Source organism: Streptomyces sp. NPDC005004 (assembly GCF_053600675.1).
In genome coordinates this window covers 1-112157 of sequence record NZ_JBSGAH010000006.1, presented here as the reverse complement: position 1 = coordinate 112157, position 112157 = coordinate 1, and the positions used below count along the sequence as shown (strand labels likewise).

Genomic DNA, 112157 nt, shown 5'->3' with positions numbered 1-112157 from the left:
GGCGCGGGGAGAAGACCGCGTCGCCCTCCTGGACCCGGAAGATCGAGGCGACGAGATCGGTGCCCGTGATCGTCTTGGTGACATAGCCCCGGGCGCCGCCCCGGATCACCCCGATCACGTCCTCCGCCGCGTCCGACACGGACAGCGCGAGGAACCGCACCGGCCGCTCGGGGTCGGCCATCAGCGCGGCGCTGCGGCGCAGCACCTCGACCCCGCCACCACCGGGCAGATGGACGTCGAGCAGGACCACCTCGGGCCGCGTCGCGGTGATCACGGCGACCGCCTGGTCGACGTCCGCGGCCTCGCCGACCACCTCGACCCCGGTCCGCTCGGTCTGCCCGATCTCCGCCTGGACCCCCGTGCGGAACATCCGGTGGTCGTCCACGAGCACCACCCGCACACGGCGGCCGGCACCGCCCCCGGCGTCGCGTCCGGGACCGGCCGCCTCCGCCGCCCCCTCCGTGCCGTTCTCGGTCGCGTCGCTCATGCCGTCTTCTCCGCCCTCTCCATCTCCAGCTCGACCTCCGTGCCGCCGTCCGGCACCGACCGCAGCCGGGCCGTGCCGCCGTTGCGCTCCATACGGCCGATGATCGATTCTCTGACGCCCATGCGGTCCGCGGGTATCGAGTCGAGGTCGAAACCTGGCCCGCGGTCGCGGACGGACACGAACACCGTCCTGCCCTCGACCTCCGCGTACACCTGCACGGGACCGCCGTCGCCACCGTACTTGGCGGCGTTCACCATCGCCTCGCGCGCGGCCTGCATCTGCGCGGCCGTCCTCTCGTCCAGCGGGCAGTCGCCGACCACGACGACCTCTATGGGCACGCCGTGCTTGTCCTCCACCTCGGCCGCGCTGCGCCGGACCGCCTCCGCGACCGTGTCCGGCTCGTCGGCCTCGTCCTTGCCGGTGCCCTCCGGCCGGTACAGCCAGGTGCGCAGGTCGCGCTCCTGGGCGCGGGCCAGGCGGCGCACCTCGCCGGCGTTGTCGGCGTTGCGCTGGATCAGGGTCAGGGTGTGCAGCACGGAGTCGTGGACGTGGGCGGCGACCTCGGCGCGCTCCTGGGCCCTGATACGCATCAGGCGCTCCTCGGAGAGGTCCTGGGTGACCCGGACGAGATAGGGGCCGGCGAGCAGCGTGATGCCGACCAGGACGGCGAGCGCGGCCTGGAACACCGCGCCGAGGTGAGCCGCCGAGCCCTGCATGACGAATATGGCGGACACCCCGGCCGTGACCAGCAGCACGCCCACGCCCGCGCGGAGCAGGGTGAGGGTGCGCCGTCTGCTGCCGACCTCGACCCAGCGGGCCCGGCGGGCGTTGTCCGCCTGCCGCCAGACCAGGGCGACACCGGCCGCGACCAGGACGATCGGCAGGAGGTACGCCTTCGCCGTGTTGGTCACGTTGACGCTGCCCACGAAGACCATCGACACGATGACCATGAGCAGCAGGGCGACCATCTGCCCCTTGTCCGGCTTGCGCGCCACGAGTCTGCGGCGGCCGTCCGGGGAGGTCTCGGTGCCGACGAGCGAGGACGGCTTGTGGGCGCCCACACCGCCGACGCCGAGCGGCACGAAGAACCAGAACGCGGCGTAGAGCAGCGCGCCCAGTCCGTTGGCCATGAACAGGCCGACGAAGGCGAGCCGCACCCACACCACGGGCAGCCCGAGGTGCCCGGCGAGGCCCCGCGCCACTCCACCGAGCCAGCGGCCGTCACCGCTGCGGTAGAGCTTGCGCGGCGGCCGCGGGTCTTCGAGGGGCAGTGCTGCGGCTTCCGGCATGTCATCGATGGTCACACGGCCGTGGCAGCGGGTCATCAGGGTCGGCCCCCGAGACTCCCCTGATCTTCGCTCGGGGTACCCCCGATACGGCTGCGGCCGCCCCGACCGGCGGCGGAACCCGGGATTCGAACAGGTCCCCGGTTCCGTCTCAGGGCCGATTTCAGGGTTCGGCCAGGGTTGATCCGACTGCCGGTCCGGCGGCGGAACCGTCACGATGGACGCATGACGGATCACGAGCACGCAGCGACGGGTCCGGGACCTGGCTCCGGCCCGCGCCCGGGCTCGGGAACCGGCACGACGGACGTTCCCGGAGCCACGGGCGGGGCAGGCACTCCCGGTGCGGACGGGACTCCCCCTGCCGCCTCGGACTCCCGCCCCTTCCGGCGCGACCGCAGACACAAGATGATCGCGGGCGTGTGCGCGGGCCTGGGCCGGCAGACGGACATGGACCCGGTGATCTACCGCATCACCCTGGCCGTGCTGGCCGCGACCGGCGGCATCGGTCTGATCTTCTACGGCTTCGCCTGGCTCCTCGTGCCGCAGGACGACGAGGAGGAGAACGAGGTCCGCAAGCTGCTCACCGGCCGGGTGGACGGCCAGGCGCTGGCCGCCGTGCTGTTCGCCCTGGTCGGCTGCGGGGTGGTCCTGACCACGCTGCGCAACGCCGGGGCGCTGACCTTCGCGGTGGTCCTCTCCCTGCTGCTCGCCGGTGCCGGGTACTGGTCGCGTCACCGGGGCACCCCGGACCCCGACCCCTCCCCCAGTTCCCCGAGTGCGCGCCCGCGCTCCGGCCCCATAGCCGCGCAGGCCGCCGCCGACGCCCCGCCGGAGGCACAGGCACCGCCGGTCTCGACGTACTTCCCTTCCTGGTGGCGCGACCCGATAGTCAAGGACGGCACCCATGTCGGTGGCACCGGCTATCTGTGGGGCCCCGGCGACGCCCGCCGGCAGGACGTGACCTCGGTCCTCGACCTGCGCCTGGCCGACCCCTGGCCGCACGACACCGCGCCGCCCCCGCCGAGCCCGGGCACCGGCACCGCGCCCCGCCCCCCGAGACCACGCGGCCCCCGCCGGATCGGCGGCTGGGTGTTCCTCCTGGCCCTCCTGGCGGGCGGCCTGGTCACCGGACTGACCTGGCACACCCATTTGCCGGGCACGAGCCTCCAGCTCGGTCTGGCCAGTGCGCTCGCGGTACTGGGCCTGGGCATGGCCCTCGGCTCGTTCCTCGGGCGCACGGGAGCCGGTACGACCTTCCTGGCGATCCTCACGGCAGCCCTGCTCGCCGGAGTCGCGGCCCTCCCCGCGGATGTCACCACCCAATGGCGCCGGACCACCTGGCGGCCGGCCACCGCGACGGACGTCCGCTCCTCCTACGACCTCGGAACCGGCGCCGCCACCCTCGACCTGAGCCGGGTGCACCCCGCGAAGGACCGGACGGTAACGACTCACGCCGAGGTGGGCGCGGGACGCCTCCGGCTGATCATCCCGGCGGACACGACCGCCAGGGTCCGCATCGATCTCGGCGTCGGCGACGTCCGGTTGCCAGGCGACAACGGAAAGGACATCGACGTGCAGCCGGACCGCCACAAGCAGGTGACGTTCGCCGCGGCCGCGAAGACGAAGCCCGCCGGCACCCTGACGATCGCCCTCGAAGTGGGCGTAGGACAGGTGGTGATCACTCGTGCCGCGCCGTGACTTCCAACCCGGCCGTCTCCTGGCCGGCCTCGCCTTCACCACCGTGGCCGCCCTCTACCTGGGAGACGCCCGGCACCTCTGGCACATCCCCTGGTTCACCGCCCTCCCGATCACCGCGGGCGCCCTGGTCCTGGCGGGCCTCACGGACGGGGTGGCCCGAGCGATACGCGGTCGGCGCAGGACGCCGGAGGACGGCTAGGAGATCGCACTGCGGTCACCGAGGAGCGGTTCACGAGCCCCGTTCGGTCCGCGGGCCGTCACCGGCCCCGGCCTCTTCCCTCGGCTCGCTCTCTGCCCCTACCGGTACCCGCCCATCCCGCGCCTCCGCCGCCCCTGCCACACCGCGTCCAGCGACAGGTACGGCGTCCCCGCCAGGACCAGCGGCAGCCAGGCCATCAGGTAAGGGAGGTCGTTGCCGTAGTAGTACGGCGTGGAGGACCAGCTCACGGTCAGCCAGAGGCTGAGGGAGATCAGGGCGCCGCCGAAGGCGGCGAGGCGGCCGAAGAGGCCGATGAGGATGCCGATGCCGACGGCGAGTTCACCGAAGGCGATGGCATAGCCGAAGCCCACGGGGTTGTGCAGGGCCAGGTCGATGAGGGCCGGGACGGCCGCGGAGTCGCGGGCCGAGCGCATCGTGTCGCCGATGGAACCCGCGCCGCCGGACTTCAGGAACGCGCTGTCGGTGAGCTTGTCCAGCCCCGCGTAGACGAAGGTCACTCCGAGGAAGACCCGGAGCGGGAGGAGTGAGTAGCGGACGGCGGTCTCCCGCCAGGTGTGACCGCCGTCCAGTCGGGAGGTGTGCGTGTCCATACGCATACCGTGAGTCATCACTGCCAGCCGCCTCTCGCTCGCCGTGCCGGACCCCTCAACAGGACGATACGTATGACAAACGGGGCCGGTTCAATCCTCCCCCGGCGGTTTTTCCGGTTATCGGGCGCATCGGCACGCCGCACCGGGCGACCGGGGAAGGCGACGACCGGGGGACTCGCACGAACGGCGGACTCGGACGAACGGCGGACTCAGTCGACGACGTCGACCGGGTACCGGTTGGTCCCCACCCCGGCCGCCGTCACGACCTGGACCTCGACCGGGCCGGGCTCGACCTCGGCCGGTACGGGCACCGTCAGGACGCTGTCCGTCGGGTTGCGGAAGCCGCCGGGGACCGGGACCAGGGGGACGTGGACGTCGACCACGCCGATGCGGACGACCAGACGGGCGAGCCGGTCGGCGCCCTGCGCGCCGGGCGGGACGAAGCCGCTGCCGCGGATCTCGATGTCGTCCCCGGTGCGGATCGGGCCGTCCAGGTCGCCCGGCTCACGGGCGCGGACCACGGAGAGGATCACCGGGCGGCCGCCCTCGGCGTACTTCCCGGCGAGGTAGGTGGCGGCGGAGATCAGCACCACGACCGCGAGACCCCAGGGCAGGTCGGGCAACTGGTCGGGGCGACGGCCGAGGCGGACGGCGGCGAAGAGGAGGGCGACGGCACTGATGACGACGTACTGGATGTCGGCGAAGGCACCCCGCCCCGCGTCGTCGGTGAGCAGGTCGGCGGCGCGCGGCCGGTGCGCGGAGACCTTCTGGAGCCGCTGGCCCAGCACGCGCAGTCCGACCACCCGGCGGACCAGGACGGCGATGCCGCAGACCACCGCGAGCACGGTCACCACGCCCACGCCGCGCGCGAGGTCGAGGCCCGCGATCAGGGCGTCGCGTTCGGCGGGGTCGGAGGCGGCGGCGAGCCGGCCTGCCAGGAGCAGGACGGCGTAGGCGACGAAGAGCACCCAGGAAGCGGCGACGGTACGGGAGGTGGACATGCGGTTGTCCTCGCCGATCACCGGGGCGAGCACCCCACCGCGCCCGCGGTGGAACCAGGAGGCGGCGGTCAGCGCGCCCGCGACGACCACGGCGGCGAGCAGACCGGCGGTGCGGGCGTTGCTCCAGCCCGCGCCGATCGCGGTGAGCGCCTGCGCGAGGAGCAGGACGACGACCCCGCCCCACGCCACGCACACGGTCCGCGTCCACAGCCCGGCCAGCCATGCCTCGCCCTCCGCGCGGCCGCGCTCGGCGATGGTCTCCGCGCGCTGGGTCAGCTCGGCGGACACCCACTGCCGGGACGCCGAGGCCGAGTGGGCCACCGCCTGGGGCAGCCCGTGACCGGCCGCGAACTCGTCACGGCGGCGCAGGAACGCGGCGACCGCGCGCCGGTGTCCCTCACGCGCGCCGTGCGGGCAGTCGCCGCAGGTGCAGCCGCCCGTGTGGGCGCCGTCGGCGTCCGCCGACGCGCCCCGTCTCGCCTCCTGTACCGCCACAACCCCCGACCGCCTTCCCCGCGAATCCGGACCCGGCCGAAGTCACCCACAGCGCGCACTTCGGCCCCAACACAACTCCCCTGTGATCAGAGCGAATTGTGCCCTACCTCGGGGCGCCGGTCGCAGCCGGTCCGAGTCGTGGCGGGTGAAGCGCGTGTCGCCGTGTTGACGCCGCGCGACCCCGCACGCCCCGGTACGACCTCCTCAGCTCAACAGGTCCGGCTCGCTCCGGCTGATGTCCTGCCAGAGCGGCTGGTAGTTGATCCACGCCACCAGGTCGCCGCCGAGCTGTTCCCGGGTGGCGACGGCGAGCTTGTGGTCGATGAGGACGGGGCGTCCGGCGGCGCGCGCGGTGAGCTGGACCTGGCAGGAGCGTTCCAGGGACATGAACCACCAGGCGGCGGCGTCCACCGAGTCCCCGACGGTGAGCAGTCCGTGGTTGCGCAGGACCAGCGCCTTGCGGGACCCGAGCGCGTCCGCGATACGGCGGCCCTCCTCGGCGTCGACGGTGACGCCGGTGTAGGCGTCGTAGAGCGCGATGTCCTCGTAGAAGGCGCAGCTCTCCTGGGTGAGGGGGTCGATGAGGTCGCCGAGGGCGGCGAGGGCGCGGCCGTGCACCGAGTGGCAGTGGGCGACGGCGACGACGTCGGGGCGGGCCGCGTGCACCTGGGCGTGGACGGTGAAGGCGGCCTGGTTCACGTGGTAGCGCCCCTCGACGACCTGGCCGTCCTGGTTGGCGAGGACGAGGTCGCTCACGGTGACGTGCTTGAAGGGCATCCCGAACGGGTTGACCCAGAAGCAGTCGCTGTATTCGGGATCGCGCGCGGTGATGTGCCCGGACACCCCGTCCTCGAACCCCGCCCGCCCGAAGAGCCGCAGGGCGCCCGCGAGACGTTCCTTGCGGTGGCGGCGTTCGTCCTCGACCGACTCGTGCATGGGCGGCATCGCGAACCGCAGCCGTTCGGTGGGCATGGGCGAGGGAGGGGTGGGCCGCTGCATGGGTCCTCCAGCGCTGGGAGTGCTTTACGGACCGGAACGTACCGTCGTGCGGCGCGTACCAAAAGAGGTGGAACGGCCGGAGCCGTTCCACCTCCGGTGGAGCTGGTCAGAGGACCCGCGCCGGGGTCACTCCCACTCGATGGTGCCCGGCGGCTTGGAGGTCACGTCGACGACGACACGGTTGACGTCGCGGACCTCGTTGGTGATCCGGGTGGAGATCTTCGCCAGCACGTCGTAGGGCAGCCGGGACCAGTCGGCGGTCATGGCGTCCTCGGAGGAGACCGGGCGCAGGACGATCGGGTGGCCGTAGGTGCGGCCGTCGCCCTGGACGCCGACCGAGCGGACGTCCGCCAGCAGGACCACCGGGCACTGCCAGATCTCACGGTCGAGACCGGCGGCGGTCAGCTCCTCACGGGCGATGGCGTCGGCCTCGCGCAGCAGGTCCAGGCGCTCCTTGGTGACCTCACCGACGATGCGGATGCCGAGGCCGGGGCCGGGGAAGGGCTGGCGCTGGACGATCTCCTCCGGCAGGCCCAGCTCCTGGCCGACCATGCGGACCTCGTCCTTGAACAGCTTGCGCAGCGGCTCGATGAGGCGGAACTCGAGGTCCTCGGGGAGGCCGCCGACGTTGTGGTGCGACTTGATGTTGGCGGTGCCGGTGCCGCCGCCGGACTCGACCACGTCCGGGTACAGGGTGCCCTGGACCAGGAACTCCACGGCCGGGCCCTCGTCCGCGATGATCTCGGCCTGGGCCTGCTCGAAGACGCGGATGAACTCGCGGCCGATGATCTTCCGCTTCTCCTCGGGGTCGGAGACCCCGGCGAGCGCCTTGAGGAAGCGCTCCTCGGCGTCGACGACCTTGAGCTGGACGCCGGTGGCCGCGACGAAGTCCTTCTCGACCTGCTCGGTCTCCCCCTTGCGCATCAGACCGTGGTCGACGTAGACGCAGGTGAGCTGGGAGCCGATGGCCTTCTGCACGAGGGCCGCGGCGACGGCGGAGTCCACGCCGCCGGACAGGCCGCAGATGGCGCGCTTGTCGCCGACCTGCTCGCGGATCGCGGCGACCTGCTCCTCGATCACGTTGCCCGTGGTCCAGGACGGGGTCAGACCCGCGCCCCGGTACAGGAAGTGCTCCAGGACCTGCTGGCCGTGCGTGGAGTGCATGACCTCGGGGTGGTACTGGACGCCGTAGAGCCGCTTCTCGTCGTTCTCGAAGGCGGCGACCGGGACCACGTCCGTGGAGGCGGTCACGGAGAAGCCCTCGGGGGCGGCGGAGCAGGCGTCGCCGTGCGACATCCACACGTGCTGCTCGTCCGGGGTGCCCTCGAAGAGGGTGGAGCCGGACTTGGAGACGTGCAGGTCGGTGCGGCCGTACTCGCGGGCGCCGGTGTTGTCGACGGTGCCGCCGAGGGTCTGCGCCATGAGCTGGAAGCCGTAGCACATGCCGAAGACGGGGACACCGGCCTCGAACAGGGCGCGGTCGAGCTGGGGGGCGTTCTCCTCGTAGACCGAGGAGGGGCCTCCGGAGAGGATGATCGCCGCGGGGTTCTTGGCGAGCATCTCGGCGACCGGCATGGTGCTGGGCACGATCTCGCTGTAGACCCGCGCCTCGCGGACGCGACGGGCGATGAGCTGGGCGTACTGCGCGCCGAAGTCGACGACCAGAACGGTGTCGGGGGCGGCGGCAGACTGGGTCGCTGATGACACGGGGTGCCTTCCGGCGGTTGGGCGGGGGTCTGTATGACCGATTCTAACGGGGCGGGCCGGGGCACCCTCCCCGTGCGCCGGGCGGCCCGGGAGAAACCGGGACCGGGCCCCGAGCGGCCGTGGCATACTGGCCGCATGTTCACGCAGACGACCTTCGTCTTTACCTATGGCAACCGGCCCGCCGGCTGCCATGGTCGTGCTGCTTGAGCCAACGCCAAGCACTTACCAGGCGCCCCGGGCCGACAAGGCCCGGGGCGCCTGTCGTTTTCCGGGTTCTGTCACCGCCGGGTCGCGCCCCTTCTTCGAGGAGCCCCGAACATGACCACCGTCACCGCGGAAGAGACCATCGCCGGCGCCCGTGAGCGCATCGACGCCCTGGACGACCGCATCCTCGGTCTCGTCCAGGAGCGCATGGCCGTCTCCGCCGTCGTCCAGGAGGCCCGCATCGCCTCCGGCGGCCGCCGGGTGAGCCTGTCGCGCGAGATGGAGATCCTCGGCCGCTACCGCGACGCTCTCGGCAAGCCCGGCACGACGCTCGCGATGACCCTGCTGGAGCTGTGCCGGGGCCGCGTCTGAATCCGGGCGCCGCGCGGGTCAAGGGCCGTATCTGAGTTCGGTGCCGCTCTCACCCGTACGGCGCGTGACCGCCGCGCGCGCCGCTTCGTTGTTCCCGGTGTCCGTGCCAGCCAGGGGCGGGCCCGACAGAACCACGCGTGGCTCGCTGGAGCGATGAGGCGTACGGGTCGTGCCGTGCGCCGTGGGACCTCGCTCCAGGAAAGTGATCGGACGGCAGGGGACAGCAGCCCGGTCACCCAAGAGAAACGGTCGGCTCCGGGGACGCCCGGGGCCGTCCGGCGGAAAACCGTACATACAGCACAGCACTCTCACCCTGTGACCGACGCCACACCGGAAATACCCCTGCGGCGGCGCAACCCTTCCGTGCCCTCACCGATCGAACCTGCTGCCGGATCAAGAAAACGGTAAGCGTCGAGGGACCTGCGTTCGGAGGGGGACACAGGTCCCTCGTGGCATGTCCGGGCCCTGGCGCGCTCCAGCTCCCGGAATCTCCGCCCCGGAGAGCCTCAGTCCCGCTTCGGCACCGCCGGCACCTTCAGCAGCGGCAGCCGCAGCGCCCCGAACGCCTCCGCCGGGACCGCCGGACTGCGCGGTGCCACGGGCTTCAGCCGCTCGTACGCCACTCCCTGCGCCGGGCGCGGGTCCTCCTCACCCTTGTTCGGCCAGTACGACATGGCCCGCTCGGCCTGCGCGGTGATGGTGAGCGACGGGTTGACGCCGAGGTTCGCGGAGACGGCGGCGCCGTCGACCACCGAGATGCCGGGGTGGCCGTAGAGCCGGTGGTACGGGTCGATCACGCCGGTCTCCGGGGAGTCCCCGATGGGGCAGCCGCCGAGGAAGTGCGCGGTGAGCGGGGTGCCCATCAGCTCGCCCACGTTGCTGCCCGGGAAGCCGTTGATCTCGGCGGCGAGCGCGGAGGCGGCCTCGGTGGCGGCCTTGATCTGGGTCGGGTTGGGGGCGCCGTGCCCCTGCCGGGCGGTGAGCAGGCCCTTGCCGATGCCGCCGGGCTTCAGATAGGTGGTGAGGGAGTTGTCCAGCGACTGCATCACCAGGCCGATGATGGTCCGCTCCGACCAGCGCCGGTTGGAGACCGAGCGGGCGAGCTGCACCGGGTGCCGCACGGCGTGCGCGAGCCAGCCGAGGACGCGCGAGGAGCCCTCGGCGTAGGGCACCTGGAGGATGGTGAGGCCGCCCATCGAGTTGGAGCCCTTGCCGTAGCGGACCGGCTCGATGTGGGTGTTGTCGTCCGGGTGGACGGAGGACGTGATGGCCACCCCGCGCGTGAAGTCGACCTTGTCCGCCCCGTGTGCCTTGCGGTAGCGGCGGTCGTCGGTCTGGGCGCCGACCAGGGCCTCGGAGTTGGTGCGGGTGAGGTCACCCAACCGGTTGGAGAGATAGGGCAGTTGACGCCCCGCCTTCATGCGGTGCAGCAGGGTCTGGGTGCCGTAGGTCCCGGCCGCGAGGACGACACGGCGGGCGGTGAAGAGCCGCCCCTCGCCGGTGCGTTTGCGGTCGGTGGGCAGGGTGGCGACGGCGTAGCCGCCGCGCGAGTCGTCCGTGACCGAGACGACCGTGGTGAGCGGGTGGACGACCGCGCCCGCCTTCTCCGCGAGATACAGGTAGTTCTCGTTGAGGGTGTTCTTGGCGCCGTGGCGGCAGCCGGTCATGCACTCGCCGCACTCGGTGCAGGCCCGGCGCTCGGGACCCGCGCCGCCGAAGTACGGGTCCGCGACCTTCTCCCCCGGCCGCGCCTTCGCGGTGCCGTCGGCGTCCTCGCCGTCGCCGAAGAACACGCCGACCGGCGCCATGTGGAAGGTGTCGCCCACGCCCATCCGCGCGGCGGCGGCGCGCAGATGGGTGTCGGAGGGGGTCACGGTCGGGTTGAGCCGGACGCCGAGCATCCGTTTCGCCTGGTCGTAGTACGGCTTCAGCTCCTCCTGCCAGTCGGTGATGTCGCGCCACTGGGGGTCGTCGAAGAACGCCTTCGGCGGTACGTAGAGGGTGTTGGCGTAGTTCAGCGAGCCGCCGCCGACGCCCGCGCCGGCCAGCACCATGACGTTGCCGAGCAGATGGATGCGCTGGATGCCGTAGAGGCCGAGCTTGGGGGCCCACAGGTAGTTGCGCAGGTCCCAGGAGTTCTTGGGGAGGGTGTCGCGGGTGAAGCGGCGGCCGGCTTCCAGGACGCCGACGCGGTACCCCTTCTCGGTCAGGCGCAGGGCGGTCACCGAACCGCCGAAGCCGGAGCCGACCACGAGCACGTCGTAGTCGTAACCGTCGTCGCGCCCTTCCTCGTTCGGGGTCTGGACAGTCTTCTCCTGCGACACGTGCTCTCCTCGTCGAGAACGGCGGTGGTACGGCGGGGCGGGTGGGGGTCAGCGGAAGCGGAAGGCCTTCATCAGCTTGAGGCTGCGGCTCATGAAGGCGGCGTAGGCGGCGTCGTCCATGCCGAGCGAGGGGGCCATGGGGAGCAGGCGCTGCTGGGCGACCGTCTGGGCCTCGGTGTACTTGAGGATGCCCTCGGAGCCGTGGCGGCGGCCGAGACCGGAGTCCTTCATGCCGCCCATCGGGGACTGGACGCTGCCGTAGGCGGGGGCGTAGCCCTCGTTGACGTTGACGGTGCCGGTGCGCAGCCGGGCGGCGACGTCCCGGCCGCGGCGGGAGCTCTCGGTCCACACCGAGGCGTTGAGGCCGTACGGCGTGGCGTTGGCGCGCTCGACCGCCTCGTCGTCGGTGCGGAAGCGGTAGACGGAGACGACCGGGCCGAAGGTCTCCTCCTCGCACACGGCCATGGTGTCCTCGACGCCGTCGAGGACGGTGGGCTCGAAGAAGTACGGACCAACGTCCGGCCGCGCGACACCGCCCGCGAGCACCTTGGCGCCCTTGGCGACGGCGTCCTGGACATGGCGCTCGACGGCCTTGAGCTGGCGTTCCCCGGCGAGGGAGCCCATGTCGGCACCGTAGGCGAGGGAGTTGCCCAGGCGCAGGGCGCGGGTGCGGGCGGTGAAGCGGTCGAGGAAGGCGTCGGCGACGGACTCGTGGACGTACAACCGCTCGATGGAGATGCAGAGTTGGCCGGCCGAGGAGAAGCAGGCGCGGACGGCGCCCGCGGCGGCCTTCTCGATGTCGGCGTCCTGGAGCACCAGCATCGCGTTCTTGCCGCCGAGTTCGAGGGAGACGCCGACCAGGCGGGCGGCGGCGCCCTGAGCGACCTCACGGCCGGTACGGGTGGAGCCGGTGAAGGAGACGTAGTCGGCGTGCTTGACCAACTCGGGTCCCACGACCGGGCCTTCACCGAGGACGACCTGGAAGACGTCGGCGGGCAGCCCCGCCTCGATCAGCAGGTCGCGGGCCCACAGGGCGGTCAGACAGGTCTCGGTGTCGGGCTTCATCACCACCGCGTTGCCCGCGGCGAAGGCGGGCAGCGCGTCGCCGACCGACAGCTCCAGGGGGTAGTTCCAGGGCGCGATCTGGCCCACCACCCCGCGCGGCTGCCGGAGTTCGGTGACCTTGGTGAGGGCGGGGATGGCGCCGGTATGCCGCTTGGGACGCAGGTACGCGGGGGCCTTGCGGCCGTAGTGGCGGGCCGCGACGGCGACGGCCTGCACCTCCTCGTGGGCGTGCAACCGGGCCTTGCCGGTCTCCAGTTGGACGAGGTCGAGGACCTCGGACTGGCGCTCCAGGAGCAGGTCGTGGAAGCGGAGCAGGACGGCCGCGCGCTGGCGCACCGGGGTCCGCTCCCAGACGGTCTGTGCCGCGCGGGCCGCCTGGAACGCCTTGAGTACGTCCTCGGGCGTGGACTCGGGCAGGTCGGCCAGCTTCTCGCCGGTGAAGGGGGTGTGGTTGGCGGTACGGCCCGAGCCGGTCACGCCCTTGGTCAACTGGGCCACCAGCTCCGGGGTGACCACGTCGGCGGCGGTGCGGACGCCTTCGGGGGCCGGGGCGAGCGGGTTGGTTCCGGTGGTTTCCGGGGCCTGCGAGTCCGTCATGAGCCGCAGGGTATGCCGGGCCGGACGCTTTGTGTACCCGTCGGTAATGCCCTTTCACCGGTCGCACACATCACGCCAGTGATCACTGGCGACAAACGCGCTGATCAGGGCGTTGTCGGCGCGGATCAGCGGGCCGCGTCGGAAACGAGGGCGGCCGCGGATTCGGCCGGCGCGACAGCGGCGGCCCGGTCCCGAGACACGGAACCGGCGGCCCGCTCCGGCGATACGGCACCGGCCGCACCGTCGGCTCCCACGGCACGGCACGCCTCCAGCGCCGCCGCCACCTCGTCCGCCGCAGGCCGCGCCGCCGGGGACGTGGCGCGCAGGCGGTCCAGGAGCGGGGCGAGCGGACCGGGGTCGCCGCCCTCGACCGCCAGGGCGAGCAGGGCGCCGAGGGACCACAGGTCGGAGGCGGGTCCCGCGCCGGGTCCGGAGGCGTGTTCCGGGGCGACGAAACCGGCCGGAGCCGCCTCGGCGTGGCCGTCCCCGATGCCGAAGTCGGTGACGAGGACCCGTCCGGTGCCGGACTCGACGAGCACGTTGGCGGGCTTGATGTCCCGGTGCACGATGCCGACCGCGTGCGCCGCCCGCAGCGCGGCGAGCACGGCGAGCCCGACCCGCGCGGCCTCGGCGGACGGCAGCGGGCCGCGTGCCACGACCTCGCTCAACGACTCGCCCTCGACCAACTCCATGACGATCCAGGGAAGTCCGTCCTCGGTGACCACCTCACGCGGTGTCAGGGCGCCGGGGTGGCGCACCCGGGCGGCGGCGCGTGCCTCACGGTGGAGCCGGTGCGCGATCCGCGCGCTCTCCTCGTCGTCGGCCGGACTCCCGGGCAGCGACGGCTCCTTGACGGCGACCTCGCCTCCGTCCCGCTCGTCCCGGGCGCGCCAGACGGTGCCGGTCGGACCGGACCCGATACGGGCGACGAGCCGGTAGCGTCCGCCGATCAGCCGTCCCCCGGACGCGAGTTCACCGTCTCCGCTCATGCCCCATGAGTACCGTGCGCACCCCGCCCTTGTCGAAGGGTCAGGCGTTCCGGAAGACGAACTCACCGCCCCTCTTCGAGACGCGCACCGCACCACTTCCCCCGAAGTGCGCGAAAATCGCCAACTCTCTTTTTTGGAGCGCTCGTTCAAGCACCCGGACCACCCTGGCCCGCCGCTTCACCGCGCCGGCCGGGCGGCCGCCGATGGCGTACCCGACCTGGTGGCGGCTGAGGCTGGCCGCCACCGCGCTGCGCGCCCCGGACGCGGCGCGGGCGGCGCGCGGCGCTGCCCGCTGCCGAGGGGACTCAGCGCGCCGTCACCGTGAACGTCCCGACCGCCACGTCGAAGTACTCCCGCGCCTCGCGCACCTTGCCGACCGGAGCCGACACCCACACGTCGTACATCCGGCCGTCCTCCTCCCAGCACAGGTCGTAGGTGTGCCGGGCGCCCTCGGCGGTGCTGAAGCCGTTCCAGGTGAACTCCCAGAGCGCGGCGGGGTGTCCGGCGCGGGTGGTCTCGGTGACCCGGCCGTCGCGGTAGCCGGGATTGGTGTCGGCGCCGTCGGCGGCGGCCCGGTCGAGGACGGCCGCGGGACCGCCGGTCTCGGGGCGGGCGACCTTCACGCCGAGCCGGAAGGTGTCGCCGGCGGAGAAGTAGAAGACCCGCTCACCCTGCCGTTCACGGGTGAACGCCGATGGCACGGCGAGGGAGAACCCGGCCGGGTCGCGGGCGGTGCGGTAACCGGAGGGCGCGAGGGGAACGGCCGGGGTGGTGGGGGTCGCTGGGGCGCTCGGGGTGTGCGAGGGGCTGAGGGTGCCGGTCGGGGCGCGGGTCGCCGTGGTGCCGGGGGTGCCGCCGCGTTCGCCGCCGTTCTGGTGCGCCAGCAGGACCGCCGCCGACGCCGCGGCTCCCGCGACCGCCGCCACCAGCAGCGCGGCCACCAGGGCACCCCGGCTCGGCCACTTCGTGCCGGGCGCCTGGACGGGGGCGGCGACGACCGGGGGTGCCGCGTGCTCGGTCGGCGGGTGCGGGGTGTCGCCCGTACGGTCCGGGTGGGCGGCGGATCTGACGGCGCGGGCCGCGTTCAGCAGCCGGGGTGTGCGGGTCGGGGTGCCGGGCGGGGGCGGCGTGCGGCCCGTCTCCAGGTAGGTGCGCAGCATGTGTTCGGCGTCGGCCGCGTCGAGCCGTCGTTCGGGGTCGCGCTCCAGCAGGCCCCGGATGACCGGCAGCAGCGGCTCGGCCTCGGTGGGCGGCCGGATGTCGTCGCTGACGACGGCGTGCAGGATGCCGCCGAGCGAGTCGCGGCGGAACGGCGACTCGCCGCTGAGCGCCGTGCACAGCAGCGCCCCGAGCGACCACAGGTCGGCCGCCGGGCCGCTGCGCAGGCCCGACATCCGCTCGGGCGCGGTGTATTCGGGCGAGCCGACGAAGGAGCCGGTCTCGGTGAGCGTGGTGGCGCCCGCGACCCGGGCGATGCCGAAGTCGGTGAGGACGGCGCGGTCGGTGCCCGACTCGACGAGGACGTTGGCGGGCTTGATGTCCCGGTGCAGCACTCCGGCGGCGTGCGCGGTGCTGAGCGCGCTCAGCAGGTCGGCGCCGATCCGGGCGGCCTCCTCCGGGGTGAGGGGGCCGCGCTCGGCGATCCGGTCGGCGAGCGAGCCGCCGTCGATCAACTCCATGACGATGTAGGGGCGTTCGTCCTGTTCGACCACGTCGTGCACGACGATGATGTGCGGATGGTGCAACTGCGCCACCGCTCGCGCCTCGCGGAAGGTCCGCTCACGCCGCAGCCGGGCGTCCGCGTCCGGTGCGGAGTCGTCCTGGACGATCTCCTTGACCGCCACCAGCCGGCCCAGCACCTCGTCCTCGGCCCGCCAGACGACGCCCATCCCACCGCGTCCGATGCGCGCCCGGAGGCGGTAACGGCCCGCGACCACACGGAAGTCGTGCCCCTCGGTCCCCATGGCCACCATCATGCCGTACCGGACGCACACCCTCCGTGACGGCGACCAGCCAAGACGAGACGGCCCCACGGGGCCCGGCACGATCGTTTTCGGCCGCGCTCCGTCGTGGAAAAAATACAAAGCACGGTGATTCGCCAAGAGTTATGCCTCGTACGGGACAGAACGGGCGACCGGAATCAGACTGCCCTGTGAATCATGGACGTCTTACCTTTTCCTTATGGGAAACATGTGGAAGCGTCTTTCCGTCACCAGCGTCGCGGCGGTGGCGATTTTCGCCACGGCCACCGTGACCAACGCCAGCGCGGCGAGCGGCGGAGCCGCCTGCTCTGTCACCGGCGCCTCGGGGAGTCTCACGTTCACCAACTGGACCTCCCACCACGTGGACATCAGCGGCTGGGTCAAGGACACGGCCGCCGACGGTCACCACGTGGCCATCCGGCTCTACTCCATCGACGACCACACCGGTTGGGTGACGGACTGGCCCTGGCACTCCGAGTACGACGGCAACGGCTCGACCCTTTCCTTCAGCACCTACGCGTCGCCCACCGGTGACGCGCTCGACTACATCGGCGCCCAGGTGGCGGTCATGGAAGGAAGCAAGATCGTCCGTACCTGCTCGGACGGCGCCTGAGCCTCGCCCGTCCCGTGCGGATCAGTCCTTCCGGAAGCTCCGCAGGATCCAGTCGAACTGCTTGCTGGTGGTGGGCCAGTCGTCGGCCGGTGACGCTTCGTAGAGGGCGTACTCGGTGCCGTCACCGTCCATGAAACCGACGTCGATGGCGTGATAGGGCCCCGGGAAGTAGTGCGGCGCGTCCTTGGCCAGCGCGTTCCACGTGTACTCCCAGTGGGCGCCCGGCTGGTCGCGGAAGACCTCCTCCTTGAGGCTGAGCCGCTTGTACTCCTGGAACCGCAGCCGGTGCGAGACCTGCTGGTCCAGGTTGCTCAGGTGGTCGTACGAGGTGGGGAAGTCCGGCGCGGTGTCGACGGCGACGCGCACGAGGTGCTTGCCCTTGTCGGGCGAGTAGTCGACCTGCCGCAGGCCGTCCTGGTCGATGGAGACGGAGCGCTTCCAGCCCTTGGGCAGCGAGAGGCTGAAGCCCACCGGGTCGTCGTGGCGCTCCCAGCCGACCGGGACGCCGCCGGTGCCCTTCGTGGGCGTGCCGGTCGGCTCCGGCGCGTGGGTGGGGTCGGCCGTGTTCGTCGTGTGCCTCGACGCGCCCCATTTCTGGTAGCCGACGGCGGCGGCCGCGCCGAGGACGACCGCGAGGACGACGACGAGGGCGACGGTGCGGTTGCGGTGTCTGCGCCGCACCACCCCGGTGCGGGGCGTGGCGGGCACCGGCGCCGTCGGACTGGTCGCCGTCGGGATGCCGGGGAGGCCCGTGCCGGCGGTGGGGGTCGTGCCCGCGCCCTGTTGCGCGGGCACGCGGACCGGGTGGGTCGCGCGGCCCTCGGACACGTCGGAGAGCATCCGTTCCGCGTCCTCGGCGGTCGGACGCAGTGCCGGTTCCTTCTGGAGGAGGGCGGAGATGACGGGGCCGAGGGGGCCCGCGTGCTGCGGGGGTGCCTCCCGCTCCTCGACGACCGCCTGCATGGTGGTGAGCGGCGAGGTGCGGCGGAAGGGCGAGTGGCCCTCGACCGCCGTGTAGAGCGTGGCGCCGAGCGCCCACAGATCGGACGCCGGGCCCGGGTCGTGACCGCGCACCCGCTCCGGGGCGAGGTAGTCGACCGAGCCGACGACCTCTCCGGTGCGGGTGATGGTGGCGTCGCCCTCGATCTGGGCGATGCCGAAGTCGGTGAGCAGGACGCGCCGGTCGCGGCCGAGCAGAACGTTGCCGGGCTTGATGTCGCGGTGCAGCACCCCCGCCCCGTGCGCGGCGCGCAGCGCCCGCAGCACCCACAGGCCGACGCGCGCGGCCTCGCGCGGCTCGATGCGACCGCGCTCCTTCACCGCGTCGGCCAGCGACTCGCCCTCGACCAGCTCCATCACGATCCAAGGGCGGCCGTCGTGTTCGAGCACGTCGTGCACGGTGACGACGGCGGAGTGGTTGATGCGCGCGGCGGCGCGGGCCTCGGCACGGGTACGGGCCAGCAGGACGCTCTGCTCGCTGTCGGAGACGTAGAGCGCGGCGGTCAGCTCCTTGACGGCGACCTTCCGGTGCAGCACCTCGTCGTGGGCACGCCACACTCGGCCCATGCCGCCGCTGCCGATGGAATCGGCGAGCCGGTAGCGGCCCGCTATGAGCAGGCCCTGCATCTGATTCACGTTGCCCCGCAATGCTCTTGACAGGGTCAGACTAAGGACCGGCCGCCCCGCAGGGAACCGGCGGGGTCCTACGGAGACAGCACTGTGACGGTTGTCGCTTCCGCGCCGCGGCGGGAACCCAACCCCGGCTCCCCCGCGGGGTTTAGCCGCTTCGCGCGCCTCGTGGCGGTGGCTCGGCGCGCGGCCTCGGCGGCAGGCCGCTCAGCCGGTGTAGCGGTACGTCGACGTGGCCTGGTCGTACAGCCGTGTCACCTCGTCCCGCTCCGCCTCCGGACCCCGGACCTGGACCACGTGGTAGCGGCCGTTCAGCAGCATCGCCATGTTGCGCACGTACAGGTCGCGGCCGCCTGCGTCCGTCCAGGTGAACTGCCCCTCGGCCATGGTGCGTCCGCCCACCTCGATGGTCCTCAGACCGGTCGCGGTGGCCCAGCTGGAGGAGCGGTACGGCTGGAGTTCGCGCTCCTTGTCCCGCTGGTACACCATCGGGTCGGTGCCGTTGGTGCCCGTACCGTCCCGACCGGGCACGACGATCAGCTCGAAGTTGCCTTGGCTGTACACGACTTGGCCGCTGTTGTTGCGGGGGGTGCGGTCCCAGCCCTTGGCGACGGCGACCCGGAAGCCGTCCGGGTCCGAGCGCAGGGTGAAACCGTCGGCCACCGAGGCACCGCCGGTCTGGGTCTCGGCGGCGGGGGCGGACGCGGTCGGCTTGTCGTCCCCCTTGTCATCGCCCTTGCCGTCACCGGCACTTGGGCGCTGCTCGTGGGAGGGGGCGGGACTCGCCTGTCCGGCCGTACCGGCGTGGTCGCGGCCCGCCGCGCCGTCCTCGCCGCGCTTGGGCAGGAACAGCATCGCGTAGGCGACCGCCCCGGCCAGCAGGAGCAGGACGAGCAGCACCAGGAGACGACCGAGGCTGCGCGGTGAACGCTCCGGCTCGGGACGGCCCCGCTTGTGCCGGGCGTGCGGGTTCCGGGCGGGCGCGCGGTTGCGGCGCCGCCGCACCAGCTCGCCGCGCCGCCGCACTATCGGCAGCCTGCGCGGGTCGGCGGGCGGCACGGGCACCACATGCGCACCGGCGTCCGGCTCGGGCGCCGAACGCACCAACGAGCGCAGCCACCCGGCGAGTTCCTCGACGTCCGGCCGCTCGGTGGGGTCCTGCCGCAGCAGCGACTCCACGACCGGACGCAGCGCCCCGCACTCCTCCGCGAAGGCGGGCGGCTCGGCGCACACCAACTGCACCAGCTCGGCCGTGGCCTCCTCGGGATACGGCGCGTGCCCCTGCACCGCCCGGAACAGCAGCGCCCCGAGCGCCCACAGATCGGTGGCGGGCCCGATCGGCGCGGCCAACTGCCAGTTCTCGTGCACCGGCCCGGCCTGCTCCGGTGCCCACCGCTCGGTGACGGCCCCGACGACGCTCATCCGCATCTGCCGGGCCCGCTCGGCGGCGATGGCGTTGCCGGGCCCGCGCGGAGCGGCCCCGACGGGACCGATCTCGTCCCACCGGGAGACTCCGCCGATCTGCGCGGGGATCGCGGGCTGGGGGTGGATGTGCTCGGCGCCGTGGGCGGCGGCCCCGTTACCGGTGTCACCACCGAACGCCCCGGGCGGGACGGGCGCGGGCGACGGTACGGCTCCGGTGCGGGGAGCGGCCCCGTGCCAGGGCCTGCCCGCCACGCCGTAGGGGTCGGCGATGGTGCCGGGCGGGGTGGACTCCCGCCCGTTGGCGTACGGCCGCTCGGCATGGGGCCCGGTGGCGGGCAACTCGCCACGGCGCGGCTCGGCCGGACGCGGCTCGGCGTAGGGCGACCTGGCCCCGGCCTCGGCGTCGTTCGACCCGCCCGGCTCGGGCGTACGGGCGCCGGGAAGGGCGGCACGGTCCTGGGTCTCGTTCACCCGGGCCGCCGCACGCGCTCCCGCGCGGTACGCGGCGATGGCACCGGCGCGGGCGGCGCGGATGTCCTCCCCGCTCTCCAGCGCGCGCCGTCCGGACGCCCCGGACTCCCCGCCCGCGGCGGCGGCCCGCGCCTGGATCGCGGCACGCCGGGCGGCCTCGGGGTCGGTGTCGGCACCGGCGTCGGGACCGGGTCCCGGGCGGACGGGCAGGGCGCCCGCGTCGGCCGCACGGGCGCCGAACGGCACCCCGGTGGCCCCGCCGACGGACCCCTCGACCGGTGTCCCCGGCCCGCCCGGACCCGGAGCGCCGACCGGATGCTGCTGCGCCGGCGGAACCTCCCCGGGCTCCACCGGCACCGGGTCGTACCCGCACAGCGCCTCCTCCGCCGCCCCGGACGCGAGGCCGGTCAGCAGGACGCGGCCGTCGTCGCAGACGAGGACGGTGCGGGCGGTGACGTTGCGGTGGGTCCAGCCGTGGGCGTGCAGGACGCGCAGCGCCATCAGCACGTCGGAGGCGACCTCGGCGGCGCGGTAGGGGTTGAGCGGCTGCTCGGCGAGGAGCGCCGACAGGGGCTGTGCGGACACCAGTTCGCTGACGATCCAGAGGGAACCGCCCTCCGCGAACACGTCGAAGACCTGGTCCAGGCGGGGGTGGTCCGGTATCCGGGCGGCCGCCTGCGCGGCCTCCAGCGCGCGTCGCACGGCGGGGTCGGCCGGCCTGCGGGTGGCACCCCGGGCCGCCGAGGGACGCCGCCCGCGCTCACGCGCGGTGAACCCGTCGGGCAGCCCCTCGGAGTCGATGACCTCGGCCTCGACGACCTCGGGCAACGGCACCTGGCGGACCATCACCTCCTGGCCGCTGTAGGTGTCGAAGGCCCGCGTCTCCGTCAGCTCGTACTCGTCCGAGGGCGGCAACGGCAGACGGTAGCGGTCGGCGAGCACTCGGCCCGCGTATTCGTCCACGTCGCCACCCCCTGCCGTACGGTCGCCCAGGATCGTTCCCCTGGCGGTCCGTTCCGCGCGTACACCCCGCCGCGTACGGTCCGCGACCACTCACGATACGTGCCGGAGGCAACCCGCATTGAGGGGATGACGGATTCTCGCGCTCCCGAACTGGGCTCTTTCAGGTCACGAGTTGGGCTCGAAGGACTCCGTCAGGGTCTTCCAGGTGTCCTTGCGCAGCGCGCTGTCCCAGTGGTCGGCCTTCGCGGTGTACATCAGCGCCTGACCGAGGTGGTCGTTGACCACGAAACCCCGGTCGATGGAACGGTACTTGGTCCCGCCGTCGACGTAGGTGAACTCCCAGTCGGCCGTGTTCCAGTCGCGGTAGTGCACCTTGTCTATGCCGATGCGCTTGTACTGGGAGCGGACCATGTACCGCTCCTGGTTCTTCCAGTCCGCCACCGGGTCGTCCTTGGGCGTGCTGGTCCAGGCGACGAGCAGTTTCTGGCCGTCCGGGCCGGTGTAACGGTCGCCGGCGTCCGAGGAGGACTCGTACGACCAGCCCTTGGGCAGGCCGATGGAGTAGCCCTGGGCCGCCTTGTGGGTCGAGACGACCGGTGCGGCGCCGCCCTTCCCGGAGCCCGAGGAGTCGTCGTCCGATCCGGACGAGCCGGACTCGGAGGAGGCCGTCTCCGCGCTCGCCGACGTGCCGTTCGCGGTGCTCGCCGAGGAGCCGCCGTCGGGCGCGGCGCCGCCGCCCTTGCCCTTGCCGTCGTGGTCGTCCCGCTTGACGGAGGCGGAGGACGAGGGGGCCGCCTTGGAGCCGCCGCCCTTGTCCGACCCGTCGCCACCGCCGAGGGTGACGGCGAGGACGACGCCGATCACCGCGAGCGCCACCACCACCGCGATGATCACCAGCGTGCGCCTGGGCACCACGTCGGTCAGCGGCGCCTTGGGCACCGGGCGCGGCGGCAGGTCGAGGTCCGGCGGCGGCATGACGGGCCAGCCCGAACTTGGCTTGTTGCCGACGGAGTCGGAGGCCCCGGAGGCGCTCTGGGAGGCCGGTCCGGAAGCCGTCGTGGTCTTGGGCGCGCCCGCACCGGAGGCACCGCCCTGGCCGGCGGCCTTCGCACCCGCGGCGCCTGCCGCTCCGGCTCCGCCCGCCTTGCGGACCGAACGCAGCGCCCCGCGCAGCTTGTCCGACGCCTCCTCGCCCCGCTTCTCCTCGGGACCGGGCTGCACCGGGAGCGGCACGACCCGCGTGGGCTCCAGGACCTGCGGTTCCGGCGCGCGGATCACGTCGTTGAGCAGGGCCCGGGCACCCGCGTCGTCGAGCCGCTGCGCCGGGTCCTTGGTGAGCAGGCCGTAGATGACGTCCCGCAGCGGGCCCGCGTTCTTGGGCTCGTCCAGGGGCTCGGTCATCACGGCGGTGAGGGTGGCGATGGCCGAACCCTTGTCGTACGGCGGGGTGCCCTCGACCGCCGCGTACAGCAGGCCGCCCAGCGACCAGAGGTCCGCCGCCGGGCCGGGCTTGTGGCCGCGGGCGCGCTCCGGCGAGATGTAGGAGGGCGCGCCGACGAGCATGCCGGTGGAGGTGATGGAGGGGTCGCCCTCGACCTGCGCGATGCCGAAGTCGGTGAGCACCACCCGGCCGTCGTCGGCGATCAGCACGTTGGACGGCTTCACGTCACGGTGCAGGATGCCCTCGCGGTGCGCCGAGCGCAGCACGTCCAGGACGGCGAGACCGACCTCGGCGGCGCGCCGCGGCTCCAGCAGGCCGTCCTCGCGGATGACCTCGGCCAGGGACTTGCCCTCGACCAGCTCCATGACGATCCACGGCCGGTCGTCCTCGTCGACCACGTCGAAGACCGTCACCGCGCTGTTGTTGCGGATACGGGCGATCGCCTTGGCCTCGCGCAGGGTGCGCGTGATCAGGCGCCGCTTCTCGTCCTCGTCGATGTTCGACGGGAACCGCAGCTCCTTTACCGCGACCGTCCTGCCCAGGGTCTCGTCCTCGGCACGCCACACCGTGCCCATGCCGCCCCGGCCCAGCACGTCCCCCAGCCGGTACCGCCCGGCGAGAAGACGACGCTCGTTCTTGCCCTGACGAGTCTCCTGACGGGATGTCCCCGCCCGCTCCGCCTCCGACATGCGTCCCCTCATGCAACCCGCCCTGACAGAGCCTCCATTGTCTCTCACCCGACAAGTGGCCGATGCCCTGGGGGCCCCTGTTCTCGCCGCCGGTCCCCCATATCCGGAGGCCGCCTGAACCAGATGTTCCAGTTGCCGGGATGATGTCCCCGGCGAGGGAGGAGACGCACATGCCGACGCTTCGGACAGTCCTGTCCATACCGGTTCTCGCGGCGGCTCTGCTCCTTTCTCCCACCTTGTCACCCGACACCTCCGGCACCACCGCCACGGCCGGGACCACGGACGCGGTGCTGCCCCGGCTGGTCACCGAGGGCGGGGCCCCGGCCGCCGCGCTGCTGAACCGGATCCGCACCGGTCCCGGGCGTGTCTCGCGCTACGCCGACACCGGCCGGGGCATCGCGCGCACCGACCACTTCCGGGCCGGCAGCATCACCAAGACGTTCGTCGCGGTGGTCGTGCTGCAACTGGCCGCAGAGCACCGGCTGTCGCTGTCCGACACCGTGGACGAGCACCTGCCTGGCCTGCTGCGGCCGTCCCGGACCACCGGGCCCCGCTCCGGCCCGCTGCCGGACGGCCGCCGCATCACCCTGCGTCAGTTGCTGACCCACACCAGTGGACTGCCCGATTTCACGCATGTCACCGGTGGCACGGCTCCTTTGACCGCGCCTCAGGCCGTCGGTCTCGCATTCACCCTCCCTCCGGGCCGCCGGGGCCACTACTCCTACTCCAGCACCAACTACGTCCTGCTCGGCATGGTGATCCGTCAGGTCACCGGCCACCCCTACGCCGCCGAGGCACAGCGCAGGATCATCGCCCCGCTCGGTCTGACGGGCACCTCCTTCCCCGGCTCGCGCCGCTCGCTTCCCGCGCCGCACGGCCGCGCCTTCACGGCCGACGGCTCCGACGTCACCGAACTGGACCCGCGCGTGGCCGGCGCCGCGGGCGAGCTGGTGACCACGCTCGACGACCTGGACCGCTTCTACGCGGCCCTGCTGGGCGGCGAGCTGCTCACCCCGCGCCGGCTGCGCGAGATGATGGACACGCGTGCCGCACAGGGGAAGTACGGCATGGGCCTTTATCCGGCCCGGCTTCCGTGCGGGGTCACCGTCTGGGGACACAACGGACGGATCAGCGGAAGCTATGTGCGCACGGCCGCCACGGCCGACGGCGGCCATGTGCTCACCTTCCGCGTGAACACGGACGCGATGACGGATCCCCGGCTCGAACCGGCCCTGCTCGCCGCTGAGTTCTGCCCTCGCACCTGGTAGAACGCGCGGGTTCCGGCCGGAGATCCCGGATTCGGCCACTCGTTCGAGTGAACCCGGGCGCTCGGCCGTCAGGTCCCGGAGTCCGGCGCCGGAACCCGGGCCCGTCGCCGGAACCCCGTGCCGCGCTCCCGGGACCTACAGCGGCACGATGTCCGGCGCCCCCAGCCGCGCCGCGTCCGCCGTGAGGTCGTCCGGCTGGCGCTGGGACTCGCGCTCGGCCTCGACCCGCTTCTCGTAGTGCTCGACCTCGCGGTCGATCTGGTCCTGGTCCCAGCCGAGCACCGGCGCCATCAGCTCGGCGGCCTCGCGGGCACTGCGGGTGCCCCGGTCGAAGGTCTCGATGGAGATGCGGGTGCGCCGGGTGAGCACGTCGTCCAGGTGCCGGGCGCCCTCGTGCGAGGCGGCGTAGACGATCTCGGCGCGCAGGTAGTCGTCCGCGTGCCGCAGCGGCTCCCCCAGGCTCGGGTCGGCGGCGACGAGGTCCAGGAGCTGGTCGGTCATCGAGCCGTACCGGTTGAGCAGGTGCTCGACGCGGGCCACATGCAGTCCGGAGCGGGCGGCTATGCGCTCGCGGGCGTTCCACATCGCCGGGTAGCCCTCGGCGCCGAGCAGCGGGATCTCCTCGGTCACGGAGTCGGCCACCCGCCGGTCCAGGCCGTGCACGGCGGCGTCGACGGCGTCCTCGGCCATCACCCGGTAGGTCGTGTACTTGCCGCCCGCGACGACCACGAGCCCCGGCACCGGGTGCGCCACGGTGTGCTCGCGCGACAGCTTGCTGGTGGCCTCGGACTCGCCGGCCAGCAGCGGCCGCAGCCCGGCGTAGACGCCCTCGACGTCGTCCCGGGTGAGCGGCACCGCGAGCACCGAGTTGACGTGCTCCAGGACGTAGTCGATGTCGGCGCTGGAGGCGGCCGGGTGAGCCTTGTCGAGGTCCCACTCGGTGTCGGTGGTGCCGACGATCCAGTGCCTGCCCCAGGGGATGACGAACAGCACGGACTTCTCGGTACGCAGGATCAGACCGGTGCTGGAGTGGATACGGTCCCGGGGCACGACGAGATGGACGCCCTTGGACGCCTTGACGTGGAACTGGCCGCGCTCCCCCACCAGTGCCTGGGTGTCGTCGGTCCACACCCCGGTGGCGTTGACGACCTGACGGGCACGGATCTCGTATTCCCCGCCACCCTCCACGTCCTCCACCCGGACGCCGACCACCCGCTCGCCCTCGCGCAGGAACCCGATCACCCGGGCGCGGTTGGCCGCCTTCGCGCCGTAGGACACCGCCGTGCGCACCAGGGTGGCCACGAAGCGGGCGTCGTCCACCTCGGCGTCGTAGTACTGCAGGGCGCCGACCAGGGCGTCCTTGCGCAGACAGGGAGCGACGCGCAGGGCGCGGGTGCGGCTGAGGTGGCGGTGCAGGGGCAGGCCCCGGCCGTGTCCTCGGGCCATCGACATCACGTCGTACAGCGCGACGCCCGTGCCCGCGTAGAGCCGCTCCCAGCCGCGGTGCTGGAGCGGGTAGAGGAACGGCACCGGCTTGACCAGGTGCGGGGCGAGCCGCTCCAGCAGCAGTCCGCGTTCCTTCAGCGCCTCGCGGACGAGGGGGAAGTCGAGCATCTCGAGATAGCGCAGACCGCCGTGTATCAGTTTGCTGGACCTGCTGGAGGTGCCGGAGGCCCAGTCGCGGGCCTCGACTATCCCGGTGGACAGCCCGCGTGTGGCGGCGTCCAGTGCGGTCCCGGCGCCCACGATGCCGCCGCCGACGACCAGCACGTCCAGTTCGCGCTCCGCCATCTCCGCCAGTGCCTCGGCGCGCTGCGCCGGATCAAGACTCGCTGTCCTCACCGCTGCCTCCCGCTCCTCGCAGAACCTGCTCGCGTCGGCCGCACCCGGTGGGCGAAGCCCGGTTCACCCCCTCCTCATGCCCAAATTCTGACCGCCTCGCGCGGCTTCAGCCACCACGGACTTCCGCCCTGTGGACAACTCCCCCGTGTCCCCCGCATGACACGGAAGACACACGAACACAATCACACATAACGGTCATATTTTTACCTAGTCTGACAGTGCGCTCGCTCAGCCGGTCCACACCGCTTGCGCACCTGTCCCACTTCGGCTAACGGGAAGGACGGCCCACGCCATGCCCGCAGACCTCGCCGTCATCGGACTCGGTCCCTACGGCCTGCCGCTGGCCCAGGCCGCCGTCGCCGCAGGCATCCCGACCATCGGCTACGCCACCGGACCCGAGGCGGGCTCGCTCAGCCCCGCCGAACTGCGCCGGATGCGCTCCACCGGCTTCCGCCCCGGCACCGACCCCGTCCACCTCGGCCGCGTCCGTACCGCCGTCATCTGCGCGCCGACCCCGCGCGGCGCCGACGGCTCCCCCGACCTCGGCCAGGTCGAGGCCGCCGCCCGCGTCCTGGCCGGACAGCTCCGCCCGCACACCACCGTCGTCCTGGAGTCGCCCGTCCTCCCCGGCACCACCGAGGACGTCCTGCGTCCCCTCCTGGAACGCGGCTCCGGGCTGCGCGCCGGGCGCGACTTCCACCTCGCCTATTCACCCAGCCGGGTGGACCCGGGCAACCGCGACCGCACCCCCGCGGGCACCCCTCGTGTCATCGGCGGCCTCACCCCCGCCTGCACCGAGTCGGCCGCCGCCTTCTACGGACGCCTCACCGACAAGGTCGTCCGCGCGCGCGGACTGCGGGAGGCGGAGACCGTCCAGCTCCTGGAGACCAACTTCCGGCACGTCAACATCGCGCTCGTCAACGAGATGGCCGTCCTCTGCCACGAGCTGGGCATCGACCTGTGGGACGTCGTGCGCTGCGCGGAGACCAAGCCGTTCGGCTTCCAGGCGTTCCGGCCGGGCCCCGGCGTCGGCGGCCACTCCGTCCCGCAGGACCTCGCCGGCCACGCGAGCCGGGGTCTGCGCATGGTGGAACTGGCGCAGCAGGTCAACAGCCGGATGCCCGGCTACGTCGTCCAGCGCGCCGCCGCCCTGCTCAACGAGCACGGCAAGTCCGCCCGGGGCGCGCGCGTGCTGCTGCTCGGTGTCACCTACAAGGCCGACCTCGCCGACCAGCAGGGTTCCCCCGCCCACGAGATCGCCCTCCGCCTGATGGAACTGGGCGCCTCCGTCAGCTACCACGACCCGCTGGTCCCCTCCTGGAGCGTCCTGAACCACCCGGTCCCACGCGCCGACTCCCTCTACGAGGCGGCGGCCGACGCCGACCTGACGGTCCTCCTCCAGCCCCACCGCACCTACGACCTCCAGGGCCTGTCGGTGAAGGCGCAACTGCTGCTGGACACCCGGGGCGCCACCCCCACGGGAGCCGCGCACCGGCTCTGAAACAGCCTCAGACGGAAAAACCAGACGGGTGTTGTCGTACCCGGCTGTTAATCTCCCCCGGACTCGTCGCACAGATGTGCGCGTCGTCTTCCATTTCTTCTTGGTCCAGGGGTGCCCACGGCACTCGGGGGGATTCCGTCATGAGCCGGTCAGCACCGCCGCCCGTCCCGCAGTCTCCGCAGGCCGACGAGCCGACCGCGAGCAACCCGTACGCCGGTGAGCCGGGCGCCGTACCCGTCGCGCCCCCGGCACCGCAGGCACCGGTCCGGAGCAACCTGGTCGGCGGTCTGCTCACCGCCCTCGGCGCCGCCGTGGTCGCGGGCGGGCTCTACGGGGTCGTCATCGGCCTCACCGAGCACGAGATCGGCTGGGCGGCCGTGGGTGTCGGCTTCGTCATCGGTCTCGCGGCGGGCAAGGTCGGCGGCCGCAACGCCGTCCTCCCGATCGTCAGCGTGGTGCTCGCGCTCGCCGCGGTGTACCTCGGCCAGCTGGTCGGCGAGGCAATGATCATCGCCAAGCTGGTGCACCGGGACTTCCTCACCGTCTTCCTGAGCCACTTCTCGGTCGTCCAGGACGCCTGGCAGGAGGAGATGGACCCGCTGACCTGGCTCTTCTTCGTCATAGCCGGGTACACCGCGTTCACCGGCACCCGCAAGGCCGCCGGCTGACGGCCCTCGCACACCGCGAGGGCCCGGCCACCGTCGTGGTGGCCGGGCCCTCGTGCTGTCTCGTACGGGTCAGCGGCGGTGCTGGCTGTCCGCCACCGTCACCTCGACGCGCTGGAACTCCTTCAGCTCGCTGTAGCCGGTGGTGGCCATGGCGCGGCGCAGGGCGCCGAAGAAGTTCATCGAACCGTCCGGGGTGTGCGACGGTCCGGTGAGCACCTCCTCCAGGGTGCCGACGGTGCCGAGGTCCACCTTCTTGCCGCGCGGCAGCTCCTCGTTCACCGCCTCCATGCCCCAGTGGTGACCGCGGCCGGGCGCGTCGGTGGCGCGGGCCAGCGGGGAGCCCATCATGACCGCGTCGGCACCGCAGGCGATCGCCTTCGGCAGGTCGCCGGACCAGCCGACACCGCCGTCCGCGATCACGTGCACGTAGCGACCGCCGGACTCGTCCATGTAGTCGCGGCGGGCCGCCGCCACGTCCGCGACGGCCGTCGCCATCGGAACCTGGATGCCGAGCACGTTGCGCGTGGTGTGCGCGGCGCCGCCGCCGAAGCCGACCAGCACACCGGCGGCGCCGGTGCGCATCAGGTGCAGCGCGGCGGTGTAGGTCGCGCAGCCGCCGACGATCACCGGGACGTCCAGCTCGTAGATGAACTGCTTGAGGTTCAGCGGCTCGTGCGAGGACGACACGTGCTCCGCCGAGACGGTCGTGCCGCGGATGACGAAGATGTCCACGCCCGCGTCGACGACGGCCTTGGAGAACTGCGCCGTGCGCTGCGGGGAGAGCGCCGCCGCCGTGACCACGCCGGAGTCGCGCACCTCCTTGATGCGCGCGCCGATCAGCTCCTCCTTGATGGGAGCCGCGTAGATCTCCTGCAGACGGCGGGTGGCCAGCTCGTCTGGCAGCTCGGTGATCTCGTCGAGCAGCGCCTGCGGGTCCTCGTGGCGGGTCCACAGACCCTCCAGGTTGAGGACGCCGAGGCCGCCCAGCTCACCGATGCGGATCGCGGTGGCCGGGGAGACCACCGAGTCCATGGGAGCGGCCAGGAACGGCAGCTCGAAACGGTAGGCGTCGATCTGCCAGGCGATCGAGACCTCCTTCGGGTCTCGCGTGCGGCGGCTGGGGACGACGGCGATGTCGTCGAAGGCGTACGCCCGGCGGCCGCGCTTGCCGCGCCCGATCTCGATCTCAGTCACGTCATGCCTTTCCTCTTGCGTTTCGGCTCTTCCAGTATCCCCGACACCCATGGCAAAGGCGGCCCCGGTGGAACCGGGACCGCCCTCGTCAGGTGCTCCGCGTGGGTGCGGGTCAGGCGCGGCTGCTGTAGTTCGGCGCCTCGACCGTCATCTGGATGTCGTGCGGGTGGCTCTCCTTGAGGCCCGCCGAGGTGATCCGGACGAACCGGCCGTGCTCCTGCAGCTCGGGCACGGTGCTGCCGCCGACGTAGAACATCGACTGGCGCAGACCGCCGACCAACTGGTGGACCACGGAGGACAGCGGGCCGCGGTAGGGCACCTGGCCCTCGATGCCCTCGGGGATGAGCTGCTCGTCGGAGGCGACGCCCTCCTGGAAGTAGCGGTCCTTGGAGAAGGACTTGCGGTCGCCGCGGGTCTGCATCGCGCCGAGCGAGCCCATGCCGCGGTACGACTTGAACTGCTTGCCGTTGATGAAGAGCAGCTCGCCCGGGGACTCCGCGCAGCCCGCGAGCAGCGAGCCGAGCATCACGGTGTCGGCGCCGGCGACCAGGGCCTTGGCGATGTCACCGGAGTACTGCAGGCCACCGTCGCCGATGACCGGGACACCGGCCTCCTTGGCGGCCAGCGCCGCCTCGTAGATCGCGGTGACCTGCGGGACGCCGACACCGGCGACCACGCGCGTGGTGCAGATCGAGCCCGGGCCGACACCGACCTTGATGCCGTCGGCGCCCGCGTCGACCAGCGCCTTGGCGCCATCGCGGGTGGCGATGTTGCCGCCGATGACGTCGACGCCGGAGGAGTTCGACTTGATCTTGGCGATCATGTCGCCGACCAGCCGGGAGTGACCGTGCGCGGTGTCCACGACGATGAAGTCGGCGCCGGCCTCGATCAGCGCCTGCGCGCGCTCGAAGGAGTCACCGGCCACGCCGACGGCCGCGCCGACCAGCAGCCGGCCCTCGCCGTCCTTGGCCGCGTTCGGGTACTGCTCGGCCTTGACGAAGTCCTTGACCGTGATCAGGCCCTTGAGCACACCGCGGTCGTCGACCAGCGGCAGCTTCTCGATCTTGTGCTTGCGCAGCAGCTCCATCGCCTCGGGGCGGGAGATGCCGACCTTGGCCGTGACCAGCGGCATGGGCGTCATGACCTCGTGCACCCGGCGGCTGCGGTCGGTCTCGAAGGCCATGTCGCGGTTGGTGACGATGCCGAGGAGCTTCTTCTCCGCGTCGGTCACCGGGACGCCGCTGATGCGGAACTTCGCGCACAGCGCGTCGGCCTCGGCGAGCGTGGCCTCCGGGTGGATGGTGATCGGGTCGGTGACCATGCCGGACTCGGACCGCTTCACCAGGTCGACCTGGTTGGCCTGGTCCTCGATCGACAGGTTGCGGTGCAGCACGCCGACGCCGCCCTGGCGGGCCATCGCGATCGCCATGCGGGATTCGGTCACCTTGTCCATGGCGGCGGACAGCAGCGGGATGTTGACACGCACGTTGCGGGAGACGTACGAGGAGGTGTCGATGTCCTCGGGCGCCATGTCCGACGCGCCCGGGAGCAGCAGCACGTCGTCGTAGGTCAGCCCGAGTGTCGCGAATTTACCGGGCACTCCGTCGACGTTGGCAGTCATGACACCTTCCCCAAATGGCCTTGATCGGTGCGGATGTCCATGCTAACGGGAAGCGTCGCCAGCAAATTCCACGCTGTGGGGGCACCGCGGGCTTCGTGTTTTCGTACGGAAACGGTGGCGCGCGCGTTCACGCACGGCCGCGCGCCCGCCCTGCCCGGACTGCCCTTCGGCCGTCCCACCACCGCTTTTTCGCTCCGCGTAGGCCGGTCGTCCCGGCCTCGGCGGACCGCCAGGGGGCGGCGCGGGGGCTACTGCTCGGCCAGCGCGCGCAGCCTGCTCAGCGCGCGGTGCTGCGCCACCCGTACCGCTCCTGGTGACATTCCCAACATCTGCCCCGTCTCCTCCGCGGTCAAGCCGACGGCGATACGCAACAGCAACAGCTCGCGCTGGTTCTCGGGGAGGTTGGCCAGCAGCTTCTTGGCCCACGCCGCGTCGCTGCTGAGCAGGGCGCGCTCCTCGGGGCCGAGGGAGTCGTCGGGGCGCTCGGGCATCTCGTCGGAGGGAACGGCCGTGGACCCCGGGTGCCGCATCGCGGCGCGCTGGAGGTCGGCGACCTTGTGCGAGGCGATGGCGAAGACGAACGCCTCGAAGGGGCGGCCGGTGTCGCGGTAGCGCGGCAGGGCGAGCAGCACCGCGACACAGACCTCCTGGGCGAGGTCCTCGACGAAGTGGCGCGCGTCGCCGGGCAACCGGGACAGGCGGGTGCGGCAGTAGCGCAGGGCGAGGGGGTGGACGTGCGCGAGCAGGTCGTGCGTGGCCTGCTCGTCCCCGTCGACGGCACGGTGTACCAAGGCGCCGATCGCCCCGTGAGCCGTGCTCGCCTCCTCGTCGCGCATCGGTCCATGGTGCCTTGCGGCCGTCCGGTCCGTCGCATCGCGTTCGTGGTTGTGCACCGAAGCGTTATGAGCAGGTGCGCCCGCAGCAGTCATCCGCCGCACCCTCCCCTTCCGCTTGACCGACTCCCCGAGAGACTCCACACCTCAAGGATGCGGCATCCCCACGGAAACGAGCAGCGGGCACCTTCGGGGGTGGGGGGAGTGGGGGGTGGAGCGGGGGCACGGGCGGCTCGTGCGAGGCGTGCGGGCCGGCTCTGCGGGGGCAGGCCGTCGGGTGCCCGGACTCCCTGTGGTGCGGTTCTGTGTGCCCGCGCCTCATGTGGCGCGCCGCCGTTCAGCCGGACCCCATGTGCCGAGGCCCTATGTGGACCGCCCCCATGTGCCGACAACCCATGTGGGGAGGCCATATGTGCACCGCCCCCACGTGCCGACGACCCATATGGCCGGCCACCCTGTGGCGACACCCCAGGTAGCCCCGCCCCACACCGCAACCCGGCACCACGTGGCAGCAGTCCGGCACCACGCGACACCCCCGCAGCACGAACCACCGTCACCGCCACCACCGCCCCCGAGCACCACCCACGCACACCGTCACGCGCACGCCCGAACTCGACGACAGCAAACCGCCCCGGCCCACCGCCAGGTGACCGCATCACAGCCCACCTCCGGACGCCGGTCGCACGACCGGCTCCACAGCGAAAGCCCCTCGGACAGCCCCCGTGAGCGACCGGCGCCACGCGGCGTGCGACAGCGCACCGCGAGCGCAGGCGAACAGACAGCCGGAAGCGCGAGCCCCCGTGCACCCGGTCCGCCCCGCCCGCCGGTCGGCAGGCGGGGAGCGACGGGTGGCGGGGCACCGCCGCCGCGCATGTCCTAGCGGACCAGACCCCAGCGGAAGCCGAGTGCCACCGCGTGGGCGCGGTCGGAGGCGCCGAGCTTCTTGAACAGGCGCCGGGCGTGGGTCTTGACGGTGTCCTCGGAGAGGAACAGCTCGCGGCCGATCTCGGCGTTGGAGCGGCCGTGACTCATGCCCTCGAGGACCTGGATCTCCCGCGCGGTGAGCGTGGGCGCCGCCCCCATCTCGGCCGAGCGCAGCCGACGCGGGGCCAGCCGCCAGGTCGGGTCGGCGAGGGCCTGCGTCACCGTGGCCCGCAGTTCGGCGCGCGAGGCGTCCTTGTGCAGATAGCCGCGCGCCCCGGCCGCGACGGCCAGCGCCACGCCGTCGAGGTCCTCGGCGACGGTGAGCATGATGATCCGCGCGCCCGGGTCGGCGGACAGCAGCCGACGCACGGTCTCGACACCGCCCAGGCCGGGCATGCGGACGTCCATGAGAATGAGGTCGGAGCGGTCGGCACCCCAGCGGCGGAGGACTTCCTCGCCGTTGGCAGCCGTCGTCACACGCTCGACGCCGGGCACGGTCGCGACCGCGCGGCGGAGCGCCTCTCGGGCAAGCGGGGAGTCGTCGCAGACGAGGACGGATGTCATGACCGCCCTCCGCAGCTGATGCGCGTCACCTTGAGCCTCCAGGCTGGTACGGAATCGTCACCTGTGCGGTCGACCGTCTCGGACGCCTGCCCGAGCACTTGTGTTTTCAACCGCCTCCGCACTCTCAACGACGGTCACTCGAAAGAGTTACGGGGCCACACGCTGTCTTCGGCACTCTACGTGAGGGGGCCGACACGGTGGAGACATGGCCGACCGACCCTCGCCGTTTCATCACAACCCATGCCCCATTTAGACCTTTTTGCTCCCATTTCACGGTGTCTAGAGCTAGATTCGCAATGAGTCATATTTTCATCTCCTTAGACCGCAGATGTACGGTCGAAGGCACCGTATCCGCCCAGAACGGCTACAAGGGGTCACGTAATGGCAGATTTCTCCCGCCTTCCCGGACCGAACGCGGACCTGTGGGACTGGCAGTTGCTGGCCGCCTGCCGCGGGGTGGACAGCTCGCTCTTCTTTCACCCGGAGGGCGAGCGCGGGGCGGCTCGGAGCGCTCGTGAGAACTCGGCCAAGGAGGTCTGTATGAGGTGCCCGGTCCGGGCCGAATGTGCGGCACACGCCCTGGCGGTACGGGAGCCGTACGGCGTGTGGGGCGGCCTCACCGAGGACGAGCGCGAGGAGCTGATGGGGCGGGCACGCAACCGCCTGGTGTCGGCGTCGACCACCGGCGGGGGCGCCGCCCCCAACACCTGAAGGAACGTTTCTGTATAAGTCTCACCGGGCACGCCCACACGTGTCCCGGACCCTTGGTGCCATAGACCAGCCGTGACCAGCGCCTTCGCCCGTTCCCCCGCAGCACCTCCGCCCGCGGGGCGACTGCGGGCGCCTACGCCTGCCGCCTCAGACCCTCGGCCGCCCGCGTGAGTTGCTCCAGCGTCGCCGCCACCGCCGGGACCTGGGCCAGGTCGGGGAGGGTGAGCGCGACGATCTCGCGTCGTACCGCCGGTTCCAGGCGGACCACGCGCACGCCCCGGGGCCGTACCGAGTCCACCGCGAGCTGGGGCAGCACCGCCACCCCGAGACCGGCGCCGACCAGGCCGATCACCGCCGGGTAGTCGTCGGTGGCGAAGTCGATGCGCGGGGTGAAGCCGGCCCCCTCGCAGACCTGCACCAACTGCCCCCGGCAGCGGGGACAGCCCGCGATCCAGGGCTCCTCGGCCAGTTCCCCGATGGCGACGGACTCGGCGCGGGCGAGCCGGTGGCGCTCGGGGACGAGGGCGACGAGACGGTCCGTCAGCAGACGCCGTACGACCAGGTCGTCCCACTCCTCGGCGGCCGCGCCCGCGTAGCGGAAGGCGAGGGCCAGGTCGCAGTCGCCCTCGCGCAGCAGTTCGACGGACTTCGGAGGCTCGGCCTCCTCCAGGGAGACGCGGGTGCCGGGGTGGGCGGCGCGCAGGGCGGCCAGGGCGCTGGGGACCAGGGTGGAGCTGCCGCTCGGGAAGGAGACGAGCCGGACCCGGCCCGCCCTCAGTCCCGCGATCGCGGCGACCTCCTCCTCCGCGGCGGTGAGTCCGGCGAGGATGCCGGAGGCGTGCCTGACCAGGGCTTCTCCGGCCTGGGTCAGCCGCATCTCGCGGCCGCCGCGCACCAGCAGCGGGGTGCCGACCGAGGCTTCGAGCGCCTTCATCTGCTGGCTCACGGCGGGCTGGGTGCAGCCCAGCTCGCGGCCGGCCGCCGAGAAGGAGCCGGTCGTGGCGACGGCGCGCAGGACGCGGAGATGACGTGCCTCGATCACACGTCGAGCATAAGCCGCGCTTGGGAGCGATGCCCAATATCGCGTCGCCGCTTTGGGAGACGGTCACGTACCGTGCGCACATGAAGCTTCTCTCCGTCAATCTCGGGCACCCCAGAGCGCTGCCGTACACGGACCAGGCGCAGGGCCTGACGGGAATCGACAAGCGGCCCGTCGCGGGGCCGGTGCGGGTGACGGCCCCGGGCCCCAAGGGGGTCGGCGGGAGCGGGCTCGCCGGGGACGCGGTGTGCGACCTGCGCCATCACGGCGGGGACGACCAGGCGGTGTACGCCTTCGCGCGCGAGGACCTGGACGAGTGGGAGCGGGAGCTGGGCCGACCTTTGGCCAACGGCTGCTTCGGCGAGAACCTGACCCTGGGCGGCGTCGAGGTGTCCGGGGCGGTCATCGGCGAGCGGTGGCGGGTCGGTCCGGAGCTGGTTCTGGAGGTCACCTCGGGGCGTATCCCGTGCCGTACGTTCCAGGGCCATCTGGACCAACGGGGATGGGTGAAGAGGTTCACCCGGAAGGCGGCGACCGGCGCCTACCTCCGGGTGATCGAGCCGGGCGAGATCCGGGCGGGCGACGCGGTGGAGATCGTGCACCGGCCGGAGCACGGGGTGACGGCGGCGATGCAGTTCCGTGCGGTCACCACGGAGCAGGAGCTGCTGCCGCTGCTGCTCCCGGCGATCGACACGGTGCACGGGGAGGTACGGGCCCGGCTGCACAAGTACCTGGCGGAACGGGCAGGCTGAGGGCACGTCACCGACGACGTGCGCCGCCCGGCCGGGTCACTACCCTTGGGCCATGACAACGGCTCTGATTACGGGATCGACCGCGGGGATCGGCGCCGCGTTCGCGCGGCGGCTGGCGGCTGACGGGCATGACCTCGTCCTGGTGGCGCGCGACACCGGGCGGCTGCGGGAACAGGCGACCGAGCTGCACGACCGGCACGGCATCGAGGCGGAGGTGCTCACCGCCGACCTGGCGGACGACAAGGGCATCGAGACCGTCGCCGAGCGCCTCGGCGACCGCCGCAACCCCGTCGACCTGCTGGTCAACAACGCCGGTTTCGGCAACAAGGGCCGCTATCTCGACGTCTCCATGGCCGACGAGCTGCGGATGCTCAAGGTGCACTGCGAGGCGGTCCTGCGGCTGACCTCGGCGGCGACGGAGGCGATGCGCGAGCGCGGGCGGGGCGGCGTGGTGAACGTCGCCTCGGTGGCGGCCTTCCTCCCGCGCGGCACGTACGGCGCCTCCAAGGCGTGGGTCGTGCAGTTCACCCAGGGCGCGGCGAAGGACCTCGCGGGCAGCGGCGTCCGCCTGATGGCCCTGTGCCCCGGCTTCGTCCGCACCGAATTCCACGAGCGCGCCGGCATGGGCACCGACAACATCCCCGGCTGGATGTGGCTCGACGCCGACAAGGTCGTCGCCGAGGCCCTCGAAGACCTCTCCCGCGGCAAGACCCTCTCCATCCCCGACCCCCGCTACAAAACCCTGATGGGTCTGGCGAAGGTCGCGCCCCGGGGGCTGCTGGGGACGCTCAGCGCACGGACGGGGCGGAAGTACGGGCCGCAGTGAGGCGAGGCGCCGAGGAGCCTCGCCGGTGAGGTGCGGACGCGTGCCGCTCCGTCCGTCACCGGCGTGCTCCGTGCCCGCACCGGTCGCACACCGCTGCCGATTCGTGAGGTCGCCAAGGCAGCGGTTCGGGACGGCGGTCCCACCACCATCCGTGCGTGATGGCGGCGCTATCGGCACCGGTCGCCTCATCGCAGAACAGGCCGGCGGTGTCGCCGACGGTCATCTCGGCGAAGCGGGCGTCCAGGGACTCCAGCGCGGCTGCTTACTCAGGGAGTTGAGCTCTCATGCGTTCCAGCTTGTCCCGGGCTTGCAGGCGCTCCCGGTGGGACCACTTCGGCGATACGGGCGACGGTGACGTGAGGAAGCCCCGCGACGGCCGATTCGACCCTGTCGATCGTGAAGCGGGGTTCCTCCTCCTCGCCGGACTCGTACTGACGAGCCCGCGTCACGAGCCCGGCCCCGTGGCGAGCCATTACGCGCTCGGCGGCATCTCCTCTGCGGGAAAGAGGACGACAGCATCCGCCGCCCGGGCGAAGGCGCCGGCCGAGTCCCGCGCGCTGTAGCGCAGTTGGACAGATTCCTGAACGTAGACGTCCAAGGACGTGGAGACACCCCCCGCAACCCGCGCCATCTCGCACAGCACCGAGGCATCCCAGTTCCAGATTCTGGTCGGTGTCCTCGTCGGCGACGTCCTAGTCCTCGGCACTCGGATGCAGGCACCGCGCCAACGCGGTGATGACGCCGCCGATCGCCAGGGGCTCCACGGTGAGGAAGTTGTACGTCATGACGAGCGATGCCTGATGATGTCCCGGATGTCGGTGAGCCACCGTCGCAGCGAAACGCCGCCGGGTGGGTAGACCTGGAGTCCGAGGATCTCCGTCACATGGTCGAGTTCGTCATCCGTCTCGACCATGGCGAGCAACGACTCGATTTCGCGCGCCGTTTCGGAGACGGCGTCCGCCGGGTTTGCCGAGAAGTAGTCGTCCAGAGCTTCCCCGTGCGATCCGTAGAACCGTGAGAAGTCCTGGTGGAAGTGGGCGGCCAGAAGATGCCGAAGCTCGGGGAACCGCTTCCGCCACTCCCAGTCCGTCCGAGGCACAGAGGAGTGCTGATGTGTTCCGCCTTCTCTGATCCGCCGGAGATGGGAGCGGACCACGGCAAGGCACTGCTCAACCGTGCGGCCCGCGGGAGGATTCACATGAGGCAGGAGGTCCACATCATCAGCGATTTCATCGCTGAACAGACCGGTCTCCAGCAGGTCGTCGATCTCGGCGATCACCCGGTCCAGCGCCCCGGGCGTACGCAGCGCCTGACGCATATACGCGTGCAGAGCCGGGCCGGGTTCCTCGGCGGTGTCGGTGAACGTGTTGCCTGCGAAGGCGTAGGAGCTGAGCAGATCGTGGAGTTCGGGGAAGCGTTCGCCCTCCTCCATGGAATCCTCCGGTCGAGTCATGGGGGGTTCTGGCCTCAGGCTTTCGGGAAGGAGGTATGAATACGGTAGCCGCTCGGCATCTGGGGATCACGGCGGAGAAGCACGAATACCCGGTGAACGTCGTGAGGCCCGGTGCCGCGAACGAAGTCCTCTCGGGACAAGCTTCGCCCGGTGGTCTCCTGACCGAAGTCGCATTCGAGCTCCAGGTCCCGCTTGGTCCCCTTCTCCAGCCAGCGCTTCACCGCGGCTTGTTCCTTGAGCATGACCCGGTCTGTGAGATCCTGTGCCGACTCCTCGCTGATAAAACTCGAGCTTCCTTTGATTTCTTTTTCCTGCCGCAACCGGGTTCTCAGCTGTCGGTCGGTCTTCTCCACATGCTTGGCCAAGGTGTGGGATTCGGTCGGGCTCCCCTTGCCTTCGTCGCCCGCGAGATCTGCTCGGTACTTCGGTTTGACCGGTCCTCTTCGCTTGCTGCGCGGCCACGCATTCGGCTCTCCGTCTCCCGTGATGAGCAGACCGAGATCGTCGAGAGCCGGGCCCGCACCGCCGGCCAGGGCGGGCTCGGGGCCGAAAGAGGGTACCGGCACACCGCCGAGAAGTTCGGTGACGCCCCCTGCGTTGCGCACGGCTCGAACAGTGGCTCCGGCACCGCCGAGGCCACCGCCCAGCAACGCGCCGTAGACCCCGGCCTCGTGAGCCTCAGCCAGATCGAGCCCGCCCTTCTGCTCGCCCACCGCCATGGAGACCGGCTGAGTGACGGCGAGGTTCACGGTGACGGATTCGATGCCGCCGAAGGCGGCGGTCATGAAGGTGGTGGCCGCGATGGTGGCGATCTCCTCGGTCACCGCTACGCCCAGGCCGGCGGCGACCTCCGTGACCGTGGCCGCGGCGGCCACTGCCGCGCCTTCCGACATGCCGGCGGTGAACACGGCCAGAGCGGTACCGGCAACGAGGGTGGCGCCGACGATCTCCAGTTCGTGTTCAAGCTTATTCTTGGCCGCGTGCACGGTGTCCGCGTACGCGTCCAGCCCCTTGGCCATGGCGCGGGCGGCTTCGGCCAGGTCCTTCAGCCAGCCGTGGCCGTCATGATGGTAGCGACGCCAGAACGGGTCGGCGAAGGCGGAGATGGCCTCGCCCTTGTTGTTCTCGATCAGTGAGCCGGCCGCCCTGTTGGCGGCAGAGGTGACGTCGTCGACGTCGTCGGCGAAGGACCGCCACGCCTTGGCCGCGTCCCGCAACCCGTCCTCGTCGGCGTCCGGCCACCACATCCCCGTCATGTCCTGGACGACCTTGCGGGCCTTGTCCGCGACGCTCACTTGCCGTCGCCCTTGTCGTCGTGTCCGACCCGGACGCGGCTGAACATGCCCCGGATCAGCTCTTCGTTGTCGACGTGCCCGTCGGCCATGTCCACCATGGCCTGGTGAATGCTCGCCAGACCGTCGACGAGGATCCGGGTGGCGTGCTCCATCTTCTTGACGTGCGGGCCGTACAGCTTGTGGAACCGCTCGCCCTGCTCGTCGTGGCCCCACGGTGTTCCGGCCGCGGCCAGCCCGTGCTTCAGCTTGGTCAGAGCATGCGCGAGGGCAACGCTCTCGTGGTGGAAACGAGGCGCCGTCGATTTGATGTCAGCGATCTTGATGTCGAGTATCTCGCCGCTCTCACCCATGACTTGGACTCTCCCCCTCCACCGACTGCACGGGTGTTCGACCCTAGCGGCCAGTCTTGCTTCGCTGTCGCGATGACCGCAAAGGAAGAGCAAAGGTCCGACAACGCCGAGGCCCGGCGTCCCCGTGGGGAGGCCGGGCCTCAGTGGTGGTGAGGGTGGGTCAGTGGGAGTGACCGTGGCCGTGGCCGTGACCGGCGGCGGCCTCTTCCTCTTCCTTCTTCTCGACGACCAGGGTCTCGGTCGTCAGGAGGAGGGCGGCGATGGAGGCCGCGTTCTCCAGGGCGGAGCGGGTGACCTTGACCGGGTCGATGACGCCGGCCTTGATCAGGTCGCCGTACTCGCCGGTGGCGGCGTTGTAGCCCTGGCCCTTCTCCATGTCCTTGACCTTGGAGACGATGACGTAGCCCTCCTGGCCGGCGTTCTCGCCGATCCAGCGCAGGGGCTCGACCACGGCGTTGCGGACGACCGAGACACCGGTGGCCTCGTCGCCGGACTTGCCGAGGTTGTCGTCGAGGACCTTGGAGGCGTGCACCAGGGCGGAGCCACCACCGGAGACGATGCCCTCCTCGACCGCGGCGCGGGTCGCGGAGATGGCGTCCTCCAGACGGTGCTTCTTCTCCTTCAGCTCCACCTCGGTGGCGGCGCCGACCTTGATCACGCACACGCCGCCGGCCAGCTTCGCGAGGCGCTCCTGGAGCTTCTCGCGGTCCCAGTCGGAGTCCGTGTTCTCGATCTCGGCCTTGATCTGGTTGACGCGGCCCTGGACGTCCTCGGACTTGCCGGCGCCCTCGACGATCGTCGTGTCGTCCTTGGTGACGGTCACGCGGCGGGCGGAGCCCAGCACGTCCAGACCGGCCTGGTCGAGCTTGAGGCCGACCTCCTCGGAGATGACGGTGGCGCCGGTGAGGACGGCCATGTCCTGCAGCATCGCCTTGCGGCGGTCGCCGAAGCCGGGGGCCTTCACCGCGACGGCGTTGAAGGTGCCGCGGATCTTGTTGACCACCAGGGTCGACAGGGCCTCGCCCTCGACGTCCTCGGCGATGATCAGCAGCGGGCGGGAGGCGTTGGTCTGGATGATCTTCTCGAGCAGCGGGAGCAGCTCGGTGATCGAGGAGATCTTGCCCTGGTTGATCAGGATGTACGGGTCGTCGAGGACGGCCTCCATACGCTCCTGGTCGGTGACGAAGTACGGGGACAGGTAGCCCTTGTCGAAGGCCATGCCCTCGGTGAAGTCCAGCTCCAGACCGAAGGTGTTGGACTCCTCGACGGTGATGACACCGTCCTTGCCGACCTTGTCCATGGCCTCGGCGATCAGCTCGCCGACCTGGTCGTCCTGGGCGGACAGCGCGGCGACGGCGGCGATGTCCGACTTCTCGTCGATCGGACGGGCCGCGGCGTGCAGGTCCTCGGAGACGGCCTTGACGGCGGCGTCGATGCCCTTCTTCAGGGCGGCCGGGGAGGCACCGGCGGCGACGTTCTTCAGGCCCTCGCGCACGAGCGCCTGGGCGAGCACGGTGGCGGTGGTGGTGCCGTCACCCGCGATGTCGTTGGTCTTGGTCGCCACCTCCTTCACGAGCTGGGCGCCGAGGTTCTCGAACGGGTCCTCGATCTCGACCTCACGGGCGATCGTGACACCGTCGTTGGTGATGGTGGGCGCGCCGAACTTCTTGTCGATGACGACGTTGCGACCCCGGGGGCCGATCGTCACCTTCACCGTGTCGGCCAGCTTGTTGACGCCGCGCTCAAGGGCGCGACGGGCGTCCTCGTCGAACTTCAGAGTCTTCGCCATGACAGCGGTAGCCCTCTCGAAAATCTGGGTGGATGTGACCGCGCCCCCGGCCGCCCGGCTTCCTCTCGGTCGCGGGGGCCAGGGGCGCAGCGGGGAAGCAGAGACTGCTTCGGGTGAACTACTTCTCGATGATCGCGAGAACGTCGCGCGCCGAGAGGACGAGGTACTCGTCGCCGTTGTACTTCACCTCGGTGCCGCCGTACTTGCTGTACAGCACGATGTCGCCGACCTTGACGTCGAGCGGCAGGCGCTCGCCGTTCTCGAAGCGGCCCGGGCCCACGGCGAGGACGGCGCCCTCCTGGGGCTTCTCCTTCGCGGTGTCCGGAATGACCAGGCCAGAGGCCGTGGTCTGCTCGGCGTCCAGCGGCTGGACCACAATGCGGTCCTCGAGCGGCTTGATGGCAACCTTGGAGCTGGCGGTCGTCACGATCCGACCTCCCCCTTCTGAGATCACACGGGGTTGACTGTCTGAGGTGGCGACCAGGTGGATCCGTCGTCGCGGGTGCCGGACCTGCCCGTCGCTTTGTTGGCACTCTCTGCTGCCGAGTGCCAGAGCCGAGACTATGACCGGGGTTAGCACTCGGTCAAGCGGAGTGCCAATTGCCGTGCGGCGCGTCGGCGATGTCGGTGCGGGAGTCGCGTCCACCGTTTCGGTCGCTGCACCTCCAGGCCCCCGCCCGGACGGACCGCGAGCGAGCGGAGCCGCCTACAGGTAGTCCTCCAAGTGGCCCACCGTCAGGCCGCGTTCCTGCACCTTCCGCAGCAGTCGCGCCGTCTGCTCCCCCAGTTCCGTCGCCGGACCTCGCGCCGGGCCCACTCGGACGACGTCGCCCGGGAGGAGGGCGTGGGGGCCTCTCGTGTAGGCGACGCCCGTCGGTGTGACCGTCACGCGCCAGAGGACGAGTGCGGTGATGCCGCAGTGGGCGGCGGCGCGGAGGGTGGTGTGGTCGTAGGTGCCGTGGCGGGGGCGGAGGAGGTGGGCGGCGGGGCGGGTGCAGAGGGCGGCGCGCTGGCGGGTGTAGGGGAGGCCGGGGAGGGTGCCCCGGCGGGGGGCCCGGTGCTCGACCGTCGCGCCCGCCTTGCGGAGGGCCGCCTGGTGGACGGTGGTGAAGACCGTGACCGGGAGGTGGAGTTCGCGGATCAGGGTGGCCAGGCGGGGGTCCTGGCCCGCGCCGTCGTCGTAGGTGAGGAAGACGACCTTGTCGGTGGTGGGGACGCGGTCGACGACCGGGGGGAGGGGGCCGGCCGTGCGGGTGGTCGCCGCGTGGTGGGGGGCGGCGGCGAGGGGGGCGGACAGGCCCCAGTGGCGGTAGGCGCGGTCGGCGCGGACCACGGGGCGGTGCACTCCCTCGGCGGCCTTCTTGCCGAGGCGTTCGATGGGGTCGACGGACTGGGCGCAGCCGGTCAGGAGCGCGACGGTGGCCAGTACGGCGCACAGCGCGGCGCGCGCGCCCGCGCCCGCGCGCCCGGACCCGCCTGCGCGCCTCGTCGAACGTCCCGGCGCCCGCCGCGTCCGTCCCCGCCCCCCGTGGCTCACAGGTAGTCCTCCAGGCGGGCGACCGCGTAGCCCTCGGCCGTGACCTTGTCGAGGAAGCGGCGCATGTCGTCGACCATGGTGCCGTTCCACTCGCCGGGGCCCCGGAAGTGGGTGAGGACGATGTCGCCGCGGCGCATTCGGCGGTCGTCCTCGCGGTACTCCCAGTGGTCGACGTAGACCTCTTCGTTCCAGATCGGCGCGTACTCGATGCCGCACGACTTGGCGGCGCGCAGGGTGTCCTGGTTGTAGTCGCCGTAGGGCGGGCGCAGCACGGTGGGGCGCTTGCCGAACTGCTTCTCCATGATGTCCTGCATCCCGCAGATCTCGTGGCGCTGCTCCTCGTAGGAGAGGCCGGGGAGATAGGGGTGGGTCAGGGTGTGGTTGTCGAGCGTGTTGCCGTACGACCGCATCGTGCGGAAGTAGCCGTAGTCGTCCTTGACGAGGTAGTTGCTGAGGAAGGCGGTGTACGGGATCTTCAGCTCCCGCATCATCTCCAGGAACCTGGGGTCCTTCTCGGCGCCGTCGTCGATGGTCAGGAAGACGACCTTCTGCCGCGTGGGGACGGTGGTGAAGACCGGGGGGAGGTCCCAGTCGTCCTGGTGGGCTACCTCGAAGCCGGCGCGGGCGGTGATCCTCGGCTTGACGCGGGGCGGCGCGGGCGGGGCGACCGGGACCTGCGCGAGACCCCACTTGCGGGCGGCGGCGGCCATGCGCTGCTGTTCGGCGAGGCGGGCGGCGGCCGCGTCCCGGGGCTTGGCGGGGCCGCCGTGTCCGGCGGGGGCCTTGTGCGGGGCGGCGCTGTCGCCGGGGCCCGCGCAGCCGGTGAGGACGGCGGCGGTGGTGAGTGCGGCGGCGGCGCAGCGCAGGGCGGCCGCACGCAACCGCGCCCGACTTTTATCGTTTTGTACGACGGCTCGCATGATGCCGGATCTTGGCAGGCCGGAGCCCCGTGACCGGCCCGACACCGCCGTCGGAGGCGTACGGTCCACCGACTGGCCCACAATGAGCCGGTGAACGACCAGCTCTCCTCCTTCCACGCCCTGCGCACCGACGAGGGCCGGGCCCTGCTCGACGAGGTCCGCGGCACCGCACCGGCCGACGAACTCGCCGTCGCCACCCGGCTGCGCCGCACCCACCCCGTCGAGCTGGTGTCGGCCGCGCTCGGTCAGGCCCGGCTGCGGCAGCGGGCGGCGGCCAAGTTCGGGGCCGAGGACGCGGAGCGGATGTTCTTCACGCCGAACGGGGTCGAGCAGTCGACCCGGACCAGCGTGGCGGCGTACCGCGCGGAGCGGATGCGGGCGCTCGGGGTGACCTCGGTGGCGGACCTGTGCTGCGGGATCGGCGGCGACGCGCTCGCGCTGGCCCGTGCGGGTATCCGGGTGCTCGCCGTGGACCGCGACCCGCTGACGGCGGCGGTGGCGCGGGCGAACGCCGAGGCGCTGGGGCTCGACAGCCTGATCGAGGTGCGCGAGACGGACGTCACCGAGGTGGACACGGCCGGGTACGACGCGGTGTTCGTGGACCCGGCGCGACGCGGCGGCCGGGGCCGCATCTTCGATCCGGAGGCGTACTCACCGCCGCTGTCCTGGGCGGTCGCGGCGGCCCGTACCGCCCCGCGCGCCGCGTTGAAGATCGCCCCCGGCATCCCGCACGAGGCGGTCCCCGCCGAAGCCGAGGCGGAGTGGATCTCGGACGCCGGAGACGTGAAGGAGGCGGTGCTGTGGTTCGGCACCGGCGCCCCGGGCGGCGTCCGCGCCACCCTGCTCCCGGGTCCCCGCAGCCTCGAAGGCCGCGGTCTGCCCGACCCGGCCGTCCGCCCCGTCGGCCGCTACCTCTACGAGCCCGACGGCGCCGTCATCCGCGCCCACCTGGTCGCCGAGGTCGCCGAGGACCTGGCCGGCGGCCTCCTGGACGAGACCATCGCCTACCTCACCTCCGACACCCTGCGCCCCACCCCCTACGCCACCGCCTACGAGATCACCGACCAGCTCCCCTTCAACCTCAAGAAGCTGAAGGCGCTCCTCCGCGAACGCCAGGTCGGCACCCTCACCGTCAAGAAGCGCGGCTCGGCGGTCGAACCGGAAGAGCTCCGCCGCAAGGTGAAGCCACAGGGGCCCCACTCCGCGACGGTGTTCCTGACCCGGGTGGCGGGAGCGCCGACGATGCTGATCGGGCATCCGGCGGCGTAGCCCGGCTCACGCCGGCGGCGCCCCCGTGCTCGACCGCACCACCAGGCTCGTCGCCAGTTCCACGCGGGTGGAGGCGGGAGCGGAGTCCGCGCGGCCGAGGTCGAGGACCAGGCGGGCGGCGGCTTCGGCCATTTCGGTCAGGGGCTGGCGGACGGTGGTGAGCGGGGGGCCGACCCAGCGAGCGACGGGAAGGTCGTCGAAGCCGACGACGCTGAGGTCCTCGGGGACGCGCAGGCCCAGTTCGCGGGCGGCTTCGTAGAGACCGAGAGCCTGGAGGTCGTTGCCCGCGAAGACGGCGGTGGGGCGGTCGGGGGCGCGCAGCAGCTCCAGGCCCAGGCGGCGGCCGGAGTCGTGGTGGAAGTCGCCGGCCTTGATCAGGGCGGGGTCGACGGGCAGCCCCGCGGTCTCCAGGGCGGCCCGGTAGCCGTCGAGGCGGGCGCGGCTGCACATCATGCGGGAGGGCCCGCTGATCGCACCGATACGGGTGTGGCCGAGGTCGACGAGGTGCCGGGTCGCGGCGAGGCCGCCCTGCCAGTTGGTGGCGCCGATGGAGGGCACGTCGGCCCCCGGGTCGCCCGCCGGGTCGAGGACCACGAAGGGGATGCGGCGGCTGGTCAGCAGGGCGCGCTGGGAGTCGTCGAGGTCCGACAGGACCAGGATCACGCCGTGCGGGCGGCGCCCCGCGACCTGGTCGGCCCAGGTGCGGCCGGGGGTGAGCCGCCCGGCGCTCTCGGAGAGCACCACGCTCAGCCCCGCCTCCCGGGCGACGTTCTCCACGCCCCGGATGACCTCCATCGCCCAGGCGCTCTCCAGCTCGTGGAAGACCAGGTCGATCAGCGGCGAGCGGGTGGCCTCGGCCCGTCTGCGGCGGTAACCGTGCGCGCGCAGCAGCTCCTCGACCCGGGCACGGGTGGCCGCGGCGACGTCCGCCCGCCCGTTGAGCACCTTCGAAACAGTCGGAGCCGACACCCCGGCCTCCCGGGCGATCTCGGCGAGCGTGGCGCTCTGCGCCGTTCCGTTCTTCGTCGGCTTCATGGCCGCGATCGTATCTCTGCGCGACCTCTTGACGGGCTCCGTCGGGCGTCTTACGTTCCCGGAACATTCGAGTTGTCTTTCGAAACATTCGAAGGCTTTCGCGGAGTCATCCGCGAACGATCCGTGAGGGGTGCCCGTTCATGGAGACCTACAGCAGACGCTGGTTGCTCGGCGCCGGTGCCGCCACTCTGGCCGCCGGGCTCACCGCCTGCGGTTCCGGCGGCGACTCCGGCGCGGACGGCACGCTCACGGCGTTCGTGTACGGCGACGACGCGGCGAAGGTGCAGGCCGCGGCGGTCTCGCGGTTCAACTCCTCGGCCGCCGCCCGCAAGACCAAGGGCCGGGTCCACCTGGAGAAGGTGCCCGGCGCGGAGTACCCCGCGAAGCTGCGCACCGCGATGGGCTCCCCGAACGCCCCCGACGTGTTCTTCAACTGGGGCGGCGGCTCCATCAAGGCGTACGAGGAGGCCCACCAGATCCTGGACCTGACCGGCACCATCGCCTCCGACCCGGTCCTGAAGAAGGGTTTCCTGCCCTCGGTCCTCGCCGCCGGCGCGCTCGGCGGGCGCGAGTACGGCATCCCGATGCGCGGTATGCAGCCGGTGATCCTCTTCTACAACAAGCGCCTGTTCGCCGAGCACAAGCTGAAGCCGCCCACCACCTGGGACCAGCTCCTCGACACCAACGCGAAACTGAAGAAGGCGGGGATCACCCCGTTCGCCCTCGGCGGCGCGGACATCTGGCCCGAACTCATGTGGCTGGAGTACCTCGTGGACCGCATCGGCGGCCCCAAGGTCTTCGACCGGATCAAGAACGGCGACTCGGCGGGGTGGGGCGACCCCGCCGTCCTCAAAGCCGCCAGGACCGTGCGCGAGCTCATCGACGACGGCGCCTTCGGCAAGGGCTTCAGCTCGGTCGCGTACACCAACGGCGGTGCCCCCGCCGCCTTCGCCAAGGGCAAGGCGGCGATGCACCTGATGGGCTCGTGGGAGTACTCCACCCAGCTCGGCAAGTTCCCGGACTTCGCCAGGAAGGACCTCGGCTGGTGCCCCTTCCCGGAGTTCGAGGGCGGCGCGGGCGACATCCGCAACGTGGTCGGCAACCCCACCAACTACTGGTCGGTGAACGCCCGTACGAGCAACAAGGACGCGGCGCTCGCCTTCCTCCGCGACTGCGCCTCCGAGCGCTACGCCAAGGCCCTGATCGCCAACGGCGACATCCCGGCCACCTCCAACGCGGCCGACCTCCTCGACGCCTCCCCCAACCCGGAGTTCGCCCGCTTCCAGTACCGCATGGTCCAGAACGCCCCCGCCTTCACACTCAGCTGGGACCAGGCGGTCGACCCGAACGCCTCGACCCCGATGCTCACCGAGGTCAACAAGCTGTTCGTCGGCAAGTCGTCGCCGGAGCGGTTCGTTTCGGCGCTCAAGGAGCTGAAGTGAGCGGCGCGACCAGCGGATCGGCCACGCGGGCCGGGCGCCCCCACCCCTCCTGGGCGCTGCCCGCCGTGCTCTTCTTCGGCTTCTTCGCCCTCCTGCCCATGATCCTCGCGTTCTGTCTGTCCTTCACCACCTGGAACGGCCTGGGCGACCCCCGCCCGGCCGGTCTGGCCAACTGGCACAAGCTGATCGGGGACGACCGGCTGACCCAGTCCCTGACCGCCACCGCCCTGCTGACGGTGGCCAGTTGGGCCTTCCAGACGCTCGCGTCCCTGCTCCTGGGCGTCTGGGCGGCGGGACGGCAGCGCAACCGGGCGGTCCTGTCGGCGATCTTCTTCGTGCCGTTCCTGCTGTCCTCGACGGCGATCTCGCTGCTGTTCTACGCCCTGCTCGACCCCAACTTCGGCATCGTGCGCGGCGACACGCTCGGCTCGACCTCCGGCGCGTTCCTCGCGCTCGTCTTCGTCGGCGGCTGGCAGTTCATCCCGTTCCACACGATGATCTACCAGGGCGGCGCGCGGCAGATCCCCGACGTGCTCTACCAGGCTGCCGCGATCGACGGCGCCGGACGCCTGCGCCGGTTCGTCTCCATCACGCTGCCCCAGCTGCGCAACACGGCGACGACGTCGAGCGTGCTGATGATCGTCGGCTCGCTGACCTACTTCGAGACCGTCCTGATCCTCACCCAGGGCGGCCCCGGCACGGACACCGCGATCCTGCCGTACCTGATGTACGAAGCGGGCTTCAAGAGCTACGACTTCGGCTACGCCAGCGCCGTCGCGACCTTCCTCGTCGTGGCCGCCACCGCGCTGTCCCTGCTGCTGATCCGGCTGTCCGGCTTCGGCGCCATGCGCAGCACCCGCGAAGGAATGTGACGCCGTGGCCCCCGACACCCTCACCCCGCCGGTGAAGTCCCCCGCACCCGCGAAGCCGCCCCGGCCGCCGCGCCGCCCCTGGACCCGCCGCGCCGACCCGCTGGCCGGACTCGGCTCGGTGATCTGGCTGGCCGTCGTCATCGTCCCGGTCTACGCGATGATCTCGCTGTCCCTGACCGGCCAGGACGAGGCGCTCGGCCACAACGCCCTGCGCCCCCCGCACCACCCCACCCTGGCCAACTACGACACCGTCCTGCACAGCGGCTTCGGCCACTTCCTCGCCAACACCGTGCTGGTGGCGGCGGCCGTCGTCGCCATCGTCCTGGTCCTGTGCGTGCCGCTGGCGTACGTCGCCGTCCGCACCCGGGGCTTCTGGTCGGGCGCCGCCTTCCGGCTGTTCCTGCTCGGTGTGGCCATCCCCGCACAGGCCGTGGTGGTCCCGCTCTATCTGATGATCGCCAAGCTGAACCTGTACGACAGCCTGCTCGCGGTCGTCCTGCCCACCGCCGCCTTCGCGATGCCGGTGTCGGTCCTCGTCCTCACGGGCACCCTGCGGGACATCTCCGAGGAGCTGTACGAGGCGATGGCCCTGGACGGCGCATCCCCGGCGCGGATGCTCTTCCAGCTCGTCATCCCGCTGGCCAGGGGCGGTATCGGCACCGTCGTCGTCTACGCGGCGCTCCAGGCGTGGAACGGCTTCCTCTTCCCGCTGATCTTCACCCAGTCCGACGGCCCCCGGGTCCTCACCCTGGGCCTGTTCACCTACGTCAGCCAGTTCGGCGTGAACATCCCCGCACTGCTCGCCTCCGTCGTCCTCTCCGGCATCCCGGTGTTCGCCGTCTACCTGGTGGCCCGGCGCGCCCTGGTCGGCGGCCTGATGGGCGTGGGCGGCAAGTGATCCCTCGCAGCCCCCGCCCGGAGCCCCTCCCGTAGCTCTCCCGTGGCCCCCTCGCGCACGGCGTCCCCTCGTACGACACCCCGACAGGAGTTCCATGACCACCGCCCCCTGGCGCGACCCCGCGCTGCCCGCCGCCGACCGCGTCGCCGACCTGCTGTCCCGGATGACCCTGGAGGAGAAGACGGCCCAGTTGTACGGCGTGTGGGTGGGCGCGGATGCGGAGGGCGGCGAAGTGGCGCCGCTCCAGGGCGAGATGAGCCGGGTGCCGGACTGGGACGGGCTGATCGCGCACGGACTCGGCCAGTTGACCCGCTCGTTCGGCACCGCCCCCGTGGACGCGGCGGCGGGTGCCCGTGCGCTCGCCGCCGCCCAGCGTCGGATCGCCGCGGCCGGCCGCTTCGGCATCCCCGCGCTCGCCCACGAGGAGTGCCTGGCCGGCTTCACCGCCTGGGGGGCGACCGCGTACCCGGTGCCGCCCGCCTGGGGTGCCTCCTTCGACCCGGAGCTGGTGGAGGAGATGGGCCGCAGGATCGGCGCCGACCTGCGCTCGGTCGGCGTCCACCAGGGGCTCGCCCCGGTCCTGGACGTGGCGCGCGATCTGCGCTGGGGGCGGGTGGAGGAGACCATCGGCGAGGACCCCTACCTGGTCGGCACGGTCGGCGCCGCCTATGTACGGGGTCTGGAGTCGGCCGGGGTGGTCGCCACCCTGAAGCACTTCGCCGGGTACGCGAGCTCGGCGGGCGCCCGCAATCTGGCGCCGGTACGGGCGGGCGTCCGCGAGCTGGCGGACGTCGTGCTGCCGCCGTTCGAGATGGCGCTGCGCGAGGGCGGCGCGCGGTCGGTGATGGCCGCCTACACCGAGACCGACGGCGTCCCGTCCTCGGCCGACCCGGAGCTGCTGACCGGGCTGCTGCGCGAGGAGTGGGGCTTCACCGGGACGGTGGTCGCGGACTACTTCGCCGTCGGCTTCCTGCGCACCCTGCACCGGGTGGCGGCCACGAAGACCGAGGCCGCGCATCTGGCGCTGGTCGCCGGGATCGACGTCGAGCTGCCCACCGTGGACTGCTACGGCAGCGACCTGGTCGCGGCGGTACGGGCCGGGGACGTGCCCGAGTCGCTGGTGGACCGCGCGGCCCGCCGCGTCCTGCTCCAGAAGTGCGAACTGGGACTGCTGGACGAGGACTTCACTCCGGAACGCGAGGGACAGGTGGACCTGGACCCGCCCGGCAACCGCGCCCTGGCCCGCCGCCTGGCGGAGGAGTCGGTGATCCTGCTGGCCAACCCGGCAGGACTGCTCCCCCTCTCCCGCACCGCCCGGATCGCGGTGGTGGGTCCCCGCGCCGCCGACCCGCTCGCGATGCTCGGCTGCTACTCCTTCCCCTCCCACGTCCTCCCGCACCACCCCGACGTGCCGCCGGGCATAGAGATCCCGACGGTCCTGGAGTCGCTGCGCGCCGAACTACCGGACGCGGAGGTCAAGTTCGCGGAGGGCTGCGGGGTATCCGACCCGGACACCTCCGGCTTCGCGGAAGCGGTCGCCCTCGCGTCGGACGCCGACGTGTGCGTGGCGGTGCTGGGCGACCGGGCGGGCCTGTTCGGGCGGGGCACCTCCGGCGAGGGGTGCGATGTGGCGGACCTGGAACTGCCGGGCGTGCAAACGGGGTTGCTGGACGCGCTGGTGGCCACGGGCACTCCGGTCGTCCTGGTCCTGCTCACCGGCCGCCCCTACGCGCTGGGCCGCTGGGAAGCCCGACTCGGCGCGGCGGTACAGGCGTTCTTCCCCGGCGAGGAGGGCGGCACGGCGGTCGCCGGAGTGCTCTCGGGCCGGGTCAACCCCTCGGGACGCCTCCCGCTGAGCGTCCCCCGCGACCCCGGCGGCCAGCCCTGGACCTACCTCCAGCCACCGCTGGGCCTCCCCAGCGAGGTCAGCGCCCTGGACCCGACGCCCCTCTTCCCGTTCGGGCACGGGCTGTCGTACACGTCGTTCGCCTGGGGGGAGTTCAGCGGCACCGAGCCCGTCGAGGTCGGCACGGACGGGACGTACGACCTCGCGCTGAGCGTGCGCAACACCGGGGAGCGGGCGGGCGCGGAGGTGGTGCAGCTCTATCTGCACGATCCGGTGGCCTCGGTGACGCGGCCCGACGTGCGCCTGGTCGGTTACCGGCGGCTGGAGCTGGAGCCGGGCGAGGAGCGCCGGGTGAGCTTCCGGTTCCATGCCGACCTGGCGTCGTTCACCGGCCGGTCGGGCAGCCGGATCGTCGAACCTGGGGCGCTGGAGCTGCGGCTGGGCCCGTCGAGCGCCGAGGTGCGGCACACCGCGCACGTGACGCTGACCGGGCCGGTGCGGCTGGTGGGCCCGGACCGGGTGCTGCGCTGCGAGACGGCGGACGCGCGGGTGACGCCGGCCGGGTGAGGGAGAACGGCGAAGGCGCCCCGGTCGAGACCGGGGCGCCTTCTGATCTGAGCGCCGGGCAGGCCTTGCACCTGCATTTCCCCGCAGGAAGCGGGGCGTCTTTCCTTGGACCACCAACGCCTGGCGTTCTGACCGGAGTTGTTCCGGCCCGTTCGCTCTGTGATGATCATAGCCAAAGATCGCCGCCGAGCGCCAGTCCTGCCGGCGACACCCCGAACCGGCTCAGTCCTCCACCGGTTCGAACCGCCACCGGTGCACCGGCCGCGACACCAACCCCGCCGCCGGATCGGGCAGTTCCGGCACGTCCGCGTCGTACGCCGCGTCCCACCACGTGATGACCAGCACCCGCTCCCCCGGCGCCCGGAAGGTCTCCCGGCGCAGCGGCACGGCGGGCAGCTCCTGCCCGCGGGCCCAGGCGAGCAGCTCGGCGCCCCGGCCGTCGGCGGCCCGCGCCTCCCACATGAGGGCGACGCTCACGAGTACAGGTTCTCCTTGCTGACCTCGTGGACGTGGTCGTGGCTGTGCCCGGTGCCCGGCACGTGCGGGTCGGTGACCGGCAGGGAGGAGTCGGCGGACAGGTCCCAGTCCGAGGCGGCCCGGTTGCGGGCGACCATCTCGGCGCCGAGCGCGGCGACCATCGCGCCGTTGTCCGTGCACAGCTTGGGACGCGGCACCCGCAGCCGGATGCCCGCCGCCTCGCAGCGCTCCTGGGCGAGCGCCCGCAGCCGGGAGTTGGCCGCGACACCGCCGCCGATCATCAGGTGGTCGACGCCCTCGTCCTTGCAGGCGCGCACGGCCTTGCGGGTGAGCACGTCCACCACGGCCTCCTGGAAGGAGGCGGCCACGTCACGGACGGGCACCTCCTCGCCGGCCGCCCGCCTGGCCTCGATCCAGCGGGCCACGGCGGTCTTGAGGCCGGAGAAGGAGAAGTCGTAGGCGGGGTCGCGGGGACCGCTCAGGCCGCGCGGGAAGGCGATGGCCGTCGGGTCGCCCTCGCGGGCGTAGCGGTCGATGACCGGGCCGCCGGGGAAGCCCAGGTTCAGCACGCGGGCGATCTTGTCGAACGCCTCGCCCGCCGCGTCGTCGATGGTGGCGCCCATCGGGCGGACGTCGGAGGTGATGTCCGAGGACAGCAGCAGCGAGGAGTGGCCGCCGGAGACCAGCAGGGCCATGGTCGGCTCGGGCAGCGGGCCGTGCTCCAGCTGGTCCACGCAGATGTGCGAGGCGAGGTGGTTGACGCCGTAGAGGGGCTTGCCGAGGGCGTAGGCGTACGCCTTGGCGGCCGAGACACCGACCAGGAGGGCACCCGCGAGGCCGGGGCCGGCGGTCACCGCGATGCCGTCGAGGTCGCGGGCGGTGATGCCCGCCTCCTTCAGCGCGCGGTCGATGGTCGGGACCATCGCCTCCAGGTGGGCGCGGGAGGCGACCTCGGGGACGACGCCGCCGAAGCGGGCGTGCTCGTCGACGCTGGAGGCGACGGCGTCCGCCAGCAGGGTGGTGCCGCGGACGATGCCGACGCCGGTCTCGTCGCAGGAGGTCTCGATGCCGAGGACGAGGGGTTCGTCAGCCATTGATCTCGGTTCCTTGTACGTCTTCCAGGGAGGAAGAGGGGTCGGTCAGGCGCATCACCAGGGCGTCCACGTTGCCCGGCTGGTAGTAGCCGCGCCGGAAGCCGATGGGGGCGAAGCCGAAGCGCTCGTAGAGCTTCTGGGCGCGGGTGTTGTCCACCCGGCACTCCAGCATCACCTCGGCGCACTCGAAGGCGGTCGCGGCCCGCAGCAGCTCGGTCAGCAGCCGGGCGCCGAGGCCGGTGCCCTGCTGGTCGCGGGCGACGGCGATGGTCTGCACGTCGGCGAGGTCGCCGGAGGCCGCGAGTCCCGCGTACCCGACGATCCGGCCGTCCGGCGCCGAGGCGACCAGATAGCGCCGGGTCGCCTCCGGACCGCGGGAGTGGGCCAGCTCGGACCAGAACATGCCTCGCGACCAGGCGTCCTCGGGGAACAGGTCCTTCTCCAGCTCCAGGACCCGGTCGATGTCCCACCAGCGCATCTCGCGCAGCTCAGCGGTCACTTCGGCGTGACCACCTTGTAGTTCTTCGGCACCTGCGCGTCCGGGCGGCGCAGGTACAGCGGCCGGGGCTCCTCCAGCTCCTCGCCCCTGGCCAGCTTCTCGGCGGCCAGGGAGGCCAGCGCGGCGGCGGAGACGTGCTCCGGCTCGTGGACCTGCGGGAAGGTGTCCGGGTAGAGCAGCGCGCCCGCGCCGACGGCGGGCAGACCCGCGACGCGCTCCGCGATGTCGGCCGGGCGGTCCACGGCGGGCCCGGTGAGCCGGGTGCGCGAGTCGGCGTAGGTCGCCCAGTAGACCTCCTTGCGCCGGGCGTCGGTGGCCACGACGAAGGGGCCCTTCTCGATGTCGGCGGCGTAGGCGAGGCCGTCCAGGGTGCACACGCCGTGCACGGGGACGCCGAGCGCGAGGCCGAAGGTGTCGGCGGTCATCAGACCGACGCGCAGGCCCGTGTAGGGGCCGGGCCCGGTGCCGACGACGATGCCGGTGACGGCGTCGAGCTTGACCCCGGCGGCGGCGAGCACACGGTCGACGGCGGGCAGCAGCAGCTCCCCGTGGCGGCGCGCGTCCACCTGGCCGGACGAGGCGACGACGTCCGTGCCGTCGTGCAGGGCGACGGTGACGGCGGGGGTGGCGGTATCCAGAGCGAGCAAGAGCACGCGAACAGCCTACGGCGCCCGCGGCTCGCGCACGCCCGCCCCGGACGGACGGTCACCGACTGCTACGGTCTGTATGAAGTACGACATATGGGCACGAAGCGAAGGTGGTCCCACGTGGCAGGCACCAGCTCGGGAATCGTGGCCGGTCTCACCGCGGCCGCCCTCGGCACCGTCGCCCTCCTCGCCTGGCAGGCGCAGGCCACCGTGCCGCCGGGGCTGGCCGGCTCCAAGGCGAGCGCCTCCCCCTCCGCCGCCGTGAAGGCCCCGCGTGACCGCCGCCATCCGACCGCGCTGCCGAGGAACTCGGGCAAGGGCGAGCGGGTCGTGTACTCGGTGGACGACGACCGGGTCTGGCTGGTGGACGACCGGGGCCGCGTGAGGCGCACCTTCCGGGTGCGCCCCGGGCAGGTGGACCCGCGGCCCGGCGCCTACTGGGTGACCTCGCGCTCCAAGCAGGTCACCGGCACCGACGGAGTGCTCGTCGAGCACGTGGTCCGCTTCGCGACACGGAACGGTGTGACGATCGGCTTCAGCGCCGCGGCCGACGACGATCCGGGGGAACCCGACGCCGACACCGGCTCGGTGAAGACCGGCGGCATCCGCGAGACCCGGCCGGACGGCGACGCCATGTGGCGGTTCGCGACGATCGGCGTCCCGGTGACGGTGATCCGCTGACTCCCCCGTCGTGAGGCGGTTACGCCGCCTCGCGGTGGTCCGGAGCGCGCTCGGCCGGGTCCGGGGCGGCAGGCGGGGTGGAGACCGCTCTCGCCGCCGCGCACGAGGCCAGCAGGTCGCGCATGGACACCTGCGAGGTCACCGGGGCGAGCCCGGACCGCTCGGGCCGGGCCGTGGGACGTGGAGCGGACATGACGCCTCCTGAGCTGCGGGGGCGGGGGCGGTTAGGTATGCCTAACCGCGGGCTGGACACCATGTGACCACGCCCGGTACGTCCCGCGCAATACGATCCCGACAGCATGTCGGGATACGGACGCGGGCTCTCCCCTGCGTCGCCCTCCGGCACCCTTCGGCGCCGTCCGGCATCCCTGGGTGCCTCAGCCCTCCAGCGCCGCCAGCGCTCCCAGCTCCGTCTCCGCCCACCGCTTGCCGAGCCCGGTCACCGTCACGTGCCGCACCTCGTCGGTGGTGTCCCCGACCGCGCGGTCGATCAGGACCTCCAGGCGGTCGTCGGTCAGCTCCTCGACCTTGCCCTCGCCCCACTCCACGACGATCACCGACTCGGGCAGCGACACGTCGAGGTCCAGGTCCTCCATCTCGTCGAGGCCGCCGGAGAGCCGGTAGGCGTCGACGTGGACCAGCGGCGGCCCCTCGACCAGGGAGGGGTGGACCCGGGCGATGACGAAGGTCGGCGAGGTGACCGCGCCGCGCACCCCGAGCCCCTCGCCGAGCCCCCGGGTCAGCGTCGTCTTGCCCGCGCCCAGTTCGCCGGTGAGCATCACGAGGTCGCCCGCGCGCAGCAGCCCGGCCAGGCGGAGGCCGAGCCGGCGCATCTGCTCGGGGGAGGTGACGGTGAGCCGGATCTCAGCCGGGCTGTGCGGTGCTGCTGCCTCTTCCATAGCCACTTACCGTAGCCCCTGCCGGGACCGCTCCCGCGCGGGTGAGGAGGTCCGCGAGCCGGTCGGTGACGACCTCCGGATGCTCCAGCATCACCAGGTGTCCCGCCTCCGGTACGAGCACCAGCTCGCCGTCGGGCAGCAGGTCCGCTATCGCCTCGCTGTGCTCGCTCGGTGTCACCAGATCCCGTACCCCGGCGAGCACGAGCACCGGCATGTCCCGGAAGGCGGCCAGCGCCTCGGTCTTGTCGTGGTCGGTGAAGGCGGGGTAGAACTCCGCGACCACGTCGATCGGGGTGGACTCGATCATCCGCTCCGCGAACCGCGCGACCGCCGGGTCGATGTCCCGGCCCGCGAACGAGTAGCGCTTGATCACCCCGGCGAACAGCTCGGCGGTGGCCCGGCGACCCTTCTCCACCAGCTCCGCCTGCTGTCCGAGCGCCTTCAGCACGCCCGGCAGGACGCGGCGCACCGCGTTGACCCCGGCCAGCGGGAGACCGAAGTTGACCTCGCCGAGCCGTCCGGAGGAGGTGCCGACGAACGCGGTGGCGACGACGCGGTCCCGGACCAGCTCCGGGAACTGGGCGGCCAGCGCCATCACCGTCATGCCGCCCATGGAGTGGCCGACCAGCACGATCGGGCCCTCGGGCACGACCGCGTCGAGGACCGCCTTCAGATCGCGGCCGAGCTGGTCGATGGTGACGGGCACGCCGTCGCGGGTCTGGGCCACGCCCCGCCCGGAGCGGCCGTGGCTGCGCTGGTCCCAGTGGACGGTGCGGACGACACCGCGCAGCGCGGCCCGCTGGAAGTGCCAGGAGTCCTGGCCGAGGCAGTAGCCGTGACAGAAGACGACGGTCACGGGCGCGGGTGCCTTGCGGCCGAAGAGCCTGCGGCGGCGCGGGGAGACGTTCGGACCGGGGTCGGGCTCGATGTCGTCGACCTCGTAGTACAGCTCGGTGCCGTCGTCCGCGACGGCCTTGCCGGGGGTGCCGCGCAGGGTGCCGTAGGGGCCGGCCGAGTCCAGGGCGAGCTGGGCCTTGCGGCGCATTCCGCGCCCGACCGTCATGCGCTCGATGGCCACCCCGGCGGCGGCGCCCGCGGCCAGGACGCCTATCGCGGCCCCGGCGAGGCCGGTCGTCCGGCGCCAGCTCCCCGTCGCCTCCCCGGCGGCGGCGACCGCGGCGACGGCCTCGGCCACGCCCTCCGCACTGCTCTCGCTCACGTACCGCTCCTCCTCGCCGGACCGCTGTGCTCAGATCTTCGCCGTACTCATGTTCGTAAAAAACGGGGACATGACTCACCCAGGGGGCTCCGGGGCTCAACTGCCGGGCCCGGCGGGGTGGTTATCCCTCTTCTTCCCCGTTCAGATGCACGCGGGGCACCCGGGCGCCGATGCGGGTGACGATCTCGTACGCGATCGTCCCGCACGCCTGTGCCCAGTCCTCGGCGGTGGGCTCGCCCGCGTCGCCGGGGCCGAACAGCACCGCGTCCGTGCCCGCCGCGGGCTCGTCGCCGCCGAGGTCGACCACGAACTGGTCCATCGCGACCCGCCCGGCGACGGTGCGCCACTTGCCGTCGACCAGCACGGGCCCGGTGCCCGAGGCGTGGCGGGGGATGCCGTCCGCGTAGCCGACCGGCACCAGGCCGAGGGTCGTCTCGCCGGGGGTGACGTAGTGGTGGCCGTAGCTGATGCCGTGACCGCCGGGCACCCGCTTGACCAGGGCGAGGGAGGCGCGCAGCGTCATCACCGGGCGCAGCCCGTAGTCGGCCGGGGCACCGAGTTCGGGGCTCGGCGAGACGCCGTACATCGCGATGCCGGTACGCACCAGGTCGAAGTGCGTCTCCGGAAGGGTCAGCGTGGCCGGGGAGTTGGCGATGTGCCGCACCTCCGGGCGCAGACCCTGCTCCTCGGCGTGGGCGACCATCTCGCGGAAGCGGTCGAGCTGGGCGGTGATGGAGGGGTGGCCCGGCTCGTCGGCGCACGCGAAGTGGGACCACAGACCGGTGACCTCGATCAGCCCGTCCGACTCGGCCTTCAGCGCCTCGGCGACCAGCTCGGGCCAGTCGCCGGGCTGGCAGCCGTTGCGGCCGAGGCCGGTGTCGGCCTTGAGCTGCACGCGCGCCGCGCGGCCCGCCGCGCGGGCGGCGTCGGTGACCTCGCGCAGCGCCCACATCCCGCTGACCGACACGTCGAGGTCGGCCTCGATCGCCTCGCGCCAGGGGCCGCCGGGCACCCAGAGCCAGCACATGATCCGGCCCGGCAGCCCGGCCGCGCGCAGCGCGAGGGCCTCCTCGGGCGTGGCGGTGCCCAGCCAGGTCGCCCCGGCCGCGAGGGCGGCGCGGGCGCAGGGCACGGCGCCGTGGCCGTACGCGTCCGACTTGACGACGGCCATCAGGGCGGCGCCGCCCGTCAACCGGGCGCGCAGTGCCCGTACGTTGGCGCGCAGGGCACCCAGATCGATCTCGGCGCGGGCGCGCAGGGGCGCCGTCGGCACAGCTGCTGTCTCGTTCATGGCGCCCCCAGTCTCTCAGAGGCCCCGCCCGGCCCCCGGAACCACTCCTCGGCGGCCCCCCGCCGGGTGCCCGGCCACCCGGGTCCGGCACGCGTTCCCCGTGGCCCGTACGGCCCGTCGCGCCTCCTCGGGGCTCAGTCCCCGTCCAGCTCCCGCCGTACGTCCCGCCACGCCTCCGGCAGCCGGTCGGAGATGTCCAGGGCCGCGATCGGGGCGCCCCGGGAGGCGAACCGTCCGGCCAGGCCGTGCAGATAGGCGCCCACGCTGCCCGCGTCCAGCGGGGTGAGCCCGGCGGCGAGCAGGGAGCCGGTGAGCCCGGAGAGCACGTCGCCGCTGCCGGCGGTGGCGAGCCAGGCGGTGCCGGTGGGGTTGACGCGGACCGGGCCGCCGTCGGGGGCGGCGATCAGTGTGGTGGAGCCCTTGAGCAGGACCGTGGCCCGGTACACCGCCGCCAGCTCGCGCACCGAGGAGAGCCGGTTCGCCTCGACCTCCTCGCGGCGTACGCCCAGCAGGGCGGCGGCCTCGCCCGCGTGAGGGGTCATCAGGGTCGGTGCCGTGCGCCCGCGCACGGTGTCCCGGTCCGCGAGCCGGAGCCCGTCGGCGTCGAGCAGCACCGGTACGTCCGCGCCGAGCACCTTGGCGACGGTGGCCGCGTCCTCCCCGGCGCCGGGTCCGACCACCCACGCCTGCACGCGGCCCGCGTGATCGGGGCCCTGGTCGGAGACGAGCGTCTCGGGGAACCGGGCGATCACCGCGTCCCCGGCGGGACCGACGTACCGCACGGCGCCCGCGCCCCCGCGCAGCGCCCCGGAGACGGCGAGCACGGCCGCGCCGGGGTAGCGCGCGGAGCCCGCGGCGACGCCGAGCACCCCGCGCCGGTACTTGTCGCTCTCCGCCGAGGGCACCGGCAGCAGCCGGGCCACGTCCGCGTGCTGGAGGGCCTCCACGGCCGGGTCGGGCGGCAGTTCGAGCCCGATCCCGACGAGGCGGACCGCCCCGGCGTACTCGTGCCCGGGGTCGATCAGCAGGCCGGGCTTGTACGCGCCGAAGGTGACCGTCAGATCGGCCCGTACCGCGGCGCCGCGCACCTCGCCGGTGTCCGCGTCCACCCCGCTGGGCAGGTCCACGGCGACGATCCCGGCCCCCGAGCGCGCGGCGGCGTCCACGAGCCGCTCGGCGTCGGGGCGCAGGCCGCCCTTGCCACCGATGCCGACGATGCCGTCCAGGACGAGCCCGGCCCGCTCGATGGCGGCGAGGGCGTCCTCGGGGGCGGTGACGACCGTGCCGCCCGCGTGGCGCAGTGCCCGGAGTCCGCCCGCGTGCGCCCGGTCGGGTGAGAGGAGGACGGCGGTGACGCCCGCGCCGCGCCGCGCCAGCCGGGCCCCGGCGTACAGCGCGTCGCCGCCGTTGTCGCCGCTGCCGACCAGCAGCACCACCCGGCTGCCGTGCACCCGCCCCAGGAACTCCGCCGACGCCGCGGCCAGCCCGGCCGCCGCCCGCTGCACGAGCGCGCCCTCCGGCAGCCGCGCCATCAGGGCCCGCTCGGCCGCTCGTACCGTCTCCACGCTGTACGCCGTACGCATGTCTTCGAGTCTGCCCCGCGAGCGCGGACCCGCGCACCCGGATGGATCAGTTCTCGGCGATCACCACGGCCGAGGCGACCCCCGCGTCATGGCTGAGCGAGACGTGCCAGGACCGCACCCCCAGCTCGGCCGCGCGGGCGGCCACCGTGCCCTTGACCCGCAGCCGGGGCTGCCCGCTGTCCTCGACGTACACCTCGGCGTCCACCCACAGCAGCCCGGACGGCGCCCCCAGCGCCTTGGCGAGCGCCTCCTTGGCCGCGAACCGCGCCGCCAGCGACGCGATCCCCCGCCGCTCCCCGCTCGCCAGCGACAACTCCCCCGCCACGAACAGCCGATCGGCCAGCCCGGGCGTCCGCTCCAGCGCCGCCCGAAACCGCTCGATCTCGGCCACATCGATCCCGACCCCGACAATGCCCATGCCGGGAGCCTACGGTCACTCCTCGCCGAACAGATCCTCCACCCGCTCGACGGCGACGGAGCGGTCGAGCCAGCTGTCGATCACTTCGGCGTCGGTGCAGGCGTCGACCCGCTCACGCACGTCGTCGGAGACGGCCAGCCCACGCGCCTCCAGCACCCGCAGCACGGCCTGCTTCTTGCCGGCCACCTCCCCCTTGGCTTCCCCGTCCAGGTACGCCTCCTCGAAGACCGTCCCCCGCCCGGGAAAGAACGTGACGACCATCTTCTCCAACTCCCTCCACGTGTCCCGGGCCGGAGTGTTCTCCAGCCCGATTTCCAGAAATTCCGACCAGTACATGGCGGTGGCTTTGTCGAACGAACGCATTCCGCGAGCCAGCAGATTCAGTATGGCCTCGCTCTGCTCGCTCTCGCTGTGGACAAGGGCGGAAAACGTGGCCAGCGCGGGCTCACGCGCCACCATCGCCTCGTCGGTGACCGGGGGCACCGTGTCGGGCCCCAGTACGAAGGGGCGCGTGACCTGGGTAGCCCAGGGTCCGACCCGGCACTCGAAGGGACCCGCGGCCCAGGTCGCGGTGGAACGGTGCCGGCAGACGGCGACGAGGAGCACCGGGAGTTCGAACTTGGCGTGCAGATAGCTGACGTAGTACGCCCAGTTGACGCCCTTGTCCGGCGCCCGCTTCGTCTGGGCCTCGATGGCGAGCAGAAACCCGTCGCCGTCCGAGGGCACGACCTTCAGCACCGTGTCGACGCGCCGCTCCAGCGGCTTGATCTCCGTCGCATCCGGAGTGATCGCCTCGATCTCCGCCTTGACGGCTCCAGCCCCAGCGCCTGGAAGACGGGGGCGAGTACCTCGGGATGGTCCTGGAAGATCCGGTGCGAGGTCTCGTGGGTGGATGTGACCATGTCCGCGATGGTGTGGGGGCGGGAGCGGCAACGTCTCGGCAATCGCGCCGCATTCACCCTTTCGGGAACCGGAAAAACGTTCCCCTCCCGACCTGTGCGAATTCGGCCCGCCGGGGACTCCGGGCCTCGCTCGGCGGACGGGCCCGGAGTTCCGTTCCCGCTATTCCACCGTCACCGACTTCGCCAGGTTCCTCGGCTGGTCCACCTCGTTGCCGCGGGCGGCGGCCAGTTCGCAGGCGAAGACCTGGAGGGGGACCGTGGCGACCAGGGGCTGGAGGAGGGTGGGGGTGGCGGGGATGCGGATGAGGTGGTCGGCGTACGGGGTCACCGTGTCGTCGTCCTCGTCGGCGATGACGATGGTGCGGGCGCCGCGGGCGCGGATCTCCTGGATGTTGGAGACGATCTTGTCGTGCAGGACGGAACGGCCGCGCGGCGAGGGCACGACCACGACCACCGGGAGGTCCTTCTCGATCAGCGCGATCGGGCCGTGTTTCAGCTCGCCCGCCGCGAAGCCCTCGGCGTGCATGTAGGCCAGTTCCTTGAGCTTGAGGGCGCCTTCGAGGGCGACCGGGTAGCCCACGTGCCGGCCGAGGAAGAGCACCGTGTCGTGGTCCGCCAGAGAGCGGGCCAACTCCCGTACCGGCTCCATGGTTTCGAGTACCCGCTCGACCTCCCCGGAGATCCGGGACAGGTCGCGTACGACGGCGCGGATCTCGTCGCCCCACTTGGTGCCGCGCACCTGGCCCAGATAGAGGGCGACGAGGTAGCAGGCGACCAGCTGGGTCAGGAACGCCTTGGTGGAGGCGACGGCGACCTCGGGACCGGCGTGGGTGTAGAGCACCGCGTCCGACTCGCGCGGGATCGTGGAGCCGTTGGTGTTGCAGATGGCCAGCACTTTGGAGCCCTGCTCGCGGGCGTGCCGGAGCGCCATCAGGGTGTCCATGGTCTCGCCGGACTGGGAGATGGCGATGACCAGCGAACGCCCGTCCAGGATCGGGTCGCGGTAGCGGAATTCGCTGGCCAGCTCGACCTCGCAGGGGATGCGGGTCCAGTGCTCGATGGCGTACTTGGCGATCAGGCCCGCGTGGAAGGCCGTACCGCAGGCGACGATGACGACCTTGTCCACCTCGCGCAGCTCGGCCGCGCCGATGCGCACCTCGTCCAGGGTGAGTGAGCCGGAGGGGTCGACGCGGCCCAGCAGGGTGTCCGCGACGGCCTTCGGCTGCTCGGCGATCTCCTTGAGCATGAAGTAGTCGTAGCCGCCCTTCTCGGCGGCCGAGGCGTCCCAGTCGACGTGGAACGCGCGGACCTCGGCCGGGGAGCCGTCGAAGCCGGTCACCGTCACGCCCTCGCGGCGCAGCTCGACGACCTGGTCCTGGCCCAGTTCGAGTGCGTCCCGGGTGTGCGCGATGAACGCGGCGACGTCGGAGGCGAGGAACGCCTCGCCCTCGCCGACCCCCACCACCAGCGGGGAGTTGCGGCGCGCGCCGACGACCACGTCCGGGGCGTCCGCGTGCACGGCGACCAGCGTGAAGGCGCCCTCCAGACGGCGGCACACCAGCCGCATCGCCTCCGCGAGGTCGGCCGTCGCGGAGTACTCCTCGGTCAGCAGGTGCGCGACGACCTCGGTGTCGGTCTCGGAGGCCAGCTCGTGCCCGCGCTCGGCGAGTTCGGCGCGCAGCACCGCGAAGTTCTCGATGATGCCGTTGTGCACGACGGCGACCCGGCCGGCGTTGTCGAGGTGCGGGTGGGCGTTGGCGTCGGTCGGGCCGCCGTGCGTGGCCCACCGCGTGTGCCCGATCCCGGTTGTCCCGGCCGGCAACGGCCGCTCCGCCAGCTCCTTCTCCAGATTGACCAGCTTCCCGGCCCGCTTGGCCGACGCCAGTCCCCCGTCCGCGAGCACCGCAACCCCGGCGGAGTCGTACCCCCGGTACTCCAGCCGCTTCAGCCCCGCCATCACGACTTCGAGCGCCGAACGCGCTCCCACGTATCCCACGATTCCGCACATGCGCGGCAGCCTACGGTCAGAACCGGGCTCAAAAGAGGCGCAGCGTGCCCGAATTCGGAAATTCCCACGGTCATACGAAGCGGTTTCCCTTCACGGGCCCGCGACCCCACCGCCGAAAACCGGTCAACTTCCCCTGGACTCAGGCCGCCGTCGACGCCGGAAAGGCCGCCGAACAGGTCGCCGACCCCGCCAACGACGCGGTCCAGCAGGGCTCCCCGTACGTCGACACCGACTCCGCAGCCGCCCTGGTCGTCCTGAGCGGACAGGGCTCGAAGACCATCGCCGAGCAGCAGCGGGCCGTCGCCGACGCCCACGCGAAGAACGCCGCCGCCGAGGCCCAGGCCCAGGCCGCGAAGAACATCGCGGACCAGGCGTCCGGCGACGCCAAGGAGGCCTACCAGCACGCGGCGGGCGCGGCCCAGGACGCCGCCGCGCGCGCCGAGGCGGTTACCAGGACGGCGTTCTCATCGACGCCAAGGACCAGGCCCTGAAGGCGTCGTTCTTCACCGCCGAGGGGAAGCTGCAGTCCTGGGTCACAGAGCCGCTCAAGCAGGCGAAGGACCAGGCCCGGGCGGCAGGTGACGTACCGATCGTCTGGTACGTCACCGACGAGCGCACCGCCACCCCTTCAAATACATGATGGCCGACAACGACATCAGGACCATCACGGTCGTCTACAGACCCGGCCCGGCATGAGCCACCCCGGGCGCCTCCCCTGCCCGGGGCGGCGCCCGGGGCAACCACCCAGCGCAGAAAGGACCTTGTTGTGAGCTACAGCCTGATGCTCCGTACCTTCGTCGAAGGCGGTGACGCACCCGTCCCCCTCGACATGGATGTCGTCCGGTCCGTGCTCGCCCCGTACGACACGGGCGACCCGGCCCTCACGGTGATGGAGGACGGCTGGCTGCAGTTCTGGGTCCGGGCGTCCGACGGGAGCGAGGCCGAGATCTTCGCGGACGACAGCAGCGTGCTGGTGGAACGTCCGCACTCCGGGACCGGCGTGTTCGGCATCGTCGCCGAACTCGCCGCGCGGCTGGGAGCGGTCGTCATCGACCCGAACAGCGGTGTCTTCCTGTGCGGCGAGGAGACGTACGCCCGGCTCCCGGTGGCCATGAGGGAAGACTCGGTGGTGGTCGGGATGACGGGTGAAGCCCTGAAGGCCGCCCTGCTCGGAACGTGATCTCCCCGAGGCGTTCCCGGGCGTGACCTACCCCACGCCCCACCCCCGTTCAAACTCCGTTAACAATGGAATGTGATCTCACCGGTCTCCGAGTTCCCGAGGAGCGCCCACCGGCACCGGCCGGAGGCGACTCCCTATGTCGACCTCACCCGTGCCGAATGGAGCGCGCTGCGCCACAAGACTCCCCTGCCGCTCACCGCCGAGGAGGTGGAGAAGCTGCGCGGGCTCGGCGATGTGATCGATCTCGACGAGGTGCGGGACATCTATCTCCCGCTCTCCCGCCTGCTGAACCTCTACGTCGGCGCCACCGACGGCCTCAGAGGGGCGCTGAACACCTTCCTCGGGGAGAAGGGCTCCCAGTCGGGCACGCCGTTCGTGATCGGCGTCGCGGGCTCCGTCGCCGTCGGCAAGTCCACCGTGGCCCGCCTGCTCCAGGCCCTGCTGTCCCGCTGGCCCGAACACCCCCGCGTGGAGCTGGTCACGACCGACGGCTTCCTGCTGCCCACCAAGGAGCTCCAGGCGCGCGGCCTGATGTCCAGGAAGGGCTTCCCGGAGTCCTACGACCGCCGCGCCCTCACCCGCTTCGTCGCCGACATCAAGGCCGGCAAGGACGAGGTGACCGCGCCCGTCTACTCCCACCTCATCTACGACATCGTCCCCGGCGAGAAGCTCACCGTGCGCCGCCCGGACATCCTGATCGTGGAGGGCCTGAACGTCCTCCAGCCCGCGCTGCCCGGCAAGGACGGCCGCACCCGCGTCGGCCTCGCGGACTACTTCGACTTCAGCGTGTACGTCGACGCGAGCGCCGAGGACATCGAGCGCTGGTACCTCAACCGCTTCAAGAAGCTGCGCCAGACCGCCTTCCACGACCCGGACTCCTACTTCCGCAAGTACACCCAGGTCTCCGAGGAGGAGGCCCTCGACTACGCCCGCGGCCTGTGGCGCACGATCAACAAGCCCAACCTGGTCGAGAACATCGCCCCCACCCGCGGCCGCGCCGGCCTCGTCCTGCGCAAGGGCCCCGACCACACGGTCCAGCGCCTGCGCCTGCGCAAGCTGTAGCGCCTCCGGTTGGATGGGCGCCATGCTGCATCTGCGCCTGATCGTCCCGCCCGACCGCTCGGACGACGTCGTACGCCTGATCGAGGAAACCGTCGGCACCACCCATCTGGTGGTGCTGCCGGGCGCCGCCCGTGACCCGGCCGGGGACCTGGTCATGTGCGACGTCGCGCGGGAGGCGGGCGACGCCCTGCTCTCCGGGCTCCAGCGGCTCGGCGTCGACCGCGACGGCTCCATCGCCGTGGAGGACATCGGCCTGTCGCTGTCCCACCGGGCCGACCGGGCCGAGGAGGAGGCGCCAGGCGAGGCGGCGGACGCCGTGCTGTGGGAGCACCTGGTCGAGGAGACCCACGAGGAGTCGACCCTCTCGGTCACCTACGTCGCGTTCCTCGCCATCGCCACGATGATCGCGGCCTGCGGTGTCGTCCTGGACAACGCGGTACTGATCGTGGGCGCGATGGCGGTGGGTCCGGAGTTCGGGCCGCTGGCGGGCATCAGCACCGCCATGGTCCGGCGCAGGCCCCGGCTCGCGGCCCGTTCGCTGATCGCCCTGCTGGTCGGCTTCGCCGCCGCGATGGCGCTGACGGCCGGTTTTGCCGTGCTGATGGACCTGGCCGGGCTGTTCAGCGAGGCTCAGCTGGAGGGCAAGCGCCCGAACACCGCGTTCGTCTACGCCCCGGACGCGTTCTCGTTCGTGGTCGCGCTGCTCGCGGGCGCCGCCGGGACCCTGTCGCTGACCTCGGCCAAGTCGGGCGCCCTGGTCGGGGTCGCCATCTCGGTGACGACCGTCCCGGCCGCCGCCAACGCCGCCGTCGCCCTGGCCTACGGCGACACGCGGCAGACCGTCGGCTCCAGCGAACAGCTTCTGCTGAACCTGTTCGGCATCGTGCTGGCGGGCGTCCTGACCCTCCTGGCCCAGAAGTGGTTCTGGGCCAGGAAGGCCGAGGCGAGTAAGGCCAGGCTCTAGCCCAGCGCCGACTTCACCGCGTCGGCCAGGCGGCCCGCCACCGAGCGGGCCTGGTCGATGTCGGCCGCCTCGACCATCACGCGGACCAGCGGCTCGGTGCCGGAGGGGCGCAGCAGGACGCGGCCGGTCTGGCCCAGCTCGCGCTCGGCCTCGCCGACGGCCGCGGCGAGGTCGGCGGAGGTCTGGACGCGGGACTTGTCGACGTCCGGGACGTTGATCAGGATCTGCGGCAGGCGCTCCATGACGGAGGCCAGCTCACGCAGGCTGCGGCCGGTCTCCGCGACCCGCGCGGCAAGGAGCAGTCCGGTCAGCGTGCCGTCACCGGTGGTCGCGTGGTCCAGGACGATGACGTGCCCGGACTGCTCGCCGCCGAGGGCGTAGCCGTGCTCCTTCATCTCCTCCAGGACGTACCGGTCGCCGACCGCCGTCTGGACCAGGCGGATGCCCGCCCGCTCCATGGCCAGCTTGAAGCCCAGGTTGGACATGACGGTCGCGACCACGGTGTCCGAGCGCAGCTCCGAGCGCTCGCGCAGCGCCAGCGCGAGCACGGACAGGATCTGGTCGCCGTCCACCTCCTCGCCGGTGTGGTCCACGGCCAGGCAGCGGTCGGCGTCGCCGTCGTGCGCGATGCCGAAGTCGGCGCCGTGCTCGATCACGGCGGCCTTCAGCGGGCCCAGGTGGGTCGAGCCGCAGCCGTCGTTGATGTTCAGCCCGTCCGGCTCGGCGCCGATCGTGACGACCGTCGCACCGGCCCGCGCGAACACGGCCGGGGAGACACCGGCGGCCGCGCCGTGCGCCTCGTCCAGGACGATCTTGAGCCCGTCGAGGCGGTTCGGGAGCACGGACAGCAGATGCGCGACGTAGGTCTCGAAGCCCTCGTCGTACGTCCGCACCCGGCCGACCCCGGAGCCGGTGGGCCGCTCCCAGGGCTCACCGTGGCGGTGGGACTCGTAGACCGCCTCGATACGGTCCTCCAGCTCGTCGGCGAGCTTGTGACCGCCGCGTGCGAAGAACTTGATGCCGTTGTCCGGCATGGCGTTGTGGCTCGCGGAGAGCATCACGCCGAGGTCCGCGCCGAGGGCGCCGGTCAGATGCGCCACGGCGGGCGTCGGCAGCACGCCCACGCACAGCACGTCCACGCCCGCGCTCGCCAGCCCGGCGACCACGGCCGCCTCCAGGAACTCCCCGGACGCCCGCGGGTCGCGACCGACCACCGCCTTCGGCCGGTGACCCGCGAAAGTACCCGCCTCGGCCAGCACATGCGCCGCCGCGACGGACAGGCCGAGCGCCATCTCGGCCGTCAGGTCCGCGTTGGCGACGCCACGCACGCCGTCGGTGCCGAAGAGTCGTCCCACTTGTCCTCCTGAAGAAGCGCAACTGCTGCGAGGAATCATGGCATGTGCCAGAGCATCCAATCGCACAAGCCTTTGAGCGTCTTGTGTCGTTATACGCCCTTGACGGAGATAAACGAACGCCCCGGCGACACGCAGGCGTGCCGTCGGGGCGTTCGGAGTACGCGCGAAGCGCAGCTGTTTAGCGCTTGCTGTACTGCGGGGCCTTACGGGCCTTCTTGAGACCGGCCTTCTTGCGCTCGACCGCGCGGTCGTCGCGCTTGAGGAAGCCGGCCTTCTTGAGGGCGCCGCGGTTGTTGTCCACGTCGGCCTCGTTCAGCGCACGGGCGACACCGAGACGGAGCGCACCGGCCTGACCGGAGACACCGCCACCCGAGATACGGGCGATGACGTCGTAGCGGCCCTCGAGCTCGAGCACCTTGAAGGGCTCGTTGACTTCCTGCTGGTGCACCTTGTTCGGGAAGTAGTCCTCGAGGGTGCGACCGTTGATCTTCCACTTGCCGGTGCCCGGAACGATCCGGACACGGGCGATGGCGTTCTTGCGACGGCCCAGGCCGGCGGCCGGCTGGGGCTCGCCGAAGCGGGACGCCACGGACTCCGAGGTGTACTCGCCCTCGACGGGGAGCTCGGTCTCGGTGGTGTAGCTCTCGATGTCGACGAGCTCGGTCTCTTCGAGCGGCTGCTCGGCAGTGGTCTCGGCCACGATTCTCCTCAGATTCTCTGTCAGTTAAAGGGCGGCCGGAATTACTGCGCGACCTGGGTGATCTCGAACGGCACCGGCTGCTGGGCAGCGTGCGGGTGCTGGTCGCCCTTGTAGACCTTCAGCTTCGAGAGCATCTGACGGCCGAGGGTGTTCTTGGGGAGCATGCCCTTGATGGCCTTCTCGACGGCCTTCTCGGGGTTCTTGTCGAGCAGCTCGTCGTAGCGGACCGAGCGCAGACCACCCGGGTAACCGGAGTGGCGGTACGCCATCTTCTGGGTCCGCTTGTTGCCGGACAGGTGCACCTTGTCGGCGTTGATGATGACGACGAAGTCGCCAGCGTCGACGTGCGGCGCGTAGATCGGCTTGTGCTTGCCGCGCAGCAGGGTGGCGGCAGTGGTGGCCAGACGGCCCAGGACGACGTCCTGAGCGTCGATGACGTGCCACTGGCGCGTCACATCGCCGGGCTTGGGGCTGTACGTACGCACGGTTCGTAGCCTTCGCTTCGAGTGAATGGTCCTGAACAGGTCACCGAAACGATCACGACAGCCTCGATCGCACTGCGGTGACGCAACCGCGTGCGGATCGCTGGTCATCGGCCCGGTGGACCGGTGTAAGGGCCCGTCCCGTGAGAATGAGCAAGCCAATACACAACGAGGAGCCAGGTTACCGGGGCACCCCCGGACGGGTCAAAACGCGTCGGAACCGAAACCCGGCGCGCCGAGATGTTCCCCCCTGTGCGGAAGGTCCCCCTATCGCCTCCCGGGCCCGTGCCCTCGGGCGTACGGGCACGCTCGGAGCCCCTCTAAGATGCGCCCCATGAGTTACGGGCAGGGGGGCTCCCAGAACCAGTGGGATCCCTGGACACCTCAATCCGAGCAGCCGTGGAGCGCCAAGGGCGACGACGGGACTCCCGACTGGGCCGCGCTCGCGGACCAGTCCGAGAACCGCAGCAAGCGCCGCAAGGTGCTGCTGATCGTCGGCGGTGCCCTGGCCACGGCCGCGATAGGCACGGCCGTCGCGATGGCCGTCGTCAGCTCGGGCAGCGACGACGACGCCGCCGGCGGCCCCTCGGCCCTGCCCCCGAGCGCCTCGCTGCCGGGCAGCGCCACAGCACCGTCCTTCGAGCCGACCAGCGCGCCGCCCCCGCTGGACCCGAAGGAGTTCATCTCCAGCGCCAAGAAGGACACCGCCCCGCTCAGCCCCGAGACCCTGTTCCCGGGCACCCAGCTCACCATGGGCGACACGGTGTACAAGAAGGGCGCCACCGCCGACACCGAGAAGTGCGCCACCGGCGCGCGCGGCACCCTCCCCAAGCTCCTCACCGCGAACAAGTGCACCCGTCTGATGCGGGTCAGCTACGTCAAGGACGGCGTGGCCGTCACCGCCGGCGTGGCCGTCTTCGACACCGCCGCCGAGGCCACCAGGTTCAAGGGCCAGACGGACACGAAGAGCATCATCTCCTCGCTTCCCGGCAAGGGCGTGAAGTCCTTCTGCGACTCGGCGATCTGCCGCACGACCACCAACACCCTCGGCCGGTACGCCTACTTCACCACCGCGGGCTTCACGAACGGCAAGGACGTCACCCTCAAGGACAACAAGGTGTTCTCGGCGGGCAACGACCTGGCGCAGTTCACCTTCCGCCAGCTCCTGCGCCGCGGCGAGGCGCAGGCGTCGGCGGCCGCGAAGTAGCCGGACGCGGGGGCTCCCCGGCCCCCGCCCCGCCTCCGGCCGCTCAGCAGCAGCCCGCCGACGGCAGCGAGCGCCGGTTGCGGGCCTCCTTGTTCCGGGCGGCCAGCAGCTCGTCGGCCGGGTAGCCGACCTCCTCCAGCGTCAGCCCGTGCGGCCGTACGACGTGCACGGCCGAGTCCCGCACCCCCGCCGCCAGCACCTTGCCCGGCCACTCGGGACCCCGGTGACCGTCGCCGGTGAACAGCAGCGCGCCGATCAGCGAGCGCACCATGTTGTGGCAGAACGCGTCCGCGCGGACCGTGGCGGTGATCACACCGTCCGCTCCGCGCACCAGGCTCAGCTCCTGAAGGGTGCGGATGGTGGTCGCGCCCTCGCGCTTCTTGCAGTACGCCGCGAAGTCGTGCTCGCCCAGCAGGGCGCGGGCCGCCTCGTTCATCGCGTCCACGTCCAGCGGCCAGTCATGCCACAGCACGTGGTTGCGCAGCAGCGGGTCGACCCCGCCGGGGTTGTCGGTGACGCGGTAGGCGTAGCGCCGCCAGATCGCCGAGAAGCGCGCGTTGAACCCGGGCGGCGCCTCGGTCAGGCTCCACACCCGTACGTCCTTGGACAGCCGCCCGGCGAGCCGCTTCAGCAGCTTCTCCCGGTGCTCGGCCCACACGTCCTCGGGCAGGTCCACGTGCGCGACCTGGCCGCGCGCGTGCACCCCTGCGTCCGTGCGCCCGGCCACGGTCAGCTCGTACGTCTCCTTGGACCGCGTGACCGTCCTGAGGGCGTCCTCGATCTCCCCCTGCACGGTCCGCCTCCCGCCGGCCTGCTTGGCCCAGCCGTGGAAGTCGGTGCCGTCGTACGACAGGTCGAGGCGGATACGGACATGGCCGGGCTGTGCTTCGTCACTCACAGGGAAAATCCTCTCAGGTACGCGAAAGCGGGCCTGCCCGGCAAGGGCAGGCCCGCTCTCAGGCGTCAGCCTCAGGCGTCCTTGGACTCCTCGGCGGGAGCCTCGGCAGCCTCGGTCTGCTCGACCTTGGCCTCCTCCGACTCCTTGACCGCACGCTTGGTGGCGGCCTCGGCCTCACCGGTCGCCTGCTGGGCGACGGTCAGGGCCTCGACCAGCTCGATGACGGCCATGGGCGCGTTGTCGCCACGGCGGTTACCGACCTTGGTGATGCGGGTGTAACCACCGGGGCGGTTCTCGTACCGCGGGCCGATCTCGGTGAAGAGCGTGTGGACGATGCCCTTGTCCGTGATGACCTGGAGCACCTGACGGCGGTTGTGAAGGTCACCCTTCTTCGCCTTGGTGATCAGACGCTCGGCGTACGGGCGCAGGCGGCGCGCCTTCGCCTCGGTGGTGGTGATGCGGCCGTGCTCGAAGAGGCTCTTCGCGAGGTTCGCGAGCAGCAGCTTCTCGTGCGCGGCACCGCCGCCCAGACGGGCACCCTTGGTGGGCTTCGGCATGGTGTTTCTCCTAGGTGTCTGCCCCGGCCGTGTCAGGTACCGAAGTCAGTATCCGAGCGAGCGGTTGCTCGTCGGAGATCCGAGCGCCTTTTTCAGACGCCCGGAGTGGTCCCGCGCCCCCGAAGGGGCGCGGGGAACCGCGCGACCGGCCGAAGCCGGTCCGCAGCCGAAGTACGGCCCTCCTCGCGGAGCGCTCAGTACTGCTCGGTCTCGACGAACCCGGCGTCCGCGTCGTCGTCGGCGCCAAAGGCGTCGGCGGCAGCGGTCGGGTCGAAGCCGGGAGGCGAGTCCTTCAGCGCGAGACCCATACCCGCCAGCTTCGCCTTGACCTCGTCGATGGACTTCGCACCGAAGTTGCGGATGTCCAGGAGGTCCGCCTCGGAACGAGCGACGAGCTCACCCACGGAGTGGATGCCCTCACGCTTGAGGCAGTTGTAGGAGCGGACCGTGAGCTCGAGCTCCTCGATGGGAAGAGCCAGGTCCGCGGCCAGGGCGGCGTCCGTCGGGGACGGACCCATGTCGATGCCCTCGGCGTCGATGTTCAGCTCGCGGGCGAGACCGAACAGCTCGACCAGGGTCTTACCGGCGGAGGCCATGGCGTCACGGGGACGCATCGCCTGCTTGGTCTCGACGTCGACGATCAGCTTGTCGAAGTCGGTGCGCTGCTCGACACGCGTGGCCTCGACCTTGTACGTGACCTTGAGAACCGGCGAGTAGATGGAGTCGACCGGGATACGGCCGATCTCCTGGCCCACCTGCTTGTTCTGCACGGCGGAGACGTAGCCGCGACCGCGCTCGACGGTCAGCTCCATCTCCAGCTTGCCCTTGCCGTTGAGCGTGGCGAGGACGAGGTCGGGGTTGTGCACCTCGACGCCGGCCGGGGGCGCGATGTCGGCGGCGGTGACCAGACCCGGACCCTGCTTGCGCAGGTACATCACGACCGGCTCGTCGTGCTCCGAGGAGACGACCAGCTGCTTGATGTTGAGGATCAGGTCGGTGACGTCCTCCTTGACACCCGGCACGGTGGTGAACTCGTGCAGGACGCCGTCGATGCGGATGCTGGTGACAGCAGCGCCGGGGATCGACGACAGGAGGGTGCGGCGGAGGGAGTTGCCGAGGGTGTAGCCGAAGCCCGGCTCCAGCGGCTCGATGACGAACCGGGAGCGGAACTCGTCGACGACCTCTTCGGTCAACGAAGGACGCTGAGCGATCAGCATGTTGTGATCCTTCAGTCAGGGGCGCCCGCTATTTGACGCCCGACTTGTACTGCAAGGGTACGGGCGGCACGGCCCCGTGAGGAGCCGTACCGCCCGGAACCGCTTGACGCGGCGGAGCGCTGTGCGTCAGACGCGGCGGCGCTTCGGCGGGCGGCAGCCGTTGTGCGGGGTCGGGGTGACGTCCTGGATGGAGCCGACCTCGAGGCCCGTGGCCTGCAGGGAGCGGATCGCGGTCTCACGACCGGAACCCGGGCCCTTCACGAACACGTCGACCTTGCGCATGCCGTGCTCCTGAGCGCGGCGGGCAGCCGACTCGGCGGCCATCTGCGCGGCGAACGGCGTGGACTTCCGGGAGCCCTTGAAGCCGACGTGGCCGGCGGAGGCCCAGGAGATCACGTTGCCCGACGGGTCCGTGATGGAGACGATCGTGTTGTTGAACGTGCTCTTGATGTGCGCGTGGCCGTGAGCGACGTTCTTCTTTTCCTTGCGGCGCACCTTCTTGGCAGCGCCCTGACGACCCTTGGGGGGCATCTACAAACTCCTACGGGGAGGTGGTCGGTCCTACAGCGAAGACCGCTGATGAAGCGTTGTCCGCTGAGGACTACTTCTTGCCCGGCTTCTTCTTGCCGGCGATGGCGCGACGCGGGCCCTTGCGGGTGCGGGCGTTGGTGCTGGTGCGCTGACCGCGGACGGGCAGACCACGACGGTGACGGAGACCCTGGTAGCAACCGATCTCGACCTTGCGGCGGATGTCGGCCTGGATCTCGCGACGGAGGTCACCCTCGGTCTTGATGTTGGCGTCCACGTACTCGCGGATCGCGACGAGCTGCTCTTCGCTCAGGTCGCGGACGCGGGTGTTCGGGTCGACGCCGGTCGCAGCCAGCGTCTCCTGGGAGAGGGTCCGGCCGATGCCGAACACGTAGGTGAGGGCGACCTCCACGCGCTTTTCGCGCGGGATGTCAACACCGGAAACGCGTGCCATTCAATGGCTCCTGGTGAATCTTCGGAGGTCTTCCACAGAACCGGCTCCCGGCCGCCGTACTAGGTACGAACCGGGTCCTCGGCCTCCGAACCGAGGGTGTCGAGCTGGATGGCTCGGGCTCTGCGTATGAACATATTCAGCTTGCGTCGCGCGAATCTCTGCGGGTGCAGAGGGATCGGTCGTGCGTCAGCCCTGGCGCTGCTTGTGGCGCGGGTTCTCGCAGATGACCATGACCCGGCCGTGACGGCGGATCACCCTGCACTTGTCGCAGATCTTCTTGACGCTCGGCTTGACCTTCATGGGTGAGGTTCTCCGGGTCAGTGCCATCACCCCGGCGAATGCCGGGATGCGGGCAAGATCTACTTGTACCGGTAGACGATCCGGCCACGCGTCAGGTCGTACGGAGACAGCTCCACCACGACCCGGTCGTCAGGGAGGATGCGGATGTAGTGCATACGCATCTTGCCGCTGATGTGTGCCAGGACCTGGTGGCCGTTCTGGAGCTCGACCTTGAACATGGCGTTCGGCAGAGACTCGACGACAGTGCCCTCGATCTCGATGGCACCTTGCTTCTTGGCCACGCTTCGCCCTTCGAATCGACTACCTTGATCGACTCTCTCACCCACCCCGAGGGGCGAGCTGCGAGCGCATGAGGACATGCGGGTGCACGAGAGCCGACGAGTCAGTCTACGTCAGCGCACCCGGAAACACGAATCGCAGAAGTCTGCCCTGCCGGGGAGATCATCATGCACCCGGGGTCCCTCTGACTGCCGGCTCCCCGGCTGTGGGCAGTCGTTCCGCTGGGGCGCAAGGGGCGGGCACAGCCCTCACCCGCAGCCGGCGAGGGCACCCGCCCTACGCCAGCGGATCCGGCGCGGCGGTGACCCCGTACTCGGCCAGCTTCGCCTTGCCCCCGTCGGGCGCGGTCAGCACCAGCGGACCCTGATCCGTCAGAGCGACCGAGTGCTCCCAGTGCGAAGACCAGGTCCCATCGGTCGTGATGACGGTCCAGTCGTCGGACAGCACCTCCGTACGAGGCGTACCCAGAGAGACCATCGGCTCGATGGCGAGGCAGAACCCCGGCACCAGCTTCGGCCCCTTGCCCCGCCGCCGCTCGACGTAGTTCAGCAGGTGCGGGTCCATGTGCATCTCGGTGCCGATGCCGTGACCGCCGTAGTCCTCGATGATCCCGTACCGCCCGCCCCCGGGCTTCGGCTGACGCCGGATGTACGTCTCGATCGCCCGCGAGATGTCCACCAGCCGGTTGCCCTGCTTCATCGCCGCGATGCCCGCCCACATCGACTCCTCGGTGACCCGCGACAGCTCGATCAGCTCGGGGGCGTGCCCGGAGCCGACGAAGGCCGTGTACGCGGCGTCGCCGTGCCAGCCGTCGACGATCGCACCGCAGTCGATGGAGATGATGTCGCCGTCCTTGAGGACGACGTCGTCGGAGGGGATGCCGTGGACGACGACCTCGTTGGCCGAGGTGCAGATCGTCGCGGGGAAGCCGCCGTACCCCAGGAAGTTCGACTTGGCGCCGTGCTCGTCGAGCACCTTGCGCGCGACCTGGTCCAGGTCGCGGGTGGTCGCGCCGGGCACCGCCGCCTCACGGGTGGCCGCGTGGATCGCGGCGACGACCAGCCCCGCCGCACGCATCTTGGCGATCTGCTCGGGGGTCTTGATCTGCACCATGGGGGGCCTGCGCTCTCCGTCACTCATCGACTGGTTAGGGACACAACACTACGGCCGCGGCGCCCGTGAGGGACACCGCGGCCGGAGGGACCGCTTGTTACTCGCTCGCGGGCTGCTCGCTCTTGAGAGCCGCCAGCGCCCGCTTGGTGATCTCGTCCACCGGACCGAGCGCGGAGATCGTCACCACCGGGCCCTGGGACCGGTAGTAGTCGATGATCGGCTCGGTCTGCGTGTGGTAGACCTCGAGCCGCTTGCGGACGGTGTCCTCGGAGTCGTCGTCGCGCTGGTACAGCTCGCCGCCGCAGACGTCGCAGACGCCTTCCTTCTTCGGCGGGCTGTACGTCTCGTGGAAGACGTGCGAGGAGTCGTTGCGGCAGATGCGCCGGCCGGCGATCCGCTTGACGACCTCGTCCTCCGGGACCTCCAGGTCCAGGACGGCGTCCAGCTTGATGCCCTCGCTCTGCAGCAGCTCGTCCAGCGCCTCGGCCTGCGAGACGTTGCGCGGGAACCCGTCGAGCAGGAAGCCGTTCTCGGCGTCCGGCTGCTCCATGCGGTCCTTGGCCATCGCGATGGTGACCTCGTCGGGGACGAGGTTGCCGGCGTCCATGTAGGACTTCGCGAGTTTGCCCAGCTCCGTCTGCCGGCTGATGTTGGCCCGGAACAGGTCGCCCGTGGAGATGTGCGGGACCGACAGAGTCTCGGCGAGGCGGACGGCTTGCGTTCCCTTACCGGCACCCGGCGGCCCGACGAGGACGATACGCATCAGCGGAGGAACCCTTCGTAATTGCGCTGCTGGAGCTGGCTCTCGATCTGCTTCACGGTCTCCAGGCCGACACCCACGATGATGAGGATGCTGGTCCCGCCGAACGGGAAGTTCTGGCTTGCTCCGAAGCCCGCCAACGCCATCGTCGGCACAAGAGCGATCAGACCCAGATACAGCGAACCCGGCCAGGTGATCCGGTTGAGCACGTAACTGAGGTACTCAGCGGTCGGTCGGCCAGCCCGGATGCCCGGGATGAAGCCACCATACTTCTTCATGTTGTCCGCGACTTCCTCGGGGTTGAACGAGATCGCCACGTAGAAGAACGCGAAGAACACGATCAGCAGGAAGTACAGCGTGATGTAGACGGGGTGGTCGCCCTTGGTCAGGTTCGCCGTGATCCAGCGCTTCCACTCCGAGTCCCCGCCCGCGAACTGCGCGACCAGGGCCGGGATGTAGAGGAGCGACGAGGCGAAGATGACCGGGATGACACCGGCCTGGTTCACCTTGAGCGGGATGTACGTCGAGGTGCCGCCGTAGGACCGGCGGCCGATCATGCGCTTCGCGTACTGCACGGGGATGCGGCGCTGGGCCTGCTCCACGAAGACGACGAGCGCGACCATGACCAGGCCGACCAGGATGACGGTGCCGAACTCGATCCAGCCGTCGGCCAGGGTGCCGGACTTCTTGATGGCCCACAGCGCGGACGGGAAGGTCGCGGCGATCGAGATGAACATCAGGATCGACATGCCGTTGCCGATGCCGCGGTCGGTGATCAGCTCACCGAGCCACATGACGACGCAGGTACCGGCGGTCATGCAGATCACCATGGTGATCGTGATGAAGATCGACTGGTCCGGGACGATGCTCGGCGCGGCGGTGCAGCCGCTGAACAGCGCGCCGGTGCGCGCGGTGGCGACCAGGCCGGTGCCCTGGAGGATGGCCAGCGCCACGGTCAGATACCGCGTGTACTGCGTGATCTTCGCCGTGCCCGCCTGACCCTCCTTCTTGAGGGCCTCCAGACGCGGGATCACCACGGTCAGCAGCTGAAGGATGATGCTGGCCGTGATGTACGGCATGATGCCGAGGGCGAAGATCGTGATCTGCAGCAGCGCGCCACCGCTGAACATGTTGACCAGTCCGAAGAGGCCCTGATTGCCGGACGCCTCGGTCACACACTGCTGGACGGCCTTGTAATTGACGCCGGGGATCGGGATGTGGGTACCGACCCGGTAGACCACGATGATGCCCAGCGTGAAGAGCAGCTTCTTGCGCAGGTCGGGCGTCCTGAACGCCCGGGCGAACGCGGTGAGCACGGTGCCTCCTGCGACCCCCGCGCAAGTGCGTCAAGGGTGACGGTCTAGAGGTTCGACGAATACGAAAAAGAACAGTGCAGGCCACCTTACCGGCGACACTGCCCCCCTAGGAACGACCAACCGGGGATACCTCAATGTGAGGTATCCCCGGTCGGGATCGTCTATGTCATCGAGAGACCTGAGGAACTCAGACCAGCTCGGTGACCGTACCGCCGGCGGCGGTGATCTTCTCCTTGGCGGAGTCGGAGACGGCGTCCACCGTCACCTGCAGCGCCACGGAGACCTCGCCCTGGCCAAGGACCTTGACGAGGCTGTTCTTGCGAACGGCACCCTTGGCCACGAGGTCCTGGACGGTGACCTCTCCACCCTGCGGGTAGAGGGAGGCCAGCTTGTCCAGGTTCACGACCTGGTACTCGGTCTTGAACGGGTTCTTGAAGCCCTTCAGCTTCGGGAGACGCATGTGAAGGGGCATCTGGCCACCCTCGAAGCGCTCCGGAACCTGGTAACGGGCCTTCGTGCCCTTGGTACCACGACCGGCCGTCTTACCCTTCGACGCCTCACCACGACCCACACGGGTCTTGGCGGTCTTGGCGCCCGGGGCGGGACGGAGGTTGTGGATCTTGAGCGGGTTCTGCTCCGCCATGATCAGTCGACCTCCTCGACCGTCACGAGGTGGCGGACGGTGTGCACCATGCCGCGGAACTCGGGGCGGTCCTCCTTGACGACCTGCGTGTTGATGCCCTTGAGACCAAGGGAACGCAGGGTGTCACGGTGGTTCTGCTTGCTGCCGATGTAGGACTTGACCTGCGTGATCTTGAGCTGCGCCATGATTACGCACCCGCCCCGGCACGCGCACGCAGCAGGGCCGCGGGAGCGACGTCCTCGAGCGGCAGACCGCGGCGGGCCGCGACCTCCTCCGGACGCTGCAGGCCCTTGAGGGCCGCCACGGTGGCGTGCACGATGTTGATCGCGTTGTCGGAGCCCAGGGACTTCGACAGGATGTCGTGGATACCGGCGCACTCGAGCACCGCACGCACCGGGCCACCGGCGATAACACCGGTACCGGGGGACGCGGGCTTGAGCAGGACGACGCCGGCAGCCTTCTCACCCTGGATGGGGTGGGGGATGGTGCCCTGGATACGGGGGACCTTGAAGAAGTGCTTCTTGGCCTCCTCAACACCCTTGGCGATGGCGGCCGGCACCTCCTTGGCCTTGCCGTAACCGACACCCACGGTGCCGTCACCGTCGCCCACCACGACCAGCGCGGTGAAGCTGAAGCGACGACCACCCTTCACAACCTTGGCGACGCGGTTGATCGCGACAACGCGCTCAACGTACGCGGTCTTCTCGGCGGCAGCTGCGCCGCCGTCACGGCCCTTCCGGTCCCGCCGCTCGCCGCCACCGGCACCGCCACCGCGGCGCTGGGGTCCAGCCATTGGAATTACCTCTCTCTTTATCCGCTAGCTACGCAGCGTCTGAAAGTCGCTGCGCGACGGGCGACTCAGAACTTGAGTCCGGCTTCGCGGGCGGCGTCCGCCAGGGCGGCGATGCGCCCGGCGTACTGGTTGCCACCACGGTCGAATACGACAGCCTCGACACCGGCGGCCTTGGCGCGCTCGGCGACCAGGGCGCCGACGGACTTGGCCTGCGTCGACTTGTCGCTCTCGCCGCCGCGGATCGAGGCGTCCAGGGTCGACGCCGACGCCAGGGTGTGACCCTTGATGTCGTCGATGACCTGGGCCACGATGTGGCGGTTCGAGCGCGTCACGACGAGACGCGGGCGCTCAGCCGTACCCGAGATGTGCTTACGGATCCGGATGTGACGGCGCTTGATCGCGGCGCGCTTGTAGGCGTCGCCCTTGAGGATCTTCTGTCCGTATGCCATGGCTTACTTACCCGCCTTTCCGACCTTGCGGCGGATGACTTCGCCCTCGTACTTGACGCCCTTGGCCTTGTACGGGTCGGGCTTGCGCAGCTTGCGGATGTTCGCCGCAACCTCGCCGACCTTCTGCTTGTCGATGCCCTCGACCTGGAAGCGGGTCGGGGTCTCCACCTTGAAGGTGATGCCCTCGGGGGCCTCGACGACGATCGGGTGGCTGTAGCCGAGCGCGAACTCGAGGTTCGAACCCTTGGCGGTCACTCGGTAACCGACACCGCTGATCTCGAGCTTCTTCACGTAACCCTGGGTCACGCCGGTGATCATGTTCGCCACCAGCGTGCGGGACAGGCCGTGCAGGGCCTTGTTCTGACGCTCGTCGTTGGGGCGGGTGACGTTCAGAACGCCGTCCTCACCCTTGGCGATGTCGATCGGCGCCACGACGGTGTGGGTCAGGGTGCCCTTGGGGCCCTTGACCGAGACCGTACGGCCGTCGATGGTGACGTCCACGCCGGCGGGAACCGTGATGGGGAGCTTGCCAATACGCGACATAGCTGTTTCCTCCGTTCCCTTCCGTTACCAGACGTAGGCGAGAACTTCTCCGCCTACGCCCTTCTTGCCGGCCTGCTTGTCGGTGAGGAGCCCGTGGGACGTGGAGATGATCGCCACGCCGAGGCCGCCCAGCACCTTGGGCAGGTTGGTGGACTTCGCGTAGACCCGGAGACCGGGCTTCGAGATCCGCTTGATGCCCGCGATGGAGCGCTCACGGTTCGGACCGAACTTCAGCTCGAGAACGAGGTTCTTGCCGACCTCGGCGTCCTCGGTCTTCCAGCCGGTGATGAAGCCCTCCTGCTGGAGGATCTCCGCGATGTGAGACTTGATCTTCGACGCCGGCATCGTCACGGAGTCGTGGTATGCCGAGTTCGCGTTACGCAGACGCGTAAGCATGTCTGCGATCGGATCAGTCATGGTCATGAATTGGCCTTCGGCCTCTCTCGCCGGGGTTTCCTGGTGCGCCATCCCTCTCCCCGATCCGGGACGGGGCGGGTGCGGCGCGGTGGACCTACGGCGTAGTAAGTCGTACGGGCGCGACAGACGCCCAACCCCGCAAGCCTACGGCATGTGGGGAAGGGCCTCTGTCGACCCAGATGCTTACCGAGAGCTTCAGGAATCCCTGTTTAGGGGGATTACCAGGAGCTCTTGGTCACGCCCGGCAGCTCGCCACGGTGAGCCATCTCACGAAGGCACACGCGGCAGAGGCCGAACTTGCGGTACACGGAGTGCGGACGGCCGCAGCGCTGGCAGCGCGTGTAGCCACGCACACCGAACTTGGGCTTGCGAGCAGCCTTAGCGATAAGAGCCTTCTTCGCCATCTCGCTCACGCCTCCTTGAACGGGAAGCCGAGGTGACGAAGGAGCGCGCGGCCCTCAGCGTCGTTGGTCGCCGTGGTGACCACGGTGATGTCCATACCCCGGACGCGGTCGATCTTGTCCTGGTCGATCTCGTGGAACATGACCTGCTCCGTGAGACCGAAGGTGTAGTTGCCACGGCCGTCGAACTGCTTGGGGGACAGACCACGGAAGTCGCGGATGCGCGGGAGCGCGAGCGACAGGGTGCGGTCCAGGAACTCCCACATGCGGTCGCCACGGAGCGTGACGTGGGCACCGATCGGCTGACCCTCACGCAGCTTGAACTGCGCGATGGACTTGCGGGCCTTGGTGATGGCCGGCTTCTGACCGGTGATGGTGGTCAGGTCACGGACGGCACCGTCCATGAGCTTGGAGTCACGGGCGGCGTCGCCGACACCCATGTTGACCACGATCTTGACGAGGCCGGGGATCTGCATGACGTTCTCGTACTTGAACTCGTCACGCAGCTTGCCCGCGATCTCCTCGCGGTACTTCTGCTTCAGACGCGGAGTGGTGGTAGTCATCAGATGTCCTCACCCGTCCGCTTGGCAACGCGGATCTTGTTGCCCTCGTCGTCGAAGCGGTAACCGACGCGCGTGACGACCTTGTTGCCGTCCTTCTCCACGACCAACTGAACGTTGGAGACGTGGATGGGGGCCTCGGTGGTCACGATGCCGCCGGCCTGGGAGCCGCTGGCGGTCGGGCCGGCCTTGGTGTGCTTCTTGACCCGGTTGACACCCTCGACCAGGACACGCTCGTCGCGCGGGTAAGCGGCAATGACCTTGCCCTGCTTGCCCTTGTCCTTACCGGTGATGACCTGGACCAGGTCGCCCTTCTTGATCTTCATGCTTACAGCACCTCCGGCGCGAGCGAGATGATCTTCATGAACTTCTTCTCGCGCAGCTCACGGCCGACGGGGCCGAAGATACGGGTGCCGCGAGGGTCGCCGTCGTTCTTCAGAATGACGGCGGCGTTCTCGTCGAAGCGGATGTACGAGCCGTCCGGACGGCGGCGCTCCTTGACGGTGCGAACGATGACCGCCTTGACGACGTCACCCTTCTTCACGTTGCCGCCGGGGATCGCGTCCTTGACGGTGGCGACGATGACGTCACCGATGCCCGCGTAGCGGCGACCGGAGCCACCGAGCACACGGATGCAAAGGATTTCCTTCGCACCAGTGTTGTCGGCGACACGCAGTCGCGACTCCTGCTGGATCACGTCTATCTCCTGTTTGTCTGCCGGTTCCCGGCCGGGGTCCGGTGAAGGACCCCGGCCGAGCCTGGCGGAACGACCTGCGGATTTACCCCGCAGGAATACCTTGCTTCAGCAACTCCCTTGCGGGAATTACTTGGCCTTCTCGAGGATCTCGACGACGCGCCAGCGCTTCGTCGCGGACAGCGGCCGGGTCTCCATGAGGAGGACACGGTCGCCGACACCCGCGGCGTTCTGCTCGTCGTGGGCCTTGAGCTTGTTCGTACGGCGGATGACCTTGCCGTACAGCGCGTGCTTCACGCGGTCCTCGACGGCGACGACGACGGTCTTGTCCATCTTGTCGCTGACGACGAGACCCTCACGGGTCTTGCGGAAGCCGCGGGCCTCTGCGTTCTCAGTCACGTTCTTCTCGCTCATCAGGCGTTCTCCACCGTTTCGATGCCCAGCTCACGCTCGCGCATCAGGGTGTAGATCCGCGCGATGTCCTTGCGGACCGCCTTCAGACGGCCGTGGTTCTCGAGCTGTCCCGTGGCCGCCTGGAAGCGGAGGTTGAACAGCTCTTCCTTGGCCTCGCGGAGCTTCGCGAGAAGCTCCTCGTTGCCCAGCTCGCGCAGCTCGGACGCCTTGGTACCGGCCGACATCACGCTTCACCTGCCTCGCGCTTGACGATCCGGCACTTCATCGGCAGCTTGTGAGCCGCACGAGTGAGGGCCTCACGCGCAATCTTCTCGTTGGGGTAGGACAGCTCGAACATGACCCGGCCCGGGTGCACGTTCGCGATCCACCACTCCGGAGAACCCTTACCGGAACCCATGCGGGTCTCGGCAGGCTTCTTCGTCAGCGGACGGTCCGGGTAGATGTTGATCCAGACCTTGCCGCCACGCTTGATGTGGCGGGTCATCGCGATACGGGCCGCCTCGATCTGGCGGTTGGTCACGTACGCCGGCGTGAGGGCCTGAATGCCGTACTCGCCGAACGCGACCTGCGTACCGCCCTTGGCCTGACCACGGCGCTTCGGGTGGTGCTGCTTGCGGTGCTTGACCCTACGGGGGATCAGCATGACGGTCAGGCCTCCGTTCCGGTGCTCTCAGCCGGAGCGGCGGCAGCGGGAGCCTCGGCCTTGGGGGCCTCGGCGCCGGCAGCCTGCTGCGGCTTGCGACCGCGCCGCTCGCCACCACGGCCACCACGGGCCGGGCGGTCGGCACCACCGCGGGCCGGGCGGTTACCCGCACGGGCCGCAGCGTTCTCGGCGCGGACCTCGGCGATGTTCTTGACATCGCCCTTGTAGATCCAGACCTTCACACCGATGCGGCCGAAGGTCGTCTTGGCCTCGAAGAAGCCGTAGTCCACGTTCGCGCGGAGCGTGTGCAGGGGCACGCGGCCCTCGCGGTAGAACTCCGAGCGGGACATCTCGGCGCCACCGAGGCGGCCGCCGCACTGGATCTTGATGCCCTTGGCGCCGGCCTTCATGGCGGACTGCATGCTCTTGCGCATGGCCCGACGGAAGGAGACGCGGGAGGAGAGCTGCTCGGCAACGGCCTGGGCCACCAGCTGCGCATCCGTCTCGGGGTTCTTGACCTCGAGGATGTTGAGCTGGACCTGCTTGCCCGTGAGCTTCTCGAGGTCGCCGCGGATGCGGTCGGCCTCGGCGCCACGGCGGCCGATGACGATGCCCGGACGAGCGGTGTGGATGTCCACACGCACGCGGTCACGGGTGCGCTCGATCTCAACCTTCGAGATGCCGGCGCGCTCCATGCCGGACGTCATCATCCGACGGATGGCGACGTCTTCCTTGACGTAGTCCTTGTACAGCTTGTCGGCGTACCAACGCGACTTGAAGTCGGTCGTGACACCGAGCCGGAACCCATGCGGGTTAACCTTCTGGCCCATTACCGGGTTCCTTCCTTGCTGCTGACGACCACGGTGATGTGGCTGGTCCGCTTGCGGATCCGGTAGGCACGGCCCTGGGCGCGCGGCCGGAACCGCTTCAGGGTCGGGCCCTCGTCGACGTACGCCTCGGAGATGTAGAGGCTGTCGGCGTCGGTGTGGTCGTAGTTGTGCGCGGCGTTGGCGATGGCGCTGTCGAGCACCTTGCCGACCGGCACGGAGGCTGCCTGCGGAGCGAATCGCAGAACAGCCTGAGCCTCCGTGGCATCCATGCCACGGATAAGGTCCACCACGCGGCGGGCCTTCATGGGCGTAACGCGGATGTACCGCGCCTGGGCCCTGGCTTCCATGGTTGTCCCTCTCAGTTACTTACGTGTCTGAATGCGATCCGCTACTAGCGGCGCTTCGACTTCCGGTCGTCCTTGACGTGGCCCCGGAAGGTGCGCGTCGGCGAGAACTCGCCGAGCTTGTGGCCGACCATCGACTCGGTGACGAACACCGGGATGTGGGTCTTGCCGTTGTGCACCGCAAGGGTGTGACCCAGCATGGCCGGGACGATCATCGAGCGGCGGGACCAGGTCTTGATGACGTTCTTGGTGCCGGCTTCGTTCTGGGCGTCCACCTTCTTGATCAGGTGGTCGTCGACGAAGGGCCCCTTCTTCAGGCTACGAGGCATCTCAACCCGTCCTTAGCGCTTCTTGTTCGTCTTGCGGCGGCGGACGATGTACTTGTTCGACGCCTTCTTGGGCGAACGAGTACGGCCTTCCTTCTTGCCCCACGGGGACACAGGGTGGCGACCACCGGAGGTCCGGCCCTCACCACCACCGTGCGGGTGGTCAACCGGGTTCATGACCACACCACGGACGGTCGGGCGAACGCCCAGCCACCGCTTACGGCCGGCCTTACCCCAGTTGATGTTGCTCTGCTCGGCGTTGCCGACCTCGCCGACGGTGGCGCGGCAGCGCACGTCGACCAGACGGATCTCACCGGAAGGCATGCGCAGGTGGGCGTAGGCGCCCTCCTTCGCAAGGAGCTGCACGGAGGCACCGGCGGAACGGGCGAACTTGGCACCGCCACCGGGACGGAGCTCGATCGCGTGGATCGTGGTACCGACCGGGATGTTGCGGAGGGCCAGGTTGTTGCCCGGCTTGATGTCGGCGCCCGGACCGTTCTCGACGCGGTCACCCTGCTGCAGGTTGCGCGGGGCGAGGATGTAGCGCTTCTCGCCGTCGGCGTAGTGCAGCAGCGCGATGCGCGCGGTGCGGTTGGGGTCGTACTCGATGTGCGCGACCTTCGCCGGCACGCCGTCCTTGTCGTGACGACGGAAGTCGATCACTCGGTAGGCGCGCTTGTGTCCGCCACCCTGGTGGCGAACGGTCACACGACCGGCGTTGTTACGGCCGCCCTTGCTGTGCAGCGGGCGGACCAGCGACTTCTCCGGCGTGGACCGCGTGACCTCGACGAAGTCGGCGACGCTGGCACCACGACGGCCCGGCGTAGTCGGCTTGTACTTGCGGATTCCCATTTCTCAGTCCTCGTCCGATATCGGACGATCCAGACCGCCCTTAGGCGGTCGGACCGCCGAAGATGTCGATACGGTCGCCCTCGGCGAGGGTCACGATCGCGCGCTTGGTGGCGGCACGCTGACCGAAGCCGGTCTTCGTGCGCTTGCGCTTGCCCTGGCGGTTGATCGTGTTGACCCCGGTGACCTTGACGTCGAAGACCGCCTGGACGGCCTGCTTGATCTGGGTCTTGTTGGCGTTCGGGTCGACGATGAACGTGTACTTGTTCTCGTCGATGAGCGAGTAGCTCTTCTCCGAGACGACCGGCTTCAGCAGGACGTCACGGGGGTCCGTGTACGACTTGCTCAGCGGGGTCTCGACGGTGTTCTTGCCCTCGGTGGCGTGGCGCTTCGCCTTGGCGACGCGCGCGGCCTTGGCGGCCTTGGCGGCCTTCGAGGCGATGCTCGGGTGACGCGTAGCCATCAGGCTTCGCTCCCTTCGGTGTCAGCGGCCTTGGGGCCAGACACGAAGGACTCGAACGCGGCCTGGGTGAAGACCACGTCGTCCGAGACGAGAACGTCGTACGTGTTCAGCTGGCCCGGCTCCAGGATGTGGACCTGGGGCAGGTTGCGGGCGGAGAGCCACGCGGCCTCGTCGGCGCGCTCGACGACCAGGAGCAGGTTCTTGCGCTCCGAGATCTTGCCGAACAGGCTCTTGGCGGCCTTCGTGGACGGGTTCGCACCCTCGACCACGCCGGAGACGACGTGGATGCGGTTGTGACGCGCCCGGTCGGTGAGGGCGTGGCGCAGGGCCGCGGCCTTCATCTTCTTCGGGGTCCGCTGCGAGTAGTCACGCGGCTGCGGGCCGTGGACGACGCCACCGCCGGCGAACTGCGGGGCGCGGGTCGAACCCTGACGGGCGCGACCGGTGCCCTTCTGGCGGTACGGCTTGCGGCCACCGCCGCGCACCTCGCCACGCGTCTTCGTCTTGTGGGTGCCCTGGCGGGCAGCGGCGAGCTGGGCGACGACGACCTGGTGGATCAGCGGGATGCTGATCTTCTCCACGTCGAAGATCTCCGCGGGGAGCTCGACGGAACCGGCCTTGTCGCCAGCCGGCGAAAGGATGTCAACAGTGCTCATCGGTTACCTCAGGCCCCCTTGGCCGCGGTGCGGACCAGGACGAGGCCGCCGTTCGGACCAGGAACCGCGCCCTTGATGAGCAGCAGACCCTTCTCCGCGTCAACGGCGTGGACGGTCAGGTTCTGGGTGGTGACCCGCTCGTTGCCCATGCGACCCGCCATGCGCATGCCCTTGAAGACACGGCCGGGGGTAGCACAGCCACCGATGGAACCGGGCATACGGTGCACACGGTGGGCACCGTGGGACGCCTTGCCACCCTTGAAGTTGTGGCGCTTCATGACACCGGCGAAGCCCTTGCCCTTGCTCTTCGCGGTGACGTCAACCTTGACGCCCGACTCGAAGACCTCGGCAGTGATCTCCTGGCCCAGCGTGTACTCGCTGGCGTCGGAGGTACGGAGCTCCACCAGGTGGCGGCGCGGGGTGACGTCGGCCTTGGCGAAGTGACCCTTGAGGGGCTTGTTCACCTTGCGCGGGTCGATCTCGCCGAAGGCGATCTGGACCGACTCGTAGCCGTCGACGTCGTTCGTGCGGACCTGGGTCACGACGTTCGGGCCGGCCTTGACGACGGTGACCGGAACAACACGGTTGTTCTCGTCCCACACCTGCGTCATGCCGAGCTTCTCGCCCAGGATGCCCTTGATCTGCTTAGCCATTCTCAGATCACCGACCCTCAGAGCTTGATCTCGATGTCGACACCGGCCGGGAGGTCGAGTCGCATCAGGGAGTCAACGGTCTTGGGCGTCGGGTCGAGGATGTCGATCAGGCGCTTGTGCGTGCGCATCTCGAAGTGCTCGCGCGAGTCCTTGTACTTGTGCGGCGACTTGATGACGCAGTACACGTTCTTCTCAGTGGGCAGCGGCACCGGGCCCGCGACCGACGCACCAGTGCGGGTCACCGTCTCGACGATCTTCTTCGCCGAGGAGTCGATGACCTCGTGGTCGTAGGCCTTGAGCCGGATGCGGATCTTCTGTCCCGCCATGGCTACTCAGTAGTCCTGTCTCTCAACGCTCTGGAACCCGGTGGTTTCCGATTGCCTTCTCTCCGACCCACGCGGTCGGGCGTGTCGCGCTCCCGCTGACAGAAATGTCCCTCTTCGGAACATCCCTACGGGGAATGCACACGGCCCGTCCGGAACCGCGGACCGGGGGCGGAAGGCCCACCGAGTGCCTGGTCGGTGCCGCACCCACGCTTCCCGGAAGATTCCCGTACGTCCAACCCGCAGGGGGTTGACGAGTACTGTGGGACTCGCTTCCGGTCCTCCCGGCGGGAGGCGCGCAGCATCAACACTCGACCGAGCAACTCGGACAGTCTGCCATATGGGGCAGCCCCCTGGCCAATCGAGCCGAAGAGATTACCCCGAGAGTGACGCAGGTCAAACACCAGCGCGCGGGACGGGGGTCCGGGGTGACCCCGCCGCCCCCGGAACCTCCGGCTCACCGACACCCCAGGGTCCCCACCGTGGCCGGGAAGTAGGCCCGCATGAACTTCTCGATGTCCTTGCGGTGACTCTGATCCGTGAGCTTGATCTGCGGGAGCTGGAGGGTGAGGGTGAAGTACCTTCCCTCGCTTGTTACGCAGGGAACGGACGCCAGAGCGCCGTCATTCCCGGCATATATTGGGTACTCAGCTTTGATGAGGCGCGGCTCCGAGATTTTCAGCAGCGACGATTTTTGCAGGCTGGGTACCCTCGGTTCATCCGTGGTCCAGTAGAAGTAGAAGTCCAGAAGTGGCTTGCCACCCGAATACAGAACGCAGGGGGCAGACGTCGGCTCCTTGCGAACGACACGGTTGAACTCACGCAGATTGTCAGCGGGTTTCACCAGCAACCGGGAGACATCGTCCTCGACGCGAGTGCCACAGATGGACTTCGGGAGGGCTTCCGCAGGAGCACTGCAGGACGCCGCAAGCGCGGACAGGACCGCCAAGGCCACCATGGGGCCTGGTCGAAGCATCGCTTTCATTTGAGCTGCTCCCCCGAGACTCCCCTGGCATGTGAGAGTCCGTCCTCCGCAGAGCGGTTGATCAAAGCCTGCTGCTCGTAGCGCGCTTCGCCTTGACCGTGCACCTTTCCCCATTCGGCGGCGAGGGCAATCAACTGCCCATTCCTCACCCTGTACGCCTCGGTGTTCTTATCGGCGCTTTCCTCGTCCAACCGCTTCTGCTCATCCTCCAACCACTTCCCCGTAACGTAATCAAACCCCTCCTGCACATCCTCACTCGCGACAGGGAGATAACCGATCGCCTTGTCGAACAGCGGCTTCGTTTCGAAGGTGGCCGTTTGAGGGTCGCCCTGGGACTGGAGGCGGGCCTCTTCGAGGAAGCCGATCGTGCGGCCGGCGCGGAGGAGGGGTTCGGGGGACGGGGAGTGGGTGGCGTGGATGCCCGACACCATCGCCTGGTTGAGGCCGCCGTTCAGGACGTCGTAGGCGCCCCTGGTCTTGGAGACCTGTTTCGTGACCTCGAAGAGTTCGTCCTGGGGGAGGTGGGCGCGGGAGATGTCGACCTCGCTCATCGCGGCGTGGACGGTCGGACCGTGGTTGACCAGGATGTTCGCCAGGGGGCGCCGCAGGGAGGGTGGGAAGTCGTCGCCCTGGGCGGAGAGATGGTGGAGGGCCGACTTGAGGACCGCCTCGTTCCGCGCGGTGTGCGGGACGCAGTGGCCCCCCGTCGAGGAGACCCCCGTCGCGCCCGCTTCCAGCGCCGCCCCGAAGCCCGCGCGGTCGTCACCGTCCAGGCCCGGCGTGTACGTCCCGGCCCGCCCCTCCCGGAGGCTCACCGACCAGTCCCGCTCCTTCACCAGATAGCGCATGTGGGCATCGGAGGAGAGGTAGTGGGCCGCGGTGGCGGGGTCACGGGCCATCAGGCCGAGCGCGCCGTCCACGGGGTCGTTGGCGAACCAGCCGGAGCGGCCGCCCGCGTACTGCCCCTTCAGCCGCCAGATCCCGGGCTGGTGCCGCTCGGCGGCGATCAGGTCGTCGGTCAGGTCTTCCACCATGCGACCCGAGTAGCCGTGACCCGCGCGCATGAGCGTGACCAGGGACTGGTAGCCGAAGGCCTTGTCCAGCCGTTCGCCCTGCGCGTCCGTGGCCCAGTGCCGGACGCCGGCCCGGCGCATACCGGCGCGCCAGTGGCGGTACCAGGAGGACTCGGTGTCCCGTGTGGCCGTGGCCAGGCTGTTCGCGAGGCCGGATTCCAGCTCGCCGTACGCCGGTCCGAGTCCGGGGACGCCGCGGGGACCGTGGAGCAGGTCGTTCAGTTCGTTCGTGAGACGGACCGTGCCCGCGGGACCGAGGTCGTCCAGGATCATGCGGGAGAAGACCTCGTCGCCCGCGTTGTCCCTGAACTCCCGCCGTAGTTCGGCGAGTTCGCCCGCAGACAGCCGCCCGCCCCGGCTCAGCCGCTCCAGCGGCCCCTCCGCCGCCAGCGCCTCGTACTTCTCGACGTCCCCGAGAGCGGCCCCGTTGAAGCCCCGGCCCGAGCCGGCACCGTCCACCGCCGAGGTCAGCGCCAACCGCACACCCTCGTCCGCGTCCGACACCGCCCGTACGGCGTGATCGATGCGGTCCTGCCACGCCCGCACGACGGACGACTCGGCACCGTCCCCCGTCACCACCCCCTGGTCCGACACCCGCAGCCCCGCCCCCACCGCCTCCCGCCGCACCCCGCTCAACCGCCCCCGCAACTGCGTGAACTGCGCGTGCGCGTCCCGCAGCAGAGAGGCGATCGCCTTCGCCTCCGTCTGCGCCGACCGGAACTCCCCCAGGGTGACGCCGAAGCGCCCGTGCGCCGCCTCCGCACTCATGCCGGACCAGGCGGGGGCGAGGGTGATGCCGTACACCTGCCCCCGGTACGCCTTCTCCTGCCGTGCGAACTCCCCCGCCATCGCGTCCCACCGCTCGGCGGCGCCGGTGAGTGCGGCGAGGTCGGCGCTCATGATCTCGTGGTACGTCGGCATCCCGGCGCTCCCCCGCTCAGTACCGGTCAAGCGCCGACACGCGCCGTGCGCGCGCGCCGACGTCCAGGTCCGCCGCCGTCAGGGCGGTGATCGTGCCGCCCAGCGCGTCCTTCTCCGCGCCCAGCCGGTCCAGCAGGTTCCGCACCTGCGCGCCCCAGGCCGCGTGCGCGGTGCGCAGGGCCGCCGAGGTCAGCCAGCCGTCGCCGTCCCGCGCGCCGAACGCCTTCACCGCGGCGCCGGTCTCGTCCTCCGCCCAACGCCCGGCCGCCCGCGTGTCCGGCTCCAGAGAGTCCTGCAACGCCCGCGCCGCCGCCCGCTGCCGCGCGGGCGAGGAGGCCAGCAGCCCTCCCCCGCGCTGGGAGCCGGCACCGGGTACGAGAGAAACACCGGGTCCGTCCACCGTCCACCCTCCGATCAGCCGTCCACCACCCTCAACCGGCCGGAGCCGATCTTCGTCACGGTGGGTTGTCGGGACCCGGGTTGACGCCGCCGCGGATACGACGAAGAGGCCCGTACGACCGGAGTCGTACGGGCCTCTCGAAGGTCAGTCAGTGACCTCGAAGCAAGGGAACTTACTTCGTGATCTTGGTGACCTGGCCGGCGCCCACCGTGCGGCCACCCTCACGGATGGCGAACTTCAGGCCCTCTTCCATGGCGACGGGCTGGATGAGCTCCACCTTCATCTCGGTGTTGTCACCAGGCATGACCATCTCGGTGCCCTCGGGGAGGGTCACAACGCCGGTCACGTCCGTCGTACGGAAGTAGAACTGCGGACGGTAGTTGTTGAAGAACGGCGTGTGGCGGCCACCCTCGTCCTTGGACAGGATGTAGGCCTGGGCCTCGAACTCGGTGTGCGGGGTGACCGAACCGGGCTTGATGATGACCTGGCCGCGCTCGACGTCCTCGCGCTTGATGCCGCGGAGCAGCAGACCGACGTTCTCACCGGCCTGGCCCTCGTCGAGCAGCTTGCGGAACATCTCGATGCCGGTGACCGTGGTGGTGGTCTTCTCCGGCTTGATGCCGATGATGTCGACGGTCTCGTTGACCTTCAGGACACCACGCTCGATACGACCGGTGACGACGGTGCCACGACCGGTGATCGTGAAGACGTCCTCGATCGGCATCAGGAACGGCTTGTCGACGTCACGCTCGGGCTGCGGGATGGCCTCGTCGACGGCCTTCATCAGCTCGAGAACCGACTGGGTCCACTCGGGGTCACCCTCGAGGGCCTTGAGCGCGGAGACCTTGACGACCGGAACGTCGTCGCCCGGGAACTCGTACTCGGAGAGGAGCTCACGGACCTCGAGCTCGACGAGCTCCAGGATCTCCTCGTCGTCCACCATGTCGGCCTTGTTCAGGGCGACGACGATGTACGGAACGCCGACCTGGCGGGCCAGGAGCACGTGCTCCTTGGTCTGCGGCATCGGGCCGTCGGTGGCGGCGACCACGAGGATCGCGCCGTCCATCTGCGCGGCACCGGTGATCATGTTCTTGATGTAGTCCGCGTGACCCGGGCAGTCGACGTGGGCGTAGTGACGCGCATCGGTCTGGTACTCGACGTGCGCGATGGAGATGGTGATACCGCGCTGACGCTCTTCGGGCGCCTTGTCGATGTTGTCGAACGCGGTGGCCTCGTTCAGGTCCGGGTACGCGTCGTGCAGCACCTTGGTAATGGCGGCCGTGAGGGTCGTCTTACCGTGGTCGATGTGACCGATGGTGCCGATGTTGACGTGCGGCTTAGTCCGCTCGAACTTCGCCTTCGCCACTGGGTCCTCCTGTGGAGTGGTTCTGGTACGCCTTACTCATCGGCGCCAGGTGATCTTTGCTGGGATGCCGCCCGCCGGGGTGTTTCCGAGTGGTCCGACCCCGGCGGTCGGTGTCAAGCCTAAAGCGTGTAAACGGGGTGCGTTACTCGCCCTTGGCCTTCGCGATGATCTCCTCGGCGACGTTCCGCGGAACCTCGGCGTAGGAGTCGAACTGCATCGAGTAGCTTGCGCGACCCGAGGTCTTGCTGCGGAGGTCTCCGACGTAGCCGAACATCTCCGAGAGGGGCACGAGGCCCTTCACGACGCGGGCACCGGCCCGCTCCTCCATGGCCTGGATCTGGCCACGGCGGGAGTTGATGTCGCCGATGACCTCACCCATGTAGTCCTCGGGCGTGGTGACCTCGACGGCCATCATCGGCTCGAGGAGCACGGGCGAAGCCTTGCGCGCGGCCTCCTTGAAGGCCTGCGAACCGGCGATCTTGAAGGCCAGCTCGGAGGAGTCGACCTCGTGGTAGGCACCGTCGAGAAGAATGACGCGGACGCCCGTCATCTCGTAGCCGGCCAGGATGCCGAACTGCATGGCCTCCTGCGCACCGGCGTCCACCGAAGGGATGTACTCCTTCGGGATACGGCCACCGGTGACCTTGTTCACGAACTCGTACGAGGTGTCGCCACCCTCGAGCGGCTCGATCGCGATCTGCACCTTGGCGAACTGACCGGTACCACCGGTCTGCTTCTTGTGGGTGTAGTCCACGCGCTCGACGGCCTTGCGGATCGTCTCGCGGTACGCGACCTGCGGCTTGCCGACGTTGGCCTCGACCTTGAACTCACGGCGCATACGGTCGACCAGCACCTCGAGGTGCAGCTCGCCCATACCACCGATGATGGTCTGGCCGGTCTCCTCGTCCGAGTGAACCTGGAAGGAGGGGTCCTCCTCCGCGAGACGCTGGATGGCGACACCCAGCTTCTCCTGGTCACCCTTGGACTTAGGCTCGATGGCGACCTGGATCACCGGCGCCGGGAAGTCCATGGACTCCAGGATGACCGGGTTCTTGTCGTCGGACAGCGTCTCACCGGTGGTGGTCTGCTTCAGGCCCATGACGGCGACGATGTCGCCGGCGCCCACCGAGTCGATCTCCTCACGCTTGTTGGCGTGCATACGGTAGATCTTGCCGATGCGCTCCTTCTTGCCCTTGACGGAGTTCAGCACCGAGGTGCCGGACTCCAGGCGGCCCGAGTAGACCCGGACGAAGGTGAGCTTGCCCAGGTGCGGGTCGCTCATGATCTTGAACGCGAGCGCGGACAGCGGCTCGTCCTCGGACGGCTTGCGCTTGACGACGACCTCGGGGTCCTTGACGTCGTGGCCCTCGATGGCCTCGACGTCGAGCGGGGTCGGCAGGTAGCGCACGACCGCGTCGAGCAGGGGCTGGACGCCCTTGTTCTTGAACGCGGTACCGCAGAACACCGGGGTGACGGTGGTGCCGTCGGACTTGCCGGACGCGATGGTGATACGACGGATCGCGGCGTACAGCTGCTCCTCGGTGGGCTCCTGGCCCTCCAGGTACAGCTCCATGATCTCTTCGTCGTTCTCCGCGACGGCCTCGACGAGCTTGCCGCGCCATTCCTCGGCAGCCTCGGTGTGGGTGTCCGGGATGTCGACGACGTCGTACATCTCGCCCTTGGCCGCCTCGGCGGACCACACGAGCGCCTTCATGCGGACCAGGTCGATGACGCCCTTGAAGTCCGCCTCGGCACCGATCGGGAGCTGCATGACGAGCGGCTGGGCGCCCAGGCGGTCCGAGATCATGTCCACGCAGCGGTGGAACTCGGCGCCGGTACGGTCCAGCTTGTTCACGAAGCAGATACGCGGCACGCCGTAACGGTCGGCCTGACGCCACACCGTCTCGGACTGCGGCTCCACACCGGCGACACCGTCGAACACCGTCACGGCGCCGTCGAGCACGCGGAGCGAACGCTCCACCTCGACGGTGAAGTCGACGTGACCCGGGGTGTCGATGATGTTGATGGTGTAGTCACTGCCCTCGAGAGGCCAGTGGCAGGTGGTGGCAGCAGACGTGATCGTGATGCCACGCTCCTGCTCCTGCTCCATCCAGTCCATCGTGGCGGCGCCGTCGTGGACCTCACCGATCTTGTACGACACGCCGGTGTAGAACAGGATCCGCTCGGTGGTGGTCGTCTTGCCCGCGTCGATGTGGGCCATGATCCCGATGTTGCGGACCTTGGCCAGGTCAAGTGAAGTGGTAGCCATAAGGCTTCAGTCTTCTCTCGGTCTCGATGTGGGTAGCGACTACCAGCGGTAGTGCGCGAAGGCCTTGTTGGACTCGGCCATCTTGTGCGTGTCCTCGCGCTTCTTGACGGCCGCACCGAGGCCGTTCGAAGCGTCGAGAAGCTCGTTGAGCAGACGCTCGGTCATCGTCTTCTCGCGACGGGCGCGGGAGTAACCGACGAGCCAGCGCAGCGCGAGCGTGTTGGCGCGACCGGGCTTGACCTCGATCGGCACCTGGTACGTCGCACCGCCGACGCGGCGGGACTTGACCTCGAGGGTCGGCTTGATGTTCTCCAGCGCGCGCTTCAGCGTGATGATCGGGTCGTTGCCCGTCTTCTCACGCAGACCCTCCATGGCGCCGTAGACGATGCGCTCGGCGGTGGAGCGCTTGCCGTTCAGCAGCACCTTGTTGATGAGGGAGGTCACCAGAGGAGAACCGTAGACCGGGTCGATGATGACCGGGCGCTTCGGGGCGGGGCCCTTACGAGGCATTCTTACTTCTCCTTCTTGGCGCCGTAGCGGCTGCGGGCCTGCTTGCGGTTCTTGACACCCTGGGTGTCGAGCGAACCGCGGATGATCTTGTAGCGAACACCCGGCAGGTCCTTCACACGGCCGCCGCGCACGAGCACGATGGAGTGCTCCTGCAGGTTGTGTCCCTCACCCGGAATGTAGGCCGTGACCTCGATGCCGCTGGTCAGACGCACACGCGCGACCTTACGCAGGGCCGAGTTCGGCTTCTTCGGGGTGGTCGTGAACACACGCGTGCAGACGCCGCGACGCTGAGGGGAACCCTCGAGTGCGGGCGTCTTGTTCTTCTCGACCTTGTCCTGCCGGCCCTTACGGACCAGCTGCTGGATCGTAGGCACTACTTCTCCGGTTTCTGTGTGCCGAATGGTGAAGCTAACCTGGAACTACGCCGACCCACGCGGTCGGGTGTGTCGAACCCGCCAGACTTCCACCGCAAGGGAGGAAGGGCGCGGATTGCGATGGCCGGTGACGGCTCGCCGCGCGGTCGAAGGCACGCACGGGAGCCAGGGCACACCCCAGGCACAAGGTATGAGCGTACCTACCGCACGGACTTCGGTCAAAACAAATGCGGGGCACCCGCACGTGACCGACGGAACATGTCAAGTCCCCCGGCCGCGAGTGCCCGGGGATTTCACATGCCGGACACCCGTGGACACTCGCGCGGTTCAGGTTCCCGCGGCGGCCGCCACGATGAGCAGCAGCCAGAACACGCTCCAGCCGGCCGCCGACAGCCAGCCCATGACCAGCCCGATCAGCGCGAGCCCGTCGCCGTCCTCGCCGGTGCGCCGGATCTCGCCGCGCGCGGTGTGACCCAGCACGATCGCCGGGATGCCGGTGAGACCGGCGGTCAGCAGGCACAGCAGCCCGCAGACGGCGGCCCCGACCGCCTTGCCGTTGGTCCCCGGCCGCGGGGGCGGCAGAAAGGCCGGCGGGACGGGTCCGAGGGCCGTCTGCTGCGATGCGGGGCCATGAGGCAGGTCGGCCACCACCAGCGCCAGTTCGCCCACCGTACGGGCCGCGTAGGCCCGCTCCACGCGCCGGTCGAACTCCCCCTTGTCCAGCCGCCCCTCGCCGTACCCGGCGCGCAGCACGTCCACGGTGCGCTCCCGGTCGGCGTGCGAGGCCAGCAGGAACGCCGGACCACTGCCCGGAACCGGTCCCGGCACCCGGCCGTTCCCCTGCCACCACGACGGATACGACACGGAGCACCTCCCGAAACCCCCGGCGGAGTCCCTCCATGATGCGCCCGATCGCCCCATCCCGGGCGGAAATGCCCGGACCCGGCGTCAGCCGGACAACGCCGAAGGGCGGCACCCCCCGTGGAGGGTGCCGCCCTTCGAACTGCTCGCTTACTGGTTGTACGGACCGTAGTCGTAGTCCTCCAGCGGCACGGCCTGGCCGGAACCGGCGCCGAACGGCGAGTAGTCGATGTCGTCGTAGCCGACGGCCGAGTACATCGCGGCCTTGGCCTCCTCGGTCGGCTCGACCCGGATGTTGCGGTAGCGGGACAGACCCGTACCGGCCGGGATGAGCTTACCGATGATGACGTTCTCCTTGAGGCCGATCAGGGAGTCGGACTTGGCGTTGATCGCCGCGTCCGTCAGAACCCTGGTCGTCTCCTGGAAGGAGGCCGCGGACAGCCACGACTCCGTCGCCAGCGACGCCTTGGTGATACCCATCAGCTGCGGACGACCGGAGGCCGGGTGACCGCCCTCCTGGACCACACGACGGTTCTCGTGCTCGAACTTCGAGCGCTCGACCAGCTCGCCGGGCAGCAGCTCGGCGTCGCCGGACTCGATGATCGTCACGCGGCGGAGCATCTGCCGGATGATGATCTCGATGTGCTTGTCGTGGATCGACACGCCCTGCGAGTTGTACACCTTCTGGACCTCGCCGACCAGGTGGACCTGGACGGCACGCTGACCCAGGATGCGCAGCACGTCGTGCGGGTTGGTGGCACCCACGGTGAGCTGCTGGCCCACCTCGACGTGCTCGCCCTCGCGGACCAGGACCTTGGCGCGCTTGGAGATCGGGAACGCCGTCTCGTCGCTGCCGTCGTCCGGGGTGACGACCAGCTTCTTGGTCTTCTCGGTCTCCTCGATCCGCACGCGGCCGGAGGCCTCGGAGATCGGGGCGACACCCTTCGGGGTACGGGCCTCGAAGAGCTCGACGACACGGGGCAGACCCTGGGTGATGTCGTCACCGGCCACACCACCGGTGTGGAAGGTACGCATCGTGAGCTGGGTACCGGGCTCACCGATGGACTGGGCGGCGATGATGCCGACCGCCTCACCGATGTCGACCAGCTTGCCGGTGGCGAGCGAACGGCCGTAGCACATCGCGCAGGTGCCGACGGCGGACTCGCAGGTCAGGACCGAGCGGGTCTTGACCTCCTCGACGCCGTTCTTGACCAGCTCGTCGATGAGCACGTCGCCCAGGTCGGTACCGGCCGGGGCCAGCACCTTGCCGTCGACGACGATGTCCTCGGCGAGGCAGCGCGCGTACACGGACGTCTCGACGTTGTCCGCCTTGCGCAGCACACCGTCGGCGCCGCGTTCGGCGATCGACAGCTTGAGGCCGCGCTCGGTGCCGCAGTCCTCCTCGCGGATGATGACGTCCTGCGAGACGTCCACCAGACGACGGGTCAGGTAACCCGAGTCGGCGGTACGCAGGGCGGTGTCCGCCAGACCCTTACGGGCACCGTGCGTGGAGATGAAGTACTCCAGCACGGACAGGCCCTCACGGAAGGACGCCTTGATCGGACGCGGGATGGTCTCGTTCTTGGCGTTCGACACCAGACCACGCATACCGGCGATCTGCCGCATCTGCATCATGTTTCCTCGGGCACCCGAGTCAACCATCATGAAGATGGGGTTCGTCTTGGGGAAGTTCTCGTTCATCGCCTCGGCAACCTCGTTGGTCGCCTTGGTCCAGATGTTGATGAGCTCCTGAGTGCGCTCTTCCTTGGTGATGAGACCGCGCTCGTACTGCTTCTGGACCTTCTCGTCCTGCGCCTCGTAGCCCTTGACGATCTCCTTCTTCGCCTCGGGAACGACGACGTCGGAGATGGCCACGGTGACACCGGAACGGGTCGCCCAGAAGAAGCCCGCCGCCTTCAGGTTGTCGAGCGTCGCCGCCACGATGACCTTGGGGTAGCGCTCGGCCAGGTCGTTGACGATCTCGGAGAGCTGCTTCTTGCCCACCGAGTAGTCGACGAACGGGTAGTCCTCGGGCAGCAGCTCGTTGAAGAGCGCGCGGCCCAGGGTGGTGCGCAGACGGAACGAGTCCCCCTGCTGCCACTCGGGCTCGCCCTCCTCGCGCGCCGGCGGCGTCCAGCCACGCGGCGGGATGGTGCCCACCGGGAAGCGGATGTCGATCGGCGACTGCAGGGCCAGCTCGCCGGCGTCGAACGCCATGATCGCCTCGGCCGTGGAGCCGAACGCGCGGCCCTCGCCCTTGGTGTCACGCAGTTCGCCGTCGGTGGTGAGGAAGAACAGACCGAGGACCATGTCCTGGGTCGGCATCGTCACCGGACGGCCGTCGGCGGGCTTGAGGATGTTGTTCGAGGACAGCATCAGGATGCGGGCCTCGGCCTGCGCCTCCGCGGACAGCGGCAGGTGCACGGCCATCTGGTCACCGTCGAAGTCCGCGTTGAACGCGGTGCAGACGAGCGGGTGGATCTGGATGGCCTTGCCCTCGACCAGCTGCGGCTCGAAGGCCTGGATGCCGAGGCGGTGCAGGGTGGGAGCACGGTTCAGCAGAACCGGGTGCTCGGCGATGACCTCTTCGAGGACGTCGTACACGACCGTGCGGCCGCGCTCCACCATGCGCTTGGCGCTCTTGATGTTCTGCGCGTGGTTCAGGTCGACCAGGCGCTTCATCACGAACGGCTTGAAGAGCTCCAGCGCCATGGCCTTGGGCAGACCGCACTGGTGCAGCTTCAGCTGCGGGCCGACGACGATGACGGAACGCGCCGAGTAGTCGACTCGCTTGCCGAGCAGGTTCTGACGGAAACGACCCTGCTTGCCCTTGAGCATGTCGCTCAGGGACTTCAGCGGGCGGTTGCCGGGACCGGTGACCGGGCGACCACGACGACCGTTGTCGAAGAGGGCGTCAACAGCCTCCTGAAGCATGCGCTTCTCGTTGTTGACGATGATCTCCGGAGCACCCAGGTCGAGCAGGCGCTTCAGACGGTTGTTGCGGTTGATCACACGGCGGTACAGGTCGTTCAGGTCGGAGGTCGCGAAGCGGCCACCGTCGAGCTGCACCATCGGACGCAGGTCCGGCGGGATGACCGGCACGCAGTCGAGCACCATGCCCTTGGGGCTGTTGCTGGTCTGCAGGAACGCGGAGACGACCTTGAGGCGCTTGAGCGCACGGGTCTTCTTCTGGCCCTTGCCGGTGCGGATGATCTCGCGGAGCTTCTCGGCCTCCTCCTCGAGGTCGAAGGACTCCAGGCGCTTCTGCAGCGCCGCGGCACCCATCGAACCGTCGAAGTACGTGCCGAAGCGGTCACGCAGCTCGCGGTAGAGCAGCTCGTCGCCCTCGAGGTCCTGGACCTTGAGGTTCTTGAAGCGGTTCCACACCTCGTCGAGGCGGTCGATCTCGCGCTGCGCGCGGTCGCGGAGCTGCTTCATCTCGCGCTCGGCACCCTCGCGCACCTTGCGGCGCACGTCGGCCTTGGCACCCTCGGCCTCGAGCTCGGCCAGGTCGGTCTCGAGCTTCTTGGCGCGGGCCTCGAGGTCGGCGTCGCGGCGGTTCTCGATCTGCTGACGCTCGACGGAGACGTGAGCCTCCAGCGAGGGCAGGTCGCGCTGACGGCGCTCCTCGTCGACGTACGTGATCATGTACGCGGCGAAGTAGATGACCTTCTCGAGGTCCTTCGGGGCGAGGTCGAGCAGGTAGCCCAGACGCGACGGAACGCCCTTGAAGTACCAGATGTGGGTGACGGGAGCGGCGAGCTCGATGTGGCCCATCCGCTCACGGCGCACCTTGGCGCGCGTGACCTCGACGCCACAGCGCTCACAGATGATGCCCTTGAAGCGGACGCGCTTGTACTTGCCGCAGTAGCACTCCCAGTCCCGGGTCGGACCGAAGATCTTCTCGCAGAAGAGTCCGTCCTTTTCGGGCTTGAGCGTGCGGTAGTTGATGGTCTCCGGCTTCTTGACCTCGCCGTGGCTCCACTGACGGATGTCGTCAGCGGTGGCCAGACCGATCCGGAGCTCGTCGAAGAAGTTGACGTCGAGCACTATGCGTCAATCCCTCTCAGGGTTGTGAGTCATGGGGTCTGAAACGGGGGTCCTGGGGCCGGCCGGGGGCTTGGTTCCTTGCGGGACCGAGCCCCCGTACCGGACTCCCGTCAGACCTCTTCGACGCTGCTCGGCTCGCGCCGGGACAGGTCGATACCGAGCTCCTCCGCAGCGCGGAAGACGTCCTCGTCGGTGTCGCGCATCTCGATGGACATGCCGTCCGAGGACAGCACCTCCACGTTGAGGCACAGGGACTGCATCTCCTTGATGAGCACCTTGAAGGACTCGGGGATGCCGGGCTCGGGGATGTTCTCGCCCTTGACGATGGCCTCGTAGACCTTCACGCGGCCGGTGACGTCGTCGGACTTGATGGTCAGCAGCTCCTGGAGGGCGTAGGCGGCGCCGTAAGCCTCGAGCGCCCACACCTCCATCTCACCGAAGCGCTGGCCACCGAACTGAGCCTTACCACCCAGCGGCTGCTGGGTGATCATCGAGTACGGACCGGTCGAGCGCGCGTGCAGCTTGTCGTCGACCAGGTGGTGCAGCTTGAGGATGTACATGTAGCCGACCGAGATCGGGTCCGGGAACGGCTCACCGCTGCGGCCGTCGAACAGCCGCGCCTTGCCGGTCGGGAGCACCATGCGCTCGCCGTCCCGGTTCGGGATGGTGTGCTGCAGCAGACCCGCCAGCTCGTCCTCACGGGCACCGTCGAAGACCGGGGTGGCGACGTTGGTGCCGGGCTCGACCTGGTCGGCGCCGATGGCCTGCAGACGCTGAGCCCACTCCTCCGCGAGGCCGGAGACGTCCCAGCCGCGGCTGGCGAGCCAGCCGAGGTGGATCTCCAGGACCTGTCCCGGGTTCATTCGGGACGGGACACCCAGCGGGTTGAGGATGATGTCGACCGGGGTGCCGTCCTCGAGGAACGGCATGTCCTCGATCGGGTTGATCTTGGAGATGACACCCTTGTTGCCGTGGCGGCCGGCGAGCTTGTCACCGTCGGTGATCTTGCGCTTCTGCGCGACGTAGACGCGGACGAGCTGGTTGACGCCCGGGGGCAGCTCGTCGCCCTCTTCGCGGTCGAAGACGCGGACACCGATGATCTTGCCGGTCTCGCCGTGCGGCACCTTCAGGGAGGTGTCGCGGACCTCGCGGGCCTTCTCACCGAAGATCGCGCGGAGCAGACGCTCCTCCGGGGTCAGCTCGGTCTCACCCTTGGGCGTGACCTTGCCGACGAGGATGTCGCCCGCGGTGACCTCGGCGCCGATGCGGATGATGCCGCGCTCGTCGAGGTCGGCGAGGACCTCCTCGGAGACGTTCGGGATGTCCCGGGTGATCTCCTCGGGGCCGAGCTTGGTGTCACGGGCGTCGACCTCGTGCTCCTCGATGTGGATCGAGGAGAGGACGTCGTCCTGCACGAGGCGCTGCGACAGGATGATCGCGTCCTCGTAGTTGTGACCCTCCCACGGCATGAACGCCACGAGCAGGTTCTTGCCCAGGGCCATCTCGCCGTTCTCGGTGGCCGGACCGTCGGCCAGGACCTGGCCTTCGATGATCCGGTCACCCTCGTTGACGATGACCTTCTGGTTGACCGACGTGCCCTGGTTGGAGCGCGAGAACTTGTGCAGGCGGTACGTGATGTACGTGCCGTCGTCGTTGGCGGTCGTGACGTAGTCCGCGGAGACCTCCTGGACCACACCCGCCTTCTCGGCCTTGACCACGTCGCCGGCGTCGACGGCGGAGCGGTACTCCATGCCGGTGCCGACGAGCGGGGCCTCGCTCTTGATGAGCGGCACGGCCTGACGCATCATGTTCGCGCCCATGAGGGCACGGTTGGCGTCGTCGTGCTCGAGGAACGGGATCATGGCGGTCGCGACCGACACCATCTGGCGCGGCGAGACGTCCATGTAGTCGACCTCGTCACCGGGGACGTAGTCGACCTCGCCGCCACGACGGCGGACCAGGACGCGGGACTCCTCGAACCGCATGTCGTCGTTGAGCGTGGCGTTGGCCTGCGCGATGACGAATCGGTCCTCTTCGTCGGCCGTCAGGTAGTCCACCTCGTCGGTGACCTGACCGTCGACGACCTTGCGGTACGGCGTCTCGACGAAACCGAACGCGTTGACCCGGCCGTAGGAGGCGAGCGAGCCGATCAGACCGATGTTCGGGCCTTCGGGCGTCTCGATCGGGCACATGCGGCCGTAGTGCGAGGGGTGCACGTCACGGACCTCGAAGCCGGCCCGCTCGCGGGAGAGACCACCCGGACCAAGAGCCGACAGACGGCGCTTGTGGGTGAGACCCGACAGCGGGTTGTTCTGGTCCATGAACTGCGACAGCTGGCTGGTGCCGAAGAACTCCTTGATGGAGGCGACGACCGGCCGGATGTTGATCAGGGTCTGCGGCGTGATCGCCTCGACGTCCTGGGTGGTCATGCGCTCGCGCACGACGCGCTCCATACGAGCCAGACCCGTGCGGACCTGGTTCTGGATGAGCTCGCCGACGCTGCGCAGACGACGGTTGCCGAAGTGGTCGATGTCGTCGGTCTCGACGACGATCGACTGGCCGCTGTCGCCGACCGTCTCGGTCTCACCGGCGTGCAGCTTCACCAGGTACTTGATCGTCGAGATGATGTCCTCGACGGTCAGGATGCCCGCGTCCAGCGGAGCGTCCGCACCCAGCTTCTTGTTGACCTTGTAGCGGCCGACCTTGGCCAGGTCGTAGCGCTTGGGGTTGAAGTACAGGTTCTCGAGCAGCGTCTGCGCGGCCTCGCGCGTGGGGGGCTCGCCCGGACGCAGCTTGCGGTAGATGTCCAGCAGCGCGTCGTCCTGGCCCTGGGTGTGGTCCTTCTCCAGGGTGGCGCGCATCGACTCGTACTCGCCGAACTCCTCGAGGATCTGCTCGGTGGTCCAGCCGAGCGCCTTGAGCAGGACGGTGACCGACTGCTTGCGCTTGCGGTCGATGCGGACACCGACCATGTCGCGCTTGTCGATCTCCATCTCCAGCCAGGCACCCCGGGACGGGATGATCTTGGCGGAGTAGATGTCCTTGTCGGACGTCTTGTCGATGGAGGAGTCGAAGTAGACACCGGGAGAACGGACGAGCTGCGACACCACGACACGCTCGGTGCCGTTGATGACGAAGGTGCCCTTGTTCGTCATGAGCGGGAAGTCGCCCATGAAGACGGTCTGGGACTTGATCTCGCCGGTCTCGTTGTTGGTGAACTCAGCCGTGACGAAGAGCGGAGCGGCGTACGTGAAGTCGCGGTCCTTGCACTCGTCGATGGAGTTCTTCGGCGGCTCGAAGCGGTGGTCGCGGAACGTCAGCGACATCGACCCGGAGAAGTCCTCGATCGGGGAGATCTCCTCGAAGATCTCCTCCAGACCGGACTTGGTGGGGACGTCCTGACCGTTCTCGAGAGCCTTCTCGACGCGAGCCTTCCAGGCGTCGTTGCCGAGCAGCCAGTCGAAGCTCTCGGTCTGGAGCGCGAGAAGGTTCGGAACCTCGAGGGGCTCCTTGATCTTTGCAAAGGAGATGCGCAGCGGGGCGGTGCTGGCGCCGTTGTTCGTATTCGCGGTCGAGGCAGTGCGCGAGGCGGCCAAGAGGGGGTCCTTCCGAGGGCTCGGACTCACTACGCGCGTACCGGCCCCTCTCCCAGCGGCGAGACGGAAAACCCCAGGTCAGGGAAGTTCGGCCGTCGGTGCTCGGGTGAGGGCAGACCCCTGGTGACGGGCAGGGGACAGCTAACAGGCAGCGCAAAGGGTCAGTGTAGCCACTTGGCACACTGATGTCCAGTCCCGCTTTCGCAGACCCTTCGTCTTTCTCAACGCCCTCGTCTTCGACGCCCTCGGCATGTTGCCCTCAACGCACGTTGATACTGCCCTCTTCGCCGTCGATCCATGCCTCGGATTCGGATCGTTGTGACGACGCGTCCTGAGAATTGCGCGCTGCGTGCGGTTCGTCAAGGCCCCCCAGCCGGAACGGAGCCGTCCGGAGACACAACGATGATCACCATACCCCCCGCCACCACGAGTGCAAGGCAACCGTGGTCCCCCTCCGGACACGCCGAAGAGCGACCACCCGGATGGATGATCGCTCTTCGGTGCGTTCGCGTTACAGACCCTCTCGGGCCGCAATCAGCGCGCTGTGAGGTTCGCTGAACCCCGTGAGGTCTTACTTGACCTCGACGGAGGCACCGGCGCCCTTGAGGGCCTCGGCGGCCTTGTCAGCGGCCTCCTTGTTGACCTTCTCGAGGACCGGCTTCGGGGTGCCGTCGACGAGGTCCTTGGCCTCCTTCAGACCCAGGGAGGTCAGCTCGCGCACGACCTTGATGACCTGGATCTTCTTCTCGCCGGCGCCGGTGAGGATGACGTCGAACTCGTCCTGCTCCTCAGCGGCCTCGGCCGGGGCACCGGCGACGGCCGGGCCGGCGACGGCGACGGCAGCGGCGGCGGTGACGTCGAACTTGTCCTCGAAGGCCTTCACGAACTCGGAGAGCTCGATGAGGGTCATCTCCTCGAACTGGGCCAGCAGCTCGTCCTGGGTGAGCTTCGCCATGATGGCGGTCCTTCCACTAATTCGGCAGGTGCCGGATGTACTGGGTGAGGCGGGCGTACTTAGGGCCCGCTGCGACCCTCGCCGCGTCAGGCGGCCAGGATCAGAAAGCGAGCCGAATTACTCGGCACCGCCCTGCTCGGCCTGCTTGGCGCGAAGGGCGTCCACGGTGCGGACGAGCTTCGACGGCAGCGCCTGGAAGAGCTGAGCAGCCTGAGACTGCTTGCCCTTGAAGGCACCGGCCAGCTTGCTGAGCAGAACCTCGCGGGACTCGAGGTCCGCAAGCTTCTTGATCTCGTCGGCGGTCATCGCCTTGCCGTCAAGGACACCGCCCTTGATGACGAGATTCGGGTTGTCCTTGGCGAAGTCACGGAGACCCTTCGCCGACTCCACCGGGTCACCGGTGACGAAGGCGACAGCCGTCGGACCAGCGAAGAGCTGGTCGTCCAGCGTGATCCCGGCCTCGTTGGCCGCAATCTTGGTCAGCGTGTTCTTCACCACGGCGTACTGGGCGTTCTCACCGAGCGACCGGCGCAGCGTCTTGAGCTGCGCCACGGTGAGACCGCGGTACTCGGTCAGCACGGCGGCGTTGGAGCTGCGGAACTTGTCCGTCAGCTCGGCAACCGCGGCAGCCTTGTCGGGCGTCGCCATAGAGCCTCGGCCTCCTTCCGGGTGATTCTGACCGCGCGGACCCGAAGGAGGACTTGCAAAACGAAACGCCCCGGCGCAGGCGCTCGGGGCGGACTCGACCGGCCGCACACGCGTGAGCGCGTCTGCTCCGGGAGTTCTTCCACAATCACCTGCGCGGGTCGCCCACTTTTCAGTAGGTCCTTCGGCCACCGGGCGCTCATTACAGCGCACGGCAACGACCAGCGGTCTTTGGCTTCTCCGAGAGAGTACGGGACCGGGGCACCGTCGAGCAAATCGGTGCCCTCCGGACCCCGGGACCCGCGCGTCTCAGGACATGGCGGTCGGGACGGGACGGTCAGGACGTGACGCCGCCGCCGGCCGTCGTGGCCTTCATGAGGTCCTTGAAGTCCTTGGTGTCGCCCGCCGCGGGCGCCTCGGCCGTGACCTTCACGCCGTAGTCGCTGTAGTGGGCGGTGCTGACCATCGTGCCGTTCGCCGTCTTCGCCCGCTCGACCTTCTTGACCAGCAGGTTCTTGCCGTCCAGCCAGACGTCGATGGTCTCGGTGGTGACGCCGGCCTGCCTCAGCTCGCTCTTGAGGTCGGAGAGCTGCGAGGCCGTCAGACCGCTGTTCTTGCGGGCCAGGGCGGCGATGTCCACGGTGCCCGCGTAGTGCGTCGTGGCGGTGCCGTCCACCTTCTCCTCGCCGACCTTCTTCACGTCGCCGGAGGCGAGCAGCAGCTTCACCGACTGGTTTGGGGAGCTGTGCCGGACCTGGTCCTGGAGGTAGGCGGTCGAGCCACGGCCGCCCAGCTTGGCGAGGTCCGCGTAGCCGTACCTGACCCAGTGCTTGCCGCCGTTCTGCTTGGCGAAGGCGTCGCTCATCCGGGAGTAGAAGGCGTCCGGCAGATAGCGGGCCTCGGAGGAGGCGGAACCGGCCTTGCGCATCAGCTCGGCCATGTCGCCGCCGGTGTAGGTGATGGTCATCTCACCGCGCATACCGTCGCCCCAGGCGAGGGCACCGTCGGCGGAGGTGTCCATGAGCTTGCCGAGGCTCATGGTGGAGCGCACCTTGGCGGACTCCGCCCGGTCGGTCGACTTGTCCGCGGCGCGCAGCGCGGCGATCGGGCTCACCGACACGGCGTCGTGCGACGCCTTGCCGCCCTTCCCGTCGTCCTGGGCGCCGCAGGCGGCCACCCCGGACAGCGCGGCGGCGACGGCGGCCGCGAGGGCCGTACGGCGGACGGTCGTGCTCTGCATGTGTTCCCCACCCCTTGATGTGTTGTCGTGTCCGCACCGTAGCGCGGAGCACCGACAGCGCGCGCACGGAAAAGGCGCACGGAAAAAAGGACGGACCCCGCCACCTCACGGTTGCGGGGTCCGCCCTGCTGACGCGTCACCGACGCGGCTGCCTCACGAGCCTGGGGCTCAGACGGCGGCCGGGTCCTCCTCGACGAGGAGGTTGCGGGTGCGGTTGGGGTCGACCTGGATGCCGGGGCCCATCGTGGTGCTGACGGCGGCCTTCTTGATGTAGCGACCCTTGGCGGCGGACGGCTTCAGACGGAGGATCTCCTCCAGCGCGGCGCCGTAGTTCTCCACCAGCTTGGTGTCGTCGAAGGACGTCTTGCCGATGATGAAGTGCAGGTTCGAGTGCTTGTCGACGCGGAACTCGATCTTGCCGCCCTTGATCTCGGACACGGCCTTGGCCACGTCCGGGGTCACGGTGCCGGTCTTCGGGTTCGGCATCAGACCACGCGGGCCGAGGACGCGGCCGAGGCGGCCGACCTTGCCCATGAGGTCCGGGGTGGCGACGACGGCGTCGAACTCGTTCAGGCGGTTGCCCTTGGAGATCTCGTCGATCAGCTCGTCGGAGCCGACGATGTCGGCGCCCGCGGCACGCGCGGCCTCGGCACGGTCGCCGGTCGCGAAGACCAGGACCCGGGCGGTCTTACCGGTGCCGTGCGGAAGGTTCACGGTGCCACGGACCATCTGGTCGGCCTTGCGCGGGTCGACACCCAGGCGGAAGGCGACCTCGACGGTGCCGTCGAACTTGGTCGTGGAGGTCTCCTTGGCGAGACGGACGGCCTCGAGCGGGGCGTACAGCTTCTCCCGGTCGACCTTGGCGTCCGCAGCGCGGAGAGCCTTGCTGCGCTTGCTCACAACTGCTCCTGTGTGTTCTGGGAAAGGAGTCGTGGTACGGGCCGAGCAGGCCCTGCCACGTGCGGCCGGTCGTGGCCGCATGACTGCTAGGGGGTGATCAGCCCTCGACCGTGATGCCCATGGAACGGGCGGTGCCGGCGATGATCTTCGACGCGGCGTCCAGGTCGTTGGCGTTCAGGTCGGGCATCTTGGTCGTGGCGATCTCGCGGACCTGCGCCTCGGTGATCTTGGCGACCTTGGTCTTGTGCGGCTCGCCGGAGCCCTTCTCGACACCCGCGGCCTTGAGGATCATCTTGGCGGCCGGCGGAGTCTTGGTCACGAAGGTGAAGGAACGGTCCTCGTAGACCGTGATCTCCACCGGGATGACCCAGCCACGCTGCGACTCGGTCGCGGCGTTGTAGGCCTTGCAGAACTCCATGATGTTGACGCCGTGCTGACCGAGCGCGGGGCCGACCGGCGGAGCCGGGTTCGCCGCACCGGCGTTGATCTGGAGCTTGATAAGCCCCGTGACCTTCTTCTTCTTGGGAGGCATAGCTCTCCGGGTCCTTTCGATTCGGGTCCTGCCCGCGCCCGGGGAACCACCCGGATGCAGGCATACCGCACAACGATAACGGGTATAGATGCGCGGCTAAAAACCGAGCAGGTCAGACGTGCTGCGAGAGCTCGTCTGACCTGCCCGGAAGCGTGTGCCCAGCGGGAACCGGCGAGTGCTAGTTCTTCTGGATCTGGTCGAAGCTCAGCTCGACCGGGGTCTCGCGGCCGAAGATCTCGACGAGGCCCTTGACCTTCTTCGAGTCGGCGTTGATCTCGTTGATCGTGGCCTGGAGGGTGGCGAAGGGGCCGTCGGTGACGGTGACCGAGTCGCCGACCTCGAAGTCCAGGACCTGGACCTCGACCTTGCGCTGCGGGGCGGGCTTGCCCTCGGCCTCGGCGGCCTCGCGGGCGGCCTTCTCCTCGGCCTCCGGGGCGAGCATCTTGACGATCTCGTCCAGGGTCAGCGGGTACGGGTCGTAGGCGTTGCCGACGAAGCCGGTGACGCCGGGGGTGTTGCGGACGACGCCCCAGGACTCGTTCGTCAGGTCCATGCGGACCAGGACGTAACCCGGCAGCTTGTTCTGCTTGATCGTCTTGCGGTCGCCGTTCTTGATCTGGACGACCTCTTCCTGCGGCACCTCGGCCTGGAAGATGTAGTCCTCGACGTTCAGCGAGACGGCGCGCTGCTCCAGGTTGGTCTTCACGCGGTTCTCGTAACCGGCGTAGGTGTGGATGACGTACCACTCGCCGGGGAGCGTGCGCAGTTCCTCGCGGAGTGCGACGACCGGGTCGACGGGCTCGGTCTCTTCCTCGGCCTCGACGACGTCGTCGGCCACCTCGGCGACCGCCTCGGCCTCGTCCTCGACGTGCACGGCGGCCACCTCGGCCGGCTCGCCCGCCTCTTCCTCGGCAGCCTCGAACTCGTCCCGCTCGTCCGCGCCCTCGACGATGTCGAGCTCGTCGTCGACCGTCTCGTCCGGCTCGATGGCGTCGTTCAGGTTCGGGTCAGACACGATGGCTGCTTCTTCCTGGATACATAGGGGTGGAACATGCGAAAACGGGCGCCGGTACCACGGCGCCCTTCGCTTTAGGCTCAGCCGAAAACGTACTTGGCCGCGTGGTTGAGCCCATAGTCAATCACGGTCACCAGGGCGATCATGACGGCAACGAAGACGATCACCACGGTGGTGTAGGACGTCAGCTGGTTGCGCGTGGGCCAGACGACTTTGCGGAGTTCCGCGACGACTTGGCGGTAGAAGATCGCGAGGCGCTTCAGCGGGCCCTTCTTGGCGCGCTTGCCACCCTTGCGGGGCTTCTTCTGCAGCTCGTCCTGAGCATCAGGCGTGTCGATGGAGCCCACGGCGTCCGTCATGCGTCCTCACCTGATCCCGGGTCGTGGCCGTGCCGCGCCCGGTTCCTGAGCCGCACGGCGGTGCATTGCAGTACGTACATGCGCACACATCCTGGCGGTGTGTGTAGCAGGGCCGGAGGGACTTGAACCCCCAACCGCCGGTTTTGGAGACCGGTGCTCTACCAATTGAGCTACGACCCTTTGTGTGCTCCCCAACGTACCGCATCCGACCGAGTGCCCGGTGTGCACCGGCCGTGCGAGGCCGCTGGAGGCCAACGAGGTGTGAGTGTACGTGGTCCGGGGCCCGGCGTCGAACAGAAAGTGCCTGACCGGGTACCGCGCGGCGGTGATCGTCCTGGCCGGGGCCCGGATTCGGACACCGGTTCTGCCGTGGACCGGTTGCCGTTCAGTCTGTGAAACCCGTGTACCCGGGGCGTTTCGGGTCTGGAACGATGGGCCCCATGAGCGCTGCAAACCCTCCCACCGAGCGCCGGGTCTCCGCCCGAGTCGGCGCGATCTCCGAGTCCGCCACCCTCGCCGTGGACGCCAAGGCCAAGGCCCTCAAGGCCGCCGGACGTCCGGTGATCGGCTTCGGCGCCGGTGAGCCCGACTTCCCGACCCCGGACTACATCGTCGAGGCGGCCGTCGAGGCGTGCAGGAACCCCCGGTTCCACCGCTACACCCCGGCGGGCGGCCTGCCCGAGCTGAAGACCGCCATCGCCGCGAAGACGCTGCGCGACTCCGGCTACGAGGTCGACCCGTCCCAGATCCTCGTGACCAACGGCGGCAAGCAGGCCATCTACGAGGCGTTCGCCGCGATCCTCGACCCGGGCGACGAGGTCATCGTCCCGGCGCCGTACTGGACCACGTACCCGGAGTCGATCCGGCTCGCGGGCGGTGTCCCGGTGGAGGTCGTGGCCGACGAGACCACGGGCTACCGCGTCACCGTCGAGCAGTTGGAGGCGGCGCGCACGGAGAAGACCAAGGTCGTCCTCTTCGTCTCCCCGTCCAACCCGACCGGCGCCGTGTACTCCGAGTCCGAGGCCGAGGCGATCGGCCGCTGGGCCGTCGAGCACGGCCTGTGGGTCCTGACCGACGAGATCTACGAGCACCTGGTCTACGGCGACGCGACCTTCACCTCGCTGCCGGCCATCCTGCCCGAGCTGCGCGACAAGTGCGTCGTGGTCAACGGCGTCGCCAAGACCTACGCCATGACCGGCTGGCGGGTGGGCTGGGTGATCGGCCCGAAGGACGTGATCAAGGCCGCGACCAACCTCCAGTCGCACGCCACCTCGAACGTCTCCAACGTGGCCCAGGCGGCCGCCCTCGCCGCCGTCTCCGGCGACCTGGACGCGGTGGCGACGATGCGCGAGGCCTTCGACCGGCGCCGCAAGACGATCGTGCGGATGCTCAACGAGATCGACGGCGTGGTCTGCCCGGAGCCCGAGGGCGCCTTCTACGTCTACCCGTCGGTCAAGGCGCTGCTCGGCAAGGAGATCCGGGGCCGGCGCCCCAAGGACTCGGTCGAGCTGGCCGCGCTGATCCTGGACGAGGCCGAGGTCGCGGTGGTGCCGGGCGAGGCGTTCGGCACGCCGGGTTATCTGCGGCTGTCCTACGCGCTGGGCGACGAGGACCTCGTCGAGGGCGTGAGCCGGCTGCAGAAGCTGCTCGCGGAGGCGCGGGACTGAGGTTCCTCCTCCGAAGCGGAGTCCGCCGGAGGCACCCGTCAGCCGGTCCACCAGGTCCAGCCAGCCCTTCTCCAGCCGTTCCATC

General features: G+C 70.2%; 112 protein-coding genes, 1 tRNA gene and 1 pseudogene (1 of these 114 running past the window's edge). 23 read left to right on the top strand and 91 right to left on the bottom strand.

All coding sequences use genetic code 11. From position 1 onward, the window contains the following. Together ACWEEU_RS10165 and ACWEEU_RS10160 are read right to left on the bottom strand one after the other, a co-directional pair. Positions 1–487: the 5' portion of a LuxR C-terminal-related transcriptional regulator gene (locus tag ACWEEU_RS10165; protein ID WP_385747797.1), read on the bottom strand. 254 nt of this gene lie to the left of the window's left edge; the window shows 487 of its 741 coding nt (coding positions 1–487); its start codon is at positions 485–487; its stop codon lies off the left edge, out of view. Next, the gene (locus tag ACWEEU_RS10160) at positions 484–1776 is read right to left on the bottom strand and encodes an ATP-binding protein (protein ID WP_385747795.1); all 1293 of its coding nucleotides are present in this window, start codon (positions 1774–1776) and stop codon (positions 484–486) included. The genes ACWEEU_RS10165 and ACWEEU_RS10160 overlap by 4 nt, the downstream gene beginning before the upstream one ends. A gap of 222 nt (positions 1777–1998) precedes the next feature. Between ACWEEU_RS10160 and ACWEEU_RS10155 the strand changes: the two genes are divergently transcribed. Beyond that, positions 1999–3471, top strand: a complete 1473-nt coding sequence (locus ACWEEU_RS10155; protein ID WP_451730634.1) for a PspC domain-containing protein — start codon at positions 1999–2001, stop codon at positions 3469–3471. Continuing rightward, positions 3458–3670 carry a hypothetical protein gene (locus ACWEEU_RS10150; protein ID WP_385747791.1) on the top strand — a complete coding sequence of 71 codons (213 nt, stop codon included), beginning with the start codon at positions 3458–3460 and terminating at the stop codon, positions 3668–3670. Before ACWEEU_RS10155 ends, ACWEEU_RS10150 begins: the two co-directional genes overlap by 14 nt. Positions 3671–3768: 98 nt before the next feature. Here ACWEEU_RS10150 and ACWEEU_RS10145 read toward each other — a convergent pair whose 3' ends face one another. From ACWEEU_RS10145 to guaA, 4 genes are all read right to left on the bottom strand, one after another. Beyond that, positions 3769–4299 carry a DoxX family protein gene (locus tag ACWEEU_RS10145; RefSeq protein ID WP_451730631.1) on the bottom strand — a complete coding sequence of 177 codons (531 nt, stop codon included), beginning with the start codon at positions 4297–4299 and terminating at the stop codon, positions 3769–3771. Between the two features lie 191 nt (positions 4300–4490). After that, positions 4491–5777: a hypothetical protein gene (locus ACWEEU_RS10140; RefSeq protein WP_451730628.1), complete on the bottom strand. Its 1287-nt coding sequence runs from the start codon at positions 5775–5777 to the stop codon at positions 4491–4493. Between the two features lie 204 nt (positions 5778–5981). Further along, positions 5982–6776, bottom strand: coding sequence for a class II aldolase/adducin family protein (locus ACWEEU_RS10135; protein ID WP_385747785.1), 795 nt, complete (start codon positions 6774–6776; stop codon positions 5982–5984). A 126-nt stretch (positions 6777–6902) separates the two neighbouring features. Further along, complete coding sequence (guaA, locus tag ACWEEU_RS10130; RefSeq protein WP_385747783.1) at positions 6903–8483, bottom strand: glutamine-hydrolyzing GMP synthase; 1581 nt, start codon at positions 8481–8483, stop codon at positions 6903–6905. A gap of 318 nt (positions 8484–8801) precedes the next feature. Between guaA and ACWEEU_RS10125 the strand changes: the two genes are divergently transcribed. Continuing rightward, positions 8802–9059 (top strand): chorismate mutase, encoded by a 258-nt coding sequence (locus ACWEEU_RS10125; protein ID WP_199586180.1) that lies wholly within the window; start codon positions 8802–8804, stop codon positions 9057–9059. A 506-nt stretch (positions 9060–9565) separates the two neighbouring features. Here ACWEEU_RS10125 and ACWEEU_RS10120 read toward each other — a convergent pair. From ACWEEU_RS10120 to ACWEEU_RS10110, 3 genes are all read right to left on the bottom strand, one after another. Continuing rightward, positions 9566–11383, bottom strand: a complete 1818-nt coding sequence (locus tag ACWEEU_RS10120; RefSeq protein ID WP_385741708.1) for a GMC family oxidoreductase N-terminal domain-containing protein — start codon at positions 11381–11383, stop codon at positions 9566–9568. Positions 11384–11431: 48 nt separating this feature from the next. Continuing rightward, on the bottom strand, positions 11432–13045 hold the full coding sequence (locus ACWEEU_RS10115; protein WP_451730623.1) for a succinic semialdehyde dehydrogenase: 1614 nt from the start codon (positions 13043–13045) through the stop codon (positions 11432–11434). Between the two features lie 125 nt (positions 13046–13170). Next, positions 13171–14034 (bottom strand): serine/threonine-protein kinase, encoded by an 864-nt coding sequence (locus ACWEEU_RS10110; protein ID WP_385741702.1) that lies wholly within the window; start codon positions 14032–14034, stop codon positions 13171–13173. A gap of 152 nt (positions 14035–14186) precedes the next feature. On the opposite strand from ACWEEU_RS10110, the pseudogene ACWEEU_RS10105 reads away from it, so the two are divergent. After that, positions 14187–14309, top strand: a pseudogene (locus ACWEEU_RS10105) (AraC family transcriptional regulator); the annotation flags it as partial. Positions 14310–14339: 30 nt separating this feature from the next. Here the strand turns inward: ACWEEU_RS10105 and ACWEEU_RS10100 are convergent. Beyond that, complete coding sequence (locus ACWEEU_RS10100; protein WP_451730621.1) at positions 14340–15998, bottom strand: serine/threonine-protein kinase; 1659 nt, start codon at positions 15996–15998, stop codon at positions 14340–14342. A 217-nt stretch (positions 15999–16215) separates the two neighbouring features. On the opposite strand from ACWEEU_RS10100, the gene ACWEEU_RS10095 reads away from it, so the two are divergent. Continuing rightward, a complete protein-coding gene (locus ACWEEU_RS10095; RefSeq protein ID WP_451730618.1) occupies positions 16216–16629 on the top strand; it encodes a hypothetical protein in 414 nt (137 codons plus the stop codon). A gap of 21 nt (positions 16630–16650) precedes the next feature. Here the strand turns inward: ACWEEU_RS10095 and ACWEEU_RS10090 are convergent, their stop codons facing one another. The 3 genes from ACWEEU_RS10090 to ACWEEU_RS10080 all read right to left on the bottom strand — a co-directional run bounded on the left by ACWEEU_RS10090 (position 16651) and on the right by ACWEEU_RS10080 (position 23247). Beyond that, the gene (locus tag ACWEEU_RS10090) at positions 16651–18255 is read right to left on the bottom strand and encodes a serine/threonine-protein kinase (RefSeq protein ID WP_451731007.1); all 1605 of its coding nucleotides are present in this window, start codon (positions 18253–18255) and stop codon (positions 16651–16653) included. Between the two features lie 210 nt (positions 18256–18465). After that, complete coding sequence (locus tag ACWEEU_RS10085) at positions 18466–21117, bottom strand: protein kinase (protein ID WP_451730615.1); 2652 nt, start codon at positions 21115–21117, stop codon at positions 18466–18468. A gap of 165 nt (positions 21118–21282) precedes the next feature. Beyond that, complete coding sequence (locus ACWEEU_RS10080; RefSeq protein WP_385741725.1) at positions 21283–23247, bottom strand: serine/threonine-protein kinase; 1965 nt, start codon at positions 23245–23247, stop codon at positions 21283–21285. A 170-nt stretch (positions 23248–23417) separates the two neighbouring features. Here ACWEEU_RS10080 and ACWEEU_RS10075 point away from each other — a divergent pair, with 170 nt between their 5' ends. Further along, positions 23418–24515 (top strand): serine hydrolase domain-containing protein, encoded by a 1098-nt coding sequence (locus ACWEEU_RS10075; RefSeq protein ID WP_451730612.1) that lies wholly within the window; start codon positions 23418–23420, stop codon positions 24513–24515. A gap of 135 nt (positions 24516–24650) precedes the next feature. Here ACWEEU_RS10075 and ACWEEU_RS10070 read toward each other — a convergent pair whose 3' ends face one another. Further along, the gene (locus ACWEEU_RS10070; RefSeq protein ID WP_451730609.1) at positions 24651–26357 is read right to left on the bottom strand and encodes a glycerol-3-phosphate dehydrogenase/oxidase; all 1707 of its coding nucleotides are present in this window, start codon (positions 26355–26357) and stop codon (positions 24651–24653) included. Positions 26358–26649: 292 nt separating this feature from the next. On the opposite strand from ACWEEU_RS10070, the gene ACWEEU_RS10065 reads away from it, so the two are divergent. After that, positions 26650–27858 carry a nucleotide sugar dehydrogenase gene (locus tag ACWEEU_RS10065; protein ID WP_385741681.1) on the top strand — a complete coding sequence of 403 codons (1209 nt, stop codon included), beginning with the start codon at positions 26650–26652 and terminating at the stop codon, positions 27856–27858. Between the two features lie 140 nt (positions 27859–27998). Continuing rightward, complete coding sequence (locus ACWEEU_RS10060) at positions 27999–28526, top strand: hypothetical protein (protein ID WP_451730606.1); 528 nt, start codon at positions 27999–28001, stop codon at positions 28524–28526. A 69-nt stretch (positions 28527–28595) separates the two neighbouring features. Here the strand turns inward: ACWEEU_RS10060 and ACWEEU_RS10055 are convergent, their stop codons facing one another. The 4 genes from ACWEEU_RS10055 to ACWEEU_RS10040 all read right to left on the bottom strand — a co-directional run bounded on the left by ACWEEU_RS10055 (position 28596) and on the right by ACWEEU_RS10040 (position 33662). Continuing rightward, on the bottom strand, positions 28596–29720 hold the full coding sequence (locus ACWEEU_RS10055; RefSeq protein ID WP_199586193.1) for a GuaB3 family IMP dehydrogenase-related protein: 1125 nt from the start codon (positions 29718–29720) through the stop codon (positions 28596–28598). Between the two features lie 112 nt (positions 29721–29832). Further along, positions 29833–31341 carry an IMP dehydrogenase gene (gene guaB / locus ACWEEU_RS10050; protein ID WP_385741674.1) on the bottom strand — a complete coding sequence of 503 codons (1509 nt, stop codon included), beginning with the start codon at positions 31339–31341 and terminating at the stop codon, positions 29833–29835. A 248-nt stretch (positions 31342–31589) separates the two neighbouring features. Continuing rightward, on the bottom strand, positions 31590–32177 hold the full coding sequence (locus ACWEEU_RS10045) for a sigma-70 family RNA polymerase sigma factor (RefSeq protein WP_018543959.1): 588 nt from the start codon (positions 32175–32177) through the stop codon (positions 31590–31592). An 873-nt stretch (positions 32178–33050) separates the two neighbouring features. After that, positions 33051–33662 carry a response regulator transcription factor gene (locus ACWEEU_RS10040; protein ID WP_003948568.1) on the bottom strand — a complete coding sequence of 204 codons (612 nt, stop codon included), beginning with the start codon at positions 33660–33662 and terminating at the stop codon, positions 33051–33053. Between the two features lie 381 nt (positions 33663–34043). Here ACWEEU_RS10040 and ACWEEU_RS10035 point away from each other — a divergent pair, with 381 nt between their 5' ends. Beyond that, positions 34044–34373, top strand: a complete 330-nt coding sequence (locus tag ACWEEU_RS10035; RefSeq protein ID WP_199586195.1) for a WhiB family transcriptional regulator — start codon at positions 34044–34046, stop codon at positions 34371–34373. A 133-nt stretch (positions 34374–34506) separates the two neighbouring features. Here ACWEEU_RS10035 and ACWEEU_RS10030 read toward each other — a convergent pair whose 3' ends face one another. After that, a complete protein-coding gene (locus tag ACWEEU_RS10030; protein ID WP_385741669.1) occupies positions 34507–35415 on the bottom strand; it encodes a LysR family transcriptional regulator in 909 nt (302 codons plus the stop codon). Positions 35416–35495: 80 nt separating this feature from the next. Between ACWEEU_RS10030 and ACWEEU_RS10025 the strand changes: the two genes are divergently transcribed. After that, positions 35496–36164 (top strand): MOSC domain-containing protein, encoded by a 669-nt coding sequence (locus tag ACWEEU_RS10025; protein WP_451730600.1) that lies wholly within the window; start codon positions 35496–35498, stop codon positions 36162–36164. 52 nt (positions 36165–36216) lie between these two features. Then, a complete protein-coding gene (locus ACWEEU_RS10020) occupies positions 36217–36990 on the top strand; it encodes an SDR family NAD(P)-dependent oxidoreductase (protein ID WP_385741663.1) in 774 nt (257 codons plus the stop codon). Positions 36991–37771: 781 nt separating this feature from the next. Here ACWEEU_RS10020 and ACWEEU_RS10015 read toward each other — a convergent pair. The 7 genes from ACWEEU_RS10015 to ACWEEU_RS09985 all read right to left on the bottom strand — a co-directional run bounded on the left by ACWEEU_RS10015 (position 37772) and on the right by ACWEEU_RS09985 (position 44334). Then, positions 37772–38422, bottom strand: a complete 651-nt coding sequence (locus ACWEEU_RS10015) for a contact-dependent growth inhibition system immunity protein (RefSeq protein ID WP_451730596.1) — start codon at positions 38420–38422, stop codon at positions 37772–37774. 35 nt (positions 38423–38457) lie between these two features. Next, positions 38458–39738 (bottom strand): RNase A-like domain-containing protein, encoded by a 1281-nt coding sequence (locus tag ACWEEU_RS10010; protein ID WP_451730593.1) that lies wholly within the window; start codon positions 39736–39738, stop codon positions 38458–38460. Then, positions 39735–40088, bottom strand: a complete 354-nt coding sequence (locus ACWEEU_RS10005; RefSeq protein WP_451730590.1) for a hypothetical protein — start codon at positions 40086–40088, stop codon at positions 39735–39737. The genes ACWEEU_RS10010 and ACWEEU_RS10005 overlap by 4 nt, the downstream gene beginning before the upstream one ends. Positions 40089–40248: 160 nt before the next feature. Beyond that, on the bottom strand, positions 40249–41877 hold the full coding sequence (groL, locus tag ACWEEU_RS10000; protein WP_385741651.1) for a chaperonin GroEL: 1629 nt from the start codon (positions 41875–41877) through the stop codon (positions 40249–40251). Between the two features lie 118 nt (positions 41878–41995). Further along, complete coding sequence (gene groES, locus ACWEEU_RS09995; protein ID WP_018543953.1) at positions 41996–42304, bottom strand: co-chaperone GroES; 309 nt, start codon at positions 42302–42304, stop codon at positions 41996–41998. 279 nt (positions 42305–42583) lie between these two features. Then, positions 42584–43315, bottom strand: a complete 732-nt coding sequence (locus ACWEEU_RS09990; RefSeq protein WP_451731004.1) for a hypothetical protein — start codon at positions 43313–43315, stop codon at positions 42584–42586. A 95-nt stretch (positions 43316–43410) separates the two neighbouring features. Then, positions 43411–44334: a polysaccharide deacetylase family protein gene (locus ACWEEU_RS09985; protein ID WP_451730587.1), complete on the bottom strand. Its 924-nt coding sequence runs from the start codon at positions 44332–44334 to the stop codon at positions 43411–43413. 90 nt (positions 44335–44424) lie between these two features. On the opposite strand from ACWEEU_RS09985, the gene ACWEEU_RS09980 reads away from it, so the two are divergent. Continuing rightward, a complete protein-coding gene (locus ACWEEU_RS09980; RefSeq protein WP_451730584.1) occupies positions 44425–45603 on the top strand; it encodes a THUMP-like domain-containing protein in 1179 nt (392 codons plus the stop codon). 6 nt (positions 45604–45609) lie between these two features. Here ACWEEU_RS09980 and ACWEEU_RS09975 read toward each other — a convergent pair whose 3' ends face one another. Continuing rightward, positions 45610–46638, bottom strand: a complete 1029-nt coding sequence (locus ACWEEU_RS09975) for a LacI family DNA-binding transcriptional regulator (protein ID WP_385741642.1) — start codon at positions 46636–46638, stop codon at positions 45610–45612. Between the two features lie 140 nt (positions 46639–46778). Between ACWEEU_RS09975 and ACWEEU_RS09970 the strand changes: the two genes are divergently transcribed. From ACWEEU_RS09970 to ACWEEU_RS09955, 4 genes are all read left to right on the top strand, one after another. Continuing rightward, positions 46779–48080, top strand: a complete 1302-nt coding sequence (locus ACWEEU_RS09970; RefSeq protein ID WP_451730581.1) for an ABC transporter substrate-binding protein — start codon at positions 46779–46781, stop codon at positions 48078–48080. Further along, positions 48077–48952, top strand: coding sequence for a carbohydrate ABC transporter permease (locus ACWEEU_RS09965; RefSeq protein WP_385741636.1), 876 nt, complete (start codon positions 48077–48079; stop codon positions 48950–48952). Before ACWEEU_RS09970 ends, ACWEEU_RS09965 begins: the two co-directional genes overlap by 4 nt. A 31-nt stretch (positions 48953–48983) precedes the next feature. Further along, a complete protein-coding gene (locus tag ACWEEU_RS09960; RefSeq protein WP_385741719.1) occupies positions 48984–49850 on the top strand; it encodes a carbohydrate ABC transporter permease in 867 nt (288 codons plus the stop codon). Between the two features lie 94 nt (positions 49851–49944). Beyond that, positions 49945–52263: a beta-xylosidase/alpha-l-arabinosidase gene (locus tag ACWEEU_RS09955; protein WP_451730578.1), complete on the top strand. Its 2319-nt coding sequence runs from the start codon at positions 49945–49947 to the stop codon at positions 52261–52263. A 222-nt stretch (positions 52264–52485) separates the two neighbouring features. On the opposite strand, the gene ACWEEU_RS09950 is transcribed toward ACWEEU_RS09955, so the two are convergent. From ACWEEU_RS09950 to tsaB, 4 genes are read right to left on the bottom strand one after another with little or no spacing between them, the layout of a single operon-like run. After that, positions 52486–52740, bottom strand: a complete 255-nt coding sequence (locus ACWEEU_RS09950) for a hypothetical protein (RefSeq protein WP_451730575.1) — start codon at positions 52738–52740, stop codon at positions 52486–52488. Then, positions 52737–53834 (bottom strand): tRNA (adenosine(37)-N6)-threonylcarbamoyltransferase complex transferase subunit TsaD, encoded by a 1098-nt coding sequence (tsaD, locus tag ACWEEU_RS09945; protein ID WP_385741628.1) that lies wholly within the window; start codon positions 53832–53834, stop codon positions 52737–52739. Before tsaD ends, ACWEEU_RS09950 begins: the two co-directional genes overlap by 4 nt. Further along, complete coding sequence (gene rimI / locus ACWEEU_RS09940) at positions 53827–54312, bottom strand: ribosomal protein S18-alanine N-acetyltransferase (protein ID WP_385741716.1); 486 nt, start codon at positions 54310–54312, stop codon at positions 53827–53829. The genes tsaD and rimI overlap by 8 nt, the downstream gene beginning before the upstream one ends. A gap of 17 nt (positions 54313–54329) precedes the next feature. Further along, positions 54330–54986 carry a tRNA (adenosine(37)-N6)-threonylcarbamoyltransferase complex dimerization subunit type 1 TsaB gene (tsaB, locus tag ACWEEU_RS09935; protein WP_385741626.1) on the bottom strand — a complete coding sequence of 219 codons (657 nt, stop codon included), beginning with the start codon at positions 54984–54986 and terminating at the stop codon, positions 54330–54332. A 114-nt stretch (positions 54987–55100) separates the two neighbouring features. Between tsaB and ACWEEU_RS09930 the strand changes: the two genes are divergently transcribed. After that, positions 55101–55661 carry a hypothetical protein gene (locus ACWEEU_RS09930; RefSeq protein ID WP_451730571.1) on the top strand — a complete coding sequence of 187 codons (561 nt, stop codon included), beginning with the start codon at positions 55101–55103 and terminating at the stop codon, positions 55659–55661. A 19-nt stretch (positions 55662–55680) separates the two neighbouring features. Here the strand turns inward: ACWEEU_RS09930 and ACWEEU_RS09925 are convergent, their stop codons facing one another. From ACWEEU_RS09925 to glmS, 8 genes are all read right to left on the bottom strand, one after another. Then, positions 55681–55854 (bottom strand): hypothetical protein, encoded by a 174-nt coding sequence (locus tag ACWEEU_RS09925; protein ID WP_385741620.1) that lies wholly within the window; start codon positions 55852–55854, stop codon positions 55681–55683. 184 nt (positions 55855–56038) lie between these two features. Further along, complete coding sequence (gene tsaE, locus ACWEEU_RS09920) at positions 56039–56560, bottom strand: tRNA (adenosine(37)-N6)-threonylcarbamoyltransferase complex ATPase subunit type 1 TsaE (RefSeq protein WP_385741617.1); 522 nt, start codon at positions 56558–56560, stop codon at positions 56039–56041. After that, positions 56526–57779 (bottom strand): alpha/beta fold hydrolase, encoded by a 1254-nt coding sequence (locus tag ACWEEU_RS09915; RefSeq protein ID WP_385741614.1) that lies wholly within the window; start codon positions 57777–57779, stop codon positions 56526–56528. Before ACWEEU_RS09915 ends, tsaE begins: the two co-directional genes overlap by 35 nt. Positions 57780–57900: 121 nt before the next feature. Further along, positions 57901–59070: an alanine racemase gene (gene alr, locus ACWEEU_RS09910; protein ID WP_385741611.1), complete on the bottom strand. Its 1170-nt coding sequence runs from the start codon at positions 59068–59070 to the stop codon at positions 57901–57903. 134 nt (positions 59071–59204) lie between these two features. Then, positions 59205–60653, bottom strand: a complete 1449-nt coding sequence (locus ACWEEU_RS09905) for an NAD(P)H-hydrate dehydratase (protein WP_451730567.1) — start codon at positions 60651–60653, stop codon at positions 59205–59207. Positions 60654–60699: 46 nt separating this feature from the next. Further along, positions 60700–61071 (bottom strand): holo-ACP synthase, encoded by a 372-nt coding sequence (locus ACWEEU_RS09900; protein ID WP_385741605.1) that lies wholly within the window; start codon positions 61069–61071, stop codon positions 60700–60702. Positions 61072–61086: 15 nt separating this feature from the next. Continuing rightward, complete coding sequence (locus ACWEEU_RS09895) at positions 61087–61809, bottom strand: hypothetical protein (protein WP_451730564.1); 723 nt, start codon at positions 61807–61809, stop codon at positions 61087–61089. Between the two features lie 324 nt (positions 61810–62133). Beyond that, a complete protein-coding gene (glmS, locus tag ACWEEU_RS09890) occupies positions 62134–63981 on the bottom strand; it encodes a glutamine--fructose-6-phosphate transaminase (isomerizing) (RefSeq protein ID WP_451730561.1) in 1848 nt (615 codons plus the stop codon). 44 nt (positions 63982–64025) lie between these two features. Between glmS and ACWEEU_RS09885 the strand changes: the two genes are divergently transcribed. The 4 genes from ACWEEU_RS09885 (at position 64026) to ACWEEU_RS09870 (ending at position 67187) form a co-directional block, all read left to right on the top strand. After that, entirely contained in the window at positions 64026–64472 is a 447-nt protein-coding gene (locus ACWEEU_RS09885; protein WP_451730558.1) for a hypothetical protein, read from the top strand. A 275-nt stretch (positions 64473–64747) separates the two neighbouring features. After that, positions 64748–65161, top strand: a complete 414-nt coding sequence (locus tag ACWEEU_RS09880; protein ID WP_451730555.1) for a hypothetical protein — start codon at positions 64748–64750, stop codon at positions 65159–65161. 72 nt (positions 65162–65233) lie between these two features. Then, entirely contained in the window at positions 65234–66223 is a 990-nt protein-coding gene (gene coaA / locus ACWEEU_RS09875) for a type I pantothenate kinase (RefSeq protein WP_385741592.1), read from the top strand. Between the two features lie 22 nt (positions 66224–66245). Beyond that, positions 66246–67187 carry a DUF389 domain-containing protein gene (locus ACWEEU_RS09870; RefSeq protein ID WP_451730552.1) on the top strand — a complete coding sequence of 314 codons (942 nt, stop codon included), beginning with the start codon at positions 66246–66248 and terminating at the stop codon, positions 67185–67187. Here ACWEEU_RS09870 and glmM read toward each other — a convergent pair. From glmM to rplM, 3 genes are all read right to left on the bottom strand, one after another. Next, positions 67184–68542 carry a phosphoglucosamine mutase gene (gene glmM, locus ACWEEU_RS09865; RefSeq protein ID WP_451730549.1) on the bottom strand — a complete coding sequence of 453 codons (1359 nt, stop codon included), beginning with the start codon at positions 68540–68542 and terminating at the stop codon, positions 67184–67186. The genes ACWEEU_RS09870 and glmM overlap by 4 nt on opposite strands. Before the next feature lie 178 nt (positions 68543–68720). Next, positions 68721–69242, bottom strand: a complete 522-nt coding sequence (gene rpsI / locus ACWEEU_RS09860; RefSeq protein WP_385741584.1) for a 30S ribosomal protein S9 — start codon at positions 69240–69242, stop codon at positions 68721–68723. A 41-nt stretch (positions 69243–69283) separates the two neighbouring features. After that, positions 69284–69727: a 50S ribosomal protein L13 gene (rplM, locus tag ACWEEU_RS09855; RefSeq protein WP_199586224.1), complete on the bottom strand. Its 444-nt coding sequence runs from the start codon at positions 69725–69727 to the stop codon at positions 69284–69286. Between the two features lie 331 nt (positions 69728–70058). Between rplM and ACWEEU_RS09850 the strand changes: the two genes are divergently transcribed. Continuing rightward, positions 70059–70931, top strand: coding sequence for a hypothetical protein (locus tag ACWEEU_RS09850; protein WP_385741580.1), 873 nt, complete (start codon positions 70059–70061; stop codon positions 70929–70931). Positions 70932–70974: 43 nt separating this feature from the next. On the opposite strand, the gene truA is transcribed toward ACWEEU_RS09850, so the two are convergent. The 49 genes from truA to ACWEEU_RS09605 form a co-directional block, all read right to left on the bottom strand. Then, positions 70975–71829 (bottom strand): tRNA pseudouridine(38-40) synthase TruA, encoded by an 855-nt coding sequence (gene truA, locus ACWEEU_RS09845; RefSeq protein ID WP_385741577.1) that lies wholly within the window; start codon positions 71827–71829, stop codon positions 70975–70977. 71 nt (positions 71830–71900) lie between these two features. Next, entirely contained in the window at positions 71901–72386 is a 486-nt protein-coding gene (rplQ, locus tag ACWEEU_RS09840; protein WP_199586227.1) for a 50S ribosomal protein L17, read from the bottom strand. A 194-nt stretch (positions 72387–72580) separates the two neighbouring features. After that, on the bottom strand, positions 72581–73603 hold the full coding sequence (locus ACWEEU_RS09835; protein ID WP_003966937.1) for a DNA-directed RNA polymerase subunit alpha: 1023 nt from the start codon (positions 73601–73603) through the stop codon (positions 72581–72583). Between the two features lie 126 nt (positions 73604–73729). Beyond that, a complete protein-coding gene (gene rpsK, locus ACWEEU_RS09830) occupies positions 73730–74134 on the bottom strand; it encodes a 30S ribosomal protein S11 (protein WP_003956432.1) in 405 nt (134 codons plus the stop codon). A 70-nt stretch (positions 74135–74204) separates the two neighbouring features. Then, positions 74205–74585 carry a 30S ribosomal protein S13 gene (gene rpsM, locus ACWEEU_RS09825; protein WP_020132619.1) on the bottom strand — a complete coding sequence of 127 codons (381 nt, stop codon included), beginning with the start codon at positions 74583–74585 and terminating at the stop codon, positions 74205–74207. A gap of 186 nt (positions 74586–74771) precedes the next feature. After that, positions 74772–74885, bottom strand: a complete 114-nt coding sequence (gene rpmJ / locus ACWEEU_RS09820; RefSeq protein WP_003998809.1) for a 50S ribosomal protein L36 — start codon at positions 74883–74885, stop codon at positions 74772–74774. A 59-nt stretch (positions 74886–74944) separates the two neighbouring features. After that, complete coding sequence (gene infA, locus ACWEEU_RS09815; RefSeq protein WP_003948620.1) at positions 74945–75166, bottom strand: translation initiation factor IF-1; 222 nt, start codon at positions 75164–75166, stop codon at positions 74945–74947. Between the two features lie 274 nt (positions 75167–75440). Beyond that, on the bottom strand, positions 75441–76277 hold the full coding sequence (map, locus tag ACWEEU_RS09810; protein ID WP_385741713.1) for a type I methionyl aminopeptidase: 837 nt from the start codon (positions 76275–76277) through the stop codon (positions 75441–75443). Positions 76278–76374: 97 nt separating this feature from the next. Beyond that, positions 76375–77040 carry an adenylate kinase gene (locus ACWEEU_RS09805; protein ID WP_385741573.1) on the bottom strand — a complete coding sequence of 222 codons (666 nt, stop codon included), beginning with the start codon at positions 77038–77040 and terminating at the stop codon, positions 76375–76377. Then, positions 77040–78353, bottom strand: coding sequence for a preprotein translocase subunit SecY (gene secY, locus ACWEEU_RS09800; protein WP_385741570.1), 1314 nt, complete (start codon positions 78351–78353; stop codon positions 77040–77042). Before secY ends, ACWEEU_RS09805 begins: the two co-directional genes overlap by 1 nt. Positions 78354–78540: 187 nt before the next feature. Beyond that, positions 78541–78996, bottom strand: coding sequence for a 50S ribosomal protein L15 (gene rplO, locus ACWEEU_RS09795; RefSeq protein WP_385741567.1), 456 nt, complete (start codon positions 78994–78996; stop codon positions 78541–78543). Positions 78997–78998: 2 nt separating this feature from the next. After that, the gene (gene rpmD / locus ACWEEU_RS09790; protein WP_003974250.1) at positions 78999–79181 is read right to left on the bottom strand and encodes a 50S ribosomal protein L30; all 183 of its coding nucleotides are present in this window, start codon (positions 79179–79181) and stop codon (positions 78999–79001) included. 2 nt (positions 79182–79183) lie between these two features. Then, positions 79184–79789: a 30S ribosomal protein S5 gene (gene rpsE / locus ACWEEU_RS09785; protein ID WP_007494753.1), complete on the bottom strand. Its 606-nt coding sequence runs from the start codon at positions 79787–79789 to the stop codon at positions 79184–79186. 65 nt (positions 79790–79854) lie between these two features. Then, complete coding sequence (gene rplR, locus ACWEEU_RS09780; protein WP_199586236.1) at positions 79855–80238, bottom strand: 50S ribosomal protein L18; 384 nt, start codon at positions 80236–80238, stop codon at positions 79855–79857. Between the two features lie 3 nt (positions 80239–80241). Continuing rightward, positions 80242–80781, bottom strand: coding sequence for a 50S ribosomal protein L6 (rplF, locus tag ACWEEU_RS09775; RefSeq protein ID WP_385741564.1), 540 nt, complete (start codon positions 80779–80781; stop codon positions 80242–80244). Between the two features lie 24 nt (positions 80782–80805). Then, positions 80806–81204 (bottom strand): 30S ribosomal protein S8, encoded by a 399-nt coding sequence (gene rpsH / locus ACWEEU_RS09770; RefSeq protein WP_026248232.1) that lies wholly within the window; start codon positions 81202–81204, stop codon positions 80806–80808. Positions 81205–81416: 212 nt separating this feature from the next. Then, entirely contained in the window at positions 81417–81602 is a 186-nt protein-coding gene (locus tag ACWEEU_RS09765) for a type Z 30S ribosomal protein S14 (protein WP_003948630.1), read from the bottom strand. 5 nt (positions 81603–81607) lie between these two features. Further along, positions 81608–82165: a 50S ribosomal protein L5 gene (rplE, locus tag ACWEEU_RS09760; RefSeq protein WP_026248231.1), complete on the bottom strand. Its 558-nt coding sequence runs from the start codon at positions 82163–82165 to the stop codon at positions 81608–81610. Continuing rightward, positions 82162–82485 (bottom strand): 50S ribosomal protein L24, encoded by a 324-nt coding sequence (rplX, locus tag ACWEEU_RS09755; protein ID WP_018543913.1) that lies wholly within the window; start codon positions 82483–82485, stop codon positions 82162–82164. Before rplX ends, rplE begins: the two co-directional genes overlap by 4 nt. A 2-nt stretch (positions 82486–82487) precedes the next feature. After that, positions 82488–82856: a 50S ribosomal protein L14 gene (gene rplN / locus ACWEEU_RS09750; protein ID WP_003998823.1), complete on the bottom strand. Its 369-nt coding sequence runs from the start codon at positions 82854–82856 to the stop codon at positions 82488–82490. Between the two features lie 126 nt (positions 82857–82982). Further along, positions 82983–83267, bottom strand: coding sequence for a 30S ribosomal protein S17 (rpsQ, locus tag ACWEEU_RS09745; RefSeq protein ID WP_018543912.1), 285 nt, complete (start codon positions 83265–83267; stop codon positions 82983–82985). Beyond that, positions 83267–83491, bottom strand: a complete 225-nt coding sequence (gene rpmC, locus ACWEEU_RS09740; RefSeq protein WP_007494763.1) for a 50S ribosomal protein L29 — start codon at positions 83489–83491, stop codon at positions 83267–83269. Before rpmC ends, rpsQ begins: the two co-directional genes overlap by 1 nt. After that, positions 83491–83910, bottom strand: coding sequence for a 50S ribosomal protein L16 (rplP, locus tag ACWEEU_RS09735; protein WP_161182738.1), 420 nt, complete (start codon positions 83908–83910; stop codon positions 83491–83493). The genes rpmC and rplP overlap by 1 nt, the downstream gene beginning before the upstream one ends. Positions 83911–83915: 5 nt before the next feature. Continuing rightward, positions 83916–84740, bottom strand: a complete 825-nt coding sequence (gene rpsC, locus ACWEEU_RS09730; protein WP_010036723.1) for a 30S ribosomal protein S3 — start codon at positions 84738–84740, stop codon at positions 83916–83918. Continuing rightward, the gene (gene rplV / locus ACWEEU_RS09725) at positions 84740–85087 is read right to left on the bottom strand and encodes a 50S ribosomal protein L22 (RefSeq protein ID WP_019329637.1); all 348 of its coding nucleotides are present in this window, start codon (positions 85085–85087) and stop codon (positions 84740–84742) included. Before rplV ends, rpsC begins: the two co-directional genes overlap by 1 nt. Positions 85088–85131: 44 nt before the next feature. Then, entirely contained in the window at positions 85132–85413 is a 282-nt protein-coding gene (gene rpsS, locus ACWEEU_RS09720) for a 30S ribosomal protein S19 (RefSeq protein ID WP_003992359.1), read from the bottom strand. Between the two features lie 12 nt (positions 85414–85425). Beyond that, positions 85426–86262 (bottom strand): 50S ribosomal protein L2, encoded by an 837-nt coding sequence (rplB, locus tag ACWEEU_RS09715; RefSeq protein WP_018543909.1) that lies wholly within the window; start codon positions 86260–86262, stop codon positions 85426–85428. A 40-nt stretch (positions 86263–86302) separates the two neighbouring features. Next, positions 86303–86722 carry a 50S ribosomal protein L23 gene (gene rplW / locus ACWEEU_RS09710; protein WP_161182740.1) on the bottom strand — a complete coding sequence of 140 codons (420 nt, stop codon included), beginning with the start codon at positions 86720–86722 and terminating at the stop codon, positions 86303–86305. After that, positions 86722–87378 (bottom strand): 50S ribosomal protein L4, encoded by a 657-nt coding sequence (rplD, locus tag ACWEEU_RS09705; protein WP_199586239.1) that lies wholly within the window; start codon positions 87376–87378, stop codon positions 86722–86724. Before rplD ends, rplW begins: the two co-directional genes overlap by 1 nt. Before the next feature lie 8 nt (positions 87379–87386). Then, positions 87387–88031, bottom strand: a complete 645-nt coding sequence (gene rplC / locus ACWEEU_RS09700) for a 50S ribosomal protein L3 (protein ID WP_018543906.1) — start codon at positions 88029–88031, stop codon at positions 87387–87389. A 17-nt stretch (positions 88032–88048) separates the two neighbouring features. After that, complete coding sequence (rpsJ, locus tag ACWEEU_RS09695) at positions 88049–88357, bottom strand: 30S ribosomal protein S10 (protein ID WP_003948644.1); 309 nt, start codon at positions 88355–88357, stop codon at positions 88049–88051. A 454-nt stretch (positions 88358–88811) separates the two neighbouring features. Then, on the bottom strand, positions 88812–89339 hold the full coding sequence (locus ACWEEU_RS09690) for a hypothetical protein (protein ID WP_451730530.1): 528 nt from the start codon (positions 89337–89339) through the stop codon (positions 88812–88814). Then, the gene (locus ACWEEU_RS09685) at positions 89336–91333 is read right to left on the bottom strand and encodes a hypothetical protein (protein WP_451730527.1); all 1998 of its coding nucleotides are present in this window, start codon (positions 91331–91333) and stop codon (positions 89336–89338) included. The genes ACWEEU_RS09690 and ACWEEU_RS09685 overlap by 4 nt, the downstream gene beginning before the upstream one ends. A 16-nt stretch (positions 91334–91349) precedes the next feature. Then, positions 91350–91733, bottom strand: coding sequence for a hypothetical protein (locus ACWEEU_RS09680; protein ID WP_451730524.1), 384 nt, complete (start codon positions 91731–91733; stop codon positions 91350–91352). A 172-nt stretch (positions 91734–91905) separates the two neighbouring features. Then, complete coding sequence (gene tuf / locus ACWEEU_RS09675) at positions 91906–93099, bottom strand: elongation factor Tu (protein ID WP_018543905.1); 1194 nt, start codon at positions 93097–93099, stop codon at positions 91906–91908. 142 nt (positions 93100–93241) lie between these two features. Further along, complete coding sequence (gene fusA / locus ACWEEU_RS09670; protein ID WP_385741547.1) at positions 93242–95368, bottom strand: elongation factor G; 2127 nt, start codon at positions 95366–95368, stop codon at positions 93242–93244. A gap of 39 nt (positions 95369–95407) precedes the next feature. After that, positions 95408–95878, bottom strand: a complete 471-nt coding sequence (gene rpsG, locus ACWEEU_RS09665; RefSeq protein ID WP_003992340.1) for a 30S ribosomal protein S7 — start codon at positions 95876–95878, stop codon at positions 95408–95410. Positions 95879–95880: 2 nt separating this feature from the next. Next, entirely contained in the window at positions 95881–96252 is a 372-nt protein-coding gene (rpsL, locus tag ACWEEU_RS09660; RefSeq protein WP_003948652.1) for a 30S ribosomal protein S12, read from the bottom strand. Between the two features lie 327 nt (positions 96253–96579). Beyond that, positions 96580–97116: a DUF1707 and DUF4190 domain-containing protein gene (locus tag ACWEEU_RS09655; RefSeq protein WP_385741544.1), complete on the bottom strand. Its 537-nt coding sequence runs from the start codon at positions 97114–97116 to the stop codon at positions 96580–96582. Positions 97117–97263: 147 nt separating this feature from the next. Beyond that, on the bottom strand, positions 97264–101163 hold the full coding sequence (locus tag ACWEEU_RS09650; RefSeq protein WP_385741541.1) for a DNA-directed RNA polymerase subunit beta': 3900 nt from the start codon (positions 101161–101163) through the stop codon (positions 97264–97266). A 110-nt stretch (positions 101164–101273) separates the two neighbouring features. Continuing rightward, positions 101274–104759 (bottom strand): DNA-directed RNA polymerase subunit beta, encoded by a 3486-nt coding sequence (rpoB, locus tag ACWEEU_RS09645; RefSeq protein WP_385741538.1) that lies wholly within the window; start codon positions 104757–104759, stop codon positions 101274–101276. 571 nt (positions 104760–105330) lie between these two features. Next, a complete protein-coding gene (rplL, locus tag ACWEEU_RS09640; RefSeq protein ID WP_385741535.1) occupies positions 105331–105714 on the bottom strand; it encodes a 50S ribosomal protein L7/L12 in 384 nt (127 codons plus the stop codon). A 117-nt stretch (positions 105715–105831) separates the two neighbouring features. Beyond that, the gene (rplJ, locus tag ACWEEU_RS09635) at positions 105832–106362 is read right to left on the bottom strand and encodes a 50S ribosomal protein L10 (RefSeq protein WP_199586251.1); all 531 of its coding nucleotides are present in this window, start codon (positions 106360–106362) and stop codon (positions 105832–105834) included. 334 nt (positions 106363–106696) lie between these two features. Beyond that, positions 106697–107599, bottom strand: coding sequence for a hypothetical protein (locus tag ACWEEU_RS09630; RefSeq protein ID WP_451730515.1), 903 nt, complete (start codon positions 107597–107599; stop codon positions 106697–106699). A gap of 168 nt (positions 107600–107767) precedes the next feature. Next, a complete protein-coding gene (rplA, locus tag ACWEEU_RS09625) occupies positions 107768–108499 on the bottom strand; it encodes a 50S ribosomal protein L1 (protein WP_385741529.1) in 732 nt (243 codons plus the stop codon). Between the two features lie 97 nt (positions 108500–108596). After that, positions 108597–109031, bottom strand: a complete 435-nt coding sequence (rplK, locus tag ACWEEU_RS09620; RefSeq protein ID WP_018543896.1) for a 50S ribosomal protein L11 — start codon at positions 109029–109031, stop codon at positions 108597–108599. A gap of 178 nt (positions 109032–109209) precedes the next feature. After that, entirely contained in the window at positions 109210–110046 is an 837-nt protein-coding gene (nusG, locus tag ACWEEU_RS09615) for a transcription termination/antitermination protein NusG (protein WP_385741526.1), read from the bottom strand. A gap of 80 nt (positions 110047–110126) precedes the next feature. After that, on the bottom strand, positions 110127–110405 hold the full coding sequence (secE, locus tag ACWEEU_RS09610; protein WP_199586257.1) for a preprotein translocase subunit SecE: 279 nt from the start codon (positions 110403–110405) through the stop codon (positions 110127–110129). A 107-nt stretch (positions 110406–110512) separates the two neighbouring features. Then, positions 110513–110585: transfer RNA gene (locus tag ACWEEU_RS09605), tRNA-Trp, on the bottom strand. Positions 110586–110845: 260 nt separating this feature from the next. Here ACWEEU_RS09605 and ACWEEU_RS09600 point away from each other — a divergent pair. Then, positions 110846–112072 carry a pyridoxal phosphate-dependent aminotransferase gene (locus ACWEEU_RS09600; RefSeq protein ID WP_385741523.1) on the top strand — a complete coding sequence of 409 codons (1227 nt, stop codon included), beginning with the start codon at positions 110846–110848 and terminating at the stop codon, positions 112070–112072. The last annotated feature ends 85 nt before the right edge of the window (positions 112073–112157 follow it).

Excerpts from the sequence above, each read along its gene's own strand:
- ACWEEU_RS10160 (WP_385747795.1), bottom strand. The coding sequence starts at position 1,776 with ATGCCGGAAGCCGCAGCACTGCCCCTCGAAGACCCGCGGCCGCCGCGC.
- ACWEEU_RS10155 (WP_451730634.1), top strand. The coding sequence starts at position 1,999 with ATGACGGATCACGAGCACGCAGCGACGGGTCCGGGACCTGGCTCCGGC.
- ACWEEU_RS10145 (WP_451730631.1), bottom strand. The coding sequence starts at position 4,299 with ATGACTCACGGTATGCGTATGGACACGCACACCTCCCGACTGGACGGC.
- ACWEEU_RS10135 (WP_385747785.1), bottom strand. The coding sequence starts at position 6,776 with ATGCAGCGGCCCACCCCTCCCTCGCCCATGCCCACCGAACGGCTGCGG.
- ACWEEU_RS10125 (WP_199586180.1), top strand. The coding sequence starts at position 8,802 with ATGACCACCGTCACCGCGGAAGAGACCATCGCCGGCGCCCGTGAGCGC.
- ACWEEU_RS10115 (WP_451730623.1), bottom strand. The coding sequence starts at position 13,045 with ATGACGGACTCGCAGGCCCCGGAAACCACCGGAACCAACCCGCTCGCC.
- ACWEEU_RS10110 (WP_385741702.1), bottom strand. The coding sequence starts at position 14,034 with ATGAGCGGAGACGGTGAACTCGCGTCCGGGGGACGGCTGATCGGCGGA.
- ACWEEU_RS10100 (WP_451730621.1), bottom strand. The coding sequence starts at position 15,998 with ATGGGGACCGAGGGGCACGACTTCCGTGTGGTCGCGGGCCGTTACCGC.
- ACWEEU_RS10095 (WP_451730618.1), top strand. The coding sequence starts at position 16,216 with ATGGGAAACATGTGGAAGCGTCTTTCCGTCACCAGCGTCGCGGCGGTG.
- ACWEEU_RS10090 (WP_451731007.1), bottom strand. The coding sequence starts at position 18,255 with ATGCAGGGCCTGCTCATAGCGGGCCGCTACCGGCTCGCCGATTCCATC.
- ACWEEU_RS10080 (WP_385741725.1), bottom strand. The coding sequence starts at position 23,247 with ATGTCGGAGGCGGAGCGGGCGGGGACATCCCGTCAGGAGACTCGTCAG.
- ACWEEU_RS10075 (WP_451730612.1), top strand. The coding sequence starts at position 23,418 with ATGCCGACGCTTCGGACAGTCCTGTCCATACCGGTTCTCGCGGCGGCT.
- ACWEEU_RS10065 (WP_385741681.1), top strand. The coding sequence starts at position 26,650 with ATGCCCGCAGACCTCGCCGTCATCGGACTCGGTCCCTACGGCCTGCCG.
- ACWEEU_RS10060 (WP_451730606.1), top strand. The coding sequence starts at position 27,999 with ATGAGCCGGTCAGCACCGCCGCCCGTCCCGCAGTCTCCGCAGGCCGAC.
- guaB (WP_385741674.1), bottom strand. The coding sequence starts at position 31,341 with ATGACTGCCAACGTCGACGGAGTGCCCGGTAAATTCGCGACACTCGGG.
- ACWEEU_RS10045 (WP_018543959.1), bottom strand. The coding sequence starts at position 32,177 with ATGCGCGACGAGGAGGCGAGCACGGCTCACGGGGCGATCGGCGCCTTG.
- ACWEEU_RS10040 (WP_003948568.1), bottom strand. The coding sequence starts at position 33,662 with ATGACATCCGTCCTCGTCTGCGACGACTCCCCGCTTGCCCGAGAGGCG.
- ACWEEU_RS10035 (WP_199586195.1), top strand. The coding sequence starts at position 34,044 with ATGGCAGATTTCTCCCGCCTTCCCGGACCGAACGCGGACCTGTGGGAC.
- ACWEEU_RS10025 (WP_451730600.1), top strand. The coding sequence starts at position 35,496 with ATGAAGCTTCTCTCCGTCAATCTCGGGCACCCCAGAGCGCTGCCGTAC.
- ACWEEU_RS10020 (WP_385741663.1), top strand. The coding sequence starts at position 36,217 with ATGACAACGGCTCTGATTACGGGATCGACCGCGGGGATCGGCGCCGCG.
- ACWEEU_RS10015 (WP_451730596.1), bottom strand. The coding sequence starts at position 38,422 with ATGGAGGAGGGCGAACGCTTCCCCGAACTCCACGATCTGCTCAGCTCC.
- ACWEEU_RS10005 (WP_451730590.1), bottom strand. The coding sequence starts at position 40,088 with ATGGGTGAGAGCGGCGAGATACTCGACATCAAGATCGCTGACATCAAA.
- groL (WP_385741651.1), bottom strand. The coding sequence starts at position 41,877 with ATGGCGAAGACTCTGAAGTTCGACGAGGACGCCCGTCGCGCCCTTGAG.
- ACWEEU_RS09985 (WP_451730587.1), bottom strand. The coding sequence starts at position 44,334 with ATGCGAGCCGTCGTACAAAACGATAAAAGTCGGGCGCGGTTGCGTGCG.
- ACWEEU_RS09975 (WP_385741642.1), bottom strand. The coding sequence starts at position 46,638 with ATGAAGCCGACGAAGAACGGAACGGCGCAGAGCGCCACGCTCGCCGAG.
- ACWEEU_RS09970 (WP_451730581.1), top strand. The coding sequence starts at position 46,779 with ATGGAGACCTACAGCAGACGCTGGTTGCTCGGCGCCGGTGCCGCCACT.
- ACWEEU_RS09955 (WP_451730578.1), top strand. The coding sequence starts at position 49,945 with ATGACCACCGCCCCCTGGCGCGACCCCGCGCTGCCCGCCGCCGACCGC.
- tsaD (WP_385741628.1), bottom strand. The coding sequence starts at position 53,834 with ATGGCTGACGAACCCCTCGTCCTCGGCATCGAGACCTCCTGCGACGAG.
- rimI (WP_385741716.1), bottom strand. The coding sequence starts at position 54,312 with ATGCGCTGGTGGGACATCGACCGGGTCCTGGAGCTGGAGAAGGACCTG.
- ACWEEU_RS09925 (WP_385741620.1), bottom strand. The coding sequence starts at position 55,854 with ATGTCCGCTCCACGTCCCACGGCCCGGCCCGAGCGGTCCGGGCTCGCC.
- tsaE (WP_385741617.1), bottom strand. The coding sequence starts at position 56,560 with ATGGAAGAGGCAGCAGCACCGCACAGCCCGGCTGAGATCCGGCTCACC.
- alr (WP_385741611.1), bottom strand. The coding sequence starts at position 59,070 with ATGAACGAGACAGCAGCTGTGCCGACGGCGCCCCTGCGCGCCCGCGCC.
- ACWEEU_RS09905 (WP_451730567.1), bottom strand. The coding sequence starts at position 60,653 with ATGCGTACGGCGTACAGCGTGGAGACGGTACGAGCGGCCGAGCGGGCC.
- ACWEEU_RS09900 (WP_385741605.1), bottom strand. The coding sequence starts at position 61,071 with ATGGGCATTGTCGGGGTCGGGATCGATGTGGCCGAGATCGAGCGGTTT.
- glmS (WP_451730561.1), bottom strand. The coding sequence starts at position 63,981 with ATGTGCGGAATCGTGGGATACGTGGGAGCGCGTTCGGCGCTCGAAGTC.
- ACWEEU_RS09870 (WP_451730552.1), top strand. The coding sequence starts at position 66,246 with ATGCTGCATCTGCGCCTGATCGTCCCGCCCGACCGCTCGGACGACGTC.
- ACWEEU_RS09850 (WP_385741580.1), top strand. The coding sequence starts at position 70,059 with ATGAGTTACGGGCAGGGGGGCTCCCAGAACCAGTGGGATCCCTGGACA.
- rplQ (WP_199586227.1), bottom strand. The coding sequence starts at position 72,386 with ATGCCGAAGCCCACCAAGGGTGCCCGTCTGGGCGGCGGTGCCGCGCAC.
- ACWEEU_RS09835 (WP_003966937.1), bottom strand. The coding sequence starts at position 73,603 with ATGCTGATCGCTCAGCGTCCTTCGTTGACCGAAGAGGTCGTCGACGAG.
- rpsK (WP_003956432.1), bottom strand. The coding sequence starts at position 74,134 with ATGCCCCCCAAGGGTCGTCAGGGCGCTGCCAAGAAGGTGCGCCGCAAG.
- rpsM (WP_020132619.1), bottom strand. The coding sequence starts at position 74,585 with ATGGCACGCGTTTCCGGTGTTGACATCCCGCGCGAAAAGCGCGTGGAG.
- rpmJ (WP_003998809.1), bottom strand. The coding sequence starts at position 74,885 with ATGAAGGTCAAGCCGAGCGTCAAGAAGATCTGCGACAAGTGCAGGGTG.
- map (WP_385741713.1), bottom strand. The coding sequence starts at position 76,277 with ATGGTGCAGATCAAGACCCCCGAGCAGATCGCCAAGATGCGTGCGGCG.
- ACWEEU_RS09805 (WP_385741573.1), bottom strand. The coding sequence starts at position 77,040 with ATGCGTATCGTCCTCGTCGGGCCGCCGGGTGCCGGTAAGGGAACGCAA.
- rplO (WP_385741567.1), bottom strand. The coding sequence starts at position 78,996 with ATGGCGGAGCAGAACCCGCTCAAGATCCACAACCTCCGTCCCGCCCCG.
- rpmD (WP_003974250.1), bottom strand. The coding sequence starts at position 79,181 with ATGGCGCAGCTCAAGATCACGCAGGTCAAGTCCTACATCGGCAGCAAG.
- rpsE (WP_007494753.1), bottom strand. The coding sequence starts at position 79,789 with ATGGCTGGACCCCAGCGCCGCGGTGGCGGTGCCGGTGGCGGCGAGCGG.
- rplR (WP_199586236.1), bottom strand. The coding sequence starts at position 80,238 with ATGGCATACGGACAGAAGATCCTCAAGGGCGACGCCTACAAGCGCGCC.
- rplF (WP_385741564.1), bottom strand. The coding sequence starts at position 80,781 with ATGTCGCGTATTGGCAAGCTCCCCATCACGGTTCCCGCCGGCGTGGAC.
- rpsH (WP_026248232.1), bottom strand. The coding sequence starts at position 81,204 with ATGACCATGACTGATCCGATCGCAGACATGCTTACGCGTCTGCGTAAC.
- ACWEEU_RS09765 (WP_003948630.1), bottom strand. The coding sequence starts at position 81,602 with ATGGCGAAGAAGGCTCTTATCGCTAAGGCTGCTCGCAAGCCCAAGTTC.
- rplX (WP_018543913.1), bottom strand. The coding sequence starts at position 82,485 with ATGAAGATCAAGAAGGGCGACCTGGTCCAGGTCATCACCGGTAAGGAC.
- rpsQ (WP_018543912.1), bottom strand. The coding sequence starts at position 83,267 with ATGAGCGAGAAGAACGTGACTGAGAACGCAGAGGCCCGCGGCTTCCGC.
- rpmC (WP_007494763.1), bottom strand. The coding sequence starts at position 83,491 with ATGTCGGCCGGTACCAAGGCGTCCGAGCTGCGCGAGCTGGGCAACGAG.
- rplP (WP_161182738.1), bottom strand. The coding sequence starts at position 83,910 with ATGCTGATCCCCCGTAGGGTCAAGCACCGCAAGCAGCACCACCCGAAG.
- rpsC (WP_010036723.1), bottom strand. The coding sequence starts at position 84,740 with ATGGGCCAGAAGGTTAACCCGCATGGGTTCCGGCTCGGTGTCACGACC.
- rplV (WP_019329637.1), bottom strand. The coding sequence starts at position 85,087 with ATGGAAGCCAGGGCCCAGGCGCGGTACATCCGCGTTACGCCCATGAAG.
- rpsS (WP_003992359.1), bottom strand. The coding sequence starts at position 85,413 with ATGCCTCGTAGCCTGAAGAAGGGGCCCTTCGTCGACGACCACCTGATC.
- rplB (WP_018543909.1), bottom strand. The coding sequence starts at position 86,262 with ATGGGAATCCGCAAGTACAAGCCGACTACGCCGGGCCGTCGTGGTGCC.
- rplW (WP_161182740.1), bottom strand. The coding sequence starts at position 86,722 with ATGGCTACGCGTCACCCGAGCATCGCCTCGAAGGCCGCCAAGGCCGCC.
- rplD (WP_199586239.1), bottom strand. The coding sequence starts at position 87,378 with ATGAGCACTGTTGACATCCTTTCGCCGGCTGGCGACAAGGCCGGTTCC.
- rplC (WP_018543906.1), bottom strand. The coding sequence starts at position 88,031 with ATGGCTAAGCAGATCAAGGGCATCCTGGGCGAGAAGCTCGGCATGACG.
- rpsJ (WP_003948644.1), bottom strand. The coding sequence starts at position 88,357 with ATGGCGGGACAGAAGATCCGCATCCGGCTCAAGGCCTACGACCACGAG.
- ACWEEU_RS09690 (WP_451730530.1), bottom strand. The coding sequence starts at position 89,339 with ATGAAAGCGATGCTTCGACCAGGCCCCATGGTGGCCTTGGCGGTCCTG.
- ACWEEU_RS09685 (WP_451730527.1), bottom strand. The coding sequence starts at position 91,333 with ATGCCGACGTACCACGAGATCATGAGCGCCGACCTCGCCGCACTCACC.
- fusA (WP_385741547.1), bottom strand. The coding sequence starts at position 95,368 with ATGGCTACCACTTCACTTGACCTGGCCAAGGTCCGCAACATCGGGATC.
- rpsG (WP_003992340.1), bottom strand. The coding sequence starts at position 95,878 with ATGCCTCGTAAGGGCCCCGCCCCGAAGCGCCCGGTCATCATCGACCCG.
- rplL (WP_385741535.1), bottom strand. The coding sequence starts at position 105,714 with ATGGCGAAGCTCACCCAGGACGAGCTGCTGGCCCAGTTCGAGGAGATG.
- rplJ (WP_199586251.1), bottom strand. The coding sequence starts at position 106,362 with ATGGCGACGCCCGACAAGGCTGCCGCGGTTGCCGAGCTGACGGACAAG.
- ACWEEU_RS09630 (WP_451730515.1), bottom strand. The coding sequence starts at position 107,599 with ATGCAGAGCACGACCGTCCGCCGTACGGCCCTCGCGGCCGCCGTCGCC.
- rplK (WP_018543896.1), bottom strand. The coding sequence starts at position 109,031 with ATGCCTCCCAAGAAGAAGAAGGTCACGGGGCTTATCAAGCTCCAGATC.
- secE (WP_199586257.1), bottom strand. The coding sequence starts at position 110,405 with ATGACGGACGCCGTGGGCTCCATCGACACGCCTGATGCTCAGGACGAG.
- ACWEEU_RS09600 (WP_385741523.1), top strand. The coding sequence starts at position 110,846 with ATGAGCGCTGCAAACCCTCCCACCGAGCGCCGGGTCTCCGCCCGAGTC.